This window comes from Streptomyces sp. NPDC089919, assembly GCF_040684615.1.
Lineage (GTDB): Bacteria > Actinomycetota > Actinomycetes > Streptomycetales > Streptomycetaceae > Streptomyces.
Genome location: NZ_JBFBGK010000018.1, coordinates 1 through 101,709 on the forward strand (window position 1 = coordinate 1; position 101,709 = coordinate 101,709).

General features: G+C 73.8%; 91 protein-coding genes, 2 tRNA genes and 2 pseudogenes. 57 read left to right on the forward strand and 38 right to left on the reverse strand.

Translation table 11 applies throughout. From position 1 onward, the window contains the following. Positions 1–727: 727 nt before the first annotated feature. Both AB0O40_RS10510 and AB0O40_RS10515 read left to right on the forward strand, forming a co-directional pair. A complete protein-coding gene (locus AB0O40_RS10510) occupies positions 728–1,894 on the forward strand; it encodes an acyltransferase (protein ID WP_365037945.1) in 1,167 nt (388 codons plus the stop codon). Positions 1,895–2,092: 198 nt separating this feature from the next. Continuing rightward, the gene (locus tag AB0O40_RS10515; protein ID WP_365037948.1) at positions 2,093–2,950 is read left to right on the forward strand and encodes an alpha/beta fold hydrolase; all 858 of its coding nucleotides are present in this window, start codon (positions 2,093–2,095) and stop codon (positions 2,948–2,950) included. 10 nt (positions 2,951–2,960) lie between these two features. Here AB0O40_RS10515 and AB0O40_RS10520 read toward each other — a convergent pair whose 3' ends face one another. Next, the gene (locus AB0O40_RS10520; RefSeq protein ID WP_365037951.1) at positions 2,961–4,082 is read right to left on the reverse strand and encodes a lytic polysaccharide monooxygenase; all 1,122 of its coding nucleotides are present in this window, start codon (positions 4,080–4,082) and stop codon (positions 2,961–2,963) included. Between the two features lie 157 nt (positions 4,083–4,239). Here AB0O40_RS10520 and AB0O40_RS10525 point away from each other — a divergent pair, with 157 nt between their 5' ends. Next, positions 4,240–4,710, forward strand: a complete 471-nt coding sequence (locus tag AB0O40_RS10525; RefSeq protein WP_365037954.1) for a GNAT family N-acetyltransferase — start codon at positions 4,240–4,242, stop codon at positions 4,708–4,710. Positions 4,711–4,779: 69 nt separating this feature from the next. On the opposite strand, the gene AB0O40_RS10530 is transcribed toward AB0O40_RS10525, so the two are convergent. Together AB0O40_RS10530 and AB0O40_RS10535 are read right to left on the reverse strand one after the other, a co-directional pair. Then, positions 4,780–5,256 (reverse strand): DUF402 domain-containing protein, encoded by a 477-nt coding sequence (locus AB0O40_RS10530; RefSeq protein ID WP_365037957.1) that lies wholly within the window; start codon positions 5,254–5,256, stop codon positions 4,780–4,782. After that, positions 5,253–6,221, reverse strand: a complete 969-nt coding sequence (locus tag AB0O40_RS10535) for a GNAT family N-acetyltransferase (protein ID WP_365037960.1) — start codon at positions 6,219–6,221, stop codon at positions 5,253–5,255. Before AB0O40_RS10535 ends, AB0O40_RS10530 begins: the two co-directional genes overlap by 4 nt. A 104-nt stretch (positions 6,222–6,325) precedes the next feature. Between AB0O40_RS10535 and AB0O40_RS10540 the strand changes: the two genes are divergently transcribed. Next, positions 6,326–6,703, forward strand: a complete 378-nt coding sequence (locus AB0O40_RS10540; RefSeq protein WP_365037963.1) for a GntR family transcriptional regulator — start codon at positions 6,326–6,328, stop codon at positions 6,701–6,703. 41 nt (positions 6,704–6,744) lie between these two features. Here AB0O40_RS10540 and AB0O40_RS10545 read toward each other — a convergent pair whose 3' ends face one another. Continuing rightward, the gene (locus AB0O40_RS10545) at positions 6,745–7,848 is read right to left on the reverse strand and encodes a DUF5925 domain-containing protein (RefSeq protein WP_365037966.1); all 1,104 of its coding nucleotides are present in this window, start codon (positions 7,846–7,848) and stop codon (positions 6,745–6,747) included. A gap of 197 nt (positions 7,849–8,045) precedes the next feature. Between AB0O40_RS10545 and AB0O40_RS10550 the strand changes: the two genes are divergently transcribed. Continuing rightward, on the forward strand, positions 8,046–8,855 hold the full coding sequence (locus AB0O40_RS10550; RefSeq protein ID WP_365037969.1) for an SGNH/GDSL hydrolase family protein: 810 nt from the start codon (positions 8,046–8,048) through the stop codon (positions 8,853–8,855). Between the two features lie 111 nt (positions 8,856–8,966). Here the strand turns inward: AB0O40_RS10550 and AB0O40_RS10555 are convergent. Then, positions 8,967–10,016 (reverse strand): annotated as a pseudogene (locus tag AB0O40_RS10555) (serine/threonine-protein kinase); the annotation flags it as partial. A 275-nt stretch (positions 10,017–10,291) separates the two neighbouring features. Here AB0O40_RS10555 and AB0O40_RS10560 point away from each other — a divergent pair. Next, entirely contained in the window at positions 10,292–10,555 is a 264-nt protein-coding gene (locus AB0O40_RS10560) for a hypothetical protein (RefSeq protein WP_365037971.1), read from the forward strand. Positions 10,556–10,623: 68 nt separating this feature from the next. On the opposite strand, the gene AB0O40_RS10565 is transcribed toward AB0O40_RS10560, so the two are convergent. Both AB0O40_RS10565 and AB0O40_RS10570 read right to left on the reverse strand, forming a co-directional pair. Continuing rightward, the gene (locus AB0O40_RS10565) at positions 10,624–11,820 is read right to left on the reverse strand and encodes a CaiB/BaiF CoA-transferase family protein (protein ID WP_365037974.1); all 1,197 of its coding nucleotides are present in this window, start codon (positions 11,818–11,820) and stop codon (positions 10,624–10,626) included. Positions 11,821–11,904: 84 nt separating this feature from the next. Next, on the reverse strand, positions 11,905–13,119 hold the full coding sequence (locus tag AB0O40_RS10570) for a type ISP restriction/modification enzyme (RefSeq protein WP_365037977.1): 1,215 nt from the start codon (positions 13,117–13,119) through the stop codon (positions 11,905–11,907). Between the two features lie 100 nt (positions 13,120–13,219). On the opposite strand from AB0O40_RS10570, the gene AB0O40_RS10575 reads away from it, so the two are divergent. After that, complete coding sequence (locus tag AB0O40_RS10575) at positions 13,220–13,387, forward strand: hypothetical protein (RefSeq protein WP_365037980.1); 168 nt, start codon at positions 13,220–13,222, stop codon at positions 13,385–13,387. A 42-nt stretch (positions 13,388–13,429) separates the two neighbouring features. Here AB0O40_RS10575 and AB0O40_RS10580 read toward each other — a convergent pair whose 3' ends face one another. Further along, positions 13,430–14,179 (reverse strand): GntR family transcriptional regulator, encoded by a 750-nt coding sequence (locus tag AB0O40_RS10580; RefSeq protein WP_365037983.1) that lies wholly within the window; start codon positions 14,177–14,179, stop codon positions 13,430–13,432. 39 nt (positions 14,180–14,218) lie between these two features. Then, on the reverse strand, positions 14,219–15,565 hold the full coding sequence (hmgA, locus tag AB0O40_RS10585; RefSeq protein WP_365037986.1) for a homogentisate 1,2-dioxygenase: 1,347 nt from the start codon (positions 15,563–15,565) through the stop codon (positions 14,219–14,221). Between the two features lie 127 nt (positions 15,566–15,692). Between hmgA and AB0O40_RS10590 the strand changes: the two genes are divergently transcribed. The 8 genes from AB0O40_RS10590 (at position 15,693) to AB0O40_RS10625 (ending at position 27,482) form a co-directional block, all read left to right on the forward strand. Further along, positions 15,693–17,780 carry a right-handed parallel beta-helix repeat-containing protein gene (locus tag AB0O40_RS10590; protein ID WP_365037989.1) on the forward strand — a complete coding sequence of 696 codons (2,088 nt, stop codon included), beginning with the start codon at positions 15,693–15,695 and terminating at the stop codon, positions 17,778–17,780. A 38-nt stretch (positions 17,781–17,818) separates the two neighbouring features. After that, complete coding sequence (locus AB0O40_RS10595) at positions 17,819–18,700, forward strand: hypothetical protein (RefSeq protein ID WP_365037992.1); 882 nt, start codon at positions 17,819–17,821, stop codon at positions 18,698–18,700. Then, positions 18,697–20,025 (forward strand): hypothetical protein, encoded by a 1,329-nt coding sequence (locus tag AB0O40_RS10600; protein WP_365037995.1) that lies wholly within the window; start codon positions 18,697–18,699, stop codon positions 20,023–20,025. Before AB0O40_RS10595 ends, AB0O40_RS10600 begins: the two co-directional genes overlap by 4 nt. Before the next feature lie 48 nt (positions 20,026–20,073). After that, positions 20,074–20,691, forward strand: a complete 618-nt coding sequence (locus tag AB0O40_RS10605) for a TetR/AcrR family transcriptional regulator (protein WP_365037998.1) — start codon at positions 20,074–20,076, stop codon at positions 20,689–20,691. 410 nt (positions 20,692–21,101) lie between these two features. After that, on the forward strand, positions 21,102–23,312 hold the full coding sequence (locus AB0O40_RS10610) for a molybdopterin oxidoreductase family protein (RefSeq protein ID WP_365038162.1): 2,211 nt from the start codon (positions 21,102–21,104) through the stop codon (positions 23,310–23,312). 132 nt (positions 23,313–23,444) lie between these two features. Then, on the forward strand, positions 23,445–24,752 hold the full coding sequence (locus AB0O40_RS10615) for a citrate:proton symporter (RefSeq protein WP_365038001.1): 1,308 nt from the start codon (positions 23,445–23,447) through the stop codon (positions 24,750–24,752). 196 nt (positions 24,753–24,948) lie between these two features. Beyond that, positions 24,949–26,361, forward strand: coding sequence for an aldehyde dehydrogenase family protein (locus AB0O40_RS10620; protein ID WP_365038004.1), 1,413 nt, complete (start codon positions 24,949–24,951; stop codon positions 26,359–26,361). Positions 26,362–26,402: 41 nt separating this feature from the next. Then, on the forward strand, positions 26,403–27,482 hold the full coding sequence (locus AB0O40_RS10625; protein ID WP_365038007.1) for a Zn-dependent alcohol dehydrogenase: 1,080 nt from the start codon (positions 26,403–26,405) through the stop codon (positions 27,480–27,482). Between the two features lie 199 nt (positions 27,483–27,681). On the opposite strand, the gene AB0O40_RS10630 is transcribed toward AB0O40_RS10625, so the two are convergent. Continuing rightward, positions 27,682–28,320 (reverse strand): TetR/AcrR family transcriptional regulator C-terminal domain-containing protein, encoded by a 639-nt coding sequence (locus AB0O40_RS10630; RefSeq protein WP_365038010.1) that lies wholly within the window; start codon positions 28,318–28,320, stop codon positions 27,682–27,684. 89 nt (positions 28,321–28,409) lie between these two features. Here AB0O40_RS10630 and AB0O40_RS10635 point away from each other — a divergent pair, with 89 nt between their 5' ends. Both AB0O40_RS10635 and AB0O40_RS10640 read left to right on the forward strand, forming a co-directional pair. Then, complete coding sequence (locus AB0O40_RS10635; RefSeq protein ID WP_365038013.1) at positions 28,410–29,561, forward strand: acyl-CoA dehydrogenase family protein; 1,152 nt, start codon at positions 28,410–28,412, stop codon at positions 29,559–29,561. Between the two features lie 87 nt (positions 29,562–29,648). Then, positions 29,649–30,272, forward strand: coding sequence for a TetR/AcrR family transcriptional regulator (locus tag AB0O40_RS10640; RefSeq protein ID WP_365038016.1), 624 nt, complete (start codon positions 29,649–29,651; stop codon positions 30,270–30,272). A gap of 38 nt (positions 30,273–30,310) precedes the next feature. Here the strand turns inward: AB0O40_RS10640 and AB0O40_RS10645 are convergent, their stop codons facing one another. Further along, complete coding sequence (locus tag AB0O40_RS10645) at positions 30,311–30,772, reverse strand: MaoC family dehydratase (protein WP_365038019.1); 462 nt, start codon at positions 30,770–30,772, stop codon at positions 30,311–30,313. Positions 30,773–30,873: 101 nt separating this feature from the next. Here AB0O40_RS10645 and soxR point away from each other — a divergent pair, with 101 nt between their 5' ends. After that, positions 30,874–31,317: a redox-sensitive transcriptional activator SoxR gene (soxR, locus tag AB0O40_RS10650; RefSeq protein WP_365038022.1), complete on the forward strand. Its 444-nt coding sequence runs from the start codon at positions 30,874–30,876 to the stop codon at positions 31,315–31,317. Here soxR and AB0O40_RS10655 read toward each other — a convergent pair. The 3 genes from AB0O40_RS10655 to AB0O40_RS10665 form a co-directional block, all read right to left on the reverse strand. Then, entirely contained in the window at positions 31,298–32,005 is a 708-nt protein-coding gene (locus AB0O40_RS10655) for a 3-keto-5-aminohexanoate cleavage protein (protein ID WP_365038165.1), read from the reverse strand. The genes soxR and AB0O40_RS10655 overlap by 20 nt on opposite strands. Before the next feature lie 57 nt (positions 32,006–32,062). Further along, positions 32,063–32,641 (reverse strand): hypothetical protein, encoded by a 579-nt coding sequence (locus tag AB0O40_RS10660; RefSeq protein WP_365038025.1) that lies wholly within the window; start codon positions 32,639–32,641, stop codon positions 32,063–32,065. 174 nt (positions 32,642–32,815) lie between these two features. Then, positions 32,816–34,102: a serine-threonine protein kinase gene (locus AB0O40_RS10665; RefSeq protein ID WP_365038028.1), complete on the reverse strand. Its 1,287-nt coding sequence runs from the start codon at positions 34,100–34,102 to the stop codon at positions 32,816–32,818. Positions 34,103–34,279: 177 nt separating this feature from the next. Between AB0O40_RS10665 and AB0O40_RS10670 the strand changes: the two genes are divergently transcribed. From AB0O40_RS10670 to AB0O40_RS10680, 3 genes are read left to right on the forward strand one after another with little or no spacing between them, the layout of a single operon-like run. After that, on the forward strand, positions 34,280–35,035 hold the full coding sequence (locus AB0O40_RS10670) for an SDR family oxidoreductase (RefSeq protein ID WP_365038031.1): 756 nt from the start codon (positions 34,280–34,282) through the stop codon (positions 35,033–35,035). After that, positions 35,032–36,735: an AMP-binding protein gene (locus AB0O40_RS10675; protein ID WP_365038034.1), complete on the forward strand. Its 1,704-nt coding sequence runs from the start codon at positions 35,032–35,034 to the stop codon at positions 36,733–36,735. Before AB0O40_RS10670 ends, AB0O40_RS10675 begins: the two co-directional genes overlap by 4 nt. A gap of 57 nt (positions 36,736–36,792) precedes the next feature. Continuing rightward, entirely contained in the window at positions 36,793–37,386 is a 594-nt protein-coding gene (locus AB0O40_RS10680; RefSeq protein ID WP_365038037.1) for a TetR/AcrR family transcriptional regulator, read from the forward strand. Between the two features lie 12 nt (positions 37,387–37,398). Here AB0O40_RS10680 and AB0O40_RS10685 read toward each other — a convergent pair whose 3' ends face one another. The 7 genes from AB0O40_RS10685 to AB0O40_RS10715 all read right to left on the reverse strand — a co-directional run bounded on the left by AB0O40_RS10685 (position 37,399) and on the right by AB0O40_RS10715 (position 42,708). After that, the gene (locus tag AB0O40_RS10685; RefSeq protein ID WP_365038039.1) at positions 37,399–38,613 is read right to left on the reverse strand and encodes an acyl-CoA dehydrogenase family protein; all 1,215 of its coding nucleotides are present in this window, start codon (positions 38,611–38,613) and stop codon (positions 37,399–37,401) included. Positions 38,614–38,619: 6 nt separating this feature from the next. Next, positions 38,620–39,642 (reverse strand): phosphotransferase family protein, encoded by a 1,023-nt coding sequence (locus tag AB0O40_RS10690; RefSeq protein WP_365038042.1) that lies wholly within the window; start codon positions 39,640–39,642, stop codon positions 38,620–38,622. Between the two features lie 166 nt (positions 39,643–39,808). Then, on the reverse strand, positions 39,809–40,723 hold the full coding sequence (locus AB0O40_RS10695) for an MBL fold metallo-hydrolase (protein ID WP_365038045.1): 915 nt from the start codon (positions 40,721–40,723) through the stop codon (positions 39,809–39,811). A gap of 274 nt (positions 40,724–40,997) precedes the next feature. Further along, complete coding sequence (locus tag AB0O40_RS10700) at positions 40,998–41,294, reverse strand: hypothetical protein (RefSeq protein WP_365038046.1); 297 nt, start codon at positions 41,292–41,294, stop codon at positions 40,998–41,000. 113 nt (positions 41,295–41,407) lie between these two features. Continuing rightward, a complete protein-coding gene (locus AB0O40_RS10705; protein ID WP_365038048.1) occupies positions 41,408–41,761 on the reverse strand; it encodes a DUF202 domain-containing protein in 354 nt (117 codons plus the stop codon). Continuing rightward, entirely contained in the window at positions 41,758–42,156 is a 399-nt protein-coding gene (locus tag AB0O40_RS10710) for a DUF202 domain-containing protein (RefSeq protein WP_365038051.1), read from the reverse strand. The genes AB0O40_RS10705 and AB0O40_RS10710 overlap by 4 nt, the downstream gene beginning before the upstream one ends. A 9-nt stretch (positions 42,157–42,165) precedes the next feature. Continuing rightward, complete coding sequence (locus AB0O40_RS10715; protein ID WP_365038053.1) at positions 42,166–42,708, reverse strand: NUDIX domain-containing protein; 543 nt, start codon at positions 42,706–42,708, stop codon at positions 42,166–42,168. A 58-nt stretch (positions 42,709–42,766) separates the two neighbouring features. On the opposite strand from AB0O40_RS10715, the gene AB0O40_RS10720 reads away from it, so the two are divergent. Continuing rightward, entirely contained in the window at positions 42,767–44,422 is a 1,656-nt protein-coding gene (locus AB0O40_RS10720) for an FAD-binding dehydrogenase (protein ID WP_365038055.1), read from the forward strand. A gap of 46 nt (positions 44,423–44,468) precedes the next feature. Here the strand turns inward: AB0O40_RS10720 and AB0O40_RS10725 are convergent, their stop codons facing one another. After that, positions 44,469–44,894, reverse strand: a complete 426-nt coding sequence (locus AB0O40_RS10725) for an ASCH domain-containing protein (protein WP_365038058.1) — start codon at positions 44,892–44,894, stop codon at positions 44,469–44,471. Positions 44,895–45,098: 204 nt separating this feature from the next. Between AB0O40_RS10725 and AB0O40_RS10730 the strand changes: the two genes are divergently transcribed. From AB0O40_RS10730 to AB0O40_RS10745, 4 genes are all read left to right on the forward strand, one after another. Then, positions 45,099–46,040 carry a hypothetical protein gene (locus AB0O40_RS10730; RefSeq protein ID WP_365038060.1) on the forward strand — a complete coding sequence of 314 codons (942 nt, stop codon included), beginning with the start codon at positions 45,099–45,101 and terminating at the stop codon, positions 46,038–46,040. Positions 46,041–46,107: 67 nt separating this feature from the next. After that, a complete protein-coding gene (locus AB0O40_RS10735; RefSeq protein ID WP_365038063.1) occupies positions 46,108–47,646 on the forward strand; it encodes an APC family permease in 1,539 nt (512 codons plus the stop codon). A gap of 307 nt (positions 47,647–47,953) precedes the next feature. Further along, entirely contained in the window at positions 47,954–49,435 is a 1,482-nt protein-coding gene (locus AB0O40_RS10740; protein WP_365038066.1) for an amino acid permease, read from the forward strand. After that, positions 49,432–50,436 carry an asparaginase gene (locus AB0O40_RS10745; RefSeq protein ID WP_365038069.1) on the forward strand — a complete coding sequence of 335 codons (1,005 nt, stop codon included), beginning with the start codon at positions 49,432–49,434 and terminating at the stop codon, positions 50,434–50,436. Before AB0O40_RS10740 ends, AB0O40_RS10745 begins: the two co-directional genes overlap by 4 nt. 134 nt (positions 50,437–50,570) lie before the next feature. Here the strand turns inward: AB0O40_RS10745 and AB0O40_RS10750 are convergent. Next, positions 50,571–50,658, reverse strand: a tRNA-Leu gene (locus AB0O40_RS10750). A gap of 167 nt (positions 50,659–50,825) precedes the next feature. Here AB0O40_RS10750 and AB0O40_RS10755 point away from each other — a divergent pair. From AB0O40_RS10755 to AB0O40_RS10770, 4 genes and pseudogenes are all read left to right on the forward strand, one after another. Further along, complete coding sequence (locus AB0O40_RS10755) at positions 50,826–52,151, forward strand: M20/M25/M40 family metallo-hydrolase (RefSeq protein ID WP_365038071.1); 1,326 nt, start codon at positions 50,826–50,828, stop codon at positions 52,149–52,151. Between the two features lie 130 nt (positions 52,152–52,281). Then, the gene (gene chpH / locus AB0O40_RS10760) at positions 52,282–52,515 is read left to right on the forward strand and encodes a chaplin ChpH (RefSeq protein WP_365038073.1); all 234 of its coding nucleotides are present in this window, start codon (positions 52,282–52,284) and stop codon (positions 52,513–52,515) included. A gap of 176 nt (positions 52,516–52,691) precedes the next feature. Further along, positions 52,692–53,066: pseudogene (locus AB0O40_RS10765) on the forward strand (chaplin); the annotation flags it as partial. Between the two features lie 375 nt (positions 53,067–53,441). Further along, on the forward strand, positions 53,442–53,588 hold the full coding sequence (locus AB0O40_RS10770) for a hypothetical protein (protein ID WP_365038174.1): 147 nt from the start codon (positions 53,442–53,444) through the stop codon (positions 53,586–53,588). Between the two features lie 103 nt (positions 53,589–53,691). Here the strand turns inward: AB0O40_RS10770 and AB0O40_RS10775 are convergent, their stop codons facing one another. Next, the gene (locus tag AB0O40_RS10775) at positions 53,692–53,880 is read right to left on the reverse strand and encodes a DUF5703 family protein (protein WP_365038075.1); all 189 of its coding nucleotides are present in this window, start codon (positions 53,878–53,880) and stop codon (positions 53,692–53,694) included. 47 nt (positions 53,881–53,927) lie between these two features. Between AB0O40_RS10775 and AB0O40_RS10780 the strand changes: the two genes are divergently transcribed. From AB0O40_RS10780 to AB0O40_RS10795, 4 genes are all read left to right on the forward strand, one after another. Then, positions 53,928–54,560, forward strand: a complete 633-nt coding sequence (locus AB0O40_RS10780; protein ID WP_365038077.1) for a hypothetical protein — start codon at positions 53,928–53,930, stop codon at positions 54,558–54,560. Positions 54,561–54,873: 313 nt separating this feature from the next. Continuing rightward, positions 54,874–56,160 (forward strand): NAD(P)-binding domain-containing protein, encoded by a 1,287-nt coding sequence (locus tag AB0O40_RS10785; protein WP_365038079.1) that lies wholly within the window; start codon positions 54,874–54,876, stop codon positions 56,158–56,160. 327 nt (positions 56,161–56,487) lie between these two features. Beyond that, complete coding sequence (locus tag AB0O40_RS10790; protein ID WP_365038081.1) at positions 56,488–58,548, forward strand: SpoIIE family protein phosphatase; 2,061 nt, start codon at positions 56,488–56,490, stop codon at positions 58,546–58,548. Between the two features lie 96 nt (positions 58,549–58,644). Next, positions 58,645–58,821, forward strand: coding sequence for a hypothetical protein (locus AB0O40_RS10795; RefSeq protein ID WP_365038083.1), 177 nt, complete (start codon positions 58,645–58,647; stop codon positions 58,819–58,821). Between the two features lie 39 nt (positions 58,822–58,860). Here the strand turns inward: AB0O40_RS10795 and AB0O40_RS10800 are convergent, their stop codons facing one another. Next, complete coding sequence (locus AB0O40_RS10800) at positions 58,861–59,301, reverse strand: DUF6299 family protein (protein ID WP_365038085.1); 441 nt, start codon at positions 59,299–59,301, stop codon at positions 58,861–58,863. A 162-nt stretch (positions 59,302–59,463) separates the two neighbouring features. Between AB0O40_RS10800 and AB0O40_RS10805 the strand changes: the two genes are divergently transcribed. After that, complete coding sequence (locus tag AB0O40_RS10805; protein ID WP_365038087.1) at positions 59,464–60,057, forward strand: hypothetical protein; 594 nt, start codon at positions 59,464–59,466, stop codon at positions 60,055–60,057. A 57-nt stretch (positions 60,058–60,114) separates the two neighbouring features. Beyond that, positions 60,115–60,609, forward strand: a complete 495-nt coding sequence (locus AB0O40_RS10810; protein ID WP_365038089.1) for a DUF5949 family protein — start codon at positions 60,115–60,117, stop codon at positions 60,607–60,609. A gap of 64 nt (positions 60,610–60,673) precedes the next feature. On the opposite strand, the gene AB0O40_RS10815 is transcribed toward AB0O40_RS10810, so the two are convergent. The 3 genes from AB0O40_RS10815 to AB0O40_RS10825 form a co-directional block, all read right to left on the reverse strand. After that, complete coding sequence (locus AB0O40_RS10815; protein ID WP_365038091.1) at positions 60,674–61,948, reverse strand: cytochrome P450; 1,275 nt, start codon at positions 61,946–61,948, stop codon at positions 60,674–60,676. A gap of 225 nt (positions 61,949–62,173) precedes the next feature. Continuing rightward, positions 62,174–63,346 (reverse strand): low temperature requirement protein A, encoded by a 1,173-nt coding sequence (locus AB0O40_RS10820; protein ID WP_365038093.1) that lies wholly within the window; start codon positions 63,344–63,346, stop codon positions 62,174–62,176. A 29-nt stretch (positions 63,347–63,375) separates the two neighbouring features. Beyond that, positions 63,376–64,092: a CbiX/SirB N-terminal domain-containing protein gene (locus tag AB0O40_RS10825; protein ID WP_365038095.1), complete on the reverse strand. Its 717-nt coding sequence runs from the start codon at positions 64,090–64,092 to the stop codon at positions 63,376–63,378. A 218-nt stretch (positions 64,093–64,310) separates the two neighbouring features. Between AB0O40_RS10825 and nirB the strand changes: the two genes are divergently transcribed. The 7 genes from nirB to AB0O40_RS10860 all read left to right on the forward strand — a co-directional run bounded on the left by nirB (position 64,311) and on the right by AB0O40_RS10860 (position 75,098). Continuing rightward, positions 64,311–67,088, forward strand: coding sequence for a nitrite reductase large subunit NirB (gene nirB / locus AB0O40_RS10830; RefSeq protein WP_365038097.1), 2,778 nt, complete (start codon positions 64,311–64,313; stop codon positions 67,086–67,088). Positions 67,089–67,232: 144 nt separating this feature from the next. After that, the gene (locus tag AB0O40_RS10835; protein ID WP_365038099.1) at positions 67,233–68,657 is read left to right on the forward strand and encodes an MFS transporter; all 1,425 of its coding nucleotides are present in this window, start codon (positions 67,233–67,235) and stop codon (positions 68,655–68,657) included. Positions 68,658–68,660: 3 nt separating this feature from the next. Further along, complete coding sequence (locus tag AB0O40_RS10840; protein WP_365038101.1) at positions 68,661–69,986, forward strand: anaerobic C4-dicarboxylate transporter family protein; 1,326 nt, start codon at positions 68,661–68,663, stop codon at positions 69,984–69,986. Between the two features lie 189 nt (positions 69,987–70,175). Beyond that, positions 70,176–72,446, forward strand: a complete 2,271-nt coding sequence (gene pflB, locus AB0O40_RS10845) for a formate C-acetyltransferase (protein WP_365038103.1) — start codon at positions 70,176–70,178, stop codon at positions 72,444–72,446. Between the two features lie 124 nt (positions 72,447–72,570). Then, positions 72,571–73,368 carry a pyruvate formate-lyase-activating protein gene (gene pflA, locus AB0O40_RS10850; protein ID WP_365038105.1) on the forward strand — a complete coding sequence of 266 codons (798 nt, stop codon included), beginning with the start codon at positions 72,571–72,573 and terminating at the stop codon, positions 73,366–73,368. Positions 73,369–73,441: 73 nt separating this feature from the next. After that, complete coding sequence (locus AB0O40_RS10855; RefSeq protein ID WP_365038107.1) at positions 73,442–74,863, forward strand: NarK family nitrate/nitrite MFS transporter; 1,422 nt, start codon at positions 73,442–73,444, stop codon at positions 74,861–74,863. A gap of 31 nt (positions 74,864–74,894) precedes the next feature. Next, entirely contained in the window at positions 74,895–75,098 is a 204-nt protein-coding gene (locus AB0O40_RS10860) for a hypothetical protein (RefSeq protein ID WP_365038109.1), read from the forward strand. 10 nt (positions 75,099–75,108) lie between these two features. On the opposite strand, the gene mscL is transcribed toward AB0O40_RS10860, so the two are convergent. The 6 genes from mscL to AB0O40_RS10890 all read right to left on the reverse strand — a co-directional run bounded on the left by mscL (position 75,109) and on the right by AB0O40_RS10890 (position 80,843). Next, positions 75,109–75,597 (reverse strand): large conductance mechanosensitive channel protein MscL, encoded by a 489-nt coding sequence (gene mscL, locus AB0O40_RS10865; RefSeq protein WP_365038110.1) that lies wholly within the window; start codon positions 75,595–75,597, stop codon positions 75,109–75,111. Between the two features lie 132 nt (positions 75,598–75,729). Then, a complete protein-coding gene (locus AB0O40_RS10870) occupies positions 75,730–76,200 on the reverse strand; it encodes a hypothetical protein (protein ID WP_365038112.1) in 471 nt (156 codons plus the stop codon). A gap of 261 nt (positions 76,201–76,461) precedes the next feature. Then, positions 76,462–77,295 carry an S-methyl-5'-thioadenosine phosphorylase gene (locus AB0O40_RS10875; protein WP_365038114.1) on the reverse strand — a complete coding sequence of 278 codons (834 nt, stop codon included), beginning with the start codon at positions 77,293–77,295 and terminating at the stop codon, positions 76,462–76,464. 76 nt (positions 77,296–77,371) lie between these two features. Then, on the reverse strand, positions 77,372–77,680 hold the full coding sequence (locus tag AB0O40_RS10880; RefSeq protein WP_365038116.1) for an FmdB family zinc ribbon protein: 309 nt from the start codon (positions 77,678–77,680) through the stop codon (positions 77,372–77,374). 67 nt (positions 77,681–77,747) lie between these two features. Next, the gene (locus AB0O40_RS10885) at positions 77,748–79,070 is read right to left on the reverse strand and encodes an MFS transporter (protein WP_365038118.1); all 1,323 of its coding nucleotides are present in this window, start codon (positions 79,068–79,070) and stop codon (positions 77,748–77,750) included. A gap of 264 nt (positions 79,071–79,334) precedes the next feature. Further along, entirely contained in the window at positions 79,335–80,843 is a 1,509-nt protein-coding gene (locus tag AB0O40_RS10890; protein WP_365038120.1) for a potassium/proton antiporter, read from the reverse strand. 268 nt (positions 80,844–81,111) lie between these two features. On the opposite strand from AB0O40_RS10890, the gene AB0O40_RS10895 reads away from it, so the two are divergent. Further along, a complete protein-coding gene (locus AB0O40_RS10895; protein WP_365038122.1) occupies positions 81,112–83,847 on the forward strand; it encodes a penicillin acylase family protein in 2,736 nt (911 codons plus the stop codon). 30 nt (positions 83,848–83,877) lie between these two features. Here AB0O40_RS10895 and AB0O40_RS10900 read toward each other — a convergent pair whose 3' ends face one another. Beyond that, complete coding sequence (locus tag AB0O40_RS10900) at positions 83,878–84,477, reverse strand: 5-formyltetrahydrofolate cyclo-ligase (RefSeq protein WP_365038124.1); 600 nt, start codon at positions 84,475–84,477, stop codon at positions 83,878–83,880. An 83-nt stretch (positions 84,478–84,560) separates the two neighbouring features. Here AB0O40_RS10900 and galU point away from each other — a divergent pair, with 83 nt between their 5' ends. The 8 genes from galU (at position 84,561) to AB0O40_RS10940 (ending at position 92,629) form a co-directional block, all read left to right on the forward strand. Further along, on the forward strand, positions 84,561–85,463 hold the full coding sequence (galU, locus tag AB0O40_RS10905; RefSeq protein WP_365038127.1) for a UTP--glucose-1-phosphate uridylyltransferase GalU: 903 nt from the start codon (positions 84,561–84,563) through the stop codon (positions 85,461–85,463). 4 nt (positions 85,464–85,467) lie between these two features. Next, a complete protein-coding gene (glp, locus tag AB0O40_RS10910; protein ID WP_365038129.1) occupies positions 85,468–86,790 on the forward strand; it encodes a gephyrin-like molybdotransferase Glp in 1,323 nt (440 codons plus the stop codon). 71 nt (positions 86,791–86,861) lie between these two features. Then, a complete protein-coding gene (gene moaC, locus AB0O40_RS10915; RefSeq protein ID WP_365038131.1) occupies positions 86,862–87,341 on the forward strand; it encodes a cyclic pyranopterin monophosphate synthase MoaC in 480 nt (159 codons plus the stop codon). 155 nt (positions 87,342–87,496) lie between these two features. After that, positions 87,497–87,985, forward strand: a complete 489-nt coding sequence (locus AB0O40_RS10920; RefSeq protein WP_365038168.1) for a MogA/MoaB family molybdenum cofactor biosynthesis protein — start codon at positions 87,497–87,499, stop codon at positions 87,983–87,985. A 17-nt stretch (positions 87,986–88,002) separates the two neighbouring features. Then, entirely contained in the window at positions 88,003–88,608 is a 606-nt protein-coding gene (locus AB0O40_RS10925) for a GNAT family protein (protein ID WP_365038133.1), read from the forward strand. 151 nt (positions 88,609–88,759) lie between these two features. Then, positions 88,760–89,797: a hypothetical protein gene (locus tag AB0O40_RS10930; protein ID WP_365038135.1), complete on the forward strand. Its 1,038-nt coding sequence runs from the start codon at positions 88,760–88,762 to the stop codon at positions 89,795–89,797. A 97-nt stretch (positions 89,798–89,894) separates the two neighbouring features. Next, a tRNA-Ala gene (locus AB0O40_RS10935) sits at positions 89,895–89,968 on the forward strand. A 285-nt stretch (positions 89,969–90,253) separates the two neighbouring features. Then, complete coding sequence (locus AB0O40_RS10940) at positions 90,254–92,629, forward strand: NB-ARC domain-containing protein (protein WP_365038138.1); 2,376 nt, start codon at positions 90,254–90,256, stop codon at positions 92,627–92,629. Here AB0O40_RS10940 and AB0O40_RS10945 read toward each other — a convergent pair. Then, a complete protein-coding gene (locus AB0O40_RS10945; RefSeq protein WP_365038141.1) occupies positions 92,580–93,893 on the reverse strand; it encodes a hypothetical protein in 1,314 nt (437 codons plus the stop codon). The two genes, AB0O40_RS10940 and AB0O40_RS10945, sit on opposite strands and share 50 nt — an antisense overlap. A gap of 643 nt (positions 93,894–94,536) precedes the next feature. Here AB0O40_RS10945 and AB0O40_RS10950 point away from each other — a divergent pair. Continuing rightward, on the forward strand, positions 94,537–95,919 hold the full coding sequence (locus AB0O40_RS10950; RefSeq protein ID WP_365038144.1) for a CoA transferase: 1,383 nt from the start codon (positions 94,537–94,539) through the stop codon (positions 95,917–95,919). Positions 95,920–95,975: 56 nt separating this feature from the next. On the opposite strand, the gene AB0O40_RS10955 is transcribed toward AB0O40_RS10950, so the two are convergent. After that, on the reverse strand, positions 95,976–96,455 hold the full coding sequence (locus AB0O40_RS10955; RefSeq protein WP_365038171.1) for a GNAT family N-acetyltransferase: 480 nt from the start codon (positions 96,453–96,455) through the stop codon (positions 95,976–95,978). 65 nt (positions 96,456–96,520) lie between these two features. Here AB0O40_RS10955 and AB0O40_RS10960 point away from each other — a divergent pair, with 65 nt between their 5' ends. Beyond that, positions 96,521–97,318: an exodeoxyribonuclease III gene (locus tag AB0O40_RS10960; protein WP_365038147.1), complete on the forward strand. Its 798-nt coding sequence runs from the start codon at positions 96,521–96,523 to the stop codon at positions 97,316–97,318. A gap of 22 nt (positions 97,319–97,340) precedes the next feature. On the opposite strand, the gene AB0O40_RS10965 is transcribed toward AB0O40_RS10960, so the two are convergent. Beyond that, positions 97,341–98,042, reverse strand: a complete 702-nt coding sequence (locus AB0O40_RS10965; RefSeq protein ID WP_365038150.1) for a MerR family transcriptional regulator — start codon at positions 98,040–98,042, stop codon at positions 97,341–97,343. A gap of 162 nt (positions 98,043–98,204) precedes the next feature. Here AB0O40_RS10965 and AB0O40_RS10970 point away from each other — a divergent pair, with 162 nt between their 5' ends. Genes AB0O40_RS10970 through AB0O40_RS10980 form a run of 3 tightly spaced genes read left to right on the forward strand, consistent with a single transcriptional unit; the run spans position 98,205 to position 101,631 of the window. Continuing rightward, positions 98,205–99,824 carry an NAD(P)/FAD-dependent oxidoreductase gene (locus AB0O40_RS10970; protein WP_365038154.1) on the forward strand — a complete coding sequence of 540 codons (1,620 nt, stop codon included), beginning with the start codon at positions 98,205–98,207 and terminating at the stop codon, positions 99,822–99,824. Beyond that, entirely contained in the window at positions 99,821–100,744 is a 924-nt protein-coding gene (locus AB0O40_RS10975) for an alpha/beta hydrolase (RefSeq protein ID WP_365038156.1), read from the forward strand. Before AB0O40_RS10970 ends, AB0O40_RS10975 begins: the two co-directional genes overlap by 4 nt. Next, positions 100,741–101,631 carry an SDR family oxidoreductase gene (locus AB0O40_RS10980; RefSeq protein WP_365038159.1) on the forward strand — a complete coding sequence of 297 codons (891 nt, stop codon included), beginning with the start codon at positions 100,741–100,743 and terminating at the stop codon, positions 101,629–101,631. The genes AB0O40_RS10975 and AB0O40_RS10980 overlap by 4 nt, the downstream gene beginning before the upstream one ends. The last annotated feature ends 78 nt before the right edge of the window (positions 101,632–101,709 follow it).

The window sequence follows — 101,709 nt, forward strand, 5'->3', positions numbered from 1 at the left end:
CGACCCCGTTAAGGGTCTGGTCCAGGACGGACTGGACCGCCGTCGGCAGACGCTCTGCGTCGTTGTAGACGATGACGACCACGGAGACGTCAGGCGCGGGGTCCCCGGCGCCGACGGCCTTGTCGAGACTCATATCCGACCGCCGACGGTGTGCGTCACCATGGAAAGGGAAACAGGCGACGAGGCGCGCCCGGCACTTCCCTGACACATTCCATGAGCCAGCGCATGCGTCATTTCTAGATCGGCTCTCTCTGCACGGTGAACAAGGGCTGCAAACGGCAGTCGGCGCCGACTGGACCAGAAGGCCGGAATTCTCCACGCCGTTCATGTCCCCATGAATTCGGTGTGTTCATTCGCCATTAGCGTCGACGCCGCCGGGCGGCCACGATACCCCAGCGCCGCCCGGCGGTCATACTGCCCCGGTGGCGATCCGCCCTGGTCGAGACTGAGGCGGTTTGCCCGATCCGCACCACGCCGGGTTCCCCATACCACCTCCGTGGCACCCGAATACACCCTGCGCAACGGGATATTCGTCACATCCGGGCGTCCGGTCGCCCCGTCGGCATCCGAGGGCGCGCCGACTACTATGAATGCCCGAGTAGCGGCGCCCGGCCCGCTGCGCGCAGGAATGCTTCTCCCGCTGGAATCCCTGGACCTCCGCCGGACGAAGATTTCCGGTGCGCGCACTCCGCTCATCTTCTTCGTTACGTGTGAGGCGCATCCCACCATGACATCGACGGCTGAGAAGGCATCGATAACCGAGCGGCCCAGCCGCCCCTCGAGTGCAGCCTCACTCCCCAGCCGGCTCGATTCGCTGACCAGCCTGCGGTTCTTCGCGGCGTTCGCGGTCTTCACGCACCACTTCACGGGCTTCGGCCACAAGACCGGCTACGGCGCCGCGCCGTTGGTCTTCCCGTACTCCCAGATCGGCGCGCACGGCGTCACCTTCTTCTTCGTGCTCTCCGGCTTCCTGCTCACCTGGGTCTACAAGCCCCAGCAGAGCGCCGGCGCCTTCTGGTGGCGCCGGATCGCCCGGATCTGGCCCGCCACCCTGGTCGCCGCCATCCCCGCCTACTACGTCTTCTACGTGATGGCCAAGGAGCACCGGGACTGGGGGAGCATCGTCTCCTCGGTCTTCCTGGTGCAGAACTGGTTCCCGGGCGCCTATCCGACCCTGCCCGGCAATCCGGTGACCTGGACCCTCGGCGTCGAGCTGCTGTTCTACGCGCTCTTCCCCTTCGCCGCGCGCGGCCTGGTCCGGCTGAGCACCCGCACGCTGGTGGTGCTGACCGCGGCCGGACTGCTCGCCATGGTCGCCGTCGACCACTTCGCCTTCGCGCACCTCAGCGACAAGATGGCCTCCTGGGTCATGCGGCACCCGCTGGTCTACCTGCCCGAGTTCCTGCTCGGCATGACCCTGGCGCTGGCGGTCAAGCGCGGGTGGCGGCTGCGCCTGCACCCGGCCGTGCCGGTGCTGGCCCTGGCGGCGTACGTCTACGCGTACTACCAGCTGCGGGCGCAGCTGTCGCCGTACTGGGACGAGCAGCTGGAAGCCACCGTGCGTCCGTCCATCGCCGTCCTCGCCGCGCTGATCATGCTGGCGTTCGTCCAGCGGGAGATCGCCGGCCGCCGCGGGGTGATGAACAGCAAGGCGCTGATCAACCTGGGCATCTGGTCGTACTGTTTCTACCTGGTGCACCACACCGTCAGCCGCTGGGCCACCTACGAGTACGGCCGGCTGCACGACAACAACGGCGCGCTCTTCTCCCTGTTGGGCCTCGGGCTGGTCGCCACCGCGCTGGCCTGGGCGCTGCACCGGTACGTGGAAGAGCCCGCCAACCGCTGGCTGGTCGCCCGGATGCCGGCGCGGCTGAGGGCGCCGCGGCGGGGCTGACCGCGGGAGCGGGGTGCGGGGCGCGGTGACGCGCCGGGGGCGGCTCCGGGGAGCCGTTGCGACACGGGATTTCTTTACTGACGCGTAACTTCACATGGTTGCTACCCGCCCGTAATTTGGCGGGTGCAGCTCACCTTGTGATCCGGATCACGGGCGAATCCCCCATCGCACTTCCCTTGACCGCAAGGAGAGCACCCGATGCTGCCCTGGAGAAGACTGCTCGGATCCCTGGCCGCCCTGATGCTGGCGGGCGCGGCGGCCCTCACCCCCACCGCGGCCCAGGCCGCCGCCGCGCCCAGCAGTGGCTGGAACGACTACTCCTGCAAGCCCTCCGCCGCCCACCCCCGCCCCGTGGTGCTGGTCCACGGGACCTTCGGCAACTCCGTCGACAACTGGCTCGGCTTCGCGCCGTACCTCGTCCAGCGCGGGTACTGCGTCTTCTCGCTCGACTACGGACAGCTGCCCGGCGTGCCGCTGTTCAACGGCCTGGGGCCGATCGACAAGTCCGCGGGACAGCTCGACGTCTTCGTCGACCGGGTGCTGTCCGCCACCGGCGCGGCCAAGGCGGACCTGGTCGGGCACTCCCAGGGCGGCATGATGCCGCGCTACTACCTGAAGTTCCTGGGCGGCGGCGCGAAGGTCAACGCCCTGGTCGGGCTCGCCCCCGACAACCACGGGACCACGCTGCTGGGGCTCACCAAGCTCCTGCCCTACTTCCCTGGGGCCGAGGCGCTGATCAGCGCGGCCACCCCGGGGCTGGCGGACCAGATCGCCGGCTCCGCCTTCCAGAACAAGCTCAACGCGGGCGGCGACACCGTCCCGGGCGTCAGGTACACCGTGATCTCCACCCAGTACGACGAGGTGGTCACGCCCTACCGCAGCCAGTTCCTCGACGGCCCGGACGTCCACAACGTCCTCCTCCAGGACCTGTGCCCGCTGGACTTCTCGGAGCACGTGGCGATCGGGCTGACCGACCGGATCGCCTTCCACGAGGCGGCCAACGCCCTCGACCCGGCGCACGCCACGCCCACCACGTGCGCCTCGGTCTTCTCCTGAGGTCCGGCCACTAGCGGACGTGCCGGCCGCCGCCGGTCGAGGCCCGGCGGCGGACCGTCGCGAACAGCAGCGCCGCACCCGCGGCCAGGGCGGCGGCGCCGCCCACCGCGATCACCGGGGTGACGGCGCTGCCGCCGGTCTGGGCCAGGTCCGCGGCGACCGGCGCGGCGCCGCCGTTCGGGGCGGGGTCGTTGCCGGCGCCACCGGTCGTGGCACCGGTGGTCCCGCCGGCGCCCGAGGTGCCGTGGCCGGTGTGCCGGACGCTGGACTTGTACGCGCCCCGCTCGATCTGGTCGTCGGTGGGCGGGGTGGCGAGCGGCCCGGGGGACTGGTCCCGGCCGCCGGTACCGCCGGTGGTACCGGATCCGCCGGTGGTACCGGATCCGCCGGTGGTGCCCGAGCCGCCGGTGGTGCCGGACCCGCCCGTGCCTCCAGCGTTCGCACCGCCGGTCGTACCGCCCGTCGTACCGCCGCTGGTCCCGGACCCCGAGGTCTTCTTGAAGACCACGTCCGAGCAGGTGTAGAAGGCCTCCGGGCTGTCCGAGCGCTGCCAGATGCTGTAGATGAGGTGGCGGCCGGACCGGGCCGGCACCTTGCCGGAGAAGACGTAGTCGCCGCCCGCCATCCGGGGGTCGGTGACCTTGGCGAACGGCCGGGACTCCAGGTCGGACCACTTGAGCGGCTTCTTCGGGTCGTAGCCGGCCTTGGTGATGTAGAGCGCGAAGGAACCCCGGTGCGGGGCCGTGCCCTTGTACCGGAAGGTGTGGGCGCCCGCCTTCATCGGACTGGCCGGCCAGTCCGCCCGGGCGAGGTCCAGGCCCCGGTACTTCGCGTTGCCCGCCGAGCAGAGCTTGCCGTCCGGGATCAGCGCCCGGTGCTGCCCGGCCGCGTTGGCGATGTTGACCGCGTTCCAGTCGTAGAAGGCCTGGGTGCCGCTCGCCCGCACCGCCGCCTTGCAGGCCGCGGACCTGGGCGCCTCGGGCCCCTCCGCGTAACAGGCCGCCACCCGGCTGACCGGGTCGGTCATCGAGCCGTGTGCGGCGGCCGGCCCGGCCAGCGTCAGCGGGGCGGCGCAGGCCAGGGCGAAGGCTGCGGCGAGGGAGGTGCGGCGGACGGTCGGCAGGGCGGTCATGGAAAGGATCTCCTTGGGGCGGCGCGGCTCGTCGGGCGGCGCCGAAAGCAGCGCCGCGGTCAGCAAACTAGCCCCGGAAATCCCCGGAAACCCCTGCTTAAGCAGGGTGAGAGAGATCTTTAGGATGCACTTAAGACAGGACTAAGAGGGGGATCAGTTGAGTACCACCGAGGACCGGGACGAGGCCGTCCGGCCGGCCGTCGCAGCGGATGCGGACGCCGTCCGCGAGGTCACCGAGGCCGCCTACCGGCACTACATCGCGCGCATCGGGGTCCGGCCCGCCCCGATGGACGCCGACCACGCTGCGGAGATCGCCGCCGGGCACGTCCACGTCACCGGCACCCCCGTGTCCGGCGTCGTGGTGCTCGTGCCCGGCGGCGACCACCTCTTCCTCGACAGCGTCGCCGTCCACCCCGGCGCCCGCGGGACGGGCGCCGGGCGCCGGCTGCTCCGCTTCGCGGAGGAGCGGGCCCGGCAGCTCGGCCTGCCGGAGATCCGGCTCTACACCAACGCGCTGATGTGGGAGAACCAGGAGCTCTACCCGCGCTACGGCTACGAGTTCACCGAGCGGCGGGTCGACGGGGTGTACGACCGCTTCCACTACCGCAAGCGGCTGTCGACGAACTGACGCTAGCCACAAGGATGTTGAGGCAGCGTCAGATCGTGCGGTGCAGGTCGTACGGCGCAGGCCGTGAGGTCAGTCCAGCAGCTCGGTCAACCGGCCCCGCCGGGCGAGCACTTCCAGCTCGTCCAGGGCCGCGGCCGCCTCGGCCGCGGCCGCCGGGTCCCGCTCGGCCAGGCCGCTGTCGGCGAACTCGTCCTCGTCCAGCCGCAGTACGGCGGAGGCGTCGGCCGAGACCCACAGGTCGAGGTCCAGGTCCTCCGAGACGATCTCCCCGTCCCGCACCACCGCGGGCCGGGTGATGTCGCAGTACCAGCCCTTGAGCTCGCCCGCACCGGTGCGCACCTCCTTGACGGCGTACCAGCGGTCGCGCCAGAAGTGCTCGGTGAAGACGTCGCCCGGCTCGAAGCGGACGAAGCCGAAGTCCCGGGCGCCCGGCGCCGCCCAGGGGGCGCGGACGGTGACCCGGAGCCCGTCGTCGGCGATCAGCTCGGCGGGGTAGCGGAGCTTGACCCGGCCGGCCTTGACCAGGGCGATGTCCAGCGAACTCACGCGCTCTCTCCGGTGTCCTCGGTGGTGCGTACGGTGGTCGCCAGCCGCTTGACGTGGCGGGTCTCGGTGGCGCAGATCCGGTAGCCGAACCAGCGGTTGACCGCGAGCATCGGGCCGTTGGCCGCGTCGTTGCCGGTGAAGGCCTCCCGGCAGCCCGCCGCCCGGGCCCGGTGCAGCGAGGCGTTCTTGACCAGCCGGGCGAGCCCCGTGCCGCGGTGCTCGCGCAGGGTCCCGGTCATGGCCGAGCCGTAGCGGCCGGCCCCGTCCGTGCGGGCCGCGCTGAAGGCCGCCACCCGGCCGTCGACCACGGCGGTCATGGTGAGCTCCCGGTCCAGGGTCGGATCGCCCCAGACGGTCCGCAGCCAGTCCTGGTAGTCCGTCAGCTGGACCGGCACGTCGCCCGGTTCATCGGCGGTGACGGCGGCGTCCGCCTCGAAGAGCGGCCGGGGGTCGGACGCGAAGGCGCTGGCCGGCAGCAGCTCGACCCCGGCCGGGGGAGCGGTCAGCGGCGGCAGCGGCTCCCGGACCAGGTCCCGGCTCAGGAAGTGCGCGGACCGGCTGGGCGCGTAGCCCCGGGCGGCGGCGAAGGCCCGGTTCGCCGGCTCGTCCAGGACCCAGGAGTAGACCGCCGTGGCACCGGCCGCCGCCAGGTACTCCTCGCCGGCCCGCAGCAGGGCGGTGCCGGCGCCGCGGCCCCGGCACTCCGGCCGGACGAACGGGTTCACCGAGGACTGGCCCGGCTCCGGGCTGTCGTACGCGAGGGAGGCCTCGGCGGTGCCGACGACCTCGCCGTCCTCCTCGGCGACCAGGACGCGGTACCCGGCGGCCGGGTTGGCGCAGGTCACCGCGAAGGCCACCGCCTCGGCGGTGTTGATCATGTACGGGAGGGCCGCCCGCCGGGTCGCGGCGACGGCCTCGGCGTCCGCCCGGTCACCGGCGCGGAGGTCACGGATGATGAGGCTCACACCGGCGACGTTACGTCCGGCCACGACGGCCGCGCCTCCCATTTTCCCGCGGTCCGCACCGGCTTCTCCCGCGCCGCGGACCGGCGGTGGGGCACAATCGCGGCGTGACCTCGAAGATCTTGAAGATTGCCGTCGACCCCGCCGCGGCGACCGCCCCGTACGAGCAACTGCGCGCCCAGATCGCCGGCCAGGCGCGCACCGGCCGGCTGCCGGTGGGCTTCAAGCTGCCGACCGTACGGGGTCTCGCGGAGGAGCTGGGGCTCGCCGCCAACACGGTCGCCAAGGCCTACAAGGCGCTGGAGGCCGACGGGGTGATCGAGACCCGCGGCCGCAACGGCACCTTCGTCGCCGCTGCGGGCGAGGCCGCCGAGCGGGAGGCCGCCGCCGCGGCCCAGGCCTACGCCGACCGCGTCCGGCGGCTCGGGCTCGGCCGGGACGCCGCGCTGGCGCTGGTCCAGGACGCCCTGCGCGCCGCGTACTGACCGCGGGGGGCCGGCCGTACCCCCCGGCGCCCGGCGGCCGCTCAGAGGTAGAGGCCGGCGTCCGCGCCGTCGTGCTGGGCGGGGACCGAGGCCGGTCCGGAGCCGCGGCGCAGGGCGAACAGCTCGGCGAGCGTGGCGCCCTCGCGGGAGACGCCCTCCTCGGTGCCCAGCCACTCCACCGACTCCCGGTGGGTGAGCCGGCCCACCTCGATGCGCGCCAGGCAGCGGCCGGGCCGGACCACCGCCGGGTGCAGCCGCTCCAGGTCCTCGTTGGTGGTGACCCCGACGAGGACGTTGCGCCCCTGGCCCAGCAGCCCGTCGGTGAGGTTCAGCAGCCGGGACAGCGCCTGGCCCGCGGTGTGCCGGGCCTCGCCCCGGATCAGCTCGTCGCAGTCCTCGAGGAGCAGCAGCCGCCAGCGCCCCTTGGCGGTGCCCTCGTCCTCGCCGATGGCGATGTCCATCAGGTAGCCGACGTCGTTGAAGAGCCGCTCCGGGTCGAGGACGCAGTCGACCTGGCACCAGTCCCGCCAGGAGCGGGCGAGGGTGCGCAGTGCGGAGGTCTTGCCCGTGCCCGGCGGGCCGTGCAGCAGCAGCAGCCGGCCCGCGATGTCGTCCGGGGTGGTCTTCATCAGCCGGTCCATCGCCTCGGCCACCGGCGCGGTGTAGTTGGGCCGGACTTCCGCCCAGGTGCCCGCGGCGATCTGGCGGGTCGTCCGGTGCGGGCCGCGCCGCGGGGAGACGTACCAGAACCCCATCGTGACGTTCTCCGGCTGCGGTTCCGGCTCGTCCTGGGCGCCGTCCACGGCCTCGCGCAGCACCTTCTCGGCGAGTTCGTCGCTGACGGCCGTCACGGTCACGTCGGCGCCCCGGCTCCAGCGGGAGACCAGCAGGGTCCACCCCTCGCCCTGCGCGAGGGTCGCGCTGCGGTCGGAGTCCCGGGCCGCGCGCACGACTTCGGCGGCCGGCGGCAGCAGGGTGGCGCCCGGTTTGACCCGCTCGATGCTGGTGCTGTGCGAGTACGGCTGCTCGCCGTTGGCGAAGCGCCCCAGGAAGAGCGCGTCGACCACGTCCGCGGGCGAGTCGCTGTCGTCCACGTTGAGCCGGATCGGCAGGGCGTGCCGCGGGTCGCCCGGGGTCTGTGACATGGGCCTCATGATCCGGCACGAAGTGCACTTGCGCACCCGTGTTTCACCGTTTCGCACGCTCCTGGAGCAGGGTCAAACCACGGAGCGGTGAAGGTTCGGAGCGGGGCCTTCGCGCAACATTCTTGGCATGGACACTTCCAGAGGGGCGGCTCCGGCGCTACCACGGAAGAGGCCGAATTCCTGCTAAGGGAGGGTCCATGAAACTGCCCCGACTCGCGGCGCTCACATCCTCGTTGCTGCTCGCCGCGGCCGCCGCGCTCATCGGCGCGGCCCCGTCGTCCGCCGCCCCACAGGCCGCCGCCACCGACTACGTGGCGCTCGGTGACTCGTATTCGTCCGGTGTCGGCGCCGGCAGCTACGACAGCGCGAGCGGCAGCTGCAAACGCAGTACGAAGGCCTATCCGAAGCTCTGGGCCGCCGCGCATTCACCCTCGTCGTTCGCCTTCACCGCCTGCTCGGGCGCTCGTACGGGTGATGTGGTCTCCGGTCAGCTCGGGCCGCTGAACTCCGGCACGGACCTGGTGAGCATCACCATCGGCGGGAACGACGCCGGCTTCGCCGACGTGATGACCACCTGCGTCCTGCAGTCCGAGTCCACCTGCCTGAGCCGGATCAACCAGGCGAAGGCGTACGTCGACAGCACCCTGCCCGGCAACCTCGACCGGGTCTACGACGCCATCAGGTCCCGGGCGCCGGCCGCGCACGTGGTGGTGCTCGGCTACCCGCGCTTCTACAAGCTCTCCGGAAGCTGCGTGACCGGTCTCTCGGAGACCGAGCGCGCCGCCATCAACAGCGCCTCCGACTACCTGAACGCCGCGACCGCCAAGCGGGCCGCCGACCACGGCTTCACCTACGCCGGGGTGGTCGGGGCGTTCACCGGGCACGAGATCTGCTCCAGCAGCGCCTGGCTGCACAGCGTCAACTGGCTCGACATCGGCGAGTCGTACCACCCCACCGCCTCCGGGCAGTCCGGCGGCTACCTCCCGCCGTTCAGCTCGGCGGCCTGACCGGGACGCACCGGGGCCGCCAGGCCCGGTGACCCAGGGAGGCCCCGGCACCGCCGGGGCCTCCCTGTCCGTTCCCGTCCGTACGCCGGCCTCGGCGCGGGCGCCTCAGAACAACGCCCACCCCAGGGCGGCCAGGGCCACCAGCAGGGCCAGCACCCCCAGGGTGAGGACCAGCCCGGCGTGCGAGGGGGCCCCGTCGGGATCGGCCGGACCGGCCCCCGGGGGCGGACCGAACGAACCCGTCGCCCCGGACCCGCCGCGGGGCGCCTCCCCGGCCGCGCCGCGCACCGGCCCCTCCGGAGCCGCGACCGGCCCGCCGGGCGCCCGTACCGAACCGCCCGCGCCCACGATCCGCAGCATCCGGGCCGCCTCGGCCGCCGGCAGCCGCTCGGCCGGGTCCTTGCGCAGCAGCCCCTCGATCACCGGCGCCAGTTCCCCGGCCCGCCGGGTCGGCGCGGGCGGCTCCACCGCCACCGCCCGCAGCGTCTCCACCGGGGTGTGCCGCCGGAACGGCAGACCGCCCTCCACCGCCGCGTACAGCAGCACGCCCAGCGACCAGAGGTCCGACTCGGGCCCCGGATCCCGGCCCAGGGCCCGCTCGGGCGCCAGGTATTCGGGGGAGCCCACCACCTCGCCCGGCATGGTGATGGCCGCGCTGCCGGCCAGCCGTGCGATCCCGAAGTCGCTCAGCACCACCCGGCCGTCGTTCGCGATCAGGACGTTGCCCGGCTTCACGTCCCGGTGCAGGACGCCCGCCTCGTGCGCCGAGCGCAGCGCGGACAGCACCTGCTCGCCGATGTGCGCGGCCCGGTGCGGCGGCAGCGGCCCCTCCGCCTCCAGCACCTCCGCCAGCGACAGCCCGCGGACCAGCTCCATCACGATCCACGGCCGGCCCTCCTCGGCGGCCACGTCGTACACCGTCACCACCCCGCGGTGGGAGATCCGGGACGCGGCCCGCGCCTCCCGCTCCAGCCGGGCGTACAGCCGCCGGACCTCGGCCTGGTCCAGCCCGGCCGGCGCCCGCACCTCCTTGACGGCCACGTCCCGGTCCAGCAGCTCGTCCCGGGCCTGCCAGACGACGCCCATACCGCCCCGGCCCACCGGTCCCAGTAGCCGGTACCGGCCCGCGACCACGCGCTCGTTGCCGCTCTCTCCGCTCACGCCGGCCCCCTGTCCGCGCCGCAACCGGGCGACTACTCCACGTTAGTCGAGCGGTCCGGACATGCCAGCCCCCCGGCGGGACAACTCCCGCCGGAGCGCCCTGAATTAGCCGCGAGGGGGTCACGTACTCGGAGCGTAACGGTCGATTTCGGTGAGTGACCGTCAATCCCGGTTAGTGCGTGGTCAATCACCCCTCCCGGGATACCGCACTGCGATGCGAGGGCGATAGGGTTAACCTGCCCGGGCCGGGTGCCCTCGTACGGGTGGGGAGAGACATGGAACAGATAGCAATGCGCAGCAGGCCGCCACGCGTGCCTGCCATCACGTGCGGCAGCAAGGCGACCAGCACGCGCCTCGACCGTCACCTCGCCGTGCTGGGTGGCCCCGCCATCCCGCAGCGCGAGGCCGCCGAGGCGACCCTGCTGATGCGCGAGCTGACGTCCCGCGACCGGGGGCACGCCCGGAGCCGGAGTGCGCGCGTGGCGCTCTTCGCGCCGCTGCGCCGGCTGCGCCGTTCGCTCTTCGGCAGCCGCCGCTGACCCGGTCCGCGCGCTCCCCCGGCCACCGCGGGGAGGCACCCCCAGCACCCGCTCCCCGGTAACGACCCTCAGGCGATCACACCGTCCCGGCGCAAGGCCGTGACCTGCGCGTCCGACATCCCCAGGGCGCGCAGCAGGGCATCGGTGTGCTCGCCGAGCGCCGGGACCGCACCCATGCGCGCCTCGGGGCCGCCCGGCAGGCCGATCGGCGGCAGCAGGGCGCGCAGCGGTCCGGCCGGGGAGTCCACCTCCCGCCAGCGGTCCCGGGCCGCCAGCTGGGGGTGCTCGGCCAGCTCCGGCACCGAGTTCAGCCGTGCGCAGGCGATCCCGGCGGCCTCCAGCCGCCGCAGCGCCTCGTCCGCGTCCAGCGCGGCCAGCGCACGGCCCACCACCCCGTCCGTCTCCGCCCGGTGCGCGGTGCGCGCGGCATTGGTCGCGAACTGCGGATCCGCCGCCAACTCCGGCCGCTCCAGCACCTGTCCGGCCAGCCGCCGCCACTCCCGGTCGTTCTGTACGGAGAGCAGCACGCGCCCGCCGTCGGCGGTGCGGAAGGCGTCGTAGGGGGCGATCACGGCGTGCGCGAGCCCGGTCCGTCCGGGCTGCTGGCCACCGTGCATCGTGTGGTGCAGCGGGTGCCCCATCCACTCGGCCAGCGCGTCCAGCATCGAGACCTCCACCGGCCCGCCGCGGCCGGTGACCCCCCGCCGCAGCAGGGCCGCGAGCACGCCCGAGAAGGCGTACATGGCCGCCGCGATGTCGGCGGCCGGGATCCCGGCCTTGACCGGCTGCTCGGGGGTGCCGGTCACCGAGACCAGCCCGGCCTCGCACTGGACCAGCATGTCGTAGGCCCGCTTGTGCGCGTACGGGCCCTCGGGGCCGTACCCGGAGATGTCGACGGCGACCAGTCGCGGATACCGGGCGCAGAGCGCGGCGGCGTCCAGCCCGAGCCGGGCCGCGGCCCCCTGGGCGAGGTTCTGCACGAAGACGTCCGCGTCGGCCAGCAGCCGCTCCAGCACCTCCCGGCCGCGCGGCTCCTTCAGGTCGAGGGCGATCGACTCCTTGCCGCGGTTGGCCCACACGAAGTGCGAGGCCAGGCCCTTGGCGGTGGTGTCGTAGCCGCGGGCGAAATCGCCGCCGTCGGGGCGCTCGACCTTGATCACCCGGGCGCCGAGGTCGGCGAGCTGCCGGGTGGCGAAGGGGGCCGAGACGGCTTGCTCGACGGCGATGACGGTGATGCCGTCGAGGGGGAGGGGATCGATGCTCATGACAGCACCCCTACCGGCTCGGGGCCCGCCCTGTCACCCCCTCGGGGACGGGTCGAAGATCACTCGAAGGCGACTCGGGCCCGCTCACAAGAGGGCGAACTGGCCGTCCGGGCCCTCTTCGAGGTGGTCGAGGACCGAGGCGGGCCGGCGGGCGGCCGGCGGGGGCGGCAGCACGCCGGACGCGCGCAGGGCGCCGGCGCCGGGGCCGGTCGCGGCAGCCAGGGAACGGGCCAAGGCCTCCTGTTCCGGGGCCAGTTCGGCGAGCAGGGCGAGGGTGGTCAGCAGCGCCAGCAGCTCCGAGGTCCACTCCTGCGGCCAGGACGCCGGGCCCAGCGCCTCCAGCCCGGTGGCGTCCCGGTGCGCGGTGCGCAGCTCGAACCACCGCTCCAGCACCCGGACCCCGGACACCTCGAACTCCCAGGCCCCGGCCGGGACCGGGGAGATCTGGCCGCTGCCCACCGAGAGCGCCGCACCCTCCGGGTCGTACCCCAGCCCCGCCGGATGCGCCGGCAGGGCGGTACGGACGTACGGCCGCCGGCCGCCCGGCAGCCGCGGGGCCGGCTCGCCCCGGGCGCCGCGCAGGTGGAGGGCGAGCAGCCGGCGGCCGAGCCCGGTCCCGGCCCGCCAGCACGCAGCGTCGGCCGGCAGCGGCACGACGGCCCCGGCCGGCCCCGGGCGGGCCGCCGCCAGCGCCCAGCACAGCACGTCCTCGGGGCCGACCGGGCACCCGTACCGGTCGGCCAGCCAGGCCGCCAGGCCCGGCGCCAGATTCGGCTCCGCGCCCCCGGGACGCCGGTACAGCGGCCGGATCCGGCCCGGCCGCCCGGCCGGCGAGCGGCCCTCCGGCAGCAGCGCCGAGGCCAGCAGCGCCGGCCCGCCGGCCCCGGGCACGGACCCGGGCTCCAGGAGGAACAGCTGCCGGTCGTCGGCGATCCGCCACAGCTCGGGCCGGGCCGAGTCGATCAGCCGGTGGTCCGGCAGCAGCCACTGCTCGTCGAAGGGCTCGTGCAGCACCCGGACCGGCTCCGGGCAGGGCCCCGCCTCCCGGGCCAGCCGGACCGTGCCGGTGGCCTGCCCCGGCAGCGCGCTCACCCCGGTCCGCACCCCGCGGGCCCGGCTCGGGCGGAACAGCTCCTCGCGCTCCGCACCCTCGGCCCGCACCAGCGCGGCCCAGCGGGCGCGCAGCGTACGCGGATCGGGCGCCACCACCCAGGACCGGCCCAGCCGCATCGGCGGCACCGACCACGGCAGCAGGTCGTCGAGCAGGGGCGCGTCGGAGCCCAGCGGCGTATCGCTCACGGGCGGCAGCCTAACGATCCGCCCCGCCCGCCCGCGGAGGACAGGCGCTACGCTCCTTATGTACGGAGATGTACTGCATGCACGGATCGAGGAGGTCGGCATGAGCCAGTACGACGAGTACAGCACCCCGTCCCAGGCCGAGGGCGAGCGCCTGGACGACGACATGGACGAGGCCCAGCGCGAGCAGAGCCGGCACCCCATGACCATGCGCACCACCCCCTCCCAGGCAGAGGGCGAACGCGGCCGCGACGAGGACGAGAAGAAGTAGCGCCGGGACCGGGCGGGCGGCGAGCGCGCGCCGGCCCGCGCCTCAGTGCGCGTCGACGGTGACCGTGAAGGAGAACCGGTCCCCGCGGTAGCGGATCCGCGCCACGTCCACGACCCGGCCGTCCGCGTCGTAGGTGACCCCGGTGTAGTGCAGGATCGGGCTGAGCAGCGGCACGTCCAGCAGCTCGGCCGTCACCGGGTCCGCCAGTCGCGCCTCGACCGTGTCCGTGATCCGGCTGATCTTCACCCCGACCACGTCCCGCAGCACCTTCGTCATCGGCCAGCGCTCCAGGTCGGCCACGTCGATCCGGGCCGCGAGCTCGGGACGGACGGCGTTCTCGGCCCAGTTCGTGGGCTCGCCGCTGTCCCCGTCGTAGCGCAGCCGCCGGTAGGTGACCACCTCGGGGGCGTCCCCGAAGAACTCCGCCAGCTCCCCGGGCACCGGCCCCGCGCCGTGCCCGAGGACGGTGGTCCGCTCGCCCGACTGCTGGGCCACGATCGCGTCGACCGAGCCCAGCAGCCGGACCGGCGCCCCGCGCTGCGCCCCCGGTTCGATGAAGGTCCCGCGCCGCCGGTGCCGGCTGATCAGGCCCTCGGTCTCCAGCTCCTTGAGCGCCTGCCGCATGGTCAGCACGCTCACGCCGTAGTGCTCCGCCAGCTGCTCCTCGGTGGGCAGCCGCAGCGACGCGTCCGGGGTGCGCCCCAGTATCGACGCGCGCAGGGACTGCGAGACCTGGTACCAGAGGGGCAGCTTCCGGTTCAGGACCAGGGAGTCGGGGGCGAAGGCGGTCACGCGGGGATCTCCGTACGGGCGGGGCGACGTGCGGGCATGTTACGGCCGGAAGTGGCGCTCCAGACCCTGCCATACGTCGTCGTAACCGCGCTGCAGGTGGTCCGCGGCCGCGGCCTGGCCCGTGGCGGTGATCGGCCAGCGGGTCTCGAACATGAACGCCAGGCCGTCGTCGATCTTCTGCGGCCTGAGCTCGGCGGCGCTGGCCCGGTCGAAGGTCTCCCGGTCGGGGCCGTGCGCGGACATCATGTTGTGCAGGGAGCCGCCGCCCGGGACGAAGCCCTCCGCCTTCGCGTCGTACGCGCCCTCGATCAGGCCCATGTACTCGCTCATGACGTTGCGGTGGAAGTAGGGCGGGCGGAAGGTGTCCTCGCCCACCAGCCAGCGCGGCGCGAAGACCACGAAGTCGACGCCGGCCAGCCCCGGGGTGTCCGAGGGCGAGGTCAGCACCGTGAAGACCGACGGGTCCGGGTGGTCGTAGCTGATCGTGCCGATGACGTTGAAGCGGTGCAGGTCGTAGACGTACGGGACGTGCGTGCCGTGCCAGGCGACCACGTCGAGGGGGGAGTGGTCGTAGGTCGCGGCCCACAGGTTCCCGCAGAACTTGTTGACCACCTCCACCGGGCCCTCCACGTCCTCGTACGCCGCCACCGGCGCGAGGAAGTCGCGGGCGTTGGCCAGGCCGTTGGCGCCGATCGGGCCCAGCTCCGGCAGCTCGAAGGGCATGCCGTAGTTCTCGCAGACGTACCCGCGGGCGGTCGGGCTCTGCCCGCCGTCGGACGCGGTGTCCAGCAGCTCGACGCGGAAGCGCACCCCGCGCGGGATCAGTGCGACATGGCCGGGCTCGACGCGCAGCAGGCCGAACTCGGTGCGCAGCAGCAGCCCGCCGCGCTCGGGGACGATCAGCAGCTCGCCGTCGGAGTCGCTGAACACCCGGTCCGTCATCGAGGCGTTGGCGGCGTAGAGGTGGATGGCCATGCCGCTGCGCTGGGCGGCGTCGCCGTTCCCGCCCAGGGTCCACAGGCCGGCGAGGAAGTCGGTGCCGGGGGCCGGCTCCGGCAGCGGGTTCCAGCGGAGCCGGTTGGGGTCCGGCACCGACTCGGTGAAGGGGGCCGTGCGCAACGGGCCGTTGTCGATCCGGGTGAACGGCGGGTGGGCGGCGGAGGGGCGGATCCGGTAGAGCCACGAGCGGCGGTTGTGCGCCCGCGGTTCGGTGAAGGCGCTGCCGCTGAGCTGCTCCGCGTACAGGCCGAGCGGGGCCCGCTGGGGGGAGTTCCGGCCGATCGGCAGGGCGCCGGGGACGGCCTCCGAGCTGTGCTCGTTCCCGAAGCCGGAGTGGTACTCCAGGCCCTCCGCGACCTTCCTGGCCTGCTCGCTGCCCGCGCCCATGTGCCCGCTCCCGCTCTCTCGAAGGAATCCTATGGTCGACAGTAGGATTCCCGCCCCCTCCCGTCAATGAAACTTTTCGCCGTCATGGGGGCTCTCAAAAGATGAACAATCCTCTACTCTCGCGCCCATGTCGTGGACCCGCAGGCTTCCTGCCGTGCCCGGGGGCGCCCCCGGGCGACGGTGCGGGGCGGCCCTCGCCGCCGCCCTCCTCGCGCTCATCGGACTGCTCCTCGCCGCTCCGGCCGCCCAGGCCCACGAAGAGCGGCCCGTCACCCTGCCCGACGGCTCCGGATCGGTGCCCCGGTACCGCACCGGCGAACCGGACCTGGTCGTCTGCAAGACGGACCGGGCCGACTTCGCCCGCCGGATCGCCGCCTTCCCCGAAGACCTGCGCCGCCGCAACCAGGCCCTCTTCGAGCGCTGCGCCAAGAGCGGCTTCCGCCACATCCAGCAGGCCGTGGACGCCGTCGACCGGCCCGGGATGAACATCGCCGTACTGCCCGGCCTCTACCAGGAAGAGCCCTCGCTCCCGGCGCCGGCCGGCGCCTGCGCCCACCTCCAGGCCCGCAACTCCGCCCTGGGCTACCAGATCCTGTCCTACGCGCAGCAGGTGCAGTGCCCGCACAACCAGAACCTGGTCGCCGTCCTCGGCAAGAAGGACCTCCAGATCGAGGGCACCGGCGCGGCCCGCACCGACGTGGTCGTCGACGCCGCGTACCGCAAGCTCAACGCCATCCGCGCGGACGAGTCGGACGGCGTCTACTTCCGCAACCTCACCGCCCAGCGCACCACCTTCAACTCGCTCTACATCCTGGCCGGCGACGGCTTCGTCATCGACGACGTGCTGACCCGCTGGAACGACGAGTACGGCTTCCTGACCTTCGCCGGCGACCACGGCCTGTACAAGAACTGCGAGTCCTACGGGAACGGCGACTCGGGCATCTACCCCGGCAGCGCCTCGGACATCAACGACGGCCGCGGCTACGACGTCCCCCGCCACTCCATCGAGATCACCGGCTGCCGCAGCCACCACAACATGGTCGGCTACTCGGGCACCGCCGGGGACTCGGTCTGGGCGCACGACAACGAGTTCGACCACAACATGGGCGGCGCCTCCATGGACAGCGCCTTCCCCGGCCACCCCGGACTGCCCCAGAACCACGCGCTGTTCCAGCGCAACCTGATCCACGACAACAACGCCGACTACTACCCGTACGTGGCCGACGGGACCTGCGCCAAGCCGCCCGCCGCCCGCGGCTACGAGCGGGGCGTGGTCTGCCCGCAGATCTCCATGCCGCCCGGCACCGGCGTCATCACCGCCGGCGGCAACTGGAACGTCTACGAGGACAACTGGGTCTACGGCAACCACCGCGCGGCCTTCTTCCTGAGTGCCGTGCCCGCCTACATCCGGGGCGAGGAGGCCTGGTCCAAGCAGGCCGACACCTCGCACCACAACCGGTACGCCGGCAACCACCTGGGCGTGGACCGGTCCGGTGCCCCCCGGCCCAACGGCATGGACGTGTGGTGGGACGGCCAGGGCCGCGGCAACTGCTGGCAGTCCGGCCCGGACGGCTCCACCCCCGGCACCCTGCCGCGGTGCGGGACCGCCCGCGGGGCCCTGAGCGGCGGCTCGGCCCGGCTGATCGGCGAGCCGGTGAAGCTGGCCCAGCTGCTGGTCTGCGCCGACTACAACGTCCAGGCCCGGCGGCTGCCGGCCGGCTGCGACTGGTACGGCGCCCGGGGCCTGGCCCGGGTGGAGACCCAGATCGCGCTGGCCGCGGCGGTGGTGCTCGGCCTGGTCGGCGGGGTGCTCTGGTGGCGACGGCTGCGGGGCAGCCGGCTGGGGACGGCGGCGACCGTGCTGGGCGCGGCCGGGCTGGCGCTGGACGTGGCCGGCTCCACGACCCCGCTGGTGCACACCGCCGTACCGGCCCTCGCCCTGCTGCTGACCGGGGCGTGGTGGACCGGCGCCGGACTGGTGCTCCGGAGGGGCGGGCGGCCCTGGCTGGGCTGGACCACCGTGGTCCTCGGCGGGCTGACCCTGCTCGACGCCTTCGACAAGGCGGTGCTGATGATCCCGTGGATCCCGGTCGGCCCGGCCTGGATCCGGGCCCTGCTGGCCGTGGTCTGGGTGCTGTGGGCCGTACCGGCCGCCGCCCGCCACGACGGCGCGGCCGCGGCGCACCGGCTGCGGCCCGAGGGCGGTGCGGCGTGAGCGCGGGACGGGGCCCGGGTGCGGGGCGGAGGCGCCGGGTGGCCGTGACGGCGCTGGCCGCCGCGCTGCTGGCCGCGACCGCCGCCGGCTGCGACGGGCGCGCCACCACCCACCACAAGCCCGGCACCAGCCACGAGCAGGCCTCCGGGGAGGCCGGCACCCTGCTCGCCGCCGACGACGGCGCCGGGCACCGGCTCCGGCAGGTGCCGGCCGCCGGCGCCCCGCAGGTCCGGCTCGCGGTACGACCGGACACCGAGGACGGCTGGAACCTCGAGCTGACCGTCCAGAACTTCCAGTTCACCCCCGCCAGCACCGGCGGCGCGGCGGTGCCCGGCGGCGGCCACGCCCACCTCGACCTGGACGGCCGCATGCTGGCCCGCCTGTACGGCCCGTGGTTCCACCTGCCCGCGGCGCAGGTGCCCGCCGGCCCGCACACGCTGACCGTCCGCCTGTACGCCGACGACCACACGGTCTGGGCGGTCGCCGGCCGCCCGGTCCAGGCCACGGTCCGGCTCACCGGCACCGCGGCCGGACCGGGCCCCGGAACCGGCGGCGGTACGGGCGCCGGTTCCGGGGCGGCGGCCGGCTCCGGCGGGCACGCCCGTCCCTCGCCGGGCGCCCCGACCGCGCCCGCCCCGACCGCTCCCGCCCCGACCGTCGACCGGACCGTCGCCATCGCCGTCCGCGGGGGGCGCGTCCAGCCGCCGCCCGGCCGGATCGAGCTGCGCCGCGGCCAGCGGCTCGCCCTGGTCGTCACCAGCGACACCGCGGACACGCTGCACGTCCACGGCTACGACAAGGAACTCGCCCTGCCCGCCGGCCATCCGGCCACCCTGGTCCTGACCGTGGACCGCACCGGCCTCTTCGAGGTGGAGACCCACGCGTCGGACCTCGTCCTCACCCAACTCCTCGTCCGATGACGGGCCCCGGGGGCGGGTACGCCGGGCCGGGGCCGGGCGGATCCCTCCACGACCTCTTCCTCGCCCACGGCATCGGGGCCCAGCACGACCTGCCCGTCTCGCCGTTCTACGCCTACGCCGGCGCCTTCACCGCGCTCTTCGTCTCCTTCCTCGCCCTCGGACTGCTCTGGTCGCGTTCCCGCTTCACCGGGGCGGCCGCCGGGCGGCCGCTGCCCGCCGGGCTCCAGCGGGCGGCCGACGCCCCGGCGACCCGGGCCGCCCTGCGCGCGCTCGGGCTGGCCGGCTGGCTGTTCGTCCTGCTGCACCTCCTCCTCGGTCCCGACGACCCCGACCGCAACCCGGCCGCCGGCAGCGTGTACGTCCTCCTCTGGGTCGGGCTGGTGCCCGCCTCCCTGCTCCTGGGCCCCCTCTGGCGGCTGCTCAACCCGCTGCGCACCCTGCACACCCTCCTGCGCCCCCTGCTGCCGCACCGGACCCCCCGGCCGGTGCCGGCCCGGCTGGGGCTGTGGCCCGCCGCGGCCGGGCTGCTCGGCTTCACCTGGCTCGAACTGGTCGCCCCCGACCCCGCCTCCTCGACCACCCTCCTGACGGCCTTCGCCGCCTACACCGCCGGCCACCTGCTCTGCGCCGCCCGCTACGGCGAGCGGTGGTTCGAGGCGGCCGAGTCCTTCGAGGCGTACTCCGTCCTCCTCGCCCGGCTCGCCCCCCTCGGCCGCCGCGCCGACGGCCGGCTCGTCCTGCGCAGCCCCTTCAACGGCCTCGACGGCACCCCCCAGCTGCCCGGGCTGGTCGCCACCGTCTGCGTCCTGCTCGGCTCCACCGCCTACGACGGCTTCTCCGACAGCCCCTCCTGGATCAACACCCTCCAGACCTCCCCCCTCGGCCGCACCCCCGCGGCCACCCTGGGCCTGCTCGGCTCGGTCGCCCTGGTCGCCGCCCTCTACTGCCTCTGCGCCGCCGCCACCCGGCTGCTCTCCGGGCCCGTCCGGCGCCCCCTGACCGCCTTCGCCCACTCCCTCCTGCCGATCGCCCTCGGCTACCTCACCGCCCACTACTTCTCACTCCTGGCGACCGAAGGGCCACGTACGGTCATGCTGGCATGGGGCACCGACAACGCCCGGGCACCCGAGTCGCCGCTGGGCCCCGGGGGGCTCGCCGCCCTCCAGGTCGGCGCCGTCGTCACCGGGCACGTCCTCGGCGTGATCGCGGCCCACGACCGGTCCGTACGCCTCTTCCCACCGGCCCGGGCGGTCGTGGGCCAACTCCCGCTGCTGGCGCTGATGATCACGTACACGCTCGGCGGCCTGAGTCTCCTGCTGACCTGAACCGGATAACCGGACCCCCGCAGTCCGCTGTCATACAGGAGCGGCATGATGGACCCCGTGCCTCCCGCCAACTCACTCCGCCGCACACCGATCCAGCAGCGCAGCGCCGAGCGCCTGACCCGGATCCTCGACGCCTGCGCAGAGCTCCTCGACGAGACGGGCTACGAGAACCTGTCGACCCGGGCCGTGGCGCTGCGCGCCGGGGTCCCGATCGGATCGGTCTACCGCTTCTTCGGCAACAAGCGCGCGATGGCCGACGCCCTGGCCCACCGCAACCTCGACCGGTACGCCGAGGGCATCGCCGAGCGGCTGGCCGTGCTGCCCGCCACCGACTGGCGGCCGGTGGTCGACGCCGTGCTCGACGAGTACCTGAACATGAAGCGGACCGTGCCCGGCTTCGGGCTGGTCGACTTCGGCGTCCCGGCCCCGGCCGAGAGCCCGGCCGCCGACACCAACCTGGTCGTCGCGGACCGCCTCACCGAGCTCCTGTGCACCCACCTCGCCCGCCCCGCCGACCCGCCCCTGCGCCGAGCCGTCCTGGTCGCCGTGGAGGCCACCGACGCCCTGGTCCACCTGGCCTTCCGCAGCGACCCGGACGGCGACCCGGACCTGATCGCGGAGACCCGGGCGATGATGCGGGCGTACCTGGCGGGGATTCTGGACTGAGGCTTCGGCTGGGCGGGGTCCCGATGGCCGTCCGTGGTGTGCGGGTCCCCGCGTCGCTTGACGGGGGCGGCCTGCCGGCCCTGCGGCAGGCCCACCCCTGGGACTTCGCGGCTTCGCCGTCGCCTGCGGCGATCCCAGGCCCGGGCCTGCCTCCGGACCAGCCTGCCACCCCCGTCAAGCGCCGCTCCCCGCACACCACGGACGGCCTGGCACAGTTCCAGCCCGGCCGGCGGGGGTCCCCGCCGTGCCTACCGGTCGGTATGCTCACCGTGCTCGTGTGCCGCCGCAGCATGCCGCCCGGGGGAGGACCCGTGTCCGCACCATCAGCGCAGCCCGCACCGCCCAGCCGCACCCAGCCCCCACCGCCCGCCACCGCGCCCACGGCGGACGGGCCGCGGGTCAGGACCGCGCTGCGGATCTGTCCGCTCTGCGAGGCCACCTGCGGGCTCACGCTCACGATCGAGGGCCGCCGCGTCACCGCCGCCCGCGGCGACCGCGAGGACGTCTTCAGCAAGGGCTTCATCTGCCCCAAGGGCGCCGCCTTCGCCGAGCTCGACGGCGACCCGGACCGCCTCACCACCCCCCTGATCCGCGAGGACGGCCGGCTGCGTCCGGCCGGCTGGGAGGAGGCCTTCGACGCCGTCGCCGCCGGGCTGCGCCCGCTCGTCGAGGCGTACGGCCCGCAGGCCGTGGGCGTGGTGCTCGGCAACCCCAACGCCCACACCATGGCCGGCGCCCTCTACCCGCCGCTCCTGCTCCAGGGCCTCGGCACCCGCAACCTCTTCACCGCCAGCACCCTCGACCAGATGCCCAAGCACGTCTCCAGCGGGCTGCTCTTCGGCGACCCCTTCGCCATCCCCGTGCCCGACCTCGACCGCACCGACCACCTGCTGCTCCTGGGCGCCAACCCGCTGGACTCCAACGGCAGCCTGTGCACCGCGCCGGACTTCCCCGGCCGGCTCAAGGCCCTGCGCGCCCGGGGCGGCACCCTCGTCGTGGTCGACCCGCGCCGCACCCGCACCGCCCGCCTCGCCGACCGGCACCTGGCCATCCGGCCCGGCGCCGACGCCCTGCTGCTGGCCGCCCTGGCCCACGTACTCCTCGAGGAGCGGCTGGCCGACCCCGGCGCGCTGGCCCCGCACCTCGACGGGCTGGCCGAACTCGGCGCGGCGCTGCGGCCGTTCACCCCCGAGGAGGTCGCGGCCGGCTGCGACCTGCCGGCCGCCGAGATCCGGCGGCTGGCCCGCGAGCTGGCCGCCGCCCGCACCGCCGCGGTCTACGGCCGGGTGGGCAGCAGCACCGTCGAGTTCGGCACCCTCGCCAACTGGCTGGTGGACGTGCTCAACATCCTCACCGGCAACCTGGACCGGCCCGGCGGGGTCCTGCTGCCGCTGGCCGCCACCGCCCCGCGCCCGCGTCCGGCCGGTCCCGGCAAGGGCTTCGCGCTGGGCCGCTGGCACAGCCGCGTCGGGGGACACCCCGAAGCCAAGAGCGAACTGCCCCTGGCCGCCCTGGCGGAGGAGATCGAGACCCCGGGCGACGGCCGGATCCGGGCCCTGATCAGCATCGCCGCCAACCCGGTGCTCTCCGCCCCCGACGGCCGCCGGCTCGACGCGGCCCTGGCCGGGCTCGACTTCATGGTCAGCGTCGACCCCTACCTCGGCGAGACCAGCCGGCACGCCCATGTCGTGCTGCCCCCGCCGCCGCCCGCCCAGAGCGCCCACCACGACTTCTCCTTCAACGGCTTCGCCGTCCGCAACCAGGTCCGCTACACCCGGGCGGCGGTCCCGCTCGCCCCCGGGCTGATGGACGAGTGCGAGATCCACGCCCGGCTGGTGCTGGCCGCCACCGGCCGGCACGGCGCCCCGCCCGGCGCGGTCGACGAGCTGGTCATCGCCACCGCGCTCGGCAAGGCCGTGGCCGACCCGGACTCGTCCGTGCACGGCCGCGACCCGGGTGCGCTGGCGGCCCTGCTGACCGGCGAGGGCGGCCCCGAGCGCCGGCTGGACCTGATGCTCCGGCTCGGCCCGTACGGCGACGGCTTCGGCGCCGACCCGGCCGGACTCACCCTCGACCGGCTGCTGGCCGCCCCGCACGGCATCGACCTCGGCCCGCTGGAGCCGCGGCTGCCCGGGGTCCTCAGGACCCGCAGCGGCAGGATCGAGCTGCTGCCGGAACCGATCGCGGCCGATCTGCCGCGGCTGCGCCGGGCGCTCGCCGACCGTCCGGCGGCCCTGGTCCTGGTCGGCCGCCGGCACCTGCGCTCCAACAACAGCTGGCTGCACAACGTCCCGGCGCTGACCGGCGGCAGCAACCGCTGCACCCTCCAGATCCACCCCGACGACGCCGCCCCGCTGGGCGTCACCGACGGCGGCCGGGTCAGGATCACCGCCGCGGGCGGTTCCGTCGAGGCCCCCGCCGAGCTGACCGACACCGTCCGCCGGGGGGTGGTGAGCCTGCCGCACGGCTGGGGCCACGACCGGCCCGGTACCCGCATGGCGGTCGCCGCCGCCGAGCCGGGGGCCAACGTCAACCAGCTGCTCGACGGCAGCCGACTGGACCCGCTCTCCGGCACCGCGGTGCTCAACGGCTTCCCCGTGGAGCTGACCGCCCTGCCCTGACCTGGGGTTTTGCTCGTATTGCTCGCGCGTTGACGTCTTGTTCACGCCAATGCGCGGGCCCTACGTTCGTCCGGACCGCGGCCCCGAAGGGCGTTCTCGGCGGTCCTCCAGGGCGAACGTGAGGTTCCATCCATGCTGACCATTCTCGGCTTCGCCATGATCGCGACGTTCCTCGTCCTGATCATGATGAAGAAGCTCTCGCCGATCGCGGCGCTGGTGCTGATCCCGGCCCTCTTCTGTGTCTTCGCAGGTCAGGGCGGGCAGTTGGGCGACTACGTCATCGAGGGCGTCGGCAAACTGGCGCCGACCGCCGCCATGCTGATGTTCGCCATCGTCTACTTCGGCCTCATGATCGACGTCGGCCTCTTCGACCCGGTCGTCCGGGGCATCCTGCGCTTCTGCAAGGCCGATCCGCTGCGCGTGGTGGTGGGTACCGCCGTGCTGGCGGCCGTGGTCTCGCTGGACGGCGACGGCTCCACCACCTTCATGATCACGGTTTCGGCCATGTACCCGCTCTACAAGCGGCTGGGCCTGAGCCTGGTGGTGATGACCGGCGTGGCCGCCACCGCCAACGGCGTGATGAACACCCTCCCGTGGGGCGGCCCGACCGCCCGGGCCGCCACCGCCCTCAAGGTCGACGCCGCCGACATCTTCGTCCCCATGATCCCGGCGCTGGCCGTGGGCCTGGTCTTCGTCCTCGTCCTCGCGTACGTCCTGGGCCTGCGCGAACGCCGCCGGGTGGGCGCGCTCGTGCTGCCCGACGGGCAGCCGGCGGCCGACGCCCCGCAGGACCCCGCGCTCCAGGGCCTGGACCCGCACCGCCCCACCCTGCGCCCGCGCCTGTACTGGTTCAACGCGGCCCTCACCCTCGCGCTGCTCACCGCGATGATCATGGAGCTGCTGCCCATCCCGGTGCTGTTCCTGCTCGGTGCCGCCCTCGCCCTCACGGTCAACTTCCCGCGCATGGACGACCAGAAGGCCCGGCTGGCCGCGCACGCCGACAACGTCCTCAACGTCGCCGGCATGGTCTTCGCCGCCGCCGTCTTCACCGGTGTGCTCTCCGGCACCGGCATGGTCAAGCACATGGCCGACTGGCTGGTGTCGGCCGTCCCCGAGGGCATGGGCCCGCACATGGCCCTGGTCACCGGCGTGCTCAGCCTGCCGCTCACCTACTTCATGTCCAACGACGGCTTCTACTTCGGCGTCCTGCCGGTGCTCGCCGAGGCCGGCGCGGCCCACGGCGTCTCCCCGCTGGAGATCGCCCGGGCCTCGCTGGCCGGGCAGGCCCTGCACATGTCCAGCCCGCTGGTCCCGGCCGTCTACGTGCTGGTGGGGATGGCCAAGGTGGAGTTCGGCGACCACACCCGCTTCACCGTCAAGTGGGCCGCCCTCACCTCGCTGGTGGTGCTGGGCGCCGGCATCCTCTTCGGCACGGTCTGAGCCGGGACGGGCCGGTCCGGTCCCATCCGGTGCGGTACGTGCCGGTTCCGGCTGCCGGGGGTGCGTTTCCGGCCGCGACGGCCGGGCGGCACACCCTGGCGGCCGAAAACTATCACCGCTAGTTTGTAGGGTGGTCGCTCGGCAGTTCCACGTCCCGCCCGGCCACCGCCGGGCGGGCGCACCACGGGAGGATGCGATGAAGGCTCACGACGGCATGTACATCGGCGGCGAGTGGCGGGCGCCGGCCGGCCAGGAGACCATCGCGGTCCTCAACCCGGCCACCGAGCAGGTCATCGCGCACGTCCCGGCCGGCACCGCCGAGGACGTCGACGCCGCGGTACGGGCCGCCCGGGCCGCCTTCCGCGGCTGGGCCGGCACCGCCCCGGCCGAGCGCGCCGCCAAGATCGCCGCCCTGCGCGACGTGCTGGCGGCCCGCCGCGCCGAGATCGCCGAGACCGTCACCGCCGAGCTCGGCGCCCCGGCCGGCTTCGCCGAGGCGGTGCACGCCGGGGCCCCGATCGCGGTCGCTGGCTCCTACGCCGAACTGGCCGCCTCGTACGCCTTCGAGGAGAAGATCGGGAACTCCACGGTCTACCTGGAGCCGCTGGGCGTGGTCGCCGCGATCACCCCGTGGAACTACCCGCTGCACCAGATCGTCGCCAAGGTGGCGCCCGCCCTCGCGGCCGGCTGCACGGTCGTCCTCAAGCCATCCGAGGACACCCCGGTCACCGCCCAGCTGTTCGCCGAGGCGGTCCACGAGGCCGGGCTGCCGGCCGGTGTCTTCAACCTGGTCACCGGCACCGGCCCGGTGGCGGGCCAGGCCCTGGCCGCCCACGAGGACGTCGACCTGGTCTCCTTCACCGGTTCCACCGCCGTCGGCCGGGCCATCGGCGCGGCCGCGGGCGCCGCGGTCAAGCGGGTCGCCCTGGAGCTGGGCGGCAAGTCCGCCAACGTGATCCTGCCGGGCGCCGACCTCCCCAAGGCCGTCGGCGCGGGCGTGGCGCACGTCCTGAACAACTCCGGCCAGAGCTGCAACGCGCTGACCCGGATGCTCGTCCACCGCGACCAGTACGAGGAGGCGGTCGCCCTGGCCAAGGCCGCCGCCGAGAAGGCGGTGGCCGGCGACCCGCTCGAGGCCGGCACCCGGCTCGGCCCGCTGGTCAACGCCAAGCAGCTGGAGCGGGTCCGCGGCTACATCGCCAAGGGCCTCGAAGAGGGCGCCCGGCTGGTGGCCGGCGGGGCCGAGCCGCCGCACCCGACTGGCTACTTCGTCGCCCCCACCGTCTTCGCCGACGTCACCCCCGAGATGACCATCGCCCAGGAGGAGATCTTCGGCCCGGTCCTCGCCGTCCTGCCGTACGAGGACGAGGAGGACGCCCTGCGGATCGCCAACGGCACCGCATACGGCCTCGGCGGCGCGGTCTGGGCCGCCGACGACGAGAGCGCGGTGGCCTTCGCCCGCCGGATGGACACCGGCCAGGTGGACATCAACGGCGGCCGCTGGAACGCCCGCGCCCCCTTCGGCGGCTACAAGCAGTCCGGCGTGGGCCGCGAGCTGGGCCCGCACGGCCTGGCCGAGTACCTGCACACCAAGTCCCTCCAGTTCTAGCCCGTCCCGCCGGTACAGCCGCCGTCCCCGAAGGAGCGTCCGTGGTCCGCGCCGCCGTCCTGCCCGCCGTCGGTTCTCCCCTGGAGATCACCGAGATCGTCCTGCCCGAGCCGGGGCCCGGCCAGGTCCGGGTCCGGCTCGCCGCCGCCGGGGTCTGCCACTCCGACCTCTCGCTCACCGACGGCACCATGCGGGTCCCGGTGCCCGCCGTGCTGGGCCACGAGGGCGCCGGCACCGTCGTCTCGGTCGGCGAGGGCGTCGGCCACGTCGCCGCCGGCGACCCGGTGGTGCTCAACTGGGCGCCCTCCTGCGGGTCTTGCCACCACTGCGCGATCGGCGAGGTCTGGCTCTGCGTCAACGCCCTGACCGGCGTCGGCGCGGTGTACGCCCGCACGACCGACGGCCGGGACCTGCACCCGGGGCTCAACGTCGCCGCCTTCGCCGAGGAGACGGTGGTCGCGGCGAACTGCGTGCTGCCCGCCCCGGCCGGCGTCCCGCTGGCCGAGGCCGCGCTGCTGGGCTGCGCGGTGCTGACCGGGTACGGGGCCGTGCACCACAACGCCCGGGTGCGCGAGGGCGAGTCGGTGGCGGTCTTCGGGGTGGGCGGGGTGGGCCTGGCCGCCCTCCAGGCCGCGCGGATCGCCGGGGCCGGTCCGATCGTGGCGGTGGACGTCTCGCCGGCCAAGGAGGAGCTGGCCCGGGCGGCCGGCGCCACCGAGTTCGTCCTCGCCTCCGAGACCACAGCCAAGGAGGTGCGCAAGCTCACCGGCGGCCGGGGCGCGGACGTGGCGGTCGAGTGCGTGGGGCGGGCGCAGACCATCCGCACCGCCTGGGACGCCACCCGGCGCGGCGGCCGGACCACCGTGGTCGGCATCGGCGGCAAGGAGCAGCAGGTCTCCTTCCACGCCCTGGAGATCTTCCACTTCGCCCGCACCCTGTCCGGCTGCGTGTACGGCAACAGCGACCCGGCCCGCGACCTGCCGGTGCTCGCCGAGCACGTCCGGGCCGGCCGCCTGGACCTCGGCGCGATGGTCTCGGAACGCATCGGCCTGGACGGCATCCCGGGCGCGTTCGAGGCGATGCTGGCGGGGAAGGGCGGGCGGTCGGTGGTGGTGTTCTGAGGAGGCGGGCGGCCGGGGTGTGCGGGTCCCCGCGGTGCTTGACGGGGGCGGCCCGCAGGCCCTGCGGCAGGCCCACCCCGGGGACGAGCGGCTTCGCCGTCGCCTGCGGCGATCCCCGGCCCGGGCCTGCCTCCGGACCAGCCTGCCACCCCCGTCAAGCACCACTCCCCACACACCCCGACCGCCCCCGGTACGCGTACTACGGGCGGGCCAGGGCCTCGTACTGGGTGCTGAGGCCGTCCAGGAGGGCGCGCAGGCCGGTTTCGAAGGCGCCTTCGTCGATCTCCTGCTGCCGCTCGGCGAGCAGGTGGGCCTGGCCCAGGTGCGGGTAGTCGGCCGGGTCGTAGGCCGTGCGGTCGTCCACGAAGCCGCGGGCGAAGGAGCCGAGCGCCGAGCCCATGACGAAGTAGCGCATCAGGGCGCCGATCCGGGTGGCCTGGGCGGGGGGCCAGCCGGCGGCCGTCATGGCGCCGTAGACCGCGTCCGCCAGCCGCAGGCCGGCCGGGCGCCGGCCCGGGCCGCGGGCCAGGACCGGGACGATGTTGGGGTGGTCGGCCAGCGCGCGCCGGTAGGAGACGGCCCAGTCGTGCAGCGTGGCGCGCCAGTCCCGGCCGTCCTCGAAGACGGAGAGGTCCACCCGGGCGCTGACCGCGTCGGCCACCGCGTCCAGGATCTCGTCCTTGTTCCGGAAGTGGTTGTAGAGGGAAGGTCCGCTGACCCCGAGGGCGGCGGCCAGCCGCCGGGTGGAGACCGCCTCCAGCCCTTCCGCGTCCACCAGCGCGCCCGCCGTCTCGACGATGCGTTCTCGGCTCAGCAGGGGCTTGCGCGGTCGGGCCATGCGGCACATAGTAAGGCCTGCCCAAGGAAAACTAGCGGTGCTAATTAAACGCCGCCGCCCCGACCCGATGCCGACCCGGCGAGGTGCCGATGAACCTGGAACCGAGCGAGGAGCAGGCGGCCGTGCGCCGGCTCGCCCGCGAGTTCGCCGACCGCGAGATCGCCCCGTACGCGGCCGCGTGGGACCGCGCCGAATCCGTCGACCGGGCCATCGTCAAGAAGCTCGGCGACCTGGGCTTCCTCGGGCTGACCGTGCCCGAGGAGTACGGCGGCTCGGGCGGCGACCACTTCTCCTACGTCCTGGTCACCGAGGAGCTGGGGCGCGGCGACTCGGCCGTGCGCGGGATCGTGTCCGTCTCCCTCGGGCTGGTCGCCAAGACCATCGCGGCCTGGGGCGACGAGGGCCAGAAGCGGGCCTGGCTGCCCCGGCTCTGCTCCGGCGAGGCGCTGGGCTGCTTCGGCCTGACCGAGCCCGGTACCGGCTCGGACGCCGGGAACCTGGCCACCCGCGCGGTCCGGGACGGCGACGGGTACCTGATCAACGGCAGCAAGATGTTCATCACCAACGGCACCTGGGCCGACGTGGTGCTGCTCTTCGCCCGCACCGGGGAGGCGCCGGGCCACCGCGGGGTCTCCGCCTTCCTGGTGCCCGCGGACACCCCCGGGCTGACCCGGCGCGAGGTGCACGGCAAGCTGGGCCTGCGCGGCCAGGCCACCGCCGAGCTGGTCCTCGAGGACGTGCGGGTGCCGGCCGGGGCGCTGCTCGGCCCCGCCGGGAAGGGCTTCTCGGTGGCCATGTCGGCGCTGGCCAAGGGCCGGATGTCGGTGGCCGCCGGATGCGTGGGCATCGCCCAGGCCGCGCTGGACGCGGCGCTGGCGTACGCCGGGCAGCGGGAGCAGTTCGGCCGCACCATCGCCCACCACCAGCTGGTGCAGGAGCTGATCGCGGACATCGCCGTCGACCTGGACGCCGCGCGGATGCTGACCTGGCGGGTGGCCGACCTGGTCGACCGCGGGCGGCCCTTCGCCACCGAGGCCTCCACCGCCAAGCTCTTCGCCTCGGAGGCCGCGGTCCGGGCCGCCTCCAACGCCCTCCAGGTGCACGGCGGGTACGGCTACATCGACGAGTACCCGGCCGGCAAGCTGCTGCGCGACGCGCGGGTGATGACCCTGTACGAGGGCACCAGCCAGATCCAGAAGCTGGTGATCGGCCGGGCGCTCACCGGGGTCTCCGCCTTCTGACCGGCCCGCGCCCGGCCCGCCCCGACCGCCTAAGCGCTTGCTCACCGCTCGGGTAAGGTGGTCAGTCACTGCGGGAGAGGGTGTGCCATGGACGGCGTGGAGGAGCGGACCGGGGAGTACGTGCCCTGGTCGGAGGTGACGCCGGACGCGGCCCGGCGGCTGCTGGTCGCGGCCGTCGAGGCCTTCGCCGAGCGCGGGTACCACGCCACCACCACCCGGGACATCGCGGGTCGGGCCGGGATGAGCCCGGCCGCGCTCTACATCCACTACAAGACCAAGGAAGAACTGCTCCACCGGATCAGCCGGATCGGGCACGACAAGGCCCTGGAGATCCTGACCACGGCCGCCGGGGGTCCCGGCAGCGCCGCCGACCGGCTGGACGCCGCCGTGCGGTCCTTCGTCCGCTGGCACGCCGCGCACCACACCACCGCGCGGGTGGTCCAGTACGAGCTGGACGCGCTGGGCGAGGAGCACCGGGACGAGATCGTCGGCCTGCGCCGGCGCAGCGACGCGGCGGTGCGGCGGATCCTCGCCGACGGCGTGGCCGCCGGCGAGTTCGATGTCCCGGACCTGCCGGGCACCACCCTCGCGGTGCTCTCGCTCTGCATCGACGTGGCGCGCTGGTTCAGCACCGAGGGCCGTCGGACCCCGGACGAGGTCGGCGCGCTCTACGCCGACCTCGTGCTGCGGATGGTCGGGGCCCGGCGGTAACGGGCCCCGGGCGGGGCCGCGTTCGGGAAGAGCCCCGGTCAGAAGAAGTAGCGGGAGACGGTCTCGGCGACGCAGACCGGCTTCTCGCCGCCCTGCCGCTCGACCGTGACGGTCGCGGCCACCTGCACCCCGCCGCCGGCCTCGGTGACCTCGGTGATCACGGCGGTGGCGCGCAGCTGCGAGCCCACCGGCACCGGCGCCGGGAAACGCACTTTGTTCACGCCGTAGTTGATGCCCATCCGCATCCCCTCGACCCGCATGATCTGCGGCACCAGGCTGGGCAGCAGGGCGAGGGTGAGGTAGCCGTGCGCGATGGTCGAGCCGAAGGGGCCGGTGGCGGCACGCTCGGGGTCGACGTGGATCCACTGGTGGTCACCGGTGGCGTCGGCGAACAGGTCGATCCGCTTCTGGTCCACCTCCAGCCAGTCGCTGGGCCCCAGTTGGGCGCCCACCCCGGCGCCCAGCTCCTCGGCGGACGTGAAGATCCTCGGCTCGGCCATGCCCCTGCCTTCCATGGAAGTCACTAGCTTGATTAAGCGCTTGCTCAGCATGCGGGGAGGGGCGTGCCCTGTCAACGCGCCGTCCGAGTAGGGTCGGCGGAGTGCCGCAGATTCCAGAGAAGGTCCACGAACTCACCGTCGGACAGCTGTCCGCCCGCAGCGGCGCCGCCGTCTCGGCGCTGCACTTCTACGAGGCCAAGGGGCTGATCAGCAGCCGCCGCACCTCGGGCAACCAGCGCCGCTACACCCGCGACACGCTCCGCCGGGTGGCCTTCGTGCGGGCCGCCCAGCGCGTCGGCCTCCCGCTCGTCACCATCGGCGAGGCGCTGGCCCAGCTCCCCGAAGGACGCACCCCCACCCGCGAGGACTGGGCCCGGCTCTCCGAGAACTGGCGCGCGGTGCTCGACCAGCGCATCGCCCAGCTGAGCCGGCTGCGGGACAACCTCACCAACTGCATCGGCTGCGGCTGCCTGTCCCTGAGCACCTGCGCGCTGTCCAACCCGGACGACGCCTTCGGCGACCGCCTCACCGGCTCCAAGCTGTAGCCGCAGCCGCGCCCCCCGCCGCCTGCGCGCGGGCCGCCGCCACCAGTTCGGCGTTCGACCGGGCCGGCCGGCCGTCGGGCAGCGTCAAGGTGTCGGCCACCCCCGTGCGCAGTGCCAGGGACCGGGCGGCCGCCAGCCGCAGCACCGGCCAGGCGGCCGGTCCCCGGCCGTGGAGCAGCACCGGCCGGCCGGTGCCCAGCGCGGCGAGCAGTTCGAGGGCCGCCGCGACCGGATCCGCGGCCGCCGGTACCTCGGCCAGCACCCGCAGCACCCGGCCGCGCAGCGGCGAGCGGGCGAACCGGGCCGCGGCCGGACCGCCCCCGCGCACCAGCGCCTCCACCGCCACCCCCCGCCCGAGCAGCAGCCCGGCCAGCTCCTCCGCCCCCGCCAGCGACCAGTCCACCGCCGCCCGGTCGGGCAGCACCGTCCACTCGGGCACCCGCTCGCCGCCCAGGTAGGCGTCCACCCCGACCGGTACGGCCACCCGCGCCCGCACCTCCTCCAGCAGCGGCCCCAGCACCCTGGGGGAGAGGCTGTCCCGCCCGCAGGGGGTCTTCGGCCGCACCTGGACCTCGCCGGCCCCGGCCGCCGCCGCCCCCGCCGCCGCCTCGGCCAGCGCGCCGGGGGAGAGCGGCACGGCCGTGCCGTCGGCCGCGGTGCGGGCGCCGTTCAACGCCGCCTGGATCACCACGCGGACCTCACCTTCCCGTCCGGGCGGCCCCGGTGCCGCCCGCCCCCGCCGACGTCACGCCGCCGCGCCGTGCCCGGCGCCGCCCCAGGTCTCCGCGCCCGCCAGCGCGGGCCGCGGCACCACGATGCCGCATCCCTTGCAGACCGGCCCGTACCAGGCCGCCTCCGAGGAGCCCGGCAGCCACAGCAGCTCCGGGGTGCCGCAGACCGGGCACACCGTGCCGCGCTGCTCCGCCTCCAGGGCCCGCACCAGCCGCCGCAGCACCTCGCCCAGCGCCCCCTCCGGCCGTATCCCCGGATCCGCGCAGCGCACCACCTCCGGGCCGCTCCACGCCCGGTCGGGGGTGCGCAGCCCGTGGTGCTTCTCCCGTCTGCGCCGCTCCGCGAACCGCCGCTCGTAGGTGAGCCACACCCCGCGCGCGTCCTCCAGCTCCTCCAGTGCGGCCACCAGCCGCAGCGGATCGCACCCCCGGTCCTCGGGCCCGATCCCGTGCCGGTCGCACAGGTGCCACCAGGTCGCCCGGTGGCCGTACGGGGCGAACCGCTCGAGGCAGCGCCGCAGCGAATGCCGCCGCAGCGCCCGGTCGTTGGACGCGTCTCGTACCTGCACCGCAAGGCTCCGGAATCCCGCCATTGCACCGCCACCTCCGCCGCTAGAGTCCAGGCGCCGATGGAGGGACGTTCCGGAAGCCGCTCGGGCTCCATCCGCGATGCGATGGCAGCCATCACCGGCGCGTAGCGACACATGCCCGCGACCGGCCGGGTGCACACGGAGCACGCGGGGCGTCCGGGTGGCATTGGCGCGATCTCAGTGCCCGATCCGGCCCGCCGCGAGGATCACCCGGGCGAGTTCGGCGTGGCAGATGTCGCTGTGCGCCCCCGAAGGCGCCCCGCCCCGGCGCACCACGGCCGCCGCGTCGACACTGACGCATCCGGACCCGGGCAGGCCGCCGGCCAGGGCCTGCGCCAGCGTCAGCCGGGGCGTCCCGGGCACCGCCTGCACGCCGTCGTGGCCCATGGCGCCCCACCGCTCGTCGAAGCCCGCGAAGGAGGCCGAATCCCCGGCCATCCGGGAGGCCAGCGGATAGAACACCCGCAAGGCCGCGTCGTACGAGGAGAAGCAGGACACCACCGGCCCGTCCACCCGGCCCGCCAGCCCCCGCAGTGCCCCGCCCCGGTCCCGGTCGTGCGGCAGCACGTCGGCGAACGCGTAGTGGGAGAAGGCGCCTTGAAGGAGCGTCAGGGATTTTACGCTCCGTGTGTGCGCCGGTACGCCGCGCAACGCGTACGAGACCAGCCGGGCCCCGAAGCTGTGGCCGGCCAGATGGATCCGCAGCCCGGGCCGCTGCGCCGCGAGGGCGGCCAGCGCCGGGCCCAGGCCCCGCTCGCCGACCGTGCCGGCCCGCCGCTTCATCTCGTAGTAGGTGGCCTGGCGCAGCAGTTCCTTGCCGCCGCGCCAGGCCTTCTTCAGTCCGTCGCCCACCGAGAAGCCCGCGAACGCGGGGTCCTGCGCCCCGGCCTCGGCCAGCGCGCCGAGCAGGTCCCGGCAGACGCCGAGGGTGTCCTCCATCAGGATGGCCGGGAGGTCCGCGGCCCCGGTGGCCGCCGCCTGCGCCGCCGTCCCCGCCACCAGGGTCCGCACCAGCGTCCCGAACTCGGCGAAGGCCTCGGCCGACTCCGGCTGCTGCGCCAGCAGTTCGCCGATCCGGCCCAGCTCGGGCCGGCGGCCGGGCCAGAAGGCGTCCAGTGCGGCCAGGGTCGCCCCGTCCAGGGCGGCGTCCCCGGCCGCCGGCCCGGCCGCGGCGGAGTGCGGGTCGAAGTCCGGCACCGGCTCGTCCGAGAAGCGCATGGAGGGCCACAGCACCCCCGCGTACCCGAGCCGAACCGCCGGGGAGTCGGCCAGCAGCCCCGGGAACGGCGCGAAGAAGGCCCGGTAGAGCCGGGTGGCGGTGGACCGGTCGTTGTTCCAGCCGTGCGAGAAGACCAGGAGGTCGGTGACCGGCAGCCGGGCGAGGTCCGCCCGGCCGCCCGGCCCCGGATCCCCGTCGGCGTCGAAGGTCAGCTCCGCGTACGGCTCCACGCCCGCGTCCGACATGTCCGTCCCCTCCCGTGCCCGTCACGCACCGGAACAGCACCGCCGGACCAGCATCCCGCCGGATCGGGCACTCGGAAAGACCCCTGGCGGAGACTCCCTTCCCGACGACATACCGACCGGTTAGTCTGTCGCCTGCCGGCCGCCCGGACCGGCAGTCGACCGTGAGGAGTGGATCCCGTGGGAGCGTTCGAGGGACAGGGCGTCGTCGTCACCGGAGCGGGCGGCGGGATCGGCGCCGCACTGGCCGAGCGGTTCGCCGCCGAGGGTGCGCGGGTCGCCGTCAACGACCTCGACCCGGCCCGGACCGCCGAGGTGGCCGGCCGGCTGGGCGCGGTGCCCCTCCCCGGCGACGCCTCCGCCATCGCCGGAGCCGCCCTGGAGGCCCTGGGCACCGTCGACGTCTACTGCGCCAACGCCGGACTCGCCTCGCCCGGCGACGCCTTCGCCGACGAGGACGTCTGGGCCGCCGCCTGGGACACCAACGTGATGGCCCACGTCCGGGCGGCCCGCACCCTGCTGCCGCACTGGCTCGAGCGCGGCGCCGGCCGGTTCGTCTCCACCGTCTCCGCGGCCGGACTGCTCACGATGATCGGCGCGGCCCCGTACAGCGTCACCAAGCACGGTGCGCTCGCCTTCGCCGAATGGCTCTCGCTCACCTACCGCCACCGCGGCCTGGACGTGCACGCGATCTGCCCCCAGGGGGTGCGCACCGACATGCTCACCGCGGCCGGCAGCGCGGGGGAGCTGGTGCTGGCGCCCACCGCCATCGAGCCCGGGGACGTGGCCGACGCCCTCTTCACGGGCATGGCCGAGGGCCGCTTCCTGATCCTCCCGCACCCCGAGGTGGCCGGCTACTACGCCACCCGGGCGAGCGACCCCGACCGCTGGCTTGGCAGCATGAACCACCTGCAACGCAAGTGGGAGGGCGCATGACGCAGGACACCGCGGACCACCGGGCCGCGGCCGGCTACCGGGACCGGCCCTGGCTCGGGCTGCTCGGCGCGGCCCAGCGGGCCCCCGTCACACCTCCGCCCAGCGTGCTGCACGCCTTCCGCCGGGCCGCCGCGCGCACCCCGGACCGCACCGCCCTCGTCTACTTCGACGGCCGGCTGGACTACGCCGGGACCGACGCCCTCTCCGACGCCCTCGCCGGGCACCTCGCCGAGCGGGGCGTCCGCCCCGGCGACCGGGTCGCCGTCATGCTCCAGAACACCCCGCAGTTCGTCCTCGCCCTGCTCGGTGCCTGGAAGGCCGGGGCGGTGGCCGTGCCGGTCAACCCGATGTACAAGAGCGCCGAGGTCGCCCACGTCCTGCGGGACGCCGGAGCCGCCGCGCTGGTCTGCACCGACAGCGCCTGGGAGGAGTTCCTGCGCGCCACCGCCGCCGGCTGCCCCACCGTGCACACCGTCCTCACCAGCGCCGACCGGGACCTCCAGACCCGCGACGACCCGCGCGTGCTGGCCGCGCCCCGCCTCCCGCGCCCCGCCGACACCACCGACCTGCTCAGCTGCGCCCGCAGCGGCCGGCCGGCCCCCGCCGTGCCGGAGCCGGGCCCCGCGGACACCGCCCTGATCAGCTACACCTCCGGCACCAGCGGAGCCCCCAAGGGCGCCCTCAACCCGCACGGCGCCCTCGCCTACAACGCCGAGCGGCAGCGCACCGGCCACCCGCTCCCCGAGGGCTCCCGCTACTTCGCCCTCGCCCCGCTCTTCCACATCACCGGCATGGTCTGCGAGCTGGCCACCTGCTTCGTCAACGCGGGCACCCTCGTCCTCACCCACCGCTTCGAGCCCGGCGTGGTCCTGGACGCGCTGCTCGAACACCGCCCGCAGTACGCCATCGGCCCCGCCACCGCCTTCATGGCCCTGGCGGCCCGCCCCGAGGCCGCCCCCGGCCACTTCGACTCCCTCCGGGTCGTCTCCTCCGGCGGCGCCCCGCTGCCGCCCGCCCTGGTCGAGCGGCTGCGCGACACCCTCGGCCTGGACCTGCGCAACGGCTACGGCCTCACCGAGACCACCGCCCACCTGGCCTCCGTACCCGTCCACCGGCGCGCCCCGGTCGACCCGCGCAGCGGCACCCTCTCCGTCGGCGTCCCCGGCGCCGACACGGAGCTGCGGATCGTCGACGAGCGGGGCGCCGAGGTGCCCTTCGGCGAGACCGGCGAGATCCTGGTCCGCGGCCCCCAGGTCGTACCCGGCTACTGGCGCCGCCCGGAGGCCACCGCCGAGACCTTCCCCGACGGCGAACTGCGCACCGGCGACGTCGGCTTCATGGACCCGGACGGCTGGCTCTACGTGGTCGACCGCAAGAAGGACATGATCAACTGCTCGGGCTTCAAGGTCTGGCCCCGGGAGGTGGAGGACGTCCTCTACGCCCACCCGGCGGTCCGCGAGGCCGGCGTGGTCGGCGTCCCGGACCCCTACCGCGGCGAGAGCGTCAAGGCGTACGTCAGCCTGCGCCCGGGCGCCACCGCCACCCCGGCCGAGCTGGTCGCGCACTGCGCCGCCCGGCTGGCCGCGTACAAGTACCCCCGCGAGGTGGAGGTGCTTCCCGCGCTCCCCAAGACCACCAGTGGGAAGATCATCCGGCGGGATCTGCGCGGACCCGGCCGGATTTCGCCGGTGGCCCGCTGACCCGGCACACTCGTCCGGCAACCGTTGCGGCACACGTCAGAAGGGTCAGGTGACGGCATGGGCAGAACCGTGGACGCGGAGGACACCCCCGTCCCCCAGCGACTGCTGGCCGCCGCCACCCGGCTCTTCGCCGACCGGGGCTACGACCGCACCTCCGTCCAGGAGATCGTCGAGGCCGCCGGGGTCACCAAGGGCGCCCTCTACCACTACTTCGGCTCCAAGGACGACCTGCTCCACGAGGTCTACGCCCGGATGCTGCGGCTCCAGCAGGAGCGGCTGGACGCCATCGCCGACTCGGACGCCCCGGTCGCCGAGCGGCTGCGCGCCGCCGCCGCCGACGTGGTGGTCACCACCATCGAGAACCTCGACGACGCCGCCATCTTCTTCCGCTCCATGCACCAGCTCAGCCCCGAGAAGAGCCAGCAGGTCCGGGCCGCCCGCCGGCAGTACCACGAGCGCTTCCGGGCCCTGGTCGAAGAGGGCCAGCGCACCGGCGTGTTCGCCACCGCCACCCCCGCGGACCTGGTGGTGGACTACCACTTCGGTTCCGTCCACCACCTGTCCACCTGGTACCGCGCCGACGGCGCGCTCAGCCCCCAGCAGGTCGCCGACCACCTCGCCGACCTCCTGCTGCGGGCCCTGCGCCCCTGAACGCCGCTGCCGCTACAGGTACTTCTTCAACTCGCGGCGGGCCAGCGACCGCTGGTGCACCTCGTCCGGACCGTCCGCGATCCGCAACGTCCGCGCCGCGGCCCACAGTTCGGCCAGCGGATGGTCCTGACCCACGCCACCGGCGCCGTGCAACTGCACCGCCCGGTCGATGATCTCCACCACCGCCCGCGGGGTGGCGATCTTGATCGCCTGGATCTCGGTGTGGGCGCCCCGGTTGCCGACGGTGTCCATCAGCCAGGCCGTCTTCAGCACCAGCAGCCGCAACTGCTCGACGGTGACGCGGGCGTCCGCGATCCAGTTCTGCACCACGCCCTGCGCGGCCAGCGGCTTGCCGAAGGCGTTGCGCCCCGCCGCCCGCCGGCACATCAGCTCGATCGCCCGCTCCGCCATGCCGATCAGCCGCATGCAGTGGTGGATCCGGCCCGGGCCCAGCCGCGCCTGGGCGATGCCGAAGCCGCCGCCCTCCTCGCCGACCAGGTTCGACACCGGCACCCGGGCGCCGTGGAACACCACCTCGGCGTGACCCCCGTGGGAGTGGTCCTCGTACCCGTACACCCGCATCGCGCGCCGGACCTCCACCCCCGGGGTGTCCCGGGGTACCAGCACCATCGACTGCTGGCGGCGCGGGTCGGCGCCCTCCGGGTCGGTCTTGCCCATCACGATGAAGACCTTGCAGTGCGGGCTCATCGCCCCGGAGATGTACCACTTGCGGCCGGTGACCACGTACTCGTCGCCCTGCCGCTCGATCCGGGTCTCGATGTTCGTCGCGTCCGAGGAGGCGACCTCCGGCTCGGTCATCGCGAAGGCCGAGCGGATCTCCCCGGCCAGCAGCGGCTCCAGCCACTGCTTCTGCTGCTCCTCGCTGCCGAACTGCGCCAGCAGCTCCATGTTCCCGGTGTCCGGGGCCGCGCAGTTGGTCGCGGTGGGCGCCAGGTGCGGGCTGCGGCCGGTGATCTCCGCCAGTGGCGCGTACTGGAGGTTCGTCAGCCCCGCGCCGTGCCCGGCGTCCGGCAGGAAGAGGTTCCACAGCCCCTGCCGCCGCGCCTCGGCCTTCAGCTCCGCCACCACCGCGGGGGTGTCCCAGGGCGAGGCGAGCGCGGCCCGCTGCTCCTGCTCCACCGCCTCCGCCGGGTAGACGTGGTCGTCCATGAACGCCAGCAGCCGCGCGCGCAGCTCCTCGGTCCGGGCGTCGAATGCGAAGTCCATGACTGCTCAGCCTTCCTGAAGGGTGGTCAGGCCGCGTTCGATGAACACGGGCACCAGCGCGCCGATCCGGTCGAAGCCCGCCCCGACCGTCTGGCCGAGGGTGTAGCGGTAGTGGATGCCCTCCAGGATCACGGCCAGCTTGAACCAGGCGAAGGCGGTGTACCAGGCGATCTGCGAGGTGTCCCGGCCGGACCGCTCGGCGTACCGCGCCACCAGCTCCGCGGGCGCCGGATGGCCCGGCGCCCCGCTGGTGGTGCTCACCGGCGACCCGGGCACGTTCAGCGGCGAGCTGTACATCACCAGCAGCCCGAGGTCGGTCAGCGGGTCGCCGAGCGTGGACATCTCCCAGTCCAGCACCGCCGCGATCCGGTCCGAGCCGTCGATCAGGACGTTGTCCAGCCGGTAGTCGCCGTGCACCACCGTCGGCGCGGGGGAGTCCGGCCGCCGGCGGCCGAGCGCCGCGTGCAGCTCGTCGATCCCCGGCAGCTCGCGGCTGCGGGAGGCGGCCAGCTGCTTGCCCCAGCGGCGCAACTGCCGCTCGAGGAAGTCCTGGGGATGTCCGAAGCCCGCCAGCCCCACCGTCTCCGGGTCCACCCGGTGCAGGTCGGCGAGGGTGTCGACGAGCCGCAGCAGCACCGCGCGGGTCCGCTCGGGACCCAGCTCCGCGAGCTGTTCCGCGCTCCGGTAGGGCGTGCCCTCCACGTACTCCATCACGTAGAACGGCGCGCCGATCACCTCGGTGTCCTCGCAGAGCAGCGCCGGGGCCGGCACCGGCACCGCCGTGCCGTGCAGCGCCTGGATCACCCGGTGCTCGCGTGCCATGTCGTGCGCGGTGGCCAGCACGTGCCCCAGCGGCGGCCGGCGCACCACCCAGCGGTGGGTGCCGTCGCTCACCTCGTACGTGAGGTTCGAGCGGCCGCCCTCGATCAGCCGGCCGGTCAGCGGGCCGAGGGTCATCGCCGGCCGGTCCTGTTCCAGCCGCGCGCGCAGCCGCTCCAGATCGAGGCCCCGTGGATCGGCTGAGGACATGATGCGCACCTCCGTGCGGACGCGGCCGGACGACCCGGCTCGGACGGTGCACCCCATCATGCCGACCAGTCGGTATGTCGTCCAGAGGGGCGCCCCGCGGGCCCGCGCGTCCCCGGGGTGCGGGCCGGCCGGGGCCGGCCGGCCGGGGCCGGCCCGCGGCGGGCCCTCACGCGTGACAGGCCACCGGCTGCCCGCCGTTCATCGCCGTCATGTCCGTCAGCAGCGCGACCAGGTCCAGCCGGGACCCGGCCGGCTCGCCCGCCAGCTCCGCGTAGGCCCGGTGCAGGTTCGCCACCAGCCGCTCGCTCTCCCGCCAGGACGCGAACTTGCCCAGGTCCGCCCGGCGGGCCGCCTCCAGCGGGGTGCGCCCGGCGGCCCGGCCGGCCTCCGCCAGCGCGCCCACGAACCGCAGGTACCGCTCCATGTCGTCGTACGCCGAGGCGTCCGTGACCGGACCGTGCCCGGGCACCACCGTCCGGGCCCCCAGCTCCCGCAGCCGCTCCAGGGCCCGCAGCGACCCGGCGAGCGAACCGAAGGGCACGAAGGGGGTGCCGCCGGAGAAGACCAGGTCCCCGGTGAACACCACCCGCTCGCGCGGCAGCCAGACCACCGAGTCGCCCCGGGTGTGCGCCACGCCCGGGTGGAAGACCCGCACCTCGCTCTCCCCGACGTGCACGGTGAGCGCGTCGCGGTAGGTCAGCGAGGGCGCGCTGATCCGTATGTCCCCGAAGTCGGTCTGCGGCCAGATCAGGTGCAGTTGGTGCCCGGCGTCCAGCTGCTCGGCCCGGCTGTCCTCGTGCGCCAGCACCGTCGCGTCGGGGAACAGGCAGTTGCCGTAGGTGTGGTCGCCGTGGTGATGGGTGTTCACGATCACCGAGGGCGCCGGCGCGCCGGTGGCGGCCACCGCCTCGGCCAGCCAGCGGGAGCGCCGCTCGGTGGCCGCGGTGTCGACGAGCAGGGTCCGCCCGCCGCCGGTCACGAAGCCCGCGTTGCTCAGGCACCAGCCCCCGTCGGGCTGCACGTACGCGTACACCCCGTCCGCCAGTTGGACGGTGTACGGCTCTTCGACGGATACGGACATCACGGCTCCCCGGGTCGTGGCGGCGGACGGACCATCCTGCCAGCCACCACGAGCGCGCACGCGGGGCCCCCGGGGCAGGGCTGCTAGGCCGTCTCTTTCGGATCTTGCCGGTTAAGCCCGCGTCGTCTGGCGCCGTGCATCGCAAGGCGGAGGGTCGCCCGATTACTGGACGTACTTGGGTGGGCCCGACAACGCGGCGAGGTGCGGCGCCTGGGGGCACCTCCCAGCGGTAGCTGGGGGAGGCGCGGGTCAGGCAAGATCCGGAGGAGACGGCCTAGTGGTCGTCCCAGTGGCCGTTGTGCGCGGCGTGCCGGTGGCCGTCGTGCAGGTAGTCCAGGTGGTCCCCGTGCTCGACCGCCGGGTGCCCGCAGTCCTCCCCGTGCGCGTGCTCGTGCGCCTCGTGGGAGACGTGCTCGGCGGTCTCGCACTCGTCCCAGTGGCCCGCGTGCTCGCGGTGCAGGTGCCCGTCGTGGGCGTAGTCGACGTGGTCGCCGTGCGGCACCTCGGGGTGTCCGCAGTCCGGCCCGTGGGCGTGCTCGTGGGTGCCGTGTTCCTGGTGCAGGGTCGTCATGCGGGCGAGGCTAGTCCGTACTGCGGCGGTATGTCCGACTGTCCGGCGGCGCCACGGGGAAGGCCGATGATCGCACCGGTGCGGGCGGCCGGGGTCCCCTCCGGCCGTCCGGCTCAGGGCCGCCGGTCGCTCAGGACGAGCAGGAGCACCGCGAACCCCGTCAGGGCCACGCAGCACAGCGCCGCGGCCAGCGCGGCCGGCAGGCCCAGCAGCGCCGGCCGGGGCGCCGCCAGCGCCTGGATCCGCCGGTGCGAGACGTAGAGGAACCCCGCCCACAGCAGGGCGATGAAGGCCGTGCCGGCCAGCTCGGCGGGCGAACCGCTGCCGTGCAGCGCCTGCTTGACCGCGAGCACCGCCACCGCCGTCCAGGTCAGCGTGGTACGCCGCCACGCCAGCCTGGTCCGCTCGGGCTGCAGCCCGGGATCACGCCCGCCCGGCGCCCCCGGCACCGGGTCCGCCGGGCTCACCGCCCGTTCGTCCAGCCGAGCAGGACCACCACCACCATGGCCCCCGCCACCAGCCCCACGCCGAGGCTGAGCACCACCGGGAAGCGCGACACCGGCAGGTCCTCGCCGCGCCGCATCGCCCGCTCGCAGCGGACCCAGTGGTTGACCGCCCGCAGCGCACAGGCCGCGCCGACGACCAGCAGCGCGATGGCCAGCCCCACCCGCACGCCCCAGCGCAGCTCCGGCAGGAACTGGTCGACCGCGAAGCCGCCCCCGATCAGCGCCAGCGCCGTGCGCAGCCAGGCCAGGAAGGTGCGCTCGTTGGCCAGCGAGAAGCGGTAGTCCGGCGTCCCGCCCTCGTCCCGCACCCGCCACGGCGCGAACCAGAGCCGGACGTCCTTGAGGAAGTCGGTCACGGGGCAAATCTACTGGTGGGGGCCGGGCGGCAGGCCCGCGGGCAGGCCGCGGTGCAGCCGCAGCCGCCGGTAGGCCTCCAGCCCGTCCGGCACCCAGTCCCACGTGCCCAGGAGCCCCAGCACCTCCTCCTCGGGGAGGAAGTCGTACCAGTCCACCTCGGACACCTGCGGAGCCACCGGCCCGTCCCAGCGCACCTCGTGCACGGCGGACCACCACGACTGCCCCCCGGCGCCCTCGTAGAGGAACGTGAACAGCGGTGCGGGCTGCGCCAGCCCCGACACCCCCAGCTCCTCCTCGGCCTCCCGCAGGGCCGCGCCCTCGTAGCTCTCGCCGGCCCCCACCACCCCGCCCACGAACATGTCGTACAGCGACGGGAAGACCAGCTTGGTGGCGGTGCGGCGGTGCACGAAGATCCGCCCGGCCGCGTCCCGGGCCAGCACGAAGACGCACCGGTGCCGCAGCCCCCGCGCGTACACCTCGCCCCGGGGCGCCCGCCCGACCACGCGGTCGTGCTCGTCGACGACGTCCAGGATCTCCTCGGCAGCGCTCATGGGATCCATCCAAGCACCGGTGTTGACGGGTTACCGCCGCGTAGCCAAGATCGGGGCCATGGCGTACGACGCAGACGTGATCGTTATCGGTGCCGGGCTCTCGGGCCTCGCGGCCACGGCCGAGCTGGTGGACGCGGGCCGCAAGGTCATCCTGCTCGACCAGGAGCCGGAGCAGTCGATCGGCGGCCAGGCCCACTGGTCCTTCGGCGGACTGTTCTTCGTCGACTCGCCCGAGCAGCGGCGGATGCGCGTCAAGGACAGCCACGAGCTCGCCCTCCAGGACTGGATGGGCACCGCCGGCTTCGACCGCGAGGAGGACCACTGGCCGCGCCGCTGGGCCGAGGCGTACGTCGACTTCGCCGCGGGCGAGAAGCGGCCCTGGCTGCACGCCCAGGGGGTGCGCTTCTTCCCGGTGGTCGGCTGGGCCGAGCGCGGCGGCTACGACGCCACCGGCCACGGCAATTCGGTGCCCCGCTTCCACATCACCTGGGGTACCGGGCCCGGCATCGTCGAGCCCTTCGAGCGGCGGGTGCGCGCCGGGGTCGCCAAGGGCCTGGTCCAGCTGCGGTTCCGGCACCGGGTCACGGGCCTGTCCCGCAGTGCCGGCAGCGTGGACACCGTCAGCGGCGAGGTCCTGGAGCCCTCCGCCGCCGGGCGGGGCACCGCCAGCAGCCGGGAGGTCAGCGGCGCCTTCGAGCTGCGCGCCCAGGCGGTGATCGTCACCTCCGGCGGCATCGGCGGCAACCACGACCTGGTCCGCGCCCAGTGGCCGGCCCGGCTGGGCCGCCCGCCCGCCCGGATGCTCTCCGGCGTGCCCGCGCACGTGGACGGCCTGATGCTCGGCATCGCCGAGCGGGCCGGCGCCAGCCACATCAACCGCGACCGGATGTGGCACTACACCGAGGGCATCGAGAACTGGAACCCGATCTGGGCCCGGCACGGCATCCGCATCCTGCCCGGCCCGTCCTCCCTCTGGCTGGACGCCACCGGCCGGCGGCTGCCGGTGCCGCTCTTCCCGGGCTTCGACACTCTCGGCACCCTGGAGCACATCATGCGCTCGGGCCACGACCACACGTGGTTCGTGCTCGACCAGCGCATCATCGGCAAGGAGTTCGCGCTCTCCGGCTCCGAGCAGAACCCGGACCTCACCGGCAAGTCCGTACGGGGCGTGATCGACCGGGCCCGGCAGGCGGTGCCCGCACCGGTCAAGGCCTTCATGGACAACGGCGTCGACTTCGTGGTCGAGCGGGACCTGTCCGCGCTGGTGCGCGGGATGAACGCGCTGACGAAGGAGCCGCTGATCGACGAGGCCGCGCTGCGCCGCGAGATCACCGCCCGGGACCGGGAGATCGCCAACCCGTTCACCAAGGACCTCCAGGTCACCGCGATCCACGGGGCCCGCCGCTACCTCGGCGACAAGCTGATCCGCACCGCCGCCCCGCACCGCATCCTGGACCCCGCGGCCGGCCCGCTGATCGCGGTCCGCCTCAACATCCTCACCCGCAAGTCCCTGGGCGGGCTGGAGACCGACCTGTCCTCCCGGGTGCTCACCGACGACGGCGACCCGCTGCCCGGCGTGTACGCGGCCGGCGAGGCGGCCGGCTTCGGCGGCGGCGGGGTGCACGGCTACCGGGCGCTGGAGGGCACCTTCCTCGGCGGCTGCCTCTTCTCCGGCCGCACCGCGGGCCGGGCGGCGGCCGAGGCGGTCGGCTGACGGGTGCGGCGGCCGGCTGACGGGCCCCCTTCCGGGGGCCGCCGGGTCAGCCCAGCCGCGCCACGACCCGGAACCGCTCGGCGACCACGAGCGTGTCGTCGTCCACCGTGAACCGCGGGTCGCCGATCTCGGCCCGGACCTCGTCGCTGTGCCAGAACGTCTCGTGGGTGGCGCGCCACTGCGCGACGCTGGTGTACCCCTCGCCCTCGTCCACGGCGTGCGCCAGGTCCACGTCCCCGGCCCGCACCACCCGAACCTCCGTCACCTCGATGACGGCGACGGGCCGTTCGTCCGAGTCCAGCATCACCTGGCGGTCACCCACCACGGGCAGCTCCTCGCCCACCGCCTCGTACTCGGCGACTAGGCCGGTGGTGCTCGTCTTCTCGCCACTGAGCACGGCGGCCACCAACTGGTCGCGCAGCGGCCCGGGAAAGGCCAGAAGGAAGGGGGGAAGGGCGTCGTGAGTCGTCATGGGCCCAGGCTAGGGCGCCCGACCCGGCCCGACTAACCGGTTTCTTTGCGCCAACTCCAGAGCATTTCGGACCAGTTGAAACGCGCCACGTGGTGGACTGGACCTTGACGCGGAGCGATCCCGGCCGCTTTGCTGTGCGTGATCATTCGCTCGCGCTCCCGATACCGCGGGCCCAGACCGTGTTCCCTGGAGGGAAGTCCGCGGATGTCCCCGCCTCCGCCGCCCCTCGGCCGCTCGCGCAAGAAGGACACCCAGTTCTTCGACCCGGCCCTCTGTGATGCCGAACTGATCGACGTACGCGGTCAGTTCACCCAGGGTCGGTGGGCCAAGGCGCGCGCCCTGCTGGTGGCGACCGGCGACGACTGGGACCGCCGGGGCCACCGCGTCGTGGTGCTCGGCGAGACGCCCTCCGCCGCCGCCTGGGCCCGGGAGTGGCTGCTGGCCGAACCGGACAGCGCCGACGCCGCCACCCTGCTCGCCTGCGCCGAGGTCTTCGCGGCGCTGCGCGGCAAGGGCTCGGCCGAGGCGGCCGAGCGGGCCTGCCGCGCGGCCGCCGCCCGGCTGCCGAACGACCCCACCCCCTGGCTCGCGCTGCTCCTGCTGACCCGCGCGGTGGGGCCCGAGGAGGAGTTCGCCCGCACCTTCGACCAGGTCCGGGCCCGGCACCGGGAGCACCACCACGCCCACCACCTCATGGTCGCCAAGCTCGCCGAGCGCACCCCCGCCGCCGGCGCCGACCCGCTCCACGAGGTGTACGACTTCGCCTCCTGGGCCGCCGAGGAGTCCCCGGCCGACTCCCCGCTCGCCGTCCTGCCGGTGGTCGCCCACGCCGAGCGCTACCGGGTGCTGGCCGCCGCCGGCGCCGCTCCCGACGCCGCCGAGCACTGGTCCGGCCGGCGCGCCCGGCAGGTGCTGCGCACCGCCTTCGACTGGTGGCTGGAGTGGGAGCGCGAGGACCACCCGCGCAACCGGGTCGACCTGAACTTCCTCGCGCACGCGAAGCTCTGCGAGGGCCGCCCCGCCGAAGCGGCGGCCCTCTTCCACCGGATCGGGCGGCACGCCACGCCGGCCCCCTGGTCCTATCCCGATCTCGACCCCCACAAGGCGTTCCTGGCCGCGCGCAGCGCGGCGCTGGGTTCCGCCTGACCCCCGCACCGCTCTCCGTCGGGACCTTCCCCAGCCCGACCCAACCCCCGTGAAAGGACGACCCGCCATGGCGACGGGCAGTTCCAGCACGCTCTCCGACACCACCGCAGACATACGGACGTACAAGGGCCAGGACCGCGCCCTGCGCGCCGACCGGCTCGGCACCGCCGGGCTGCTGCTCTCCGTGCTCGCGGCCAGCGCGCCCCTGATGGTCGTCGCCGGTGTCATGCCCACAACATTCGGTGTGATGGGCATCGTCGGGCAGCCGCTGCTGTTCGTCATCCTCGGCGCCGTGCTCGCCCTCTTCAGCGTCGGATACGCGGAGATGAGCCGCCACGTCCACAACGCCGGCGCCTTCTACGCCTACATCGCCCGGGGCCTGGGCCCCACCGCCGGCGCCGGCGCCTCCGTGGTCGCCCTCGTCGCCTACAGCGCGCTGCAGGTCGGCGTGTACGGCATCTTCGGCTTCGAGGTCTCCGGCCTCTGCGCCACCTACCTCGACCTCCAGATCGCCTGGTGGATCCCCGCCCTCCTCGGCGTGGCCCTCACCGGCGCCCTCGGCTGGCTCAAGATCGACCTGAACGCCCGGGTGCTCGGCGTCCTCCTCCTCATCGAGTGCGTCCTCGTCGTCGTCTTCGACATCGCCGCCGTCGCCGACCCGGCCAAGGAGGGCATCTCCTTCGCCGCCTTCAACCCCGACGCCCTCAGCGGCGCCGGCTTCGGCACCGCCCTGTGCTTCTGCATCGCCGCCTTCCTCGGCTTCGAGCAGTCCCCGGTCTACGCGGAGGAGACCAGCCGGCCGCACGTCATCGTCTCGCGCGTGATGTTCCTCGCCATCGGCTTCGTCGCCTTCTTCTTCGCCGTCAGCGCCTGGGCCCTGACCGTGGCCACCGGCCCCTCCGCCGTCGTCGCCACCTCCGCCAAGGCCGGCCCCGGCCTGCTCTTCGAACTCACCTCGAGCCGGCTCGGCGGCACCGTCACCGACGTGCTGCACGTCCTCTTCGTGACCGGCATGTTCGCCGCCATGCTCAGCTTCCACAACGTCGTCGCCCGCTACGCCTTCGCGATGGGCCGCGAGGGCCTGCTGCCCGCCGCCTTCGGCCGCACCAGCCCCACCAGCGGCGCCCCCGCCACCGGCTCCCTGCTCCAGACCGTCGTCTCGGTGCTGGTCGTCGGCGCCTTCGCGGTCACCGACGACATGCCCACCGGCGACCCCACCGCGCCCGTGCTGCACCTGTTCACCTGGATGGGCAGCGTCGGCGCCCTCGGCGTCATCCTCCTGATGGCCACCGCCTCCTTCGCCGTCATCGCCTTCTTCGTCCGGCGCGGCGCGGCCGGCGCCCAGGCCTGGCGGCTCACCGCCGCCGGCCTCGCCGGCCTGCTGCTGCTCGGCATCGCCGGGTACACCGTCAAGGACTTCGGCGCCCTCGTCGGCGCCGGCTCCGGCTCCGCGCTGCGCTGGGTACTGCCCGGCCTGATCGCCCTCGCGGCCGTCGCCGGCCTGGTCCACGGCGCCGTCCTGCGCCGCCGCAGCCCCGAGGCGCACGCCCGGATCGGCCTGGGCAACGAGGCCTTCCGGCTCGACCAGGCCGCCGCCCAGGACTGACCCGCCCCCCGCCGCGCCCGGCCGCCGAGCCGGCCCCGGCCGCCCTCCCGCCACCGGGCGGACCGCACCCCGCGGTCCGCCCGGTTTTGGCTGATCCACCCCCTCATGGTCTCCTTGTGGCCGATGTACCCAGTCCCGGCCCGCGCCCCGGCGCGGACCGGGTGCCGGGTCACGGCGGGGCGACCCCCGACCGTGCGGTGGGCCCCGCCGTCCCGCGGAGCCCTCCGGCACCAAGGAGAGAGACCCACCCCGTCCGCCTTCGTGCCACCCGGACCTGCCTGTCCCATCCACGAAGGCGAAGTCATACATGAGTGACCGCACCCTGGCCACGGCCCCACCGGCCGCGGCGACCCCGCACGTCGACGCGGGCGACGAGGGCTACAGCAAGGACCTGAAGTCCCGGCACATCAACATGATCGCGATCGGCGGCGCCATAGGCACCGGCCTGTTCCTCGGCGCGGGCGGCCGCCTCGCCGGCGCCGGCCCCTCGCTGGCCATCGCGTACGCCGTGTGCGGCGTCTTCGCCTTCTTCGTGGTCCGGGCCCTGGGTGAACTGGTCCTCTACCGGCCCTCCTCCGGGGCCTTCGTCTCCTACGCGCGCGAGTTCATGGGGGAGAAGGGCGCCTACACCGCCGGCTGGCTCTACTTCCTCAACTGGTCCACGACCACCGTCGCCGACATCACCGCCGCCGCGACCTACGCGCACTTCTGGGCGATGTTCTCCGACGTCCCGCAGTGGATCCTCGCGCTGATCGCCCTCTCCGTCGTGCTCGCCGCCAACCTGATCTCGGTGCGCTACTTCGGCGAGATGGAGTTCTGGTTCTCGATCGTCAAGGTCGCCGCCCTGGTGTCCTTCATGCTCGTCGGCATCTACCTGATCGCCACCAGCCACCCGATCGACGGCCACACCCCGGGCCTGGGCTCCATCACCGACAACGGCGGCCTCTTCCCCTCCGGCGTGCTGCCGATGCTGCTCGTCGTCCAGGGCGTCGTCTTCGCGTACGCCTCCGTCGAGCTGTGCGGTGTCGCCGCCGGCGAGACCGAGAACCCCGAGAAGATCATGCCCAAGGCGATCAACTCGATCATGTGGCGGGTCGGCGTCTTCTACGTCGGCTCGGTCGTCCTGCTCGCGCTGCTGCTCCCGTACACCGCGTACTCCGCCGACCAGAGCCCGTTCGTCACGGTCTTCGACAAGCTCGGCGTCCCCGGCGCCGCGGGCATCATGAACCTGGTCGTGCTCACCGCCGCGCTCTCCAGCCTCAACTCCGGCCTCTACTCCACCGGCCGGATCCTGCGCTCGATGGCCATGTCCGGCTCCGCCCCGCGCTTCACCGCCCGGATGAACAAGGGCAAGGTCCCCTACGGCGGCGTGCTCTTCACCGCCGCCTTCGGCGTCGCGGGCGTCGCCCTCAACTACTTCGTGCCCTCGAACGCCTTCGAGATCGTGCTCAACCTCGCCTCCATCGGCATCCTGGGCACCTGGGCCATGGTCATGATCTGCTCGCTGTTCTTCTGGCGGCGCGCCAAGGCCGGGCTGGTCTCCCGGCCCTCCTACCGGCTGCCCTGGGCCCCGTACACCCAGCTGGTCACCCTGGCCTTCCTGGTCACCGTGCTCGTCCTCATGTGGTGCGACGGGGGAGTGGGCCGCACCACCGTGATGTTCCTGCCGCTGATCGCCGCCGCCCTGGTCGGCGGCTGGTACCTGGTCCGCGGCCGGGTGGCCGAGCTGGCCGCCGCCGCCCAGGCCCCCGCCGTCACCGCCCCCGCCACCGACGAGGACGCCCGATGACCCCGCCCACCGCCCCCGTGATCCGGGAGCCGGGCCACGTCCCGCTGGTCCACGTCGTCCGCGACGGCCTGGTCGAGGGCGTCCACCACGGCTCCGTCGTCGTCCTCGGCGCGGACGGGGAGGTCCGGTACGAGGCCGGCGACCCGGCCGCCGCCTTCTACCCGCGCTCGGCCCTCAAGCCCCTCCAAGCGGTCGCCATGCTCCGCGCCGGCCTGGAGCTCGACGGCCCGCTGCTGGCCCTCGCGGCCGCCAGCCACTCCGGCGAACAGGTCCACCAGGACGGCGCCGAAACGATCCTGCGCACCGCCGGCCTCGGCCCCGAGGCCCTGCTCAACCCCGCCGACCTGCCGTACGGCGCGCAGCAGCGCGAGGACTGGCTGACCGCCGGCCGGGGCCCCTCCAGGCTGGCCCACAACTGCTCCGGCAAGCACGCGGCCATGCTCGCCCTGTGCCGCTCCCGCGGCTGGTCCGAGACCGACTACCTCGACCCGGGGCACCCCCTTCAGTGCACCATCGCCGACACCGTCACCGAGCTGACCGGTGCCCCGCCGGCCCGCACCACCGTCGACGGCTGCGGCGCCCCGCTCTTCGCCGTCTCGCTGTACGGGCTCACCCGCGCGGCGGCGGCCATCGCCACGGCCGCCCCCGGCACCCCCGAGGCCCGCCTCGCCGACGCCGTACGCGCGCACCCCGAGATGGTCGCCGGCACCGGCCGGGACGTCACCGCCCTGATGCGGGCGGTGCCCGGCCTGATCGCCAAGGACGGCTTCGAGGCGGTCCAGATCGCCGCGCTGCCCGACGGCCGCGCCGTGGGCGTCAAGATCGCCGACGGCTCGGACCGGGCCCGGATGCCCGTCACCGCCGCCGCGCTCGCCGTCGCGGGCGTGGACCCGGCCCTGCTGGCCCCGTTCGCCGGCACCCCGGTCTACGGCGGCGGCAAGCCGATGGGCGCCCTGCGCGCCGCGGGCCCGCTGGCCGCCCGCGCCGCCCTGCCCGCCTGACCCCGAGCACGCAGAAGGGCCCCGCGGCCCGGGAGCTACCTCCCGGCCCCGCGGGGCCCTTCTCGTACGCCCCGGGCGGCGCCGACCGCCCCCGGAAACGCGAAAGACCCCAGACGCATCTGGGGTCTTCCTGCTGGTGTCCGAGGGGGGACTTGAACCCCCACGCCCGATAAAGGGCACTAGCACCTCAAGCTAGCGCGTCTGCCATTCCGCCACCCGGACAAGGTGTCTGTCTCGCGTCCCTTCCGGGCCGCTCCGACGAAGAGAACATTACCAGGGATTCGGAGTGCCCCGATCACCCCCCTCTCCGGCCGGGTGTGCCCTTGGGTGGCGGCTCCCGGGGAGAGAGGATGAGGGGATCAACCGGCACCGGCAGTGGGAGGAAGAGCGTGAGCGAGTCGAGCACCGGCAGGACCGTCTCCGGCGAGGACGAGGTCGTCGACCTCTGCCGGGAGCTGATCCGGATCGACACCAGCAACTACGGCGACCACTCGGGACCGGGTGAGCGCAAGGCCGCCGAGTACGTGGCCGAGAAGCTCGCCGAGGTGGGTCTGGAGCCGCAGATCTTCGAGTCCCACAAGGGCCGCGCCTCGACGGTCGCCCGGATCGCGGGCGAGGATCCCTCGAAGCCGGCCCTGCTGATCCACGGCCACACCGACGTGGTCCCGGCCAACGCCGCCGACTGGACGTACGACCCGTTCTCCGGCGAGGTCGCCGACGGCTGCGTCTGGGGGCGCGGCGCGGTCGACATGAAGGACATGGACGCGATGACGCTGGCCGTGGTCCGCGACCGGATGCGCAGCGGCCGCAAGCCCCCGCGCGACATCGTGCTGGCCTTCCTCGCCGACGAGGAGGCCGGCGGCACCTACGGCGCCCGGCACCTGGTCGACAAGCACCCCGACCTGTTCGAGGGCGTCACGGAGGCCATCGGCGAGGTCGGCGGCTTCTCCTTCACCGTCAACGAGAACCTGCGGCTGTACCTGGTCGAGACCGCCCAGAAGGGCATGCACTGGATGCGGCTCACGGTCGAGGGCACCGCGGGCCACGGCTCGATGACCAACAACGACAACGCCATCACCGAGCTCTGCGAGGCGGTCGGCCGGCTGGGCCGCCACCAGTGGCCGGTCCGCGTCACCAAGACGGTCCGGTCCTTCCTCGACGAGCTCTCCGACGCCCTGGGCACCCCGCTGGACCCGGAGGACATGGACGGCACGCTCGCCAAGCTCGGCGGCATCGCCAAGATGGTCGGCGCGACCCTGCGCAACTCCGCCGCCCCGACCATGCTCGGCGCCGGCTACAAGGTCAACGTCATCCCCGGCCAGGCCACCGCGCACGTGGACGGCCGCTTCCTGCCCGGCTACGAGCAGGAGTTCCTGGCGGACCTCGACCGGATCCTCGGCCCCCGGGTCAAGCGCGAGGACGTGCACGGCGACAAGGCGCTCGAGACCGACTTCGACGGCCGGCTGGTCGACGCCATGCAGACCGCCCTCAAGGCCGAGGACCCGATCGCGCGGGCCGTGCCGTACATGCTCTCCGGCGGCACCGACGCCAAGTCCTTCGACGACCTGGGCATCCGCTGCTTCGGCTTCGCGCCGCTCCAGCTGCCGCCCGAGCTGGACTTCGCCGGCATGTTCCACGGCGTGGACGAGCGGGTTCCGGTGGACGGTCTGAAGTTCGGCGTGCGCGTGCTCGACCGATTCATCGACAACTGCTGAGCAATCGTCAAGGTGTGCGCATTCCACCAGGAAGAGTGAATCCGACCATACGCTCGTAGCCCTGGCGAGACCTCCTCGTTACAGGTGGTGCGGTCCGCGGCTGGGACCGCATTGCCTACTAGGAGGAATGATGATCAAGAAGGTTGTCGCTGCTGCGGCTGCCACCGGTGGCCTGGTTCTCGCGGGTGCCGGCCTCGCCGTCGCCGACGCCGGTGCGCAGGGTGCCGCTGTCGGCTCCCCGGGCGTCGCGTCCGGCAACGTCGTCCAGGTGCCCGTGCACATCCCGGTCAACGTGTGCGGCAACACGATCAACGTGATCGGCCTGCTGAACCCGGCGTTCGGCAACACCTGCATCAACGACTGACGTCGTACTCGCACCCTTCCGAGGGTCTGAGTCCCGGCTCCCGGGGCGCGCACCGCGCGCCCCGGGGCTCCCGGGACGGCTTCGGCGTCCGAGCAGGGGAGCCCGGACGCACACGGCAAGCACACAGCAGGAACGAGAACACCTTGCGACAGGTCACCAAGAAGACTCTCTTCAGCGTGGCGGCCGCGGGCGGTGTACTCGCTTTGGGTGGGGGCTACGCACAAGCGGATTCGGGGGCCTTCGGTGGCACCTCGAACTCCCCGGGCGTGCTGTCCGGGAACACCATCCAGGCGCCGGTACACGTACCCGTGAACGCCTGCGGCAACACCGTCTCCGTCATCGGCCTGCTCAACCCGGCCGCGGGGAACCACTGCACCAACACCGGAGGCCACGGCAGCCACGCCGGCCCCGGCGCGGGCGCGCACGGCGGGGCCCACGGCTCCCCGGGCGTCGGCTCCGGGAACCTGATCCAGGCCCCGGTGCAACTGCCCCTCAACGCCTGCGGCAACACCATCGACGTGGTGGGACTGCTGAACCCGGCGACGGGCAATGATTGCGCCAATGTTCCGGGGCACCAGAACCCGGGCGGACCGGGGCATCCGGGACAGCCGGGTCACCCGGGGCAGCCGGGGAATCCCGGGACTCCCGGGCATCCGGGGACTCCTGGTCACCCCGGTCAGCCGGGGCATCCCGGGCACCCGGGACAGCCGGGCAATCCGGGGACGCCCGGTCACCCCGGTACTCCTGGTCACCCCGGTACCCCCGGTCAGCCGGGGAATCCCGGGACTCCTGGTCACCCTTCGCCCGGGACGCCCGGGTACCCGACGAAGCCGGGTCAGCCCGGCCGGCCCGGGACTCCCGGTACTCCGGGGCAGCCCGGTGGGCCGGCCGCCCCGGGGCCCGACACCCGGGGCTCCGACACCGGCATGATCGGCACCGGCGTGCACGGCGAGCGGGGGCCCGAGCTGGCGCACACCGGCGCCACCGGCCTCGGGGTGGCCCTCCCGCTGGCGGGCGGGGCGCTGCTGGCGGGCTCGCTGCTCTACCGGCGGTCCCGCGGCGCGGGCGCCTGACCCCGGCCCCGTACGGCCGTTCCCAGGGCCCCGGTCCCGCGCGCACACCGCGCGGGGGCGGGGCCCGCGGTCCGTCCGGCCCCTGGTCGGCCGGCCGGCCGTCTCACCACGTGGGCCGCATCTGGCGGATGATCCGGCGGCGCAGCCGCACCCGGCGACTGCCGTCCCGGAACAGCGCCACCCGGTCCAACTCCCAGTTCCCGTACTCGGCATGGTCGGTCAGCAGACGGGTCGCCTCCTTACGGGGCACACCGCGGGGCACGTACACGTCGACAAATTCGTATTCCGGCATCGAATCTATTGTGCGGGCACCGGCCCGGTACGGATAGCGTCTGCACTATGTCTGATGCCGCTCAGCCCACCGCTGCCGAGGTACGCGCCGCCGCCGAGGCGGTCAAAGCCGCGCTGGACCGCCACCTGGCAGCCGTAGAAGGCCGCTCAGGGGACGACGATCCGGCCGTCTACGCCGCCTTCAACGAACTGGCCGCGGCGGCCGAGGAGTACGACGAACTCCTCTACGACCGGTACGACGAGGTCACCCCGTTCGAGATCCCGGCCGGCGAGGAGCACGTCCCGTACTCCGGACCCGCCGAACCAAGCGTGTTCAGTGTCCTGATCCGCCGAGACTACGTCGTCGCCGAACCACAACGCCTGATCGCCCAGGCCGACCGGGTCGCCGCCCTCGACCACGACGAACCGGGCGACGCCGGCGGCACCGCCCATGCGCTGGGCGTGCTCTTCGGCGAGTACGAACCGGACGAGATCGCCTCCCGTAACAAGGAGTTCGGCCTGAGCGAGGGCGACTCCACCCTGTGGATCGCCATCGGAGAAGAGGCCCCCGAGCCCGGCGACTGGCTCAACACCCCCTTCGACCACGCCGACCCGGGCAGCGTCCTGCACCGCTTCGACGTCAGCTCGGTCTTCGACGACGAGTTCGAGGACGACGAGGAGCTGGAACCGCTGGATTCGTGAGGGGGGTGTCCCTCTCTGCTCGACGGCCGCTCGGGGGTTCCTGGGCGGCCGTCCGTGGTGTGTGGGGGCCTGCTGCGGGGCTTCGGGGCCGTCCGTGTTGCGTGGGGCCCCTCGCCCCTTGACGGGGTGTGGCCTGCAGGCCCTGCGGCAGGCCCACCCCGTGGGCTTCGCGGCTTCGCCGTGGCCTTCGGCCACCCACGGCCCGGGCCTGCCTCCGCGCCAGCCTGCCACACCCCGTCAAGGGGCTACCCCACACACCACGACCACCCGCGGCACGCGTAACGGCGGCCACCAGAGAAAGGGCGCATGCCACATGACCCGCACGGCCGACCTCGTGGTCGTAGGGGCCGGCCCCTACGGCCTCTCCATCGGCGCGCACGCGGCCGCCGCCGGACTCGACGTCCGCGTGCTCGGCCGCCCCATGGCCTCCTGGCGCGACCACATGCCCGAGGGCATGTTCCTGAAGTCCGAGCCCTGGGCCTCCGACCTCTCCGACCCCACCGGCCGGCACACCCTGGCCGACTACTGCGCCGGCCGGGGACTGGCCGCCGAGCACGGGCACCCGCTGCCCATCGGCGCCTTCAGCGGGTACGGGCTGTGGTTCGCCCGCCGGGCCGGACCGGCGGTCGAGGAGTGCACCGTCACCGGGGTCGCCCCCCAGGGCGGCGGGTTCCTCGTCACCCGGGAGGGCGAGGACCCCGTGCATGCCCGGACGGTCGCGGTGGCGGTGGGGGTGATGCCCTTCCGGCACTACCCCCGGGCGCTGCGCCCGCTGCCCGCCGGCCACTGCTCGCACAGCAGCGGCCACCGGGACCTGGAGCGCTTCCGGGGGCAGGACGTGACCGTGGTCGGCGGCGGCCAGGCCGCCCTGGAGACCGCCGTGCTGCTCGCGGAGGCCGGCGCCCACCCGCGCCTGGTCGCCCGGGCCGGACGGCTGCGCTGGAACACCCCGGCCAAACCGCTCTCCCGGAGCCTGCTGCGCACCCTGCGCGACCCGCACAGCGGACTGGGCACCGGCTGGCGCAACTGGGTGTACGCCGAGCTGCCCGGGGCGGTGCGCCGGCTGCCGGCCGGCAGCCGGGAGCACATCTTCGCCACCGCCCTCGGCCCGGCCGGCGCCTGGTGGCTGCGCGAGCGCTTCGAGCGGCAGGTGCCCGTGCTGCTGGGGCACCGGCTCCAGCGGGCCGTCCCGGACGGCGCCCGGACCCGGCTGGCCCTGACCGGCTGCGGCGGGGCCGGGGTGGTGCTGGAGACCGCGCACGTCATCGCCGCCACCGGCTTCGTGCCCGACCTCGACCGGCTGGACCTGCTGGACGCGGGGGTGCGGGCCGCCCTGCGGCGGGTGGGCGGCGGCGGCACCCCCGAGCTGACCGCCCGCTTCGAGTCCTCGTACCCCGGGCTCTTCTTCGCCGGGCTGCTCGCGGCTCCCTCATTCGGCCCTTCCATGCGATTCGTGCACGGTGCGGGCTTCGCTGCGGGGAGACTGGTGTCAGGAGTACGAAGGCGCCTCGCCGGCCGCGGGCCGCTGCCCGGGTCCCCCAGGACCCGGACGGCCGCACCCGCTCCGGCCGCCGGGCACCCGAAGTCGTCCATGCGGTGAGAGGGGTCGGTCATGAGCCCTGAGGGAGCACGGGGCCGCGGCTGGGTGCGCATCCCGGCCAGCCGGGTGGAAGCACCCCCGTCGCCCGGGGTGCCCGCGCCGCCCCCGCCCCCGGACCGGTCCACCATCTACTTGTCCCTCGTCAGGCGCTGGCGGGAGGCCGGACTGACCCTGCCCGGGCATCCTGACGAAGAATGGGAACGGCTCGTCTCGCAGCCGTGCTGGCCCCGCCACTAGGGGGTGTCCGGCGGGCCGGGCCCGGCCCTGATCCGCCGGACACCCCCTAGCCCCGGCATCCAGGAAGCCCTGGCGTCCGAAAGGAGTCTCATGGACACCGAGCCGGGGGCGCCCGGGCCCGAGATCGGCCCGGGGGAGCGGCTGGCCCTCAACAAAATGGGCAGCTTCGACTGGGACCTGCTGCGCGGCCACCTCGACCTCGACGAGGGCGGTCTGAGCGTCTTCGACCTCGAGCCGGAGGAGTTCGACCACACCCCCGACGGGCTCGGGCTGCGGATCCCGCCCGAGGACGGCGCCCGGCTCGCCGCCACCGTGCAGACCGCGGTGGACTCCGGGGCCGGCTCGTACGGCGCGTACTTCACCGTGCAGCGGCGGGACGGCACCGAGCAGTGGACCCACACCCAGGGCGAGATCCTGCTCGACGGGACGGGCACCGCCCACCGGATCGTGGGCATCGTCCGCAACGCCACCGCCGAGCTGGCCCACTCCACCCTGCTGCGCAAGCTCGAGGCGGCCCGGGCCAAGCAGACCACCATCGTGCAGCGGACCACCGAGGCGCTGTCCCGGGCGGTCACCGTGGACGACGTCACGGCCGCCCTGACGGGGGCCGGCGCCCTGGAGCGGCTGGGCGCCGACGGCCTCGCGCTCGGCCTCGCCGAGAACGGCGCCATGAAGATCATCGCGCTGAGCGGGGAGTCCCTGGAGATCCTGGACGAGCGCCGCTTCTCCCGGCTGGACGGCTCGCTGCCGCTGTCCCAGGCGGTGATCAGCCGCCGGGCCCGGTTCTCCACCTCCCTGCAGGCGCTGGCCGAGGAGTTCCCGCTGCTCGCCGACTACCTGCGGCGGATCAAGTACGACGCGGCCGCCTACCTGCCGCTGATCGCCCAGGACAAGGCGATCGGCGGGCTGGTGCTCTTCTACCGGCGGCGCAGCGAGTTCAGCCCCGAGGAGCGCAACCTCTGCCTGGGGCTGGCCGGCATCGTCGCCCAGTCCCTCCAGCGGGCGCTCCTGTTCGACCAGGAGCGGGAGTTCGCCACCGGCCTGCAGGCCGCGATGCTGCCGCGCCGGATCCCCGAGATCAGCGGCGGGGAGATCGCCGTCCGCTACCACTCGGCCTGGAGCGGCCGGGAGGTCGGCGGGGACTGGTACGACGTGATCTCGCTGCCCCGGGACCGGGTCGGCCTGGTGGTGGGCGACGTCCAGGGCCACGACACGCACGCCGCCGCGATCATGGGCCAGCTGCGGATCGCCCTGCGCGCCTACGCGGGGGAGGGGCACCCGCCCTCGACCGTGCTGGCCCGGGCCTCCCGCTTCCTCGCCGAGCTCGACACCGAACGCTTCGCGACCTGCACGTACGCGCAGGTGGACCTGGAGACCGGCGGGGTGCGGGCGGTACGCGCCGGCCATTTGGGCCCGCTGATCCGGCACACCGACGGCCGGACCGGCTGGCCGAACCTGCGCGGCGGGCTGCCGCTGGGCCTGGCCTCCGTCTTCGAGCAGGAGGAGTTCCCCGAGACCCGGCTGGACCTGGTGCCCGGGGAGACGCTGGTGCTGTGCACCGACGGGCTGGTGGAGGAGCCGGGCACGGCCATCACCGCCGGCATGGACGCGCTGGCCCACGCGGTCCGCAGCGGCCCGCAGGAGGCGGGTGCGCTCGCCGACCACCTCTCCGACCGGCTGTGGGAGCGCTGGGGCTCCGGCGACGACGTGGCCCTGCTGGTGCTGCGCCGGGCCCCCGACCCGGGCACCCACCGCGCCCCGCGCATCCACCAGTACGTCCACCAGGCCGACCCGGAGGGGCTGTCCGAGGCCCGGTACGCGCTGCGCCAGGCGCTGCGCGACTGGGGCATGCCGGAGCTGGCCGACGACGTGGAGCTGGCCGCGGGGGAGCTGCTGGTCAACGCCCTGCTGCACACCGACGGCGGGGCGGTGCTGACGATGGAGGTGCTGCCGGAGCCGGTCCGGCGGATCCGGCTGTGGGTCAAGGACCGCTCCAGCGTCTGGCCGCGCCGCCGCTCGCCCGGGGAGGCCGCGACCACCGGCCGGGGCCTGCTGCTGGTCGACGCGCTGGCCACCCACTGGGGCGTGGAGTCCCGGGGCGACGGCAAGGCCGTCTGGTGCGAGTTCCAGGCCGCGGAGCGCACGGGGTGAGCGCTCCCGCGGCGGGGTCGGCCACCCGAGTGGTCACTCCGGGTTGTGGGGTGCGCCACCCGGGGTGACGATCTGCGGTGGAAGGGATGGTCGTACATGCGCTGGATGAACAAGGGGGCGGTGCGGGCGGTGCAGGGGGCGCTGCTGCTCCTGCTCGTGGTCGCGGCGGGGTCGCTGCTGATGACGCACACGGCCGGCCGGGCCCGCCCCGGGCCCGGCTGCCGCTCGGTCGCCTACATGTCGGTCACCGGCCTCGGCCCGGAGTGCCGTTAGGCGGTGCACCGCCGTCGGCGGGTACTGGCGTCGTCGCGGTCAGCGGATGCGGTCGAAGGCCAGCCGCACCGTCTCCTCGTGCCGGACCAGCGAGCGCGGCATCGGCGCCAGGCCGCCGGGCTCCAGGGTCATCAGCCGGGCCACCACGGTCGCGTCCCCCTCGTGGAAGCCGAGGTCGGTGCCGAGCGGCCGGGTCGAGCCGCTGCTCGACCAGTCGTGCCGGGCTCCGTCGCAGATCGCGTCGGCGCCGCTCATGCCGATCTGGCTGCCGTCCTGCTCCAGGCTGGCCGAGACGAAGACCGCCCGCTCGGGTGACGCCGTGTGGCAGCGGTAGGTGCCGGAAAGGGTGACCTTTCCGTCGTGGGAGACGTGCACCTCGTCCCGTACGGAAATGTCACCGGCGAACGAGTCTGCGGCGGCGGGTGCGGTGAAAGCCGCCAGTGCGGCCAGTGCCGCGAGGGCGAATCCGGTGGTGCGCATGATGCCTTCCGGGTGTGGGGGAACGACGGCGGTGCGCCGCCGAATCGAATTGTGCTGATCGGGCGGCCGGATCTCACTCGCCGCCACTCGTGTCGGTGGGTGCAATTACGCGGGCCAGGGCCCGAATATGGCCGCATCGAATTCCCCCGAAGGGACCCCCTCATGCGTCATGCCGCGCCCGTCTCCCTGGCCCTGCTCCCTCTGCTGCTCCTCGGGACGGCCGGGTGTCAGAGCGCCCCCGCGCCGGCGGCCGGCAGTCCCGTCGCGGCCCCGCGGGAGTACCGCGACGACGCCCGGGACGCGGGCGCGGACGGCGCCGGGGCGTCCCCGGCGGCCGCCGTGAAGGGCGCCCGGATCGGCGAGGTGGTCACCATCAGCGGCCGGGAGGTCGGCCGCCACCTGCGCGCCGTCCTGGACGCGTACGTGGACCCGGCGATCGGCCTGACCCGGAACCAGGCCCCCGCGAAGGGCAAGCGCTGGGTGGGTGCCGGGATGAGCTTCGCCAACGTCGGCGGCTCGTCGTACGGCGAGCTGGGCCGGGTCTGGGCGCTGGACCGGGACGGCGGCCGCCACGAGGCCGTCCCGACCGGCGAGCTGACCACCGGCAAGCCGCTGCCGGCCGGTTCGCTGGGGGTCGGCGACGAGGCCGAGGGATGGGTCGTGTTCGAAATTCCGGAGAACGTCCACATCGTGCAGCTCCAATACCGGGACGCGAACACGCAGGCGAATTCCGGAGAGGGATTCTGGCAGGTCTAGCCCGAGGGGGTGAAGGGGCGGGAAAGGACCCCCGGAAAGCCCACTAGGGTGCGGCGCATGACTTCGACTCACACCGAATCCGCGCTCCGCATGAGCCAGCTCGGCACCCTTTCCGTCCTCGCGTGGATCGGCGACCCCGAAGAGGGCCACGACATGCCCTACCTCCTCGCCTACTCCCTCGGCGACGGCGAGGACGGCCCGGAGGCCGGCGAGGCCGCGGCCCGGGCCCTGCTCGAGGCGAACGGCCTGCGCGTCGGGGACGTGGTCCTCGACGGCACCCAGAGCAGCATGCCCGTCACGGTCCTGGTCGAGGCCGGGCAGGCCGTGCTGACCATGCCGGGCCTCAACGCCCAGTGCCCGGCCCCGCCGGAGTGGGTGGCCGCCGCCGACGACCACGGCCAGGTGTACTTCCTCTTCGCCACCCGCCCCTGGCCCGAGGCCAAGCCGGGGGTGCCGGTCACCGCCGAGATGCTGCAGGCCTTCGCGGGCGACGAGTCGGTCCTCACCAGCAGTGCGCACTGCGTGCTGCCGGTCACCAAGCTCCGCAAGTAACCCCCGTACGGGCGGCCGCCGCCGGGCTCCCAGCCTGCCCGGTGGCGGCCCGTCCCCCGCCCGCTCAGCGGGTCAGGGGTTCCGCGGGCTCCGCGGGACCCACCGGCGGGGAGAAGGCGAACCGCAGCGAGCGCACCCGGTTGTCGAAGTTGGAGCCGGCCAGGTCCGGCAGCCCGACCGCCCGCAGGTCCACCGGCCGGGTCAGCAGCTCCCGGAAGAGGGCCTTCATCTCCACCTTCGCCAGATGGGCGCCCAGGCAGAAGTGCGGGCCCCCGCCGCCGAAGCCGAGGTGCGGATTGGGGCTGCGGGTGATGTCGAAGGCGTCGGGGTCGGGGAAGACCGCCTCGTCCCGGTTGGCCGAGGCGTAGTACAGCACCACCTTCTCGCCGGGCCGGAAGGTCCGCCCGCCCAGGGTGTGTTCGGCGACCACCGTCCGGCGGAACTGGATGATCGGCGTGGAGTGCCGGACCATCTCCTCCACCGCCCCCTCCGCGTACCGCTCGAAGTCCGAGAGCAGCAGATCGCGTTGGTCCGGGTGCTCGGTGAGCAGGGTCAGGCCGTGGGTGATGGCGTTGCGGGTGGTCTCCACCCCGGCGACCATCAGCAGCGAGAAGAACGCCCCCAACTGCCGGGCGCCCAGCGCCTGTCCGTCCACGTTCGCGGTGACCAGCGCCGAGATCAGGTCGTCGGCGGGGTGCCGGCGGCGCTCCCGGCCGATGCCTGCGACCATCCGCTGCATCCGGGCCAGCGCCCGCAGCCCCCGGCCGGGCACCCGCAGCCGGGCCGCCAGCCCCCGCTCCACGCCGATGTTCTCGGAGGCGTGGTTGACCCGGTCGGCGATCTCCGCCCGGTACTCCTGCGGGATCCCCATCATGTTGCAGATGACCTCCAGGGGCAGCCGGGAGGAGACCGCGGCGACGAACTCCTCCGGCCGCTCGCGGAGCATGTCGTCCACGATCCGGGCGGCCACCGCGTGGATGTCCCGCTCGGTCTCGGCCAGCAGCCGGGGGGTGAAGGCCCGCGAGACGACCTTGCGCAGCTGCGCGTGGTCGGCCCCGTCCAGGTTGACCATCGAGTCGCCGAAGAGGGCCCGCACCCAGCGGGCCGGCTCGGGGGTGGTCACGCCCGGGGCGCTGGCGAAGACCTTCGGCAGCCGGCTGGCCTCCATCACGTCCGCGTGCCGGACCAGGGCCCAGTGGCCGCGCTCGGGGGCGCGCCGGCGGGCCGGCCGCTCCGTGAAGTACACCGGCTCCGGCAGGGCGCGCAGCCGCGCGAACTCCTTGAGGCGGTCGGCCGGGGGCTGTTGCCAGAACGCCGGATCGGCGAGGTTCCCTGTCACGGCCGTCATCCTCACGTGCCCCGCCGGGGCCCGGGGCCCCGTACGGCCTACAGAGGGTCAGATTCCATCCAACGTGTGAGCGGCGGGGCGTTTACGTGGACACAGGGGTGCTGGGTACGGACGGACGCCCGGGCGGACGGGACCTCGGGGCGGGCCCCCGGGCTGGTGCCGGGGGCCGGCCGGGGGCCGGTCGGACGCCGGGTGACCCGCTCGGCCGGGTCCCGTTCAGACGCCGGTGACCCGCTCGGCCGGGTGCCGGCCGCGCTCCGAGAGGTACACGCCCACCGCGACCGCGGCGGCCGAGACCAGCCCCGCCGCCAGCACGGCGTTGCCGCCCGCGAAGGTGCAGGCGAGCACCCCCAGCGCGGTGGCCGGCAGCACCGCCTGCTGGGCCAGCCCGCGCTTGAAGTGCCGGGAGTGCAGCAGCCAGACGGTGAGCAGGAAGAGCGCGGTCGGCATGGTGACCGCCGCCCCGGCAGCCAGCGACGACAGGTGTGCCTTGCCGACCGCGTGCTCGATCGCGACCTCGATGCCGGCGCCGATCGCCGCCGCCGATCCGAAGATCACGAAGTGCCCGTACCCCCACGGGATCGCCTCGCGGTTGCTGGTCAGCCGCTCGTGGGCGGGCACCGCGAAGTAGATCCACCAGGCCGCGAAGACGATCAGCAGTCCGCCGGCCGCGATCGGCAGCAACTCGCCCACCGCCTCGTGCTCGTCCAGCGCGGACTGCACCGCGACGGTGGCCGCCGAGATGGTCTCGCCCAGCACGATGATGGTGAACAGGCCGTACCGCTCAGCGATGTGGTGCGGGTGCCAGGCGGTCTGGAAGCCCCGCTCGGCGATCAGCGGCACCGACAGCTCGGCCACCACCAGCGCAAGGAACAGCCATTGCTTGGTGTCGTTCGGCGCGGCCAGCAGCGCCACCCAGCCCAACTGGCAGACCACCAGTCCGGCCGCGTACTTCAGCGCCGCACGCCGGGCCGGGCCCTCCTCGCCGTGCGCGGCCCGCAGCCACTGCGCGGTCAGCGCCAGCCGCATGATCACGTACCCGATCACCGCGACCGTCCAGTCGTTGGCGTTGAAGGCCCGCGGCACCCCCGCCGCGTACACCAGCACGCCCGCGATCTGCACCAGCGTCGCCACCCGGTAGGGCACGTCGTCGACGTCGTAGGCGGAGGCGAACCAGGAGAAGTTCATCCAGGCCCACCACACGCCGAAGAAGACGAAGAGGTAGCCGGTGATCCCGGTGCCGGGATGCGCCTCGACCAGCGCGTGCACCAGCTGCTTGCCCGCCTGGGCCACGGCCACGACGAAGCACAGGTCGAAGAAGAGCTCCAGCGGGGTGGCCGCGCGGTGCGACTCCTCGCGGCTGCGCGCGGTCATCGGAAGGTACGCCATACCGTCCAGCAGACCAGATGTCCGGCCTCCTAGCAGGCCAGACGCGCGGCGCGCGGGGAGCCGCCCGCCCGGGCGGCCTCGTACCGGCGCAGCACCAGCCGGGCCAGCCGCGGATGGCCGGCCAGTGGCTCGGTCACCGTCCAGGCGCCGGCGGCGGCCAGCGACCGGGTGAACCGGCCGTCGGCGAGCAGGTGCGCGGCGATCGCGATCCGGTCGTGCCCGGCGGCCCGCAGCCCGGCCAGGGCCGCCCCGACGCCGGGCTCGGCGGAGGTCAGGTAGGCGGGGACCACGGGCGTCGGGCCCCGGTCGCACTCCAGCAGGGCGGCCAGTCCGGCGGCGGCCGCGAGGGTGCCGTCGTTCCCGCCGGGCCGCGAGGAGCCGGCGCCGGCCACCACCACCGCGTCGGCCCGGGCCAAGGCGCCCGCCCGCCGCTCGGCGTCCCGCAGCCGGCCGTACAGCGCGAGGGTGACGTCCGGCTCGCCGCTGAGCCCGGGCGTCAGGGTGCAGCCGGTGCCGGCGAGCACCGCGGGGATGTCCACGGTGCGGTGGTAGCCGTCGCCGAGCAGCAGCGGGACGACCACGGCGCCGGGGTGCGCGGCGACCACCTCGGCCAGGGCGGGCCGCTGCGCGTCCAGGTGGCCGACCAGCGGGCGCACCCCGCTCAGCGCCTCGACGGCGGCGACCAGCCGCTCGACGGTCCGGGCGGCGGCCGGGACCGCACTGCCGTGCACGGCGATGACGAGCATGTCGGCCCTCCTGCGGGTACGGGGCCTCTCCAGGGGTCCCGTTCCACGCTAGGCACCGGCGGCCGCCCGGTCAGCGCGGCGAAGGGCCTCCGCGGCCGGCCGCAGGTCCCGGGCGCGACGGGCCGCAGGGCCCGCCGCCAGGGGTCCTTTTCGGGGCCCGGGGGCCGGGGGACCGGCCTACCGTCGGGAGGAGAGCCACCGCGAAGAAAGGCGTCCCGATGCAGACCCTCCTCCTGATCGGTCACGGCATGGTGGGGCACCGCCTGCTGGAGGCGCTCGCCGACCGGGGCGCGCTCGCCGACCCCGCCCGCCCCGACGGCCCCGGCTGGCGGGTGGTGGTGCTCGCCGAGGAGGACCGGCCCGCCTACGACCGGGTGCACCTCTCGGCCGCCTTCACCGGCACCGGCCCCGACGAACTCTCGCTGGCCGAACCGGGCTTCATGGAGCGGCACGGCATCGACCTGCGGCTGGGCGAGGCCGCCGAGCAGGTCGACACCGCCGCCCGCACCGTCACCTGCGCTTCCGGGGAGGTCATCGGCTACGACGCGCTGGTCCTGGCGACCGGCTCCTACCCGTTCGTGCCGCCCATCGACGGCGCCTCGGCCGAGGGCTGCTTCACGTACCGCACGCTGGACGACGTCGCGCGGCTGACCGACTACGCCGGCCGGGCCCGGACCGGTGTGGTCATCGGCGGCGGGCTGCTGGGCCTGGAGGCGGCGGGCGCGCTGCGCACCCTCGGACTGACCACGCACGTGGTCGAGTTCGCGCCCCGGCTGATGCCCCTCCAGGTGGACGACGGCGGCGCGGCGGCGCTGCGGGCCACCATCGAGTCCATGGGCGTGGCCGTGCACACCGGCGTGGGCGCCGGCCGGGTCGAGACCGACACGGACGGCCGGGCCCGCGGCCTGCGGCTCACCGACGGCACGGAGATCAGCGCCGACGTGGTCGTCTTCTCGGCCGGGGTGCGGCCCCGGGACCGGCTGGCCCGCGAGTGCGGCCTGGCCGTCGGCGACCGGGGCGGCGTGGCGGTGGACGCGCACTGCCGCACCAGCGACCCGTACGTCTACGCCGTCGGCGAGTGCGCGCAGACCGTCGACGGCCGGGTCTACGGCCTGGTCGCCCCGGGCTACCAGATGGCCGAGGTGGTCGCCGAGCGGCTGGCGGGCGCGGGGGAGCTGACCTTCACCGGCGCCGACACCTCCACCAAGCTCAAGCTGATGGGCGCCGACGTGGCGTCCTTCGGCGACCCCTTCGCCCCCGAGGGCCGGGACGGCGCGGTCTCCGTGGTCTTCTCCGACGCCCGCGAGGGCGTCTACAAGAAGCTGCTGCTGGGGCCCGAGGGCCAGCTGCTCGGCGGCATCCTGGTGGGCGACGCGGAAGCCTACGGCACGCTCAAGCCGCACGCCGGACGGCAGCTGCCCGCCCCTCCCGAGGCCTTCATCCTGCCCGCGACGGAGGGCGCCGGCACCGTGCCGGGTGCCGACTCGCTGCCGGACGACGCGGTCGTGTGCAGCTGCCACAACGTCACCAAAGCGCAGGTCAAGACCGCCATCGCGGCCGAGTCCCTGACCGACCTGGGCGGGATCAAGAGCTGCACCAAGGCCGGTACCGGCTGTGGCGGCTGCGCCGGCACCCTCCAGGCGGTGCTGGACGCGGAGCTGGCGGCGGCCGGCATCGAGAAGCCCCGCGGGCTGTGCGAGCACTTCGCGCTCAGCCGCTCCGAGATCTACGCACTGGTCCGCTCGGAGCGGATCCGCTCCTTCACCGAACTGCTGGAGCGGCACGGCACCGGAGGCGCGGGCTGCGCGGTCTGCAAGCCGGTGGTCGCCAACGTCCTGGGCACCCTCGCGCCCGAGCTCGGGCTGCGGCACATCCTCGAAGGCGAGCAGGCCGCCCTCCAGGACTCCAACGACCTCTTCCTCGCCAACCTCCAGAAGGACGGCACGTACTCGGTCATCCCCCGGGTCGCCGGCGGCGAGATCACCCCCGAGCAGATCATCGCGATCGGCGAGGTGGGCCGGGACTACGGCCTCTACACGAAGATCACCGGTGCCCAGCGGATCGGCCTCTACGGGGTCCGCAAGGAGCAGCTGCCGGACATCTGGCGCCGGCTGGGCGGCGCGGGCTTCGAGTCCGGGCAGGCGTACGGGAAGTCCCTGCGCGCCGTGAAGTCCTGCGTGGGCGCCCGCTTCTGCCGCTTCGGACAGGGCGACTCGATCCAGCTCGCCATCGACCTGGAGCTGCGCTACCGGGGGCTGCGGACCCCGCACAAGTTCAAGGGCGGCGTCTCGGGCTGCCTGCGCGAATGCGCGGAGGCCCGCGGCAAGGACGTCGGCGTGATCGCCACGGCCAACGGGTGGAACCTCTACGTCTGCGGCAACGGCGGCACCACCCCGCGCCATGCCGACCTGCTCGCCTCGGACCTCTCGAGCGCCGAACTCTTCGCGTTGATCGACCGGTTCCTCATGTACTACGTCCGCACCGGGGAACGGCTGGAGCGGACCGCCGCCTGGATCGAGCGGCTGGAGGGAGGGCTGGACCACCTCAAGGAGGTGCTGATCGAGGACTCGCTGGGCATCTGCGCCGAGCTGGAGGAGCAGATGGCGCGGCACGTGGCCGCGTACGAGGACGAGTGGGGGGCCGTGCTGGAGGACCCCGCGGCGCTCGCCCGGTTCGGACCGGTGGAGCTGGGGTCGGTGGACTTCGGTGCGGCGGAGCCGGCCGCCGGGGGCCTGGAGACCGGCCGCGGGCGGGTGGCCGTGCTGCCCGACGGGACCGCGGCGGCGGTCTTCCGGGACGCGGCGGGCGCGGTCTACGCGGTGGGCAACCGGGACCCCTTCTCCGGGGCCGAGGTGATCGCGGACGGGATCATGGGCAGCCGGGACGGGGTGCCGGTGGTGGCCTCGCCGATGCACAAGCAGGTCTTCGACCTGCGGACCGGCGTCTGCCTGGACGACCCGGAGGTCGCGCTGCCGGTGCTGGAGGTCGGTCCGTAGGGACCGCGCGGAGCAGGTCCGAACGCACCGTGGGAGACAGGACCTTGTCCTGTCTCCCACGGTGCGTTCGCCTCTGATGACGGGCCCCCGGACGGGCGAATCCTGGAAGGGTCAGGCAACGCATCGAACATCCGGGAAGTTCCCATGGACTCCGCCACGCAGGACGTGCGGGCCGTACCGAGCGGCCGTACGCAGTCACCCGATCCCGAGCAGTACCGCCCCGGGCGCACCATCACCGACTGGGCGCCGGAGGACCCCGTCTTCTGGCGGACCACCGGCAAGAAGGTGGCCACCCGCAACCTGTGGATCGCGGTCCCCGCGCTCCTGGTGGCCTTCGTGGTCTGGCAGGTGTGGTCCATCACGGCGACCAACCTCAAGGACGTGGGCTTCGGCTTCAGCCAGTCGCAGCTCTTCTGGCTGACGGCCGTGCCGGGCATCACCGGCGGTACCGCCCGCATCTTCTACACCTTCCTCGGCCCGATGATCGGCCAGCGCCGCTTCACGGCCATCTCCACGGTCGTGCTGATCGTCCCGCTGCTGTGGCTGGGCTTCGCGGTGCAGAACCCGGACACCCCCTACGGCGTGCTGATCGCGATCGCCGCGCTCTGCGGCATCGGCGGCGCGAACTTCTCCTCCTCGCTGGCCAACATCGGCTTCTTCTACCCCAAGCAGGAGAAGGGCAACGCGACCGGCATCAACGGCGGCCTGGGCAACCTGGGCGTCTCGGTGGTGCAGCTGCTGACCCCGATCCTGATCACCTCCTCGGTGCTGGCCATCGGCGCCGGCCAGAAGAAGGCCAACGGCTCGGAGATCTACCTCCAGAACGCCGCCTTCGTCTGGGTGCCGGTCTTGGTCGTGCTGGCGGCGGTCGCGTGGTTCGGGCAGAACGACCTGAAGGTCGCCTCCACCCCCTTCAGCCAGCAGAAGATCATCTTCAAGCGCAAGCACAACTGGCTGATGACCTGGCTCTACGTCGGCACCTTCGGCTCCTTCATCGGCTTCGCGGCGGCCCTGCCGCTGCTGATCAAGACCACCTTCCCGGCCTACTCGGTGGCCACCTACGCCTGGATGGGCCCGGCGCTCGGCGCCCTGGCGCGCTGGGCGGGCGGCTGGATCGCCGACAAGCTGGGCGGCGCGCGGGTGACGATCCTGTCCTTCGTGGGCATGGCGTTCTCCATCATCGGCGTGATCAACTTCCTGCCCGCCGGCGGTGACGGCGGCAACTTCTACGGCTTCTTCTTCTGCTTCCTGTCGGCCTTCTTCTTCTCGGGCATCGGCAACGGCTCCACCTTCCGGCAGATCCCGGTGATCTTCCGCGGCCAGCACCTGAAGGGGCTGACCGAGGGCACGCCGGAGTACGCCAAGGCGCTGAAGCAGGCCGAGATCGAGTCGGGCGCGGTCACCGGCTTCACCGCGGCCATCGCCGCCTACGGCTTCTTCTTCATCCCGGCGATGTTCGCCAACTTCGCCGTGACCAGCGCGATGTGGGGCTTCGTGGGCTTCTACGCGAGCTGCGTCGTGGTCGCCTGGTGGTTCTACGCCCGCAAGGGCGCCGAGGCGCCGAGCTGAGCCATGCTCTCGATGCTGCTCCAGCTGGGGGTGATGGTCGCGGCCATCGCCCTCGGCTCGCGTCAGGGGGGCGTGGGGATGGGGCTCTGGGGAGCGGTGGGCGTCTTCGTCCTGGCCACGGTCTTCGGGGTGCGACCGGCCGACACCGGCGGGATCGTCGACGTCATGCTGATCATCCTCGCGGTGATCATGGCCGCGGCCGCGATGGAGGCGGCCGGCGGGGTGGCCTACCTGGTGGGCCTCGCCGAGCGCGCCATCCGCCGCGACCCCCGCCGGGTCACCCTGATCGCCCCGCTGGTCTCCTGGGCCTTCACGCTCGGCGCCGGCACCGCCCACGTCTTCTACCCGCTGCTGCCGGTCATCCACGACGTGGCCCGGGAGGGCGGGGTGCGGCCGGAGCGGCCGATCGCGGTCTCCTCGGTCGCGGCGACCGTGGGCATCACGGCCTCCCCGGTCTCGGCCGCCATGGCCGCCATGATCGTGATGTTCGACGGGGACGGCTGGAGCCTTTCGCGGATCATGGCGGTGGCGGTCCCGTCCACACTGCTGGGCGTGCTGGCGGCGGTCGTGGTGCAGAGCCGGATCGGCAAGGAGCTCGCCGACGACCCGGAGTACCGGCGCCGGCTGGCGGCGGGCGAGATCGAACCGGTGGGAGCGGGGCGCTCCGGCGGCCCGGTCGCCGACGCGCCGCCGCCCCGGGCGCGCTGGGCGGCCCTGCTCTTCCTGGGCGGCACGGCGGCCGTGGTGGTGAGCGGGCTGTGCCCCGGGCTGCGGCCCGACACCGGCAAGGGGCCGCTGGCCATGCCGGCCACCATCGAGATCCTGATGATGGCGGTGGCGGCGCTGATCCTGCTGGTCTGCAAGGTCGACGCCAAGCGGATCCCGGGCACGGACGTGGCCCGGTCCGGGCTGGTGGCCGTGATCGGCGTCTTCGGGCTCTCCTGGCTGGGGCTGTCCTTCATCGGTGCCAACCAGGCGCGGATCACGGGTGCGCTGGGCGGGATCGCCCAGGGACACCCCTGGTTCTTCGCGGTGATGCTGCTCCTGCTCTCCGCACTGCTCTTCAGCCAGGCGACCACCACCAAGGCCCTGATGCCCCTGGGACTGGCGCTCGGCATCCCGGTGCCGCTGCTGATCGCCATGTGGCCGGCCGTGAACGGCTACTTCCTGCTGCCGACGTACGGCACCTTCATCGCGGCCATCAACTTCGACCGCACGGGCACGACCCGGGTCGGCCGCTTCGTGGTGAACCACTCCTTCATGATCCCGGGGCTGGTCACCACCGGAGTCGCGGTGGCCTCGGGCATGCTGCTGACCAAAATCTTGTGAATGCATTCACAAGCTCACGTAGGTCGTTAGTCCTTCCTGTCGTCGCAGGTCAGGGCGGGTCTGACCGTTCTGCCGGGGGAGCGTCCAGGACCTCCGGTCCACAAGGCGGGACCATCGCGGCCCCAAATGATCGATCAAAAGGCGTGCAATGGATGCAAGCAATGAGGCGACTTCGGAAGGTTGCGGGCCATGACTGCAGCTCGTGTGGAAGCAAGCGTGAACGGCGGGGCCTGGGAGGGCTTCAAGGGCGGGCTGTGGCGCGATGCCGTCGACGTCCGTGACTTCATCCAGCAGAACTACGCCCCCTACGAGGGCGACGACTCCTTCCTGGCCGGCCCCACCGAGCGCACGACCGCCGTGTGGAAGGCGATCACCGACAAGTTCCCCGAGGAGCGCGAGAAGGGCGTCTACGACGTCGCCTTCGACATCCCTTCCACGATCACCGCGCACGCCCCCGGCTACATCGACCGCGACAAGGACCTGATCGTCGGCCTCCAGACGGACGCCCCGCTCAAGCGCGCGATCATGCCCTACGGCGGCTGGCGCATGGTGGCCGGCGCGCTGGAGACCTACGGCTACCCGGTCTCCGCGGAGCTGGAGAAGGTCTTCACCGAGTACCGCAAGACCCACAACGCCGGTGTCTTCGACGCCTACACCCCCGAGATCCGGGCCGCCCGCAAGGCCGGCATCGTCACCGGACTCCCGGACGCCTACGGCCGCGGCCGCATCATCGGCGACTACCGCCGCGTCGCCCTCTACGGCGTGGACCGCCTCATCGCCTTCAAGAAGGAGGAGAAGGAAGAGCTCAACGCCCTCCCGGCGGACGCCGGGTCGGTCGAGGAGACCATCCGCCTGCGCGAGGAGCTTTCGGAGCAGATCCGGGCGCTGGGCGAGCTGAAGGCCATGGCCGCCTCCTACGGCTGTGACATCTCCGGCCCGGCCGCCACCGGCCGCGAGGCGATCCAGTGGCTGTACTTCGCCTACCTCGCCGCCGTGAAGGAGCAGAACGGCGCCGCGATGTCCCTGGGCCGCACCTCCACCTTCATCGACGTCTACCTCCAGCGCGACATCGAGGCCGGCCGCCTCACCGAGGAGAGTGCCCAGGAGCTGGTCGACGACTTCATCATCAAGCTCCGCATCGTCCGCTTCCTGCGCACCCCCGAGTACGACGAGCTCTTCTCCGGCGACCCGACCTGGGTGACCGAGTCCATCGCCGGCATGGGCGAGGACGGCCGCCCGCTGGTCACCCGCACCTCCTTCCGCTACCTCCAGACCCTCTACAACCTCGGCCCGGCCCCCGAGCCGAACATGACCGTCTTCTGGTCGCCGCAGCTCCCCCAGGGCTTCAAGGAGTTCTGCGCCAAGGTCTCGATCGACACCTCCTCCGTGCAGTACGAGTCGGACGAGCTGATGCGCCCGCGGTTCGGCGACGACACCGCCATCGCCTGCTGCGTCTCGGCCATGCCGGTCGGCAAGCAGATGCAGTTCTTCGGCGCCCGGGTGAACCTCGCCAAGACCCTCCTCTACGCGATCAACGGCGGCCGGGACGAGAAGTCCGGGGCCCAGGTCGGCCCCGCCACCGGCGCGATCACCGCCGAGGTCCTGGACTACGACGAGGTGATGGCCAAGTTCGACGAGCAGATGGAATGGCTCGCCAACGTCTACGTCCACGCCCTCAACGTCATCCACTACATGCACGACCGGTACGCCTACGAGCGCATCGAGATGGCCCTGCACGACCGGGACGTGCGCCGCACCATGGCCTGCGGCATCGCCGGCCTCTCGGTGGCCGCCGACTCCCTCTCGGCCATCAAGTACGGCAAGGTCACCGCGCACCGCGACGAGACCGGTCTCGCCACGGACTACACGATCGAGGGCGACTACCCCGCCTTCGGCAACAACGACGACCGGGTGGACGACATCGCCGTCTGGCTGGTCGAGGAGTTCATGAAGAAGGTGCGCAAGCACCCCACCTACCGCAACGCCGAGCACACCCAGTCGGTCCTGACGATCACCTCCAACGTCGTCTACGGCAAGAAGACCGGCAACACCCCCGACGGCCGCCGCGCCGGCGAGCCGTTCTCCCCGGGCGCCAACCCGATGAACGGCCGCGACACCCACGGCTACGTCACCTCCGCCCTGTCGGTCGCCAAGCTCCCCTACGAGGACGCCGAGGACGGCATCTCGCTGACCAACACGGTCACCCCCGACGGCCTCGGCCGCACCCCCGGGGAGCGGATCAAGAACCTGGCGGGCGTGCTCGACGGCTACATGGGCAGCGACGGCTTCCACATGAACGTCAACGTCCTCAACCGCGACGTCCTCAAGGACGCCATGGAGCACCCGGAGAACTACCCGCAGCTGACCATCCGCGTCAGCGGCTACGCGGTGAACTTCGTCCGGCTGACCCGCGAGCAGCAGCTCGACGTCCTCAACCGCACCTTCCACGGCGCCCTCTAGGCGCCCGGCGGCGCGCACCCCGCGCCGCCCCTCCGACCGCGCGGCCCGGGGCCGGCACCCTCACCCCGGCCCCGGGACCGCGCGCCACCAGCTCTCCCCATCCGACAGACCAGGGGTCCCTGCCATGACCGTCCTCCTCGGCTCGAACATCACCCGCGCCGCCACACCCGCGGCCGCCGCCACCCAGCGGCCCAGCGAGGGCTCGGTCCACTCCTGGGACCTGTCGACCGGCGTCGACGGCCCCGGCACCCGCTTCGTCACCTTCCTCTCCGGTTGCCCCCTGACCTGTCTCTACTGCCACAACCCCGACACCTGGCGGATGCGCAACGGCAAGCGCACCTCGGCCGACGACGTCATCGCCGAAGCCGGCAAGTACACCCGCTTCATCGCGGCCTCCGGCGGCGGTGCCACCGTCTCCGGCGGCGAACCGCTCCTCCAGCCGGTCTTCGCCGGGGAACTGCTCCACCGGATGAAGCACGAGCTGGGCCTGCACACCGCCCTGGACACCTCCGGCTTCCTCGGCGTCCGGGCCACCGACGCGCTGCTGCGCGACGTCGACCTGGTCCTGCTGGACATCAAGTCCTGGGACCGCGAGACCTACCGCAAGGTCACCGGCCGCCCGCTCGCCCCCACCCTGGACTTCGCCCACCGGCTGGCCGACCTGGGCAAGGAGGTGCACGTGCGGTTCGTGCTGGTGCCCGGTCTGACCGACGCCCCGGAGAACGTCGAAGGCGTCGCCGCCTTCGCCGCCTCCCTCGGCAACGTCTCGCGGGTGGACGTGCTGCCCTTCCACAAGCTCGGCGAGGCCAAGTGGCAGGCGCTGGAAATGAACTTCACCCTGCACGACACCCCCTCACCCACCCCCGACCAGGTGGCGCAGGCCCGCGAGACCTTCGCCGCCCACGGCCTGTACGCGGTCTGAGCCGCCGGGGGAACACCCTCACCCGAATGGCTCTTAACAGGACGAAACGGGTGATTCCCCTTAGCGTGGACGCGTGTCCACACCGACCTCCACCACCACGCGCTCGCACCGGGCGGAGACGTACAAGCCCGGTTCGACCATCGCCGACTGGCGACCCGAGGACGAGGCCTTCTGGCAGGCCACCGGCAAGAGGGTCGCCACCCGCAACCTGTGGATCTCCGTCCCCGCGCTGATGCTGGGGTTCGTGGTCTGGCAGGTCTGGTCCGTCACCGTGGTCAAGCTGGGCGACGTCGGCTTCGGCTTCTCCAAGTCGCAGCTCTTCTGGCTGACGGCCATCCCCGGCATCACCGGCGGAACCTTCCGGATCCTCTACACCTTCATCGGCCCGATCTTCGGCGAACGGCGCTTCACGGCCGTGAGCACGATCATCCTGGTCGGCCCGATGCTGTGGCTGGGCTTCGCCCTCCAGGACACCTCCACCCCCTACTGGGAGATGGCCCTGATCGCGGCCGTCTGCGGCATCGGCGGCGCGAACTTCGCCTCCTCCATGGCCAACATCGGCTTCTTCTTCCCCAAGCGGGAGAAGGGCAGCGCCAACGGCCTCAACGGCGGCCTGGGCAACCTCGGCGTCAGCGTGGTCCAGCTGGTCGCCCCGCTGGTGGTCACCGCGGCGGTCCTCGGCGCCCCGGCCGGCGACCCCCAGCGCGACACGAAGAAGAACACCGACATCTGGCTCCAGAACGGCGCCTTCCTGTGGGTGCCGCTGCTGGTGATCATGGCCCTGCTGGCCTGGTTCCTGATGAACGACCTGAAGGTCGCCGCGGCCCCCTTCAGCCAGCAGAAGGTCATCTTCAAGCGCAAGCACAACTGGCTGATGACCTGGCTCTACGTCGGTACCTTCGGGTCCTTCATCGGCTTCGCCGCGGGTCTGCCGCTGCTGATCAAGAACAACTTCGAGAGCCAGGGCTACCAGGCCACCACCTACGCCTGGATCGGGCCCCTGATCGGCGCGCTGATGCGCTGGGCCGGCGGCTGGCTGTCGGACAAGATCGGCGGCGCCAGGGTGACCATGCTGGCCTTCGTCGGCATGGCGGCGGCGCTGGTCGTGGTGATCTTCGCGCTGCCCTCCGGCGGCGACCAGGGAAGCTTCTGGACCTTCTTCGTCGGCTTCCTGGTGGCCTTCTTCTTCTCGGGCCTGGGCAACGGCTCGACCTTCCGGCAGATCCCGGTGATCTTCCGGGACCAGCACGCCAAGGAGGCGCAGGGCCAGGGCCCGGAGGCCGAGGCGGCCGCCCTGAAGCAGTCCGAGATGGAGGCGGGCGCCGTCACCGGCTTCTCCTCCGCCATCGCGGCCTACGGCTTCTTCTTCATCCCGGCGATGTTCGCGAACCTGGCCGTCACCACCGCGCTGTGGATGTTCATCGGCTTCTACGCGACCTGCCTGGTCGTGTGCTGGTGGTACTACGCCCGCAAGGGCGCCGAGGCACCGAGCTGAGACCCCCCGTCCGTCGCCGTACCCTGGGGGCATGAGCAGCACCAAAGGCACCCCCGGACCGCGTCCCGAGAAGGACGAGCCCCAGCCGAAGCCCAGGGCGTCCCTGATCTTCGACGACCCGCTGGACCGGCCGTCCTCGGACGACACCGACCGGGGGTGGGGGGAGCGACCGCCCGCCGACAGCGCGGCCGACCTGGCCCGCTTCCTCGACGAGAAGCCGCCCCACCACCTCTGAGTCGGCCGGGTCAGTCGGTGGCGGCCCGGTGCGCGCCGGTGCCGCCCTCGCGCTGGGCGACCAGCGTGTCGCGGATCTCCTTGAGCACTTCGAGCTCGGTGATCTCCACGACCTCCGCGACACCCTCCTTGGCCTTGCGGCGTGCCTCCTGCCGGGCCAGGTACTTCGACATCGGCAGGACCATCAGGAAGTACACCACCGCCGCGGTGATCAGGAAGGTCAGTGCGGCGTTGAGCACCGAGCCCCACAGGAGGTTGACCCCGATCGGGTCCCCCGTCTTGGGATCGATGCCGCAGGGCTTCTTCAGGCAGGAGCTGTAGGCGTCCAGGTTTTTCGTGCCGATCGCGCCGACCAGCGGGCCGATGATGCCCTTCACCACGGAGTTCACGATGTTCGTGAACGCGGCGCCGATGACCACCGCCACGGCGAGGTCGACCACATTGCCGCGCATCAGGAAGGCCTTGAACCCCGCCAGTACGCTGACCTTCTTCTCGCTCACCACTGAGCCTCTCTTCGCAGGTGTCGCCCTCGACGGACGTGGAGCCAACGGTTCCGAAAGTTACGGCAGTCGGGCCGCGACCTGTCCAATCGGCGCACTCCACACGGTGACTTGACTGGAAGCGTGTACGAATCAGCACAGCGTCACCGCCAGGTGTGCCACCGCGGCCGCGCCCACCAGCGCGCGTGCAGTCTCCCGCGGCACCGACAGGACCACCAGTGCCCCGCCGTCCCCGACACCCGCCTCCGCCGGGGGTACTTGGACCACCCGGGCGCCCGCCGCGACCACCCGGGGCCGCTCCCGCTCCCGGCCCGGCTCACCCGCCGCCACCACGTCCACCCGGTCCCCGGGCCGGAGGAGGCGTACCGTCGCCGCGTCGCTGATCCGCACCGGCGCCGACACCATCGCCACCGCCGCCACGGCCGCGGCCGGCGGGCGGGGCGGCGGATCCCCGCGCGAGGCCTGTGCCTGGGGACCTGCCGCCGCCAGCGCCGCGGCCGCCGCCGCGAGCCCCACGGCCGTCACCCGCCGCCGCCGTCGGACCGCCCGCCGCAGCCGGCCCGCACCGCCGCCGCGGACCCGCAGCGGCGCGAACGCCGGCACCGCCCGCTGCGGGGGACACGTCCCCGAAGGCCACGCGGGCGAAGGCGCGGAGGAAGGGGGAGAGAGCGAGGGAAGAGAAGAGAGGGAAGAGAAGAGGGAAAGGGATTCGGACACGACGAACACCGCCACTCGTGAGGACCCGCCCGGGCCGTTCGCCCGGACGCGATTCACGATGGCGGCATCCGCCGATCCGCGTGCCCGGCTGTGGACGAACCACAGCCTGTGGAAAACCCCGTCACCCTCAGGTGGAAGGGCCGCTGGCTACGGCAGCTCGATCCCCAGGTCCCAGCCGTCGTGCGCGTGCGTGCACAGGCAGTCCCGGCCCTCGGTCGGCTGCAGCCCCGCCACCGCGTCGAACAGGACCTTCCGCAGCCGGTCGACGTTCTCGCCGAACACCCGCATCACCTCGGTGTGGGAGACGCCCTCACCGGTCTCCGCCCCCGCGTCCAGGTCCGTGACCAGGGCCATCGAGGTGTAGCAGAGCCCCAGCTCGCGGGCGAGCACCGCTTCCGGGTGCCCGGTCATGCCGACCACCGCACCGCCCATCGCCGCGTGGAAGCGGGACTCGGCGCGGGTCGAGAAGCGGGGCCCCTCCACGACGACCATCGTCCCGCCGTCCACCGGCTCCCAGCCGTGCCCGCGCGCCGCCGCCAGGGCCGCCTGCCGCCCCACCGGGCAGTAGGGGTCGGCGAAGGTCGTGTGCACCACGTTGGGGACCGTGCCGTCCGGCAGCGGCTCCCCGTCGAAGAAGGTCTGCGCGCGGGACTTCGTCCGGTCGATCAACTGGTCCGGCACGAGCAGCGTGCCCGGCCCGTACTCGGACCGCAGCCCGCCCACGGCGCAGGGCCCGAGCACCTGGCGCACGCCCACCGAGCGCAGCGCCCACAGGTTGGCGCGGTAGTTGATCCGGTGGGGCGGGAGGTGGTGGCTCTTGCCGTGCCGCGGCAGGAAGGCGACCGAGCGGTCCGCGATCCGCCCGATGTAGAGCGCGTCGCTGGGCTTTCCGTAGGGCGTTTCGACCACCAGCTCGGAGACGTCCTCCAGGAAGGAGTAGAAGCCCGAGCCGCCGATCACGCCGATCTCTGCATGCACCATGCGTTCACCCTAGCGGGGGACGCCGAAGGCCCCGCCGACCGAGGTCGGCGGGGCCTTGGGAACGTGTCTGCGCGGATCAGGCCGCGGAGCTGCCGCCCGAGGACGAGGCGGCGGGGGCGGACGGCGCGGACGCCGCCGGAGCGGGCGCGGCGGCCGTCGACGTGCTCGACGAGGCCGGCTTCGAGGCAGGCGTGCTGCTCGAAGAGGCGCCGCGGCTGTCATTGCGGTAGAAGCCGGAGCCCTTGAAGACGATGCCGACCGCGGAGAACACCTTCTTCAGGCGTCCCTTGCAGTTCGGGCACTCGGTCAGAGCGTCATCGGTGAACTTCTGCACCGCCTCGAGGCCTTCGCCGCACTCGGTGCACTGGTACTGGTAGGTCGGCACGAATTTCCTCCTGGCACTCTGACTCAATGAGTGCTAACGACGCTCCATGGTGACGTATTCCGACGGATCAGTCCACCGTCACGGGTACGCGGTGACCGACACCACGCTCCGCGGACCGCTCGGCGGACACCTCGGTGACCCGCTGCGCCGAGGCGCTGACGATCCGGCTCGGGGCCTTGGGGGCCAGCCGCGAGCGCAGCGCCAGCAGCGTGGCCAGGGCCAGCGCGGTGGCGACCAGCGGGACCAGGAAGCCCGCGGACGAGCCGTGGGCGTCGGCCAGCCGGCCGGCCGCCGTGACGGCCGCGGCCTGGCCCAGCGCGACCGCGCCGGTCAGCCAGGTGAAGGCCTCGGTCCGGGAGCCGGCCGGGACCAGCTTCTCGACCAGCGTGTAGCCGGTGATCAGCGCGGGGGCGATGCACAGGCCGACCAGCAGGCCCAGGCCCGCGAGCAGCACCACGGAGTGCGCGGCCCACAGGACGGACGCGGCCACGGTCAGGCCCGCGTAGCCCATGATCAGGCGGCGGCGGGGGCCGATCTTCCAGGCGATCGCACCGCAGGCGATGCCCGCGATCATGTTGCCCGCGGCGAAGACGCCGTACAGCAGGCCGTTGACGCCCGGGTTGCCGATCTCCTCGGAGAAGGCGGTCAGCGAGACCTGCATGCCGCCGAAGACGGCGCCGATCCCGAGGAAGGCGATGACCAGGACCCGCACGCCCGGGATGGACAGGGCGGAGGAGCTGCCGTGGCCCGCGCCGGCGCCCGCACCGGCCGGCTTGGGCTGGGTGGCGCGCTGTGCGGCGAAGAGCAGGCCGCCCAGCAGGGTCAGGGTGGCCTCGGTGATCAGGCCGGCGGCCGGGTGCACCCCGGTGCACAGCGCGGTCGCCAGGACCGGGCCCACGACGAAGGTGAACTCGTCCGTGACGGATTCGAAGGCCGCGGCGGTCGGCAGCAGCGGCGAGCCCTCCAGGCGCGCGGCCCAGCGGGCCCGCACCATCGGGCCGACCTGCGGCACGGACGCACCGGCCGGCACGGCGGCCAGCGCCAGCGCCCACAGCGGGGCGCCCAGCAGCGCGAGCGCGGTCAGCGCGCTCACGGCGGCGGAGTGCGTCAGGACGACGGGGACCAGCACGGCGCTCTGGCCGAAGCGGTCGGCGAGCTTGCCCATCTGGGGGGCGAAGAGGGCCATGGCGACACCGGTGACGGCGGCGATGATGCCCGCGCTGCCGTAGGAGCCGGTGGTGTGCTGGACGAGCAGGACGATGCTGATCGTCAGCATCGCGAACGGCTGCCGGGCGGCGAACCCCGGAAGCAGGAAGCTGATGGCGCCGGGCGTGCGGAGCAGCTGCCCGTAGCCCGGTCGGGACGTCTCGGTCGTGACCGCGGATGCCACGGCCTTGCCTTTCTACCGCCTGGTAGTGCTCCCCGTCTGCGGGCAGTGCGGGCCTTGTGGGCCGCACCCGTACTGGGAGCTCCGAGAGCTGTCCTCATGCGCAGAACCGAGTGATACCTGGGCCACCCACTGCGGGGAGGGGCCACGGCCGCCGAGCGGTCGCGCCAGCTCTGCGTCAGGCAGAGTTGGTTCGATCTGGTGTCCTCTTATGGTACAGGTATCTGGCACTGGGTGCCTTGTGATTCCGCCGACAGATCCGCTTCTTCACCTGCGATTAACGGGCCGTTCGCGTTCCGAGCCTCCGGATTCTTTGGAACCTCGAGTTCCATTCCCTCCCGTGCCCAGCCAGCCGGCCAGCTTGCCACCCCGTGCCACGGCCCGCAGCCGCGCCTCGGCGGCGTCCCGTACCGGATCCGTGGCCACCACCAGCAGGTCGTCCCCGCGCCGCAGCACCGTCGACGGCAGCGGCACGAAGCTCTCGGCGTCCCGGACGACCAGGGTGACCGAGGCCCCGGGCGGCAGCCGCAGCTCGCTCACCTCGACGCCGTGCATCCGGGAGCCCTCCGGGATGGAGAAGGACAGCAGGTGGCCGCGCAGCCGCTCCAGCGGGGCGGACTCGATGCCCAGGTCGGTGGGGGCGCGGTCGGTGCCCAGCTCCAGCTTCCGGGCCAGCCAGGGCAGCGTCGGTCCCTGCACCAGCGTGTAGACGACGACCAGGATGAAGACGATGTTGAAGACCCGCTCGCTGCCCTCGATCCCCGACACCATGGGGATCGTGGCCAGGATGATCGGCACCGCTCCGCGCAGCCCCGCCCAGGACATCAGCGCCTTCTCCTGCCACGGCAGCCGGAACGGCAGCAGGCTGATGAAGACCTCGAGGGGCCGGGCGACCATCGTCAGCACCAGGCCGACCAGGATGGCCGGCAGGAAGTCGTTGCCCAGCTCGTGCGGGGTGACCAGCAGGCCCAGCAGCACGAACATGCCGATCTGGGCGATCCAGCCCAGCCCGTCGGCGAAGCCCCGGGTGGCCGGCCAGTGCGGCAGCTTGGCGTTCCCGAGCACCATGGCCGCCAGGTAGACCGCCAGGAAGCCGGAGCCGTGCGCGATCGCGCCGGCCGCGTACGCCACCACGGCGATGGCCATCACGGCGATCGGGTACAGGCCGGAGGCCGGCAGCGCGACGTGCCGCAGCCCGTACGCGCCCAGCCAGCCCACGGTCAGGCCGATGGCGACGCCGATGGCCAGCTCCAGGGCGATCTTGCCCAGCAGGACGTACCAGGAGTCCACCGGGCCGACCGTGGCGAAGGCCACGACCAGGATCACGACCGGAGCGTCGTTGAAGCCCGACTCGGCTTCCAGTACACCCGTCACGCGGGACGGCAGCGGGACCTTGCGCAGGACGGAGAAGACCGCCGCCGCGTCCGTCGAGGAGACGACCGCGCCGATCAGGAGCGACTGCCGCCAGTCCAGGCCCACCAGGTAGTGCGCGCCGGCGGCCGTCACGCCCACGCTGACCGCGACGCCCACCAGGGAGAGCGAGACCGCGGCGGGCAGGGCCGGCCGGATCACCTTCCACTTCGTCCCCAGACCGCCCTCGGCGAGGATCACGACCAGGGCCGCGTAGCCGATGACCTGTGTGAGCTCGGCGTTGTCGAAGACGACGTTGCCGATCCCGTCCTGCCCGATGGCGATGCCGATGCCCAGATAGATGAGCAGGCTCGGCAGGCCGCTCCGCGAGGAGACGCGTACCGCCGCGACGGCGATGAGCAGCACGAGGGACGAGACCAGCAGGAGCTCGTTGAGCTGGTGGACAGTCAGGGGGCGGTCCTTCCCGGGATCGCCTGCCGGATCGTTTCCCCGGCACGACGGCAACGGTGGTTACTTCGTTACCTTACCTAATCTTTGGGGATTCCTTTACGTGATTGCCACATTGTGAAACGCCAGTTCGAGGAAGTGCCTGACACCGCGTCCGAACGGGGCGGGCGCTGCGCCTATGGTTGCTCCCAGCACTCAGGACCACCCTGCCCCTCGAAGGACAGCGATGCCCGCGAACGAATCCGCCCCTTCCGCCAAGAAGAAGGGACGACGCGCCCGTCTGATCGTGCTCCTCCTGGTCCTGGCGCTGCTCGCGGGCGTCGGCTACGGCGCCTACTGGAGCGTGGACGGCGTCCGCGCCTCCTACCCGCAGACCACCGGGACGATCCAGCTCAAGGGGCTGGCCGGCCAGGTCGAGGTCAAGCGGGACGCCAACGGCATCCCGCAGCTCTACGCGGACACCGACGAGGACCTGTTCCGCGCGCAGGGGTTCGTGCACGCGCAGGACCGCTTCTGGGAGATGGACGTCCGCCGTCACATGACCTCCGGTCGTCTGTCGGAGATGTTCGGCAGCGGCCAGGTCGAGACCGATGCCTTCCTGCGCACCCTCGGCTGGCGCCGGGTCGCGGAGGCCGAGTACAGGACCAAGCTCTCCCTGCAGACGAAGAAGTACCTCCAGGCCTACGCCGACGGGGTCAACGCCTGGCTCAAGGGGCGCTCCGGCAAGGACCTCTCCGTCGAGCACCAGGCCCTCAAACTGAGCGACGACTACCGGCCCGAGGAGTGGACCCCGGTCGACTCCGTGGCCTGGCTCAAGGCCATGGCCTGGGACCTGCGCGGCAACATGCAGGACGAGATCGACCGCTCGCTGATGACCAGCCGGCTCTCCAAGGAGCAGATCGACCAGCTCTACCCGGCGTACCCCTTCGACCGGAACCGGCCGATCGTCGAGGGCGGCGGCATCGACTCCGGCACGGAGAAGTACGACCCCAAGGGCGGCTCCGGCTCCGGCTCGGACCCCTCCGGCAACGGCCTCTCCGGCGCGAGCCAGGGCCTGCACAGCCAGCTGGCCGCCCTCCAGAACACCCTCGACACGATCCCGGCGATCCTCGGCCCCAACGGCAGCGGCATCGGATCGAACTCCTGGGTCGTCTCCGGCAAGCACACCGTCACCGGCAAGCCCCTGCTGGCCAACGACCCGCACCTGGCCCCGCAGCTGCCCTCGGTCTGGTACCAGATGGGCCTGCACTGCCGGACGGTCTCGGCCTCCTGCCAGTACGACGTCGCCGGCTTCACCTTCTCGGGCATGCCCGGTGTGGTCATCGGCCACAACCAGGACATCGCCTGGGGCATGACCAACCTGGGTGCCGACGTCACCGACCTCTACCTCGAGCAGGTCAAGCCCGACGGCTACGTGCTCGACGGCCGCACCGAGCCCTTCGTGACCCGGGAAGAGGTCATCAAGGTCGCCGGCGGCGCGAGCAAGAAGATCACCGTCCGGACCACCAACAACGGCCCGCTGATCTCCGACCGCAGCGACGAGCTGGCCACCGTCGGCGAGCGGGCCCCGGTCGCCGCCTCCGCCCCGGACCGCGGCAACGGCTACGGCATCGCCCTGCGCTGGACCGCGCTGGACCCCGGCAAGTCGATGGACGCCGTCTTCCGGCTGGACCGCGCCAAGGACTTCACCGAGTTCCGGGCCGCCGCCCGCGACTTCGAGGTCCCCTCGCAGAACCTCATCTACGCCGACAACAAGGGCGACAACGGCAACATCGGCTACCAGGCCCCGGGCCGCATCCCGGTCCGCGGCACCGGTGACGGCCGGATGCCCGCCCCGGGCTGGGACTCGAAGTACGCGTGGAAGAAGTACATCCCGCAGGACGAGCTGCCCTGGGACCTCAACCCCAAGCGCGGCTACATCGTCACCGCCAACCAGGCCGTGATCCGCAGCGGTGAGGGCCGTTACCCGTACACCCTCACCACCGACTGGGGCTACGGCGCCCGCAGCCAGCGGATCAACGACCTGATCGAGGCCAAGCTCAAGGACAACGGCAAGATCTCGACCGACGACATGCGGGCCATGCAGACGGACAACAGCAGCGAGATCGCCACGCTGCTGACGCCCATCCTGGCCAAGCTGCCGATCAAGGACCCGGACGTGCGGGAGGCCCAGAAGCTGCTGGAGGGCTGGAACTACACCCAGGAGCCCGACTCGGCGGCCGCGGCCTACTTCAACGCCGTCTGGCGCAACATCCTCAAGCTCGCCTTCGGCGACAAGCTCCCCAAGGAGCTCCGGGTCGAGGGCAGCTGCCTGAACGTCCGCGCCGACACCAGCGGCCCGGCCGACGACCTGGCCGAGACGGTCCGCGAGTGCGGCGAGCGCAGCGAGGACTCCGCGCAGCCGGACGGCGGCGACCGCTGGTTCGAGGTGGTCCGCAAGCTGTCCAAGGACGAGAAGTCCGCCTGGTGGCAGACCCCCGGCACCCGTCTGGACCCGGCGACCACCAGCCGGGACGAGCTCTTCGCCCGCGCCATGAAGGACGCCCGCTGGGAGCTGACCGCCAAGCTCGGCAAGGACGTCGGCACCTGGAGCTGGGGCCGGCTGCACCGCCTGACCCTGAAGAACCAGACCATCGGCACCGACGGCCCCGGCTTCATGCAGTGGCTGCTCAACCGCGGCCCCTGGAACCTGGGCGGCGGCGAGGCCACCGTCAACGCGACCGGCTGGAACGCCGCCGCCGGCTACGGGGTCACCTGGGTGCCGTCGATGCGGATGGTCGTGAACCTGAAGGACCTCGACAAGTCCCGCTGGATCAACCTGACCGGCGCCTCCGGCCACACGTACAACAGCCACTACACGGACCAGACGGACCTCTGGGCCAAGGGCGAGCTGCTGGACTGGGCCTTCGGCAAGGACGCCGTCGAGAAGGCGACCAAGGACACGCTGGTCCTCAAGCCGTAGCCGGCGCCCCCTCGGGCCGGTCCGGCGCGCTCAGAAGCGCCGGACCCCCGAGGGGGTGGCCACGGCCCGCACCGGCCGGTCGTGCGGCTCCTCCGGGACCCGGTCGACCACCTCGGCGTCATAGAGGAGCACCACCAGTGCGGGGTCGGCCCCCGCGGCCGCCAGCCGGGCCAGCACCCGGTCGTACGAGCCGCCGCCCCGGCCCAGCCGCATCCCCCGGCCGTCCACCGCCAGCCCGGGCAGCAGCACCGCGTCGGCCTCCGTGACCGCCCCGGGACCCAGCCGGGGGCCGGCCGGCTCCAGCAGCCGCATCTTCCCCGGGTGGGCCGCCTCGGCCAGGCTCTGCGGGCCTTCGTACGCGGCCCAGTCGAGGTCGTTGTCGGGCAGCAGGACCGGCAGCAGGACGCGGGTGCCGCGCTCGCGCAGGAGGTCGAGCAGGGCGAGCGTGCCGGGCTCGGTCCCCACCGACACGTACGCGGCGACGGTCCGGGCGCCGGCCAGTTCGGGCAGGTCCAGGGCCTGCCGGGCCAGCAGGCCGGCGGCCTCGGCCACCGCGCCGGGGGACAACGCGCGGCGCGCGGCGAGCAGTTCGCGTCGGAGGTCCGCCTTGGCGGAACGGTTCAGTACCACAGCTGGCTCATAAACCCTTCTAAATCAGCCGCTATTTACTGGAAGCTAACCTTCTTCACATACTGAGCGGCTATCGTGCCGCCATGACTCAGTCGCACCCAGTGATCACCAAGGCTGTCATCCCGGCAGCCGGGCTCGGCACCAGATTCCTGCCGGCCACCAAGGCCACGCCGAAGGAAATGCTGCCCGTCGTCGACAAACCGGCGATCCAGTATGTGGTCGAAGAGGCCGTCTCCGCCGGGCTGACCGACGTGCTGATGATCACGGGCCGTAACAAGCGTCCGCTCGAGGACCACTTCGACCGGAACTACGAGCTGGAGTCCGCGCTGCTGGCCAAGGGCGACGACGACCGGCTCAAGAAGGTCCAGGAGTCCAGCGACCTGGCCACCATGCACTACGTCCGCCAGGGCGACCCGCGCGGCCTGGGCCACGCCGTCCTGTGCGCCGCCCCGCACGTGGGCGACCAGCCCTTCGCCGTCCTCCTCGGTGACGACCTCATCGACCCCCGCGACCCGCTGCTGTCGCGGATGGTCGAGGTCCAGGGCCGCACCGGGGGCAGCGTGATCGCCCTGATGGAGGTCGCCCCCGAGCAGATCCACCTCTACGGCTGCGCGGCGGTGGCGCCCACCGGCGAGGAGGGCGTCGTCCAGGTCACCGATCTGGTCGAGAAGCCGGAGGCCGGCGAGGCCCCCAGCAATTACGCGATCATCGGACGGTACGTCCTGAACCCCGCCGTGTTCGACATACTGCGGGAGACCGAGCCGGGCCGCGGCGGGGAGATCCAGCTCACCGACGCCCTGCAGAAGCTCGCCGCCGACGAGAGCGTGGGCGGCCCGGTGCACGGCGTGGTCTTCAAGGGCCGCCGCTATGACACCGGGGACCGGGGAGACTACCTCCGGGCCATTGTCAGACTCGCGTGCGAACGTGAAGACCTCGGCCCCGAGTTCCGGACCTGGCTTCACCGTTACGTCATCGAGGAGATGTAGCACCTTGAGCAGCACCGCACCCCAGGACACCGGCCGCCTCTGGTCGGTGGACGAGCACCTGGCGGACATCCTCGCGACGGTCCGCCCCCTGGAGCCCATCGAGCTGCAACTGCTCGACGCCCAGGGCTGCGTCCTCGTCGAGGACGTCACCGTGCCCGTCGCCCTGCCGCCCTTCGACAACAGCTCCATGGACGGGTACGCCGTCCGGGTGGCCGACGTCGCGGGCGCGAGCGAGGAGTTCCCCGCGGTGCTGACCGTCATCGGCGACGTCGCGGCGGGCAGCGGTGACCTGCCCACCGTCGGACCGGGCCAGGCGGCGCGCATCATGACCGGCGCGCCGCTGCCGCCCGGCGCCGAGGCCGTCGTGCCCGTCGAGTGGACCGACGGCGGGACCGGCGGGGGCGCGGCCACCGGCATGGCCGCCGCCAGCGAGGCGCCCGAGGGCGCCGAGGGCGAGGTCCGGGTGCACCGCCCCGCCGAGGAGCGCGCGCACGTCCGCGCGCGCGGCAGCGACGTCCAGGCCGGGGACCTCGCGCTCACCGCGGGCACGGTCCTCGGACCGCCGCAGATCGCCCTGCTCGCCGCCATCGGCCGGGGCACCGTCCGGGTGCGCCCGCGCCCGCGCGTGGTGGTCATGTCCACCGGCAGCGAGCTGGTCCAGCCCGGCGAGCCGCTGACCGAGGGCCGGATCTACGACTCCAACAGCTTCGCGCTGGCCGCCGCCGCCCGGGACGCGGGCGCCATCGCCTACCGCGTCGGCGCGGTCGCCGACGAGGCCGAGACCCTGCGCGCCACCATCGAGGACCAGCTGATCCGCGCCGATCTCCTGGTCACCACCGGCGGCGTCAGCGTCGGCGCCTACGACGTCGTCAAGGAAGCCCTCTCCTCGGCCGGCGACGAGGACGAGCCCGGCGGCGGCGTCGACTTCCGCAAGCTGGCCATGCAGCCGGGCAAGCCGCAGGGCTTCGGCTCCATCGGCCCGGACCACACCCCCCTGATGGCCCTGCCGGGCAACCCGGTCTCCTCCTACGTCTCGTTCGAGATGTTCGTCCGGCCGGCCATCCGGACCCTGATGGGCATGGAGGACGTCAGCCGGCCCAGCGTCCGCGCCGTCCTCAAGGCCGACCAGGCCCTGCGCTCCCCGGCCGCCCGGCGGCAGTTCCTGCGCGGCGCGTACGACCCCGAGACCGGCACCGTCAGCCCGGTCGGCGGCGCCGGCTCGCACCTGATCGCCGCGCTCGCGCACGCGGACTGCCTGATCGTGGTGCCGGAGGACGTCACCTCGGCGGAGCCGGGGACCGAGCTGGAGGTGGTCCTGCTCGGCTGAAGCGGGGGGAGTACGGGTACCGTGTCGCCCACACAGGCCCTTGCGGGGCCCGGACGGGAGCGGCACAGCACATGAGTACCCAGAGCAAGCTGACCCACATCGACGAGGCGGGCGCCGCCCGGATGGTCGACGTCTCCGCTAAGGACGTCACCACCCGCACGGCCCGGGCCAGTGGGCGCGTCCTCGTCTCGCCCCGCGTCATCGAGCTGCTGCGCGGTGAGGGCGTCCCCAAGGGCGACGCCCTCGCCACCGCCCGCATCGCCGGGATCATGGGGGCCAAGAAGACCCCCGACCTCATCCCGCTCTGCCACCCGCTGGCGGTCTCCGGCGTCACGGTCGACCTCTCGGTCGCGGACGACGCCGTCGAGATCCTGGCCACCGTCAAGACCACCGACCGCACCGGCGTCGAGATGGAGGCGCTGACGGCCGTCGCGGTCGCCGGCCTCACCGTCGTCGACATGGTGAAGGCCGTCGACAAGGGCGCGGTGATCACGGACGTGCGGGTGGAGGAGAAGACCGGCGGCAAGTCGGGCGACTGGAGCCGGTCGTGACCCCCCACGACGGCGGGGCGCACAGCCACGGCCACGGCCCGCAGGACGGCGCGGCTCCGTCCGAGGCCTCCCCGTCCGAGCCCTCCCCGGCCGCCGCCGCCCCGGCCCCGGGCGAGGCCTGGGGTTCCCGGCCGCCGGCCGACGCGCCCCCCGCGCTGCGCGCCCTGGTCGTGACGGCCTCCAACCGGGCCTCCGCCGGCGTCTACGCGGACAAGGGCGGACCGGTGCTCGCCGCCGGCCTCGCCGGACTCGGCTTCGAGGTGGCCGGCCCGCAGGTCGTCCCGGACGGTGACCCGGTCGAACAGGCGCTGCGCGAGGGCGTGGCGGCCGGCTTCGACGTCATCCTGACCACCGGCGGCACCGGCATCTCCCCGACCGACCGGACCCCGGACGCCACCGCCCGCGTCCTGGACTACGAGATCCCGGGCATCCCGCAGGCGATCCGCGCGGAGAACCTCGCAAAGGTGCCCACCGCGGCCCTGTCCCGCGGGCTGGCCGGCGTCGCGGGCCGGACCCTGATCGTGAACCTCCCCGGCTCGACCGGCGGCGTCCGCGACGGACTGGCCGTGCTGGAGCGCATCCTGCTCCACGCGGTGGACCAGATCCGGGGCGGCGACCACCCCAGACCCGGGAGCCCGAGCTGAACCGACCCTCCTGGCCCGTGGTGCTGGCGGACGGCGACGTCGTCCTCCGGCCCATAAGGCTGCGTGACCAGCGCGCCTGGCGCGAGGTGAACCGGCGCAACCGCGAGTGGCTGCGTCCGTGGGAGGCGACCATCCCGCCGCCGGCCCCCTGGGGTCCGGTGATCCACCGGCCGACCTACCGTCAGATGGTCCGCCACCTGCGGGCCGAGGCGAACGCCGGCCGGATGCTGCCCTTCGTGATCGAGTACCAGGGACGGATGGCCGGCCAGCTCACCGTCGCCGGCATCACCTGGGGCTCCATGTGCGCGGGGCACGTCGGGTACTGGGTGGACAGCGAGGTGGCGGGTCGGGGCGTGATGCCGACGGCCGTGGCGCTCGCGGTGGACCACTGCTTCCGCACGGTCGGCCTGCACCGCATCGAGGTGTGCATCCGGCCCGAGAACGGCCCCAGCCGCCGGGTGGTGGAGAAACTCGGATTCCGCGAGGAGGGGCTGCGGCCCCGCTATCTCCACATCGACGGCGCCTGGCGGGACCACCTGGTGTTCGCGCTGACCGCGGAGGAGGTGCCGGAGGGCCTGCTGCGCCGCTGGCACCAGGCCCGCCCCGGCACCCCCCAGAAATGAAATATGTGTTCGAATTCCTCGTCCGGGAATCCGATTCATCCATAAACTGATCCGAAGAATCACAAAAAAAGTCGGTGATATCAGCCGGATCGTGCGACACACCGGCCCAATTGGCGGATGCCATCGCCCGGACACCTCTACGGTGTGGGGTGTGAGCAGCAGCGGCCTCATCTACGCAGTCATTGTCGGGGCCTGGGCCGCCTACTTGGTGCCGATGTGGCTCCGGAGGCAGGACGAGCTGAACGAAGCCCGTCCGACGGAACGCTTCTCCACCGCCATCCGGCTGTTGTCGGGCCGGGCGGGGATGGAGCGCCGTTACGCCAAGGGGCTGCGCGAGCGCGGTGACGAGGCGGCGGAGCCCCTGGCGCACCCGGACGCCGAGACGGAAGCGATCAGTTCCGTCGACGTCGACGTCCGGGCCGTCGTCCTGCCCCCGACCCGTACCGAGCCGGCCGTGGTCTCCGCCGAGCGGGCCCGCCGCCAGCAGCGCACCAAGGTCCTGGCCAGGCGCCGCCGCACCACCGCCGTCCTCTTCCTCGCCTTCACGCTCGGCGCGGTGGTCGCGGCCGTCGGCGGCCTGCACCTGCTGTGGGCCCCGGCCGTGCCGGCCGTCCTGCTGAGCGCGTACATCGTGCACCTGCGGGTGCAGGAGCGGCGGCGGTTCGCCTTCACCATGGACCGGCGCCGGGCGGAGGCCGCCGCGCAGCGGCTGCGCGAGAGCCGGGCGCCGCGCCGTCGTGAACCGGAGCCCGCCGAGGCGCGATCGGAGCCCGAGCCGGCCCCCGTCGTCTCCCCGCAGGAAGCAGGCCGGCGGGCGCTGGTCGAGCAGACCGACCACGCCGAGTGGGTGGACCAGCAGCGCGAGCGGGAGCGGGGCCCCGCCCGCGGCGACAGCTGGGAGCCGGTGCCGGTGCCGCTGCCGACGTACGTGACGGCGCCCGTGGCACCGCGCGCGACCGGGCCGGCGGTGGACGGCTGGAGCTCGGCCCGGTCCTCGACGGCCGAGCCGACCGACCCGCGCCTGAAGGCCCGGACCCAGGAGCAGCCCGCCCCGGCCGCCGATCCGGCGGGTGCCGCGGCCCCGGCCCAGGGCCGCCCCGGCGCCCCCCGCCGCCCGCGCGAGCGCGGCCGCACCCCGCTCTTCGACCAGTACGAGAGCGACGACCGCCCGCGCGCCGCGAACGAGTAGCCCGCCCCGCCGCCCTCCCGGGCGGCGGGCCGGATGACCTGCGGGGACCGGATTTTGGAGCCGCCGGGATCTCCTGCTAATGTTTCACACGTCGCAAGGGCCTGTGGCGCAGTCTGGTAGCGCACCTCGTTCGCATCGAGGGGGTCTGGGGTTCAAATCCCCACAGGTCCACAAACGACAGTTCTCGGATAGCTACCGGGAATCGTCCCGAGATCCCGTCCGGTCGCAAGACCGGGCGGGATCTCGGCGTTTTGCGTGACGGCGATATCCCCGAAGCCGCCCGGCACCGAAAGGTGCCGGGCGGCTTCGGGCGTTCTCGGGGCGGGCGGGGTGCCCCGGGTCGCTCGGGAGGGGGAATGCGTTCACCGGTTCGAGTGGGGGCGGTTTCGCGGATGCGCGGCGGGGCGAGAACCCCGTCGATAGCGTGTGCGCAGGGTGAACTGGGGGGTGGGGGAGATGGATGCGGCTGCGCTGGTCTCGTTCGTGGGGCCGACGGTCTGGACCGTGACGTCCGGGGTGGTGTCCGGGATCACAGGGGACGTGGGGAGACGCCTCGCGGAGCGGATGGGCCGGCTGGCCCGCCGGGCCGGGGACGACGGGGGTGCGGCCGCGCTGCCCACCGACGACGCCGGGCGGGCCGAGCTGACCCGCAGACTGTGCGAAGGCGCCCGGGCCTCACCCGAGTTCGCGCGGGAGCTGGAGGCCCTGGTCCGCGAGGCGCGCGGGCTGGAGGCCGGCGTGCCCGCCCGGGTGGTCCGGCCGCGGATGCTGCCGCCCGGCACCGCCGCCTTCACCGACCGCGAGGCGGTGCGCAGCACGCTCGAAGGCTTCCTGGCGGAGCACACCGGGCGCACCGCGCCCCCGGTCCTGCTCACCGGACCCGGCGGCATCGGCAAGAGCGCGACCGCCGTGCACCTCGGCCACGCGCTCGAGGAGCACTTCCCCGACGGGCAGTTGTACGCCGACCTGCTCGGCGGCGCCACGGCCACCGCCCTGTCGCCCGCCGAGGTGCTGGGCCGCTTCCTGGAGCGGCTGGGCGAGAGCGCCCGCGATATCCCTCCGGACGAGGCGCGCCGGGGCGACCTCTTCCGGGACCGGATGGCCGGCCGCCGCATGCTGGTCCTGCTGGACAACGCCCACAGCCCGGCGCAGGTCGAGCCGTTACTCGTGGCCGCGCCCGGCACGCTCACGCTCGTCACCAGCCGGCACCGCCTCGAAGGACTCGTCGGCCGGGGCGCCAGGCCCATCGCGCTGGGCCCGCTCTCCGCCGACGACTCGCTGCGGCTGCTGGGCCGGATCGCCGGACCCGACCGGATCTCCGGCGCCGCGGCCGAGTCCGGGGCCCGGGCCGTGGCCGCCCGGTGCGGCGGCATCCCGCTCGCCCTGTGCACCACCGGCGCGCGGGTGGCGGTCCGCGAGCACCTGACCTGGCAGACCGTCGACCGGCAGCTGGGCGGCGGACCGGGCGGACTGGAGGGAGTGCGGGCAACGGTGGACGAGGACGTGGATCCGGTCCGGGCCGTCACCGAGGCGACCTACGCGGAACTGAGCGAGCGGGGCGCCCGGGTCTACCGGCTGGCCGCCGCCTGGGACTGGGCCGAGGTGACCGTGCCGCTCGCCGCGCGCGCCGCCGACCTCGCGGAGGACGAAGCCCGCGCGCTGCTCGCCGAGCTCGCCGAGGTCCACCTGCTGGAGGAGGTGGCCGAGGAGCGCTACCGCTACCACGACCTCGTCCGCCGCCACGCCCGCGACCGGGCCGAGGCGGCCGACGGACCGAGGGCCATGGCGGGGGCGGTGCGCCGGGTGGTCACCTGGTACCTCGGATTCGCCGCGGAGGCGGACCTGCGGGTGATACCGGGGCGTTGGCGGCTCGGACCGGCGTACGCCCGGCCGGCGGGGGTGGCCGCCGACCGTGACCCGGAGCTGGGCCGGACGGCGCTCGCCGCACTCCGCAGGGAGCGGCACAACCTCGCCGCCGCGGTCCGGGCCGCCGAGCAGTACGGCTTCGACGACCTGGTGTGGCAGCTCTGCGAGGCGCTGTGGGGCCTCCACCTCCGGCTCGGCTTCCACGAGCAATGGGTGGACACCCACCTCCGGGGCGTCGAGGCGGCCCGGCGCTGCGCCGAGGCCTTCGGCGACCCCCGGGCGGAGGGCCGGATGCTGACCCAGCTGGGCTTCGCGTACCTGGGACAGGAGAAGGCGGCGGAAGCGGCCGAGGTGTTGGAGCGGGCCGCCGCCGCGGACGAGCGGGCCGGCCACCACCGCGGCCGGGCCAGTGCGATCGAGGCGCGGGGCCTGCTGAGCCTGAAGCTCTGGCGGTACGAGGACGCCGAGCGCCGGTTCGCCCAGGCGCAGGAGGTGCTGGGCCGGATAGCGCCGGGCGAGGAGGGCGCGGCGGACCTGCCGCGGGCCCTCGCCCTGCTGGAGGCGCACCGGGGACGGGCGCTGTGCGGGCAGGAGCGCTGGGCGGAGGCCGCCGAGACGCTGCACGGCGCGCTGACCCGGTTCCGGGAGGTCGGCGACGGCTACAACACCGGCCGGGTGTACATGAGTCTGGGCGAGACCCGGCTGGACGCGGGGGAGGCGGCCATCGCCCGGGTCTGCCTGGACCGGGCCGTGGAGACGATGGAGAAGGAGGGCGCCGCGCTCCAGCTCGGGTACGCCCTGGAGCTGCGGGCCGGCTGCGCCCGGGCGCTGGCCGAGCCGGCCGCTGAGGCGGCCGACCTCGCGCTGGCCGCCGGGGTGTACGAAGCAGCCGGGGACGCGCGGTCCCTGGCCCGGGTCAGAGCGCGGGCGCGGGAGGTGACGCAGGGGCCGGGGACTGCGGGGTGACGGCGACGCGGTGGGTGATCGGGCCGGTGCGGACGACCAGTTCGGCCGGGAGCGGGTGGCCCGCGGCGAGCCAGGCGTAGACCGCGGAGGCCAGCGCCGCCGGGTCGGCCGTCGAGGGGCGGCCGTCCGGGTCCGGGGCGGCGGCCAGCCGGGCCGCCACGCCCTCGCGGGTACCGATGTAGCAGCGGCCGGGAGCGGTCAGGTAGGCCGCGAGGGCGCAACCGGGGTGCCGGGCCAGGACCTCGGCGGCCCAGGACCGGGGCGGGCCGAGCCGGGGGTCGTCCTCGGCGGCGGTGCGCACGATCACGTCGGCGAGGGCCGGGCGGGCGGGGTCGGGGGTGTCCTCGGCCACGGCCGTGTGGGCCGAGTCGGCGTCCGCCTCCTCGGGCTCGTACGGCGGGTCGCAGTAGCGGGTGACGCGCACCGTCGGCGGGTGCGTCCCGAGGATCCGGGTCAGGACCCGCACGGGGGCGGTCCGTTCGGCGGGGGCGTACGCCGGGACGGCCAGGCGGGTCAGCAGCGCGGGCCGGTCCGCCGGTTCGGGCAGGCCGATCAGCCGGTAGAAGAGCCGTCGCAGGAGGGCGGCCGAGCGAAGCGGGTCGGAGCTGGTCTGCGCGGCCAGGGCGGCGTACCGCTTCGGTTCGTGCTCGTGGACGGCGCGGTCGAGCTGGGTGCGCAGGTCCTTGCCGGGGACCAGGTGCGGGGCGGTGCGCCCGAGGGCCGCCACCGGGGAATCCGGGTCCAGGTCCCCGGCGGGGAAGGCGCCGAGCAGGACGGGGGTGCCGAGGGCGGCGGCGTAGAAGGTGACGCTGGAGTGGTCGCCGATCACGCAATCGGCGGCGATCAGGGCCTGGCGCCAGCCCTCCAGCGGGGGGACGGGAGTGAGCCCGGCAGCCCGGGCGCGGGCCAGCCAGCCGCGCAGCTGCCCCTCGCCGTGGCCGTACCAGATGTTGGGGTGCAGGACGGCTGCGACGCGGTACTCGTCGGCGGGGAGCTCGCCGGTCAGGCGGGGCAGCAGCCAGGGAAGGAGGTCGTCGAAGGAGTCGTCGGTGGAGTCGCCGAAGAGGGAGCGGGGCGACCAGGTGGAGTTGAGGACGATCAGGCGCTGACCGGGGCCGACACCGAGTGCGCGGCGGAAGCGGTCGCGGTCCGGGAGCGCTTCGAGGATCCGGTCGTAGCAGGGGTCACCCGCGAGCACCGCCGTGGGGACGGCCTCGGGGCAGGCGGTGGCGAGGCGGTCGAGCTGTTCGGGGTGGGAGAGCACGGTCGCCGCGGCGACCGGCCGGCCCTCGTGCAGGATCCACTCGGGCGCGAGCCCGAAGACCGGGGCGGGCTGGGCGACGGGCGGCCGCGGGGGAGCAGGGGAGCGGGAGTGTCCGGTGTCCGGTGTCCGGTGTCCGGTGTCCGGTGTCCGGTGTCCGGTGTCCGGTGTCCGGTGTCGCGAGCCTCTTATTGTATCCGACACCGTGCGAGAGGACGGTCAACGGCCCTTGCAGGGCCTCCAGTTCGCCGCCGTAGCTGGCGGCGACGGCCAAGTCGACCGGGGTGGCCGTGGCCTGTTCCCAGGGCAGCACCGGCAGGCCGGCGGCCGCGAGCAGTTCGGGTACGCCCGCGAGGAAGGGGGAGGAGCCGGTACAGGTGGCGAGGAGTTGCAGCCGCAGGTCGCCGTCGAGGAGGGGGAGCACGTCCAGGAGGCGGGTCGCGGAGGTGACGTTGTGGACCACGAACAGCACGCGGCGGCAGCCCGCGCGGGTCACCCAGCGGTGTGCGTCCGCGCCCACCGGGACGCGTAGGTGTACCCCGTCCGTCACGCGCCGCGTCTCCTTCTGCTGTGGTGCCGCGATGTTATCGGCTGGGGTGACGAAGTCCATGTGGTGGCGGAGGGGTTGGTGTGGCAAGGATCAGCCATGACCACAGGACAGGGTGAGCGGGAGCGCGGGGCGGACACGGCCACCGCGCAGGCGTGGGCGGCACTGGGCGGGGACCCGGGGCTGGTGGAGCGGGTGCGGTACCGCGGCGACGGCGGGCTGGACGGCGGCCGGCTGCCGGTGCGGGAGCTGGCCCGGGCCACGGTCGGGGTCTGCTCGCTCGCCGCCGCGGAGCTGGCGGCGGTCCGGGCCGACCGGCGGCCGGTGGACGCGGTGCCGGAGCTGGAGGTGGCGGAGGGGGCCGTGGCCACGGCCTTCGTCAGCGAACGCCACCTGCGGATCGCCGGCCGGGCGGCGGAGAGCTTCGCGCCGCTGTCGGGGTTCTGGCGGACGGCCGACGGCTGGCTGCGCACGCACGCCAACTACCCGCACCACCGCGAGCGGCTGCTGGCGGCACTGGGCCTGCCGGCCGGTGCGGGGCCGGAGGACCTGCGGGCCGAGCTGGCGGGCCGGGCCGCGGTCGAGGTCCAGGAGCGGGTGTACGCCGCGGGCGGCCTGGCGGTGGCGGTCACCCGCGGGTACGGGACGCCCCGGCCGCTGGTGACCTGGGGGCCGGAGCCGGATCCGGAGCCGGAGGCCGGGTCCGGGTGGCGCGCCGGGGCCGGCGGGGGCGGGCCGGCCGCTGCCGGGGTGCGGGTGCTGGATCTGACCCGGGTGATCGCGGGGCCGGTGGCCACCCGGACCCTGGGGCTGCTCGGGGCGGATGTGCTCCGGGTGGACCCGCCGGGGCTGCCGGAGTCGGACGACGCGCACGCGGACACCGGCTTCGGGAAGCGTTCCGCGCGGCTGGACCTCGCGCGGGCCGGTGACCGGGCGGTGTTCGAGGAGCTGCTGGCCGGGGCGGACGTGGTGGTGACCGGTTACCGGCCCGGGGCGCTGGACCGGTTCGGCCTGTCGGCGGCGGAGCTGCTGGCGCGGCGCCCGGGGCTGGTGGTGGCCGAGCTGTCCGCGTGGGGCGGCACCGGGGAGTGGGCGGGGCGGCGGGGCTTCGACTCGCTGGTGCAGGCCGGGTACGGGATCGCCATGGCCGAGGCGGACGCGGCGGGCACCCCCGGGGTGCTGCCCGCGCAGGCGTTGGACCACGGCACCGGCTATCTCGCCGCCGCCGCGGTGCTGCGCGCGCTGGCGGCGGGCGGGGGCCGGGCGGTCCGGCTGTCGCTGGCGGGGACCGCCTCGTGGCTGGTGCGGGAGGTGCCGTCGGTACCGGCGGCGGGGGCGTCCTACCGGCCCGAGCCGTGGCTGGCGACCGCGGACTCGGACTACGGCCCGCTCCGGCACGCCCTGCCGCCGCTGGCCGGCGCCCCGCGGGACTGGCCGCGGGGCCCCTCCCGCTGGGGCACCGACGCCCCGGCCTGGAGCTGAGGCCGCGGCGGCGCCCCGGCCCGGCACCGGGGTGCCGCGGGCCGGGGCGCTGCCGGTCAGAGCAGGGACTTGGCCATGCAGCGGCTGGAGTCGTAGCCGCGGTACAGACCGAACTTGGCGCAGAAGTCGTAGCCGCTGGAGGTGTACAGGGCGATGGCCTCGGGCTGCTGGTCGCCGGTCTCCAGGGCCATCCGGGTGCGGCCGGCGGCGCGGGCGGACGCCTCGAGCTCCGCCAGGATGCGGCGGGCCAGCCCCAGCCCCCGCGCGCCCGGGACCACGTACATGCGCTTGATCTCGGCGTCGCCGTCCGAGTAGCCCTCGTCGTTCGCGTCCTGGGCGCGCCAGCCGCCGGTGGCCACCGGTTCACCGGCCTCGTTGTAGGCCAGCAGGTAGAGGCCGCCCGGAGGGGTGAACATCGCGGGGTCGAGGGGGGTCGCGTCGCCCTCGCCCTGGTAGCGCTCGGCGTACTCGAGCTGCACCTGGTCGTTCAGTTTCACCGCGTCCGGGTGGTCGTACGGGGTGGGGCGGATGTCGATGATCCCGTGCAGGGTCGGATGAGACATTTGAATATCGTACGGAACGGCGGGGGTATGGTTCCGGGATGCTCTCTGTGACCTCCGTGAACGTGAACGGGATCCGCGCCGCCTCCAAGAAGGGGCTCGTCCCGTGGCTGGCCGCGACCGACGCCGATGTGATCTGCATGCAGGAGGTGCGGGCCGAGGCGCAGCAGATCCCCGAAGAGGTGCGGGAGCCCGAAGGCTGGCACACCGTGCACGTGCCCGCCGCGGCCAAGGGCCGGGCCGGCGTCTCGCTGTACACCCGCCGGGCGCCCGAGCGGGTGCAGGTCGGCTTCGGCAGCACCGAGTTCGACGGTAGCGGCCGGTACGTGGAGTGCGACCTGCCGGGCGTGACCGTGGCCAGCCTCTACCTGCCCTCCGGCGAGGCGGGCACCGAGAAGCAGGACGAGAAGTACCGGTTCATGGGCGAGTTCCTGCCCTACCTCAAGGAGCTGCGGGAGCGCTCCGCGGCGGGCGGCCGCGAGGTGGTCGTCTGCGGCGACTGGAACATCTGCCACCAGGAGGCGGACCTCAAGAACTGGAAGACCAACCGCAAGAACGCCGGCTTCCTCCCCGAGGAGCGGGCCTGGCTGGGCGAGGTCTACGACGAGGCCGGGTACGTGGACGTGATGCGCGCCCTGCACCCGGAGCAGGCCGGGCCGTACTCGTGGTGGTCCTACCGCGGCCGGGCCTTCGACAACGACGCCGGCTGGCGGATCGACCTCCAGGTCGCCACCCCCGGTCTGGCCGCGAAGGCCGTCAAGGGCTTCGTCGAGCGCGCCGAGACGCACCCGGAGCGCTGGTCCGACCACGCCCCGGTCACGGTCGTCTACGACCTCTGATCCACCCGACCGGCGGCCGGGATCAGCCGCGCAACCGGCGGTCCATCGCCATGGAGAGTTCCGCCTCCACCACGCTCTTGGCGAGTGGCCGGAGGTGGTCCACGGCCTTGGGCAGCTCCGCCGGGTCGGTGGCCACATGGGCCGCGATGAGCTCGGTGAAGAGGGCCGCCAGGGCGTCGGCGTGCGCCCGGACCCGGCGGCCGGTCTCCAGGACGGCCGCCAGCGGGACTCCTTCGCGCACCAGCGCCGAGGAGACGTCCAGCAGCCGCCGGCTGACGTGCACGATCTCGTCCCCGTCGGTGGCGAGGTAGCCGAGGTCCAGGGAGGCGGCCAGGTTCTCCGGGGTGACCTCGCCCTCGAAGTAGTCGGCCAGCGCCTCGGGCGTGAGCCGGACCGGCGTCTCCTCGGACCAGCCCAGGCCGTCCTCGCCCAGGCCGAGCAGCGCGCCGAGCTGGCCCACGTCCCGGCCGTTCTCGAAGGCCGCCGTCAGCTCCGCGATGCCGCCGAGCGTGTGGCCGCGGTCCAGGAGCCCGGCGATGGTGCGCAGCCGGGCCAGGTGGTGGTCGTCGTACCAGGCGATCCGGCCCTCGCGGCGGGGCGGCGGGAGCAGCTTGCGCTCCCGGTAGAAGCGCAGCGTGCGCACCGTGATCCCGGCCGCTTCCGCCAGCTCCTCCGTCCGGTACTCGCGTACCGTGCCCTGGGGTCCCGCCTCGTGTTCCGACACACCCGCAGCCTAAGCGCTCGGCGCCCGGACGCCAGGGGCCCGGCCCGCGCGGGCTCGTACCGCCGGTAACTTTCCGCGCGGACCCCCTACCCATGAGTACGGAGCTGTTCTACGCTCCACCGTGCCAGTGATTGCTGGCAGAGTCTGTGAAGGGCGGGCGGCGTGGGCGAGCATGTGCGCGTGGCGGTGGTCGGGTCCGGATTCGGCGGGCTGGGGGCGGCCGTACGGCTGCGCCGCGAGGGGATCACCGACTTCGTGGTGCTGGAGCGGGCGGATTCGGTGGGCGGCACCTGGCGGGACAACAGCTACCCCGGCTGCGCCTGCGACGTCCCCTCGCACCTGTACTCCTTCTCCTTCGCCCCCAACCCGGACTGGCCGCGCACCTTCTCCGGCCAGCCGCACATCCGCGCGTACCTGGAGCACGTCGCCGACACCTTCGGGCTGCGCCCGCACATCCGGCTGAACCACGAGGTCCGGATGATGCGCTGGGACGCCGAGGAGCTGCGCTGGGAGATCGAGACCGCCGGCGGCACCCTCACCGCGGACGTGGTGGTCTCCGCCACCGGACCGCTCTCCGACCCGAAGATGCCCGAGATCCCCGGCCTCGACGGCTTCCCCGGCAAGGTCTTCCACTCGGCCCGCTGGGACCACGACTACGACCTGCGCGGCAAGCGGGTCGCGATGATCGGCACCGGCGCCTCCGCCATCCAGATCGTGCCGGCCATCGCACCCGACACGGCCCGGCTGACCCTCTTCCAGCGCACCCCGCCGTGGGTGCTGCCGCGCACCGACCGGGCCATCACCGGCGCCGAGCGCTGGCTGCACCGCCAGCTGCCCTTCACCCGGGCCGCCCGCCGGGGCCTGCTCTGGGGGATCCGGGAGCTCCAGGTCAGCGCCTTCACCAAGCACCCCAACCAGCTGGGCTTCATCGAGTCGCTGGCCAAGTCCAACATGGCGCGGGCGATCAAGGACCCGCAGCTGCGGGCCAAGCTGACCCCCGACTACCGGATCGGCTGCAAGCGGATCCTGCTCTCCAGCGAGTACTACCCGGCGCTGGCCAGGCCGGACGTCGACGTGGTCGCCTCGGGGCTGCGGGAGGTCCGCGGCTCGACCCTGGTGGCCGCCGACGGCACCGAGACCGAGGTCGACGCGATCATCTTCGGCACCGGCTTCCACGTCACCGACATGCCGATCGCCGACCGGGTGGTGGGCGTCGACGGCCGCAGCCTGGCCGAGGAGTGGAAGGACGGGATGCAGTCGCTGCGCGGCGCGACCGCGGCCGGCTTCCCGAACTGGATGACGATCATCGGGCCCAACACGGGCCTCGGGAACAGCTCCATGATCCTGATGATCGAGTCCCAGCTGAACTACATGGCCGACTACCTGCGCCAGCTGAACCTGCTCGGCACCAACCGTCCGGGCGGCAAGGTCGCCCTGGCGGCCCGGCCCTCCGCGGTGCACACCTGGAACCGCAAGGTCCAGGAGCGGATGAAGCGGACCGTCTGGAACACCGGCGGCTGCACCAGCTGGTACCTGGACGCGGCCGGTCGGAACACCACCGTCTGGCCCGGCACCACCGGCGAGTTCCGGCGCGAGACCCGCGAGGTCGACCTGGCGGAGTACGAGATCGTCCGGCTGGCCGGCAAGGTCCCCGCCGGGGCGGCGGCCGGCCGGGCCGCGGCACCCGCCGCGAAGCCCGCGGCCAAGGCCCCGGCCAAGGCCCCGGGCAAGGCTCCGGCGAAGGCCCCCGCGCGCCCCGCCGCCGAGGAGGCCTCCGCATGACCCGCCTGATGCACGTCACCGACGGCCCGTACGCGCCCCCGACCGCCCGCCGCGAGCTGGTGGCCACCTCCCGTGACGGCGCCCGGCTGCACGTCGAGGTGCACGGCCCCGACGGCGCCCCCGCGGTGGTCCTGTCCCACGGCTGGACCTGCTCCACCGCCTTCTGGGCCGCCCAGGTCCGCGCCCTGTCCGCCACCCACCGGGTGGTCCTCTACGACCAGCGCGGCCACGGCCGCAGTCCCGCCGCCCCCGGCCGCTACAGCACCACCGCGCTCGCCGACGACCTGGTCGCGGTGCTGGGCGCGACCCTGGCGCCGGGCGAGAAGGCGGTGCTGGGCGGCCACTCCATGGGCGGCATGACCCTGATGGCCGCCGCCGGCCGCCCCGAGTTCGCCGAGCACGCCGCCGCGGCGCTGCTCTGCTCCACCGGCAGCTCCCGGCTGACCGAGGAGTCCACCGTGCTGCCGCTGCGGCCCGGGCCCTTCCGCACCCGCGCCACCCGGGCCGTGCTCGGCGCCCGCGCGCCGCTGGGCCCGGTCACTCCGGTGGCCCGCAAGGTCCTCAAGTACGCCACGATGGGACCGGGCTCCGCACCGGAGAAGGTCGAGGCCTGCGCCCGGATCGTGCACGCCTGCCCGACCCCGGTCCGGCACGGCTGGTCCGGCGTCCTGGCCGCGCTGGACCTGGACGCGGGGGTCCGCGCGCTGGCGGTCCCCACGGCCGTGATCGGCGGCACCGTGGACCGGCTCACCCCCGTCGGGCACGCCCGGGCCCTCGCCGCGGCGCTGCCGCACTGCGTCGGGCTCACCGAGCTGGCCGGCATGGGCCACATGACCCCGGTGGAGGCCCCCGAGGCCGTCACCCGCACCATCACCGAACTCGCCCGGCAGTACGTACCCGCCAAGGAGGGGACCTCGTGAGCGCACGCAGGAGTCTGGAGGGCCAGGTCGCCGTCGTCACCGGCGCGGCCCGCGGCGTCGGCGAGCTGCTGGCCCGCAAGCTGGCCGCCCGCGGCGCGAAGATCGCGCTGGTCGGCCTGGAGCCGGCCGCCCTCAAGGAGGTGTCCGAGCGGCTGCCCACCGACAGCGCGTACTGGCACGCCGACGTCACCGACCACGAGGCGATGGCCCTGGTCGCGGAGGAGGTCAAGCAGCGCTTCGGCAAGGTCGACATCGTCGTCGCCAACGCGGGCGTGGCCGCCGGCGGGCCGTTCGCCGACTCCGACCCGGCCGCCTGGCGCCGGGTGATCGAGGTCAACCTGATCGGCGGCGCCGTCACCGGCCGGGCCTTCCTGCCGGTGCTGACGGAGAGCCGGGGCTACTTCCTCCAGATCGCCTCGCTGGCCGCCATCACCCCGGCGCCGATGATGACCGCGTACTGCGCCTCCAAGTCGGGGGTCGAGGCCTTCGCCCACTGCCTGCGCGCCGAGGTCGGCTACAAGGGCGTCAAGGTGGGCGTCGGCTACCTGTCCTGGACCGACACCGACATGGTCCGCGGCGCCGACCAGGACGACGTGATGCGCGAGCTGCGCCAGCGGCTGCCCTGGCCCGCCAACCGCACCTACCCGCTGGGCCCCGCGGTGGACCGGATCGTGGCGGGCATCGAGCGCCGCTCGGCGCACGTGTACGCGCAGTGGTGGCTGCGCGGGATGCAGTCGGTGCGCGGCTACCTGCCGGGCCTGATCGCCACCGCCGGGCAGCGCGACATGCGGCGCTTCGACGGCCGGCTCGACACCGTCTCCAAGGGCCTGGTGGGGGCCGGCGGCGCGGCCGACGAGCAGGAGCGCTCGGCCGGCGACCGGGGCTGACCGCACGGAAGGGGCGCGGCCGTCGGATGACGGCAGCTCGGGCAGCGCGAACTCGCCCTCCTCCAGGACGTTCAGGAG

What these genes read in the sequence shown, in the direction of transcription:
- AB0O40_RS10825 (WP_365038095.1), bottom strand. Translation starts at nt 64,092, where the DNA reads ATGCTCGTCATCGCCGTGCACGGCAGTGCGGTCCCGGCCGCCGCCCGG.
- AB0O40_RS10840 (WP_365038101.1), top strand. Translation starts at nt 68,661, where the DNA reads ATGCTCTCGATGCTGCTCCAGCTGGGGGTGATGGTCGCGGCCATCGCC.
- AB0O40_RS10805 (WP_365038087.1), top strand. Translation starts at nt 59,464, where the DNA reads ATGCGTCATGCCGCGCCCGTCTCCCTGGCCCTGCTCCCTCTGCTGCTC.
- AB0O40_RS10940 (WP_365038138.1), top strand. Translation starts at nt 90,254, where the DNA reads ATGGATGCGGCTGCGCTGGTCTCGTTCGTGGGGCCGACGGTCTGGACC.
- AB0O40_RS10895 (WP_365038122.1), top strand. Translation starts at nt 81,112, where the DNA reads ATGCCCGCGAACGAATCCGCCCCTTCCGCCAAGAAGAAGGGACGACGC.
- AB0O40_RS10950 (WP_365038144.1), top strand. Translation starts at nt 94,537, where the DNA reads ATGACCACAGGACAGGGTGAGCGGGAGCGCGGGGCGGACACGGCCACC.
- AB0O40_RS10860 (WP_365038109.1), top strand. Translation starts at nt 74,895, where the DNA reads ATGAGCAGCACCAAAGGCACCCCCGGACCGCGTCCCGAGAAGGACGAG.
- AB0O40_RS10560 (WP_365037971.1), top strand. Translation starts at nt 10,292, where the DNA reads ATGGAACAGATAGCAATGCGCAGCAGGCCGCCACGCGTGCCTGCCATC.
- AB0O40_RS10820 (WP_365038093.1), bottom strand. Translation starts at nt 63,346, where the DNA reads ATGGCGTACCTTCCGATGACCGCGCGCAGCCGCGAGGAGTCGCACCGC.
- AB0O40_RS10615 (WP_365038001.1), top strand. Translation starts at nt 23,445, where the DNA reads ATGCTGACCATTCTCGGCTTCGCCATGATCGCGACGTTCCTCGTCCTG.
- AB0O40_RS10745 (WP_365038069.1), top strand. Translation starts at nt 49,432, where the DNA reads ATGACCCCGCCCACCGCCCCCGTGATCCGGGAGCCGGGCCACGTCCCG.
- AB0O40_RS10515 (WP_365037948.1), top strand. Translation starts at nt 2,093, where the DNA reads ATGCTGCCCTGGAGAAGACTGCTCGGATCCCTGGCCGCCCTGATGCTG.
- AB0O40_RS10810 (WP_365038089.1), top strand. Translation starts at nt 60,115, where the DNA reads ATGACTTCGACTCACACCGAATCCGCGCTCCGCATGAGCCAGCTCGGC.
- AB0O40_RS10720 (WP_365038055.1), top strand. Translation starts at nt 42,767, where the DNA reads ATGGCGTACGACGCAGACGTGATCGTTATCGGTGCCGGGCTCTCGGGC.
- hmgA (WP_365037986.1), bottom strand. Translation starts at nt 15,565, where the DNA reads ATGGGCGCGGGCAGCGAGCAGGCCAGGAAGGTCGCGGAGGGCCTGGAG.
- AB0O40_RS10640 (WP_365038016.1), top strand. Translation starts at nt 29,649, where the DNA reads ATGGACGGCGTGGAGGAGCGGACCGGGGAGTACGTGCCCTGGTCGGAG.
- AB0O40_RS10635 (WP_365038013.1), top strand. Translation starts at nt 28,410, where the DNA reads ATGAACCTGGAACCGAGCGAGGAGCAGGCGGCCGTGCGCCGGCTCGCC.
- AB0O40_RS10575 (WP_365037980.1), top strand. Translation starts at nt 13,220, where the DNA reads ATGAGCCAGTACGACGAGTACAGCACCCCGTCCCAGGCCGAGGGCGAG.
- AB0O40_RS10775 (WP_365038075.1), bottom strand. Translation starts at nt 53,880, where the DNA reads ATGCCGGAATACGAATTTGTCGACGTGTACGTGCCCCGCGGTGTGCCC.
- AB0O40_RS10565 (WP_365037974.1), bottom strand. Translation starts at nt 11,820, where the DNA reads ATGAGCATCGATCCCCTCCCCCTCGACGGCATCACCGTCATCGCCGTC.
- AB0O40_RS10725 (WP_365038058.1), bottom strand. Translation starts at nt 44,894, where the DNA reads ATGACGACTCACGACGCCCTTCCCCCCTTCCTTCTGGCCTTTCCCGGG.
- AB0O40_RS10715 (WP_365038053.1), bottom strand. Translation starts at nt 42,708, where the DNA reads ATGAGCGCTGCCGAGGAGATCCTGGACGTCGTCGACGAGCACGACCGC.
- AB0O40_RS10545 (WP_365037966.1), bottom strand. Translation starts at nt 7,848, where the DNA reads ATGTCACAGACCCCGGGCGACCCGCGGCACGCCCTGCCGATCCGGCTC.
- nirB (WP_365038097.1), top strand. Translation starts at nt 64,311, where the DNA reads ATGCAGACCCTCCTCCTGATCGGTCACGGCATGGTGGGGCACCGCCTG.
- AB0O40_RS10620 (WP_365038004.1), top strand. Translation starts at nt 24,949, where the DNA reads ATGAAGGCTCACGACGGCATGTACATCGGCGGCGAGTGGCGGGCGCCG.
- AB0O40_RS10665 (WP_365038028.1), bottom strand. Translation starts at nt 34,102, where the DNA reads ATGTCGGACGCGGGCGTGGAGCCGTACGCGGAGCTGACCTTCGACGCC.
- AB0O40_RS10740 (WP_365038066.1), top strand. Translation starts at nt 47,954, where the DNA reads ATGAGTGACCGCACCCTGGCCACGGCCCCACCGGCCGCGGCGACCCCG.
- AB0O40_RS10800 (WP_365038085.1), bottom strand. Translation starts at nt 59,301, where the DNA reads ATGCGCACCACCGGATTCGCCCTCGCGGCACTGGCCGCACTGGCGGCT.
- AB0O40_RS10685 (WP_365038039.1), bottom strand. Translation starts at nt 38,613, where the DNA reads ATGGACTTCGCATTCGACGCCCGGACCGAGGAGCTGCGCGCGCGGCTG.
- AB0O40_RS10630 (WP_365038010.1), bottom strand. Translation starts at nt 28,320, where the DNA reads ATGGCCCGACCGCGCAAGCCCCTGCTGAGCCGAGAACGCATCGTCGAG.
- AB0O40_RS10605 (WP_365037998.1), top strand. Translation starts at nt 20,074, where the DNA reads ATGGACCCCGTGCCTCCCGCCAACTCACTCCGCCGCACACCGATCCAG.
- AB0O40_RS10695 (WP_365038045.1), bottom strand. Translation starts at nt 40,723, where the DNA reads ATGTCCGTATCCGTCGAAGAGCCGTACACCGTCCAACTGGCGGACGGG.
- AB0O40_RS10780 (WP_365038077.1), top strand. Translation starts at nt 53,928, where the DNA reads ATGTCTGATGCCGCTCAGCCCACCGCTGCCGAGGTACGCGCCGCCGCC.
- galU (WP_365038127.1), top strand. Translation starts at nt 84,561, where the DNA reads ATGACTCAGTCGCACCCAGTGATCACCAAGGCTGTCATCCCGGCAGCC.
- AB0O40_RS10700 (WP_365038046.1), bottom strand. Translation starts at nt 41,294, where the DNA reads ATGACGACCCTGCACCAGGAACACGGCACCCACGAGCACGCCCACGGG.
- AB0O40_RS10675 (WP_365038034.1), top strand. Translation starts at nt 35,032, where the DNA reads ATGACGCAGGACACCGCGGACCACCGGGCCGCGGCCGGCTACCGGGAC.
- AB0O40_RS10735 (WP_365038063.1), top strand. Translation starts at nt 46,108, where the DNA reads ATGGCGACGGGCAGTTCCAGCACGCTCTCCGACACCACCGCAGACATA.
- AB0O40_RS10600 (WP_365037995.1), top strand. Translation starts at nt 18,697, where the DNA reads ATGACGGGCCCCGGGGGCGGGTACGCCGGGCCGGGGCCGGGCGGATCC.
- AB0O40_RS10795 (WP_365038083.1), top strand. Translation starts at nt 58,645, where the DNA reads ATGCGCTGGATGAACAAGGGGGCGGTGCGGGCGGTGCAGGGGGCGCTG.
- AB0O40_RS10645 (WP_365038019.1), bottom strand. Translation starts at nt 30,772, where the DNA reads ATGGCCGAGCCGAGGATCTTCACGTCCGCCGAGGAGCTGGGCGCCGGG.
- AB0O40_RS10520 (WP_365037951.1), bottom strand. Translation starts at nt 4,082, where the DNA reads ATGACCGCCCTGCCGACCGTCCGCCGCACCTCCCTCGCCGCAGCCTTC.
- AB0O40_RS10875 (WP_365038114.1), bottom strand. Translation starts at nt 77,295, where the DNA reads ATGGTGCATGCAGAGATCGGCGTGATCGGCGGCTCGGGCTTCTACTCC.
- AB0O40_RS10835 (WP_365038099.1), top strand. Translation starts at nt 67,233, where the DNA reads ATGGACTCCGCCACGCAGGACGTGCGGGCCGTACCGAGCGGCCGTACG.
- AB0O40_RS10510 (WP_365037945.1), top strand. Translation starts at nt 728, where the DNA reads ATGACATCGACGGCTGAGAAGGCATCGATAACCGAGCGGCCCAGCCGC.
- pflA (WP_365038105.1), top strand. Translation starts at nt 72,571, where the DNA reads ATGACCGTCCTCCTCGGCTCGAACATCACCCGCGCCGCCACACCCGCG.
- AB0O40_RS10770 (WP_365038174.1), top strand. Translation starts at nt 53,442, where the DNA reads ATGATCGGCACCGGCGTGCACGGCGAGCGGGGGCCCGAGCTGGCGCAC.
- pflB (WP_365038103.1), top strand. Translation starts at nt 70,176, where the DNA reads ATGACTGCAGCTCGTGTGGAAGCAAGCGTGAACGGCGGGGCCTGGGAG.
- moaC (WP_365038131.1), top strand. Translation starts at nt 86,862, where the DNA reads ATGAGTACCCAGAGCAAGCTGACCCACATCGACGAGGCGGGCGCCGCC.
- AB0O40_RS10690 (WP_365038042.1), bottom strand. Translation starts at nt 39,642, where the DNA reads ATGTCCTCAGCCGATCCACGGGGCCTCGATCTGGAGCGGCTGCGCGCG.
- AB0O40_RS10960 (WP_365038147.1), top strand. Translation starts at nt 96,521, where the DNA reads ATGCTCTCTGTGACCTCCGTGAACGTGAACGGGATCCGCGCCGCCTCC.
- AB0O40_RS10680 (WP_365038037.1), top strand. Translation starts at nt 36,793, where the DNA reads ATGGGCAGAACCGTGGACGCGGAGGACACCCCCGTCCCCCAGCGACTG.
- AB0O40_RS10790 (WP_365038081.1), top strand. Translation starts at nt 56,488, where the DNA reads ATGGACACCGAGCCGGGGGCGCCCGGGCCCGAGATCGGCCCGGGGGAG.
- AB0O40_RS10590 (WP_365037989.1), top strand. Translation starts at nt 15,693, where the DNA reads ATGTCGTGGACCCGCAGGCTTCCTGCCGTGCCCGGGGGCGCCCCCGGG.
- AB0O40_RS10550 (WP_365037969.1), top strand. Translation starts at nt 8,046, where the DNA reads ATGAAACTGCCCCGACTCGCGGCGCTCACATCCTCGTTGCTGCTCGCC.
- AB0O40_RS10785 (WP_365038079.1), top strand. Translation starts at nt 54,874, where the DNA reads ATGACCCGCACGGCCGACCTCGTGGTCGTAGGGGCCGGCCCCTACGGC.
- chpH (WP_365038073.1), top strand. Translation starts at nt 52,282, where the DNA reads ATGATCAAGAAGGTTGTCGCTGCTGCGGCTGCCACCGGTGGCCTGGTT.
- AB0O40_RS10730 (WP_365038060.1), top strand. Translation starts at nt 45,099, where the DNA reads ATGTCCCCGCCTCCGCCGCCCCTCGGCCGCTCGCGCAAGAAGGACACC.
- AB0O40_RS10660 (WP_365038025.1), bottom strand. Translation starts at nt 32,641, where the DNA reads ATGGCGGGATTCCGGAGCCTTGCGGTGCAGGTACGAGACGCGTCCAAC.
- AB0O40_RS10975 (WP_365038156.1), top strand. Translation starts at nt 99,821, where the DNA reads ATGACCCGCCTGATGCACGTCACCGACGGCCCGTACGCGCCCCCGACC.